The organism is Chryseobacterium sp. JM1 (genome assembly GCF_000737715.1).
GTDB lineage: Bacteria > Bacteroidota > Bacteroidia > Flavobacteriales > Weeksellaceae > Chryseobacterium.
The window spans coordinates 346,029-461,371 of the sequence record NZ_JPRN01000005.1 but is presented as its reverse complement, the minus strand read 5'-3'; the positions used below and the strand labels follow the sequence as shown (position 1 = coordinate 461,371).

The window sequence follows — 115,343 nt, the reverse complement described above, 5'->3', positions numbered from 1 at the left end:
CTGTAAAAATGAGCTGATCAGAAAAGGCATTGACCCGGCCAATTATAACAGCGCCAATGTGGCGAATGATCTGCATGCCCTTAAAAATGCATTGCACTATGACAGCTGGAACGTGCTTGGAGTTTCATACGGTACCTATATATCACAGGTGTATGCCAATGCCTATCCGCAGGATTTTAATAAAATGATTCTGGATTCCCCTGTTGATAATATCTCAGAATATTATAATAAAATCAATGAACATTATATGCAGGTTTTGAACATCTTCTTTGAAAAATGTAAACAAAACCCTGTCTCCAACAAAAAATTTCCCAACCTTGAAAAAACGTATTTTGAAGTAATAGCAGATCTGGATAAAAAACCTTTAACCGTAAAGGTTCCAGAAAAGCTACTGGAAAAGGGAAGTTTCACTTTTAACAGTGAAGATTTTAAAATTGTAATTCATCAGGCTTTATATAACAAACAGCTTACAGAAGTACTGCCAGTGATTATTACTTTGTTCCACGAAAGGAATGCTGAAGCATTGAGTTCCGTAGTGGGTGCTTTTTCCGGTGCATTTACCGCATTGGATTTTGGGACTTATTACAGTATGGTCCTTAATGATGCTGTACCTTATAATTCTGCACAGTATTACGATACCGGGGCTGCAAAATATCCTGGCTTAAAAGGAGGCTTGTCATTTTACAGAGCAGATTTTCTGATCAATAGCCAGTGGAACCGTAAAGTGTTGCCCCAGAATCTATTAGACTATACAGAAATCGCCAAAATACCAACCTTGATTTTAGCCGGGGAATTTGATCCCATCACTCCGGTTTCAAACGCTCAGTCATTAACGGAACAGTTGAAGGCTGACGTGATTATATTTAAAAATGAAGGGCACGCTCTGGCATTCACAGAAGAAGGAAGCGGCTTTATTAATAAGTTCATTAAAGATGACTATCAGAGGAATCCGTCCAAAATCATGAGCACTTATAATACCAATTTTGTCACCGATATTCACATTAATCCGGGCGTTGCAAAACTGGCGATGTTTGTAGGAAATGCATTCGATCCGTTGACTCTGGCCCCATTGGCTCTTGCTTACATCATCATGATGATCGGAATTGTTTATTTTTCAATGCACTTCTTTAAAAAAGGAAAAAAAGAAAGCAGTTTAAATAAAATATTCTACACGCTGCTGATCCTATCCTGTATTATGGCTGTTGCTCTGATGAGCGGATTTCTTTATGCACTGAAAGATGCAGCCGGCAGCAACTTTTTTATCTGTGCGTTCGGAATAAAAGAAAAATTCAGTTACTTATTTTCCCTGCTTAAAGTGCATGTGGTAATGGTAGTTATGCTGCTTCTATTGTCCATCAGAATCAACAAATACCAGCATAAAGTAGTGATTGTAGGAATCCTGTTTTCCTTAGTGTTAATCCTTTTTTACTTCTTTTACTGGGGATTTTTTAATTAAAATGAGTTGCTATGAAGATTGTACAAAGTTTTTGGTCTAAACCAAGTTATAAAAAGAAAAATGCAAGCCCCCACGATAGAAATAACGGAGGATGGAACGATAAAAAATATAACTATTTCAGCTGGACATTAAGTTGTCTGCAGTTCAGGAAATTTTATGACCAGGTAGAACTGGTGACCGATGAAATAGGATATGATATTTTAATCAATAAACTAAAATTGCCTTATACAAAAGTTGAGGTTAGTCTTGACAGACTCAATGATTACCACGAACGTCTGTGGGCATTAGGGAAAATCTATGCGTTCAGCATTCAGGACGAACCTTTTCTGCACGCAGATGGTGATGTATTTGTGTTTAAAAAACTTGATGATTGTTTTGATGATTCTCCAATTTTGGTACAGAATGTTGAATTCGGATTTCAGTCGTACACAGATTTTTATAATGATATGAAAGCTCAGTTTACCTATATACCTGAAGAAATGAAGCATTATTATGATACGTTTAATAGAATCGATGGTGTAAATAACGGTATTGTGGGCGGCAATGATATACCCTTTTTCAAAAGATATACCCAAAAAGCCTTTGAGTTCATCGATAAAAACGTTGATCATTTATCCAAAATTGATGTAGGCTTTTTTAATATTATCTATGAACAGGCACTTCTGCATTCCATAGTGACTAAAGAAAATACGGATATAAGATATTATCTGGAGGATGTTAATCGTCAGTTTGATGGGATTTGTGATGTTCTGGGAAGCTCAAAACAGCGTTCCTACCTGCATGCGCTTGGGGTCTTTAAAAGCGAAGATCTGCGCGCTCATCAGGTAGAAGACTTAGTGAGAAAAGAGTATCCGGAATACTATAATAATATAATTGATCTACTTAAAACTTATCAGATATGAAATTAGAGCCAGAATTAGATATTTTAGATGAAATTTTAAATTTAAGTTTTGCAGATTTAAAAGATCAGGCCGTAAAAAACCAGCATACATTAAAAGGGAAATATCTGATATCCAGTAATCTTGAAAATATAGAATTTGGAATCACCGGATACTTACTTTTCTTATTGGAACTGTACAAAGGAAATCATGCTCCTCAGTTACTGGAAAAAATAGAAAAGCTGAGTGTTGAGCTTATTGCATATTGTGACCAGTCCATGACTGCGAACTATTCTTTGTATACTGGAAGAGGAGGGGTTGCTTATTTTCTGCTGGAGCTTTATAAGGTTAACGATAAAGATGTTTTTTTAGAAAACGCTGTTAAAATCATAAAAGGATCCGAAAATGAATTCCTGGATTCCAAGTATACATCAGATTATCTGTTAGACGGAAGGGCAGGGATGTTATGTATTCTTCTTAATTTGTTTAAACTTAAAGAATCAAAAGAAACAGAGCAATCCATTAATACTTACCTGAATGAGATTCTGAACAATAGCATCCTGACGGCCGAAGGAATTTCATGGATCGCAAAAGAAGAAATAAATATAAAAAATTCATGCGATTTTGCGCGTGGATCTTTGGGAATATGGTTTGCGCTGAAGCATATATTTTCAGTATCCAAAAGTGAAAGCCTGTGTTTTTATATGGCACAGACTGAAAAATATATCGAACATTTTATTCAGAATTTAAATGAAGATATTGTTTTAGATCAGGATCAGTGTATTTCCGATGCAGAAAAAGAACATATTCTCAGCGTTAATTCTCATAAAGAAGATTACATCAGGATTTTCAAATTCTTATCAGACAACACGGAAACTGAAGCTTTGGAAAATAATTTAACCCTGCTTTTACTTCTCTCTCCATCTCTCCACCATTCAGGGAAACCTGTTGTAAGGGATCTTTTTGACGGAAAAAATGGGATAGATCCAATAAATGAAAATATAGGCTTTAAAGAGGGTTTCCTGACTGGGAAAATGGGAGCTGCTTATGTCAGTATAAAAAATGAAGCCGCGGCAATCAACCAATATACACAGCAAGAGTATCATTTATCTTTAAAGATTCCGTCTAAAGAAGATTTTATACTGAAGAAAAGGTATCCTAAATTGTATGAATTTACAAAAGTGAATTTTCCGGCGGTTCATACTAAGGTATTAGATGCGATAACAGGAAAGAGTATCAACATATTCACGGAGGTTTTACCGGTTATCGAACAGAATTCTTATTCCGAAGTACTGAAAGATCTTTTATGGTGCGAAGAAAGTAAAAACCTCTTTTATAGTTCCCTGATGAAACAGACTAATCTGGAAAGATTTTCAAACATCATAGCACATAGAAATTCACTTTTTGACCGTTTTGAAAATTTAGGAGATGCTGTTTTAGATTTACCTGTACGGCTGAATGCTGATGCTAAAATTATAAACACCAGGTGGGACTGGTCGTCCGATGATATGTACCAGCAGACCTTAAATATTATACAGCCCTCTGCAGGATTTGCAACAGTGCTTACTCCTTCTTATGATAGCAAAACGAATTATACCGTAGAGACTGCTCTTAACATTGAAGAAACATTATTAAGAGCCTTAAGTACTCCTAAAACAATCAGAACAGTCAATGAAGAATTCAAGTTTTATTGCTTATCTCAACCGGATGAGGTAGTTGATATGGTCGTAAAGTATACCCATTCAAAAGACAAGGAAGATCTTATAAAGAGGCTGGATTATTTGGTCGTGAAAACCATTAATAATTTTATTTATAATGGCTGTCTGGAGCTTACGTTGTAAGTTATCATATGACTTATATTAAAATAAGTTTATTACAAATAAATCCGGAAAATAAAATTTTCCGGATTTTTATACCCTGTTTCCGTAAACTTTTAGATTAGAGCATTTTTAAATAATATATTTGTTTTTATACTTTTATTGGTAATGAATTTATCCCGACAACATAAAATGATAACTGAAAAACTGGCTTTGCAAAGAGTACATGGATTATTTCCTGCTACTGTTGCGATAGTGGAAGATTCACTTACTCAGCTCAAGGAAATACGTCACTCATTTCTTCATGAAAAAGAACTGATTTTTTTTGACACCTTAAAACTGCCTGAAGTGCAGAAAAGTTATCTTTTGGGAAGATACGCCGCTAAAATGGCTTTGAGTACTTTCATGGATGATATTGTTCCAACAGATGTATGGGTAGGTCGCGGAATATTTCAACAGCCTGTATTGTATTTGGCTGAAGGCGGAAATATACAGCTCAGTATCTCTCACACCACAGAAGTGGCTATAGCGCTCATCTTTCCGGAAGCACATCCAATGGGAGTAGATGTAGAGGCTTTCAAGGCCGGTCAAACTGAAGCTATCGAAGGAATCATTACGCCTAATGAGCGGAAAAAGCTCCCTTTGATGGAGGTAGATATGGATCACGGTCTTACTGTTTTATGGACGATTAAAGAAGCTTTATCTAAAGTATTGAAAACAGGGCTGATGACTCCTTTCCATTTATTTGAAATTGATAATATCGAACGCAAAGAAGAAATTATGGTTGGCAGCTTTATTAATTTTCCACAGTATAAATCCGTATCATGGATCTCAAAAGGGCACGCGTGGTCTATTGTTCTGCCCGGGAAAAGTGATTTAGACAGAGCAGCAATTAAACGGTTATTTTTTTAACAAATATCTTTCAATAATTTTCTCAGACTTTTTAGTGATTTGAAATTAATTCTGGAAAATCACGGGTATCCTCCGATGTGGACGCGTGCCAATACTTTTGAACCCCTCGTTCATATTATTCTGGAACAACAGGTTTCTTTAGCATCAGCTTTGGCCACGTTACATAAATTAAAAGAAAAACTTACAGAAATTGTTCCTGAAAATATTCTTGAATTAAGTGATGAAGAAATGAGAGAATGTTATGTAAGCCGTCAGAAAAAATGCCTACATCAAAGGATTGGCTAATGCTATTGTGAAAGGAGAAATTAACCTGGAAAACCTGTCGAAAATGTCAAATGATGAAGCCCGGGAAACTTTGGTGAATCTAAAAGGAATCGGCAATTGGACGGTAGATGTATATCTGATGTTTACCCTTCAGCGAACAGATATTTTTCCAATTGGAGATCTGGCTGCTGTGAATGCTGTAAAACGTTTAAAACAGCTTCCAAAAAGTGCTGCTAAAGAAAAAATTCTGGAGATCAGCGAAAAATGGAAACCCTTCCGTTCCGTAGCTTCGATGATGCTTTGGCATTATTATCTTTCCAATCTGAAAACTAAACAGTAGAGAAAACAAAAAAACTGATTTTTATACAAAACTACAAACGATCCATATTGCAGCCATGTAATATGGATTGTTTGTTGGTCCATTTGATTTTACAATTTCTTTTTGAAGAGTTCAGTGATATGACAAAAAAATGGCAGAAATTTTTAATAATTATTTTATACGACGAGTTCTGTCGTTTCCCTGATGGATATTTGCATTATAGAAATACACAGAAAATGAAACTCAAAATTGAAACTCATGGTGGACGTATTACAGTCTGCAGACCACCTAAAAAAATAAGGCTAAAACCTGAAGTGATTCTACTGAAAAGAGCCTTCAAATCATGAAAATGTAATAAAAATTTTTCCTGGAAATTATACAGTTTCCTCTGCCTGGCTGGCAGAGGAGAAGGAAAAAGAATGTTTAACCAAAAAAATAAAATACAATGAGTTTTCAGGATTACTTAGATGAAATACAGGATTTTGATGACACTTCACAAAAATCACCTCTCACAGAATTGCAAAATGGAAATCTTTTAGATTTTTCGTCCTTAATGCACCAGAGTAATAAAAGTTTTCAGGATTTTCTTAGTACCACAAGTGGAGTGGCTCAACCGATTCAGCTGGGAGAAAATGTAAGAGGAATGAGCAATGTGAGTCCACTGTTACAGGTAAGACCTGCTAATAACAGTAAAACAGCATCAGCCGTTAAGAAATCTTATTTTATAGATGCACAAATAGAACAAAAGGGAAATTTAACCGTAATAAATGATCTGAAAAAAACAACCAAGGATCGCTATCTATATACTTATCTGGATGTTTTTTTTGATAAAAACCTTAACGGCGTACGGGATCCTGATGAAAAGCTAATGTTTACCGTTTATTTTTTCTTTTCAGATGATGGTAATAAGGTCCGTGAGGCTTATAATGCATCCAAACTGGAAGAAAGTGATATTTATTTTTTTATTGAAGGTGATGAAGATTTTTTCTCCTCTAAAAAACTTTATGCAAAAATTTCTCCATTGGTGAAAAAACAGTTTTACAATAAAGATGGAGAACTGGATGAAAGGTTTTTCAATGCTTCAATAATGGGTACTTTATCAAAGGAAACAGGATTTGAGGCAGATATTGTAAAAGAACTTCTTGAAAAAGGGAATGTTGAAAAAGATAATGTAAAACTGGAGAATGTTTTAACGACTCTTAAACAGGGACTTTTGTACTTTTTTTCCACATCAAAAGCAACAGGGTGGGTTTGTAACAAAATAGGAAACGGGTTGGATTATCTTAAAATCTCAGATGATTTCTGGGATACTCAAAGCGAAGATTATTTTTTTGACAAAGACAACCTTCTCAAAAAAATCACCATTTCAGATGATTTGGTTAATGAGATTGATAAGCTTTTTGTGGATAAAAAAGGATTGGATCTCCATGATATTACTCCTAATATTTTTGAAGAATATATAAAAAAATACTCGAATGCAATAAAGAAATTTATCCGTTATTATAACAATTTTGTTACAGAAGAGATAGAAGCTGTTTATAGACTCGTAGACAGTGAACTGGGGGATTTCCTTGCAGGGAAAATGCAGATATGGGTTGCCTTCCGTTGCGGATTATGGAATGGCCTTGTCGATTTTATATCTTCTCTTTTTAAATTTGTAGGAGAAATTTTAGAAGTCCCTTTTAATGCTGTTTTGGATTTTCAGGGTGCAATGGAAACTCTGGATAATATTTATGATTTTCTATTTGGTGGTCAGTTTTGGGAAAATCTTGGAAATGCGGCTACAGAGATGTACCGCAAGATGTTGGATTTTTGTAAGGCACATCATAAAGAAGATTATGACTGGGTAAGAGTTTCTTATATGGCAGGAAGTGGTATTGCTTTTATAATGAGCTTTTTTATACCTTATACGCAGGTTCTGAAAGTGGCCGGGCTGGGTAAAGTGGCCGAAATTATAGGAGCAGTAAACAAAGAAGTGGGAGCGGCAATTTCCGCAGTGGCAAAGTATGGAAAAGATCAGGCATATAAAGCAGTAAGTGCTTTATTGGAGCTTTTTTCAAAAGGAGGTAAAGCCTTTTGGGATTTTTTAAAGAAAGTTTGGGATGAACTGGAAAAATGGTTTTTAAGTGCAAGATATAAACTTTCCAAAGCTGCAGAGTTTTTAGGACTTGGCTTTAGCAGAGAAACTGCTGAAACGTTAGGAAATCTTGGATTAAAACCTAAACTTGGCTTCCAATCGACCGCAGCCCCAATGAATATTCCTTATGGAAACTTTATAACAAGACTGGAATATAAAGGGTTTACGGTATTTAAAGGGAGTAAAAAAGCAGTTGCAACCTTTGCCCGGGAGTTGGAAGAAATGGGAGAAGAGGCGGCGATAAAACATTTGGAGGATTTGTTAAATAAATTTAATAAATTTCTTCCTGAAAATTGCGATATTCTTTTTAAAGATGGATCTTACAACTTCAAAGATTTATTAACAGATGAATTAGTAGGATTAGTAGAAATTAATGGAGAAGGATTTTTAGAATTTGGGATATACCGAAAAGGATTAAGCACACAAATTACGGGAAAACAAGTTTTTAATGCTTTGATAGAACATTTGAAAATTAGAAAAATTACATTTAAAGGAATTAGAGGATTGTGGTCTGGAGCTAGTGATAATGTTACTGCTTTTAATAATGCGATACAGCAAGGAATGACAGCTGAAAAAGCTGCATTTGAAACATGGACAGGAAAAAGGGCATTAGAGCAGGGATATGAAAAGGTTATTATACAGGAATTGACTCCTCCGACTCCTCCCCACACAAAAATTTATGTTGAATTTTACAAATAATATATTATGGAAGATATAATAAAAATTTCTACGCAAAATAATCAGAAAAAAATTAATAATAGAGGATTAGATGAAATGTTAAAAGATTTTTCGTCAGATGAAAAAGAATATGCTTTTATTAGTGTTATTTTCAAAAGAGTAAATAATCAAAACGACATTATTAGGGAATTGAAGTTAATTAAATCTGAAACTACACCAACATCATTATTGTTGATAATAAAAACTCTAGGTAAAATTTCAGTATCAGAAGCTCAACTAATATTGGATAAAATATTAGAGTAGTGATATTGAGCAGTCTTCGGGCTGCTTTTTATGTCTACAAGTGAGAAAAGCATCATAAAATAAGTATAAATATTATCCAACTGTAATAAGATATGATTTTATATTTTAAATAATAAAGCTGTAAATGCGGTAGAAGCGAAAGTATTTATCTGTCAAATCATAATTTTCTTTGCATCGGAAAATAAACTTGATTTCGTCAATTCTAATTCCCTTTTAATCATAAAAATAAAAACCTCTGAAAATCAAAAGATTTCAGAGGTTTTTTGTACCCAGGACCGGGATCGAACCGGTACTCCTAAGAACTGGTGTTTGAGACCAGCGCGTCTACCAATTCCGCCACCTGGGCTTGATGTTTGTTTTAAATTGGTGTGCAAATATATAAACTTTTTTCAATGTTCAAAAGCTTTTTGAGAGAAAAATTTTAAAATTCTATCTCCAAACCATCGTACGCCAGATGCATTCCTTCCGGAAGATCCTTATCTTCAATATCATGCAGTCCCAGATGGTGGCTGATGTGGGTTAAAAATAATTTTTTAGGCTTAAGCTCTGTAAACAGGGCGATGACGTCAGGAAGGATAAAATGGGCAGGATGCGGGTCAAATTTTCTGATGCAGTTTAAAACCAGCACATCCAGATTCTGTAATTTTTCTTTTTCTATGTCTGAAATGAAATTGGCATCGGTGATGTACGCAAGATTTTTAAACTTGTACCCGAAAACCGTAATTTCATAGTGAATCACTTCAATAGGCGTGATCTCCGTATCCAGAACATGGAACGGCTTATTTTCAATTTCGTGAAGATCGAAGGCCGGAGCTCCCGGATATCTCACATCAGCAAAAGCATAGGGAAAACGCTTCTTAACCTCATGTCCAACCCTTTCATAGCAATAAAGAGGCATATTTTTTCCACTTTTAAAAATCAGCGGACGCATATCATCAAGCCCGATCACATGGTCATTGTGTTCGTGGGTGAGAAGTGCAATGTCTACATTATGTTCATGATTAAGGAGCATTTGCTCTCTGAAATCCGGTCCGCAATCGATCAGTATTTTTCTGCTTTCCTCTGTAGTAATCATTACTGAGGAGCGGAAACGCTTGTCTTTGGGATTTTCGGAAGTACATACTTCACATGTACAGCCTATAACGGGCACACCTTGGGAAGTACCGGTTCCTAAAAATTTCAACTTCATTTTCTTTTGAGGTTGGTTTAATTTTGGTAAATTTACGAAAAATTTTACGTCCTAATGTATCAGAAACTAACTCCTAAACAAAAAGCATTAACAATTAATCTAGATCCTACTATTTATGGTACTTTCGCAGAAATTGGAGCAGGGCAGGAGACTGTTCGTCACTTTTTTAGAGCAGGAGGGGCTTCCGGTACAATTGCTAAGGCGATGTCTGCTTACGACAAAGATTTTAGTGATGCCATTTACGGAAAAGAAGCGAAAAACAGGTATGTCACCCAAAACCGACTCCGTAAAATGCTCCGGTATGAAGTAGCGCTGATCGAAGAAAGGATTTCAAGGGAAAACAATCCGAACAGAAAGTTTTTTTCTTATGCGAACACGGTAACCACGATTAATTTCGACAAAACACTCAAAGGCCACGGCTGGGTAGGAATCCGTTTCCAGACCAAAGAAAACGAAGATTACAACGAGATCGTGATCCACGTAAAATTTAATGAAAATGATGCCACCTTACAGCAGGAAACTTTAGGAAACCTTGGGGTAAACCTTATCTTCGGAGCTTTCAACTACTACGACAATCCACGAAACTTAATCGAATCTTTATACGACGACATTGCCAAAGACGGTCTTGAAATTGACATGATCGATTTCAGCGGACCTGCTTTCGACTATGTTGATAACCGACTGATGTCACTTCAGCTTGTGAAGCATGGAATGACGGATGCGGTGATCTTCAATTCTCAGGGGAGCAATATGCTTCCTGCCGATGTATTGTATAAGAAGAATATTTTCGCGGTAAGAGGAAGTTTCAGACCCGTAACGAAGGTGAATATCGATATGCTTAAAAACGGCCTTGAGATGTTCCAGAAAGATGCGATCTGTACCCATGAAGAAACAGAAGTTCTGATTGAGATCACGATTTCAAATCTTAGGGCGGATGGAGATATTGATGAAAGAGACTTTATGGACAGGGTAGATATCCTCGGAAAACTGGGATATACTGTTATTATTTCAAACTTCTCGGAATACTACAGGCTCATCGATTATTTTGCATCGTACACCAGCGGAGATATCGGCGTAGCCATGGGAGTAAATAACCTTCTGATGGTATTCGATGAAAAGTATTATAAAGATCTTTCAGGAGGAATCCTGGAAGCATTCGGAAAGTTCTTCAGAAACGGAATGAGGGTATATCTTTATCCTTACAAAGATCCTGAAACGCATGAATTACTGGATTCTTCAAACCTTAAAGTGGAAGAAAACCTAAAAGAGCTTTACAAATATTTCAAACACAACAACCGTATTGTGGATATCACGAATCACAATCCTGAGTACCTTGGAATTTATTCAAGAGAGATCTTAAGAAAAATCGCATGTTGCGTTACAGGCTGGGAAAACCAGGTTCCGGAAGGCGTTGCAGAAATGATAAAAGAACGTGGAATGTTCGGCTACAAAGAAGAGCTTTCCTTCAAACAATTCTCCTAAAACATAAAATAATATGTCAGAAATAAAGAAAAGACTTTCCTCTATTCTTGAAAGTCCAAAACATAATACAGAAGAAAAGCTTCAGAAAGTATGTCACCTGCTGGATCAGGAAATTTCTTACTTCAACTGGACAGGATTCTACTTTAAGAACGGAGATAAAGATGAGCTGAAATTAGGCCCTTACGTGGGAGCACCTACAGATCATACCATCATCCCTTACGGAAAAGGAATTTGCGGGCAGGTTGCCGTTTCCAATGAGACATTCGTAGTGCCGGATGTTCACCAGGAAAGCAATTACCTGAGCTGTTCTATTGATACAAAAGCTGAGATTGTAGTTCCTATCTTCAAAGACGGTCAAAATATCGGTCAGATTGATATTGATTCTCATACTGTGGATCCGTTCACAGCTGAAGACCGTGAACTTCTGGAATGGCTTTGTAATGAAGTTTCCAAGATTTTGTAACTGAAATTTCAGTAAGAAATATAAAATATAAGCTCCGATGTAAAGTCGGAGCTTTTTTTGTGCAAACTGGTGGCTTCGAGTACTTCAGCCGCCAGTGGTGTGGGGTATTGAAATATTTGGTTTGAAGAGCCTCGTTGGTCAATATGAAAATCTTTGATTTTCGGAGAACTTAAGTGGTCTTCTTTACGGCTTGTATGGCAACTTACAAAAAAACTTAAGTGTCTAAAAACTTTTGCCTCTTTTGTGGTTAAAATACTATCGTTGCATAGCATGAATTTCCGCCAGTAATCCTTTAAAATAATCTCCACATTTTGCGATATGGGTTCCATACCAGGAAAATGCCTCTCCATCCACGATCATAATCTTTTTATCGGGGTAGAACGCCTTCATTTCCTCAATATGTTTTTCTTTGAAAGGAAAAGGCTCGGAAGACAACATGATAACATCCGCATCAGCAAGATCTTCCATTTGAATTTCCGGATACCGGGTTTGATCTTTGAAAATATTTTCAAAACCTATTTCGGCCAGGATTTTATGAATAAAAGTATCGGATCCGATCGTCATATAAGGATTTTTCCAGATGAGGTAAGCGGCTTTTACCGGATAATCCAGTTTGGCCTGTTCTAAAACATCGTAGATCTTGAGATTGAACTGTTGTGCTCTTTCCTCTTTATTAAAGGTGTTTCCGAGCATTTTCAGGAGGTAATAGTTGTCTTCAATGGTCTCTACATTGGTAACTATCACTTTAAAATCATTCATCAGAGCTTCTACCTGTTCTTTGATGTTTTCCTCTTTATTGGCGAGAATAACATCGGGCTGTAAAGCTTTTATTTTATCAATATTGATATTTTTTGTACCTCCGATAACGGCTACATTTTTTACTTTATTTTCGGGATGGATACAGAATTTTGTCCTGCCAATGACTTCATGTTCAGTAAGGCCAAGATCAAATAACGCCTCTGTGATAGAGGGGACTAAAGAAACAACTTTCATATTCAGACTTTGTCTGCCTAAATTACAAAAGTTTTCCTGTCAGGAAAAGTCCGGCTACGGAAAAATAAATAATAAGTCCGGTAACGTCCACCAGAGTAGCGACAAACGGAGCAGAAGAAGTAGCAGGGTCAAGGTTTAACCTTTTCAGAATAAAAGGAACCATAGAGCCCGAAAGTGTTCCCCAAAGAACGATCATCACAAGAGAAACCCCTACACTTAAGCCTACATAAGGCCAGTACATTCCGTAATTGAAGAAACCGGCTTCGTGCCATACCATAATCCTTAAAAAGCCGATAACACCAAGAATGCTACCAAGAGCCAGTCCGGTAAAAATCTCCTTTTTCATCACATACCACCAGTCTTTAAGACCGATCTCCTGAAGAGCCATAGCACGGATAATAAGCGTTGCAGCCTGAGATCCGGAATTCCCTCCACTGGAAATAATTAACGGGACAAACAAAGCAAGAACAACAGCTTTCTGAATTTCATCCTCAAAATAACCCATCGCAGAAGCGGTCAGCATTTCTGAGAAGAAAAGGATAATCAGCCATGTTCCTCTTTTTTTGATCATCTCCACCAGAGAAGTCTGCGTATAAGGATCATCTAACGCTTCAAGACCCCCGAATTTCTGAATATCTTCCGTATTCTGCTGCTCGATCTGGTCAAGGATATCGTCAATCGTTACTATCCCTACAAGAACGCCGGCTTCCGTGATGATGGGAAGGGCCGTTCGGTCATATTTTTCAAAATACGTTACCGCATCTTCCTTTGAAGTCATTGTAGTAATCGCCACAAAATGATTATCCGTCATGTCCGAGATCAATGTGTCTTCCTCGGCGAGTAAAAGGCTTCCCAAAGCAATATCATCGATCAGGCGGTTTCTCTCATCCACTACATACAGGTGGTTCATGGTTTCCACTCTTTTTCCGACCTTCTTGATCTGCTGAAGACATCTCTTTACGGTCCATTCTTTACGGATCTGGATGTAATAAGGCGTCATCAGACGGGCAATAGAATCCGAATTGTAACCCAGAAGTTTCAGGGCAATTCTTCTTTCCTGCGGATTAAGATGGTTGATGGAATACTTGATCAGCTCATCAGGAAAGTCCTCAAAAAGGGCAGTTCTGTCATCCGGAGTCATGCCGTTCAGGATCTCGGAAACCTCTTCGCTTCCGATACTTCTGATAGTATCCTCCTGGAAATCAGGGTCAAGGTGGGAGAAAACTTCTGCTTTGTATTCTTTCGGAACTTTCAAAAATGCCAGAAGCCTCTCGTCAGCATGAAGATTGCTAAGAGTTTCGGCGATATCGGCAGGATTAAAGATAAGTTCGTCTCTGGAATTCAAAACGTGATTTTTTAAGATATGCAAAAATAATTCAAAAATTTAAGACTATGAAGTAAAGCCGCAAAATTAAGGATTAATTAAAGTTTAAAATAGTTTAGAACATCTTTTAAAACAGAAAAACACCCGCCGGAGCGGATGTTCAAAAATTAAATTTTAATGCATAAATCCCTATATTATTCTAGAATAGGTCCGCACATAGGGTAGGGGGAGGGCAGGCACATACCACCTTCACAGCATTCTCCGAATCCACATTGGGTATGGGTCTGACATTTTTTGATCATTCCGCCACCGTTGATATTCTGTTGCTCTTTTCTGGTGAGTTTTTTGAGATTGTTCATGTCAATAGTTTTGATTAGTAATAAAAATCTGTATTTATTCTATACAATCGTATTCCATACAAACACCCTGGCAGCAAAAACCGATGAAGCACGGTCTTGTTACACTGCATTTTTGAAAAGCTCCGCCATTGATCTGACTTTGCTGCTTTCTGTTGAGTTTCTTTAGATTTTTCATATTTAATAATTTTAATTTAATAAAAAGATAAGACACTTAAAATTCAATATATGCAAACGGTCTACAAACTCCGGCACAACACCATCCAATGGTACAGGGCCTGGTTGCATTACATCTGTTGACAGCTCCGCCGTTGATTTGGCTTTGCTGTTCTCTGTTGAGTTTCTTTAAGTGATTCATATCCATTGATTTAAATAGTAAGATAAAAGATGTGATCCTTAAAGCTCCGGATCAATACATGCATAAGGTGAGCATACTCCGTTGCAGCACCATCCTATAGAACAAGGTCTGTTGGTATTGTTGCATCTGTTAATAGCACCTCCATTAATTTGTTTCTGTTGCTCTCTGTTGAGCTTCTTTAAATTTTTCATATTGGATAAGTTTTAATTTGTCAAACTAAAATAGTAAAAAATATTATATTATTCACTATATGATGAAAATATTTAACTAGTAATCAGTGTGTTTGGAGGTTTTTTTAATTTTTGCGTAAAAAGATGACTGCGAGAATGTGCTTATAAACGGAGGTAAATTGTGAATGGTGAATTGTCAATTGTGAATTTTACTATCCGTCACCAATTGACCATTGACCTGCGCAGCAGAATTGACCATTGACGGTCGAAGGACATCGAAATATTGTGAATAGTGAATCGTCAACTGTGAATCTTACTATCCTCCACCAATTGACCATTGACCGGCGCAGCAAAATTGACCATTGACGTTGAGAACATCGAAATATTGTGAATAGTGAATTGTCAAATGTGAATTTCAATACCCGCCAATAATTGACTATTGACCTGCGCAGCAGAATTGACCATTGACGGTGAGAACATCGAAATATTGTGAATATTGAATCGTCAAATATGAATCTTATTATCCACCAATAATTGACCATTGACGTTGAGAACATTGAAATACTGTGAATAGTGAATCGTCAATTGTCAATTGTGAATCTTACTATCCACCAATAATTGACCATTCACTTTTAAAGCTCTGTTCCAGCCGCAGGCTTAAGCTTTCTGAGTTTTTTCAAAATACCCTTGATTGCTCCGTCTGTCCCTATTTTGATAGAGTTTTCAGTGGAACCCAGGAGACGCATATTTTTGCGGTAGGTGTCGTAATCTGATTCAGTGACCAGATTTCCTTCGGCATCAAAAAGTTTCATGCTGACCACGACCTGATTGGAAAATACATATTTTCCGATGCCTACTTTGAAATATCTTACTTTGGGAACAATAGCAAAATCTGCATCATTATTGACACAGTAATCCGTGATGGTTTGTTTTTCTATGCTGTCGAAGGGTATCTGAACCTCGGCTCTGAGCATTTTATTTCTTCTGCCGCTGAAATTATCCGAAACCGCACTGAAGAAAGCATGGTTGGTGGGTTCTTTAATTTCCTCAATATCAGGCTCTACCTCGGGATTGAAGTATAGGATTTTTTTTACTTTGTTGTCCGAATTTTTCTGTGCTTTCACTGAAATAATGCCGACCAGTAAAAAAGTGCTGACTGCTGTAAAGAATATAATTTTTCTCATTTGTAATTCGTATGCAAAATTACTGCCTTTTCGTTGGATGACATACAATTTATTAAGAAATTTTTAACATTTTTTTCTATCAATTTTGATACATGGAATCAATAATGTTTTGCTGAATTAAAAAATAGTTGTAATTTTGCACCCGTTACATAATAATCATTAAACAATATTGGAATGTACTTAACAACAGAAAAAAAGCAGGAAATTTTCTCAAAACATGGAAAATCTGCAACAGACACAGGAAGTGCTGAAGGACAAATCGCTCTTTTCACTTTCAGAATCAATCACTTATCTCAACACCTAAAGGCTAACCGTCACGATTTCAACACAGAGAGATCTCTAGTGAAATTGGTAGGTAAGAGAAAAAGTTTACTAGATTACCTTAAAAACAAAGATATCGCAAGATATAGAGCAATTATTGCTGAACTAGGTTTAAGAAAATAATCTACAAAGATTTTCAAATAAAAGCAACTTCGAAAGAGGTTGCTTTTTTTTATGCCGTTACTTTTTATCTTTTCTAATCATTCGGAGCTCTCGCAGATGATACGGATAGAGTACATTAACAAAAGTAGAAATCTGCGTCATCTCTATAATCTGCGTGAACTTTTTTAAATATCATGATATCCATTGACTTCATCAGAATCAACGTAATCATCTGTGTAAATCCGTGGGGAATACCTCTGTCCAGTAAAATAGACTTTATATCTGCTATACTACTTTTCTCTTTTCCGAAAAAATCTGCCTCATCTCTATAATCTGATAATCTGCGTGAACTTTTTTAAATATCATGATATCCATTGACTTCATCAGAATCAACGTAATCATCTGTGTAAATCCGTGCAATCTGTGGTTAATACCTTTGTCCGGTAAAATAGACTTTAGATCTGCTTCACTACTTTTTCTCTTTTCCAATCTTTCCCAAATGGGTATTCTGAAAACTGTCCGGATATTTCAGCCCATACCCAAGAATTCGATCAAATGCCGAGTGTGAGAATATAATCGCTCCGATCATCTGTAGGTAAGGAAGACTTAAAGCGGTTCCCACAAGATAGATCACAATAGCCACCCCAAGATGATGAAACAGATTGTAGAAAAATGCTCCAACCTTATTATTAATGACATATCCAAGCATAGAAATATCAGGAGCAAAGAACAGGCCTGCAAACCACCACCAGGACAATTCCGTACGGCTGAATGCAAAGATTCCCAATGTCAAAAAGGCAAAATACTCAAGCTGTAATTGAATCTTCATAATAATATAGTATTGATGATCTGATAACTGTCTTATTGAATGTAAAAGTTACGGTTTAATTATATAAAGTGAGACGTTATAAAACATCTCACTTTATATAATTAAACCGTGTATTGATTTTTAAAATAGGTTAAGTATCTGATATTAATGTCCGGATTTGGCTTCAGTAGCTTCCACATGGCTTAAATATTTTGTACAGTAAGCTCCGAAGATCAGAATTACCAGGTAACAGAATACCGGAATAATAAATGAATGCTGCACCCCGAACTTATCGGCAAGATAGCCCTGGAAAATAGGAACAATAGCCCCTCCCAAAATAGCCATGACCACAAGAGAAGATCCCTGACTGGTATATTTACCCAAACCGGAAATCGCCAGTGTATAGATATTGGAGAACATAATGGAGTTAAAAATCCCGATTCCTAAAATGCTGTACATCGCCAGTTCACCCTGATTAACCATGGCAGAGATAAGAAGTACCACATTGATCGCGGCGAAAATAGACAAAGTCCTTGCCGGAGCTGCTTTACCGATAAAGAAAGCAATAAAATTAAGCACGATAAATACAATGAAAAAGCTGATCTGTGCAAAACTTAAATCTACAATACTGAAAATAACAAGGAAAACAGCAGCAGCTGCTCCCAACATATAAATTGCCTTTTTACTCTGGCTTAGTGACTGATTTAAAGAAATAGCGCCAAGAAAACGCCCGATCATTGCCCCTCCCCAATACAGAGAAAGATAATTTTTACTGATGATCTCATTGAAAGCCATGATCTGAGGCTGCTCTAGAAAACTGATAATAAAGCTTCCCACAGCAACTTCTCCACCTACGTAGCAGAACATCGCAAAAACACCGAATTTCAGGTGGCTGAACTCAAGAGCTCCCCAACCTTTTACAATTTCTTCTTCTTGTGTCTGGAAAGAAGGCAGTTTTACCCTTGAAATTAATAAGGCAACCAATAAAAGTATACCGGCGAAAATCAGATAAGGAATTCTTGTTGCTACAGCGCTGAACGAACCGTCCGGAGCTGAGAAAAATTCAAAGATCAGGTGACCTCCCAATACCGGTGCAATCGTGGTTCCGAAGGCATTGAAAGCCTGGGTCATATTCAGACGGCTGGAAGCAGATTCTTCGCTGCCGAGCAATGAAACGTAGGCATTGGCCGTGATCTGAAGGACTGTAAAACCCAGTCCGAGAATAAATAAAGCCCCCAGAAATAAAGGATAATAGGAAAAAGTAGCTGCCGGATAAAATAAGACACAGCCAAAGGCCGCGAGAAAAATACCGAACATAATTCCTTTTTTGTAGCCCGCTTTATTAATCGGATCTCCCTTTGAAATAGAGATCAGGAAATAAATCAGGGAACCGATAAAGTAGGCTCCGAAAAAACAGAACTGTACCAGCATCGATTCGAAAAAGGTGAGTTTGAAAAGTTGTTTCAGATAGGGGATCAGAATATCATTCATACAGGTGATGAATCCCCACATAAAAAAGAGCAGGGTGATCGTGATTAGCGGGATCGTATAATTTCTGCTCTGTGTTTTCACTTCTTTATTGATCATAAACATTTATTTATTTGAAAAGAATTATTAGCTCTTTCAGTTGTTTCGTCTGCTGCATATATATTTTGAGAAGCATGGCAAATATAAGGCAGAGGCCCGTTTTTCTGCAACTTTTCAGGTGTTTTTTATGTAAATAACTCATCTTTAATGAAATGAAAATATTATTTACACTTTTTGAGACAATAATACGAAAATGACTCGATTCTTTGAGCAATTTTCTCAGGAAAAAAATATTTTTATTGATGAAATATGATCAATAAGTTGAACATTTCGTAAGTAATTCTTACTTCATCGATAAAATAGGAGGATAAAATCTTATAATTCCGCATACTATTTCTGAGATTGAAAATTTAATATCTCATTATTATACGTTATCTTTGCAAACGAAAATTTAGACGAACTATCAATAATTAAAGCACTCAATACGGAGTGCAACACAAAACAATTTATGAGTATACCTCAAGCAATTACAGAAACGATTACTCTTGCAGACGGCAGAGAAATCACAATTGAAACAGGAAAATTAGCAAAACAGGCTGATGGTTCTGTAGTCGTAAAAATAGGCGGAACAATGCTTTTAGCAACAGTTGTAGCCAGTAAAGAAGCAAAAGAAGGTGTAGATTTTCTACCTTTAACAGTTGATTACAGAGAAAAATTCTACGCAGGAGGTAAGATTCCTGGAAATTTCTTTAGAAGAGAAGCCAGACCATCAGATCAGGAGATCTTAACGATGCGTTTGGTAGACAGAGTTCTTAGACCATTATTCCCTGAAGATTTTCATGCGGAAGTTCAGGTGATGATTTCATTAATTTCTTATGACGGAGAGTCAATTCCTGATGATTTAGCAGGTCTTGCAGCATCTGCAGCCATCGCTATTACAGATATTCCTTTCAACGGACCAATGTCTGAAGTAAGAGTGGTAAGAATCAATGGTGAACTTTCTATCAACCCTAATTATGCAGATCTTAAAATTGCTGACCTTGATATCATGGTGGGGGCAACTAAAGATTCTATCGTAATGGTAGAAGGAGAAATGAAAGAAATTTCTGAGCAGGAAATGCTTGAAGCAATCCAGTTCGCTCATGTAGAAATTAAAAAACAGGTTGAAGCTCAGGAAAGATTAGCCGAAAAAGTAGGTAAATCATTCCCAAAAAGAGAATATAGCCACGAAAATCACGATGAAGCTATCCGTGAGAAAGTGTGGAAAGAAACATATGATAAAGTATATGAAGTTGCTAAGCAACCTTCAGCAAAAGAAGAAAGAGGGGAAAAATTCAAAGCTGTTTTGGCTGAATTTTTAGCTCAATATGTTGAAAATGCTGAAGAATTGGAAAGAGTAACCCCTTTCGCTAAAGTATATTTCCATGATGTAGAGAAAGAAGCGATGCGTCAGATGATTTTGAATGACAAAATCCGTCTAGATGGTCGTGATCCTGAAACAATTCGTCCAATCTGGAGCGAAATCGATTATTTACCGGGAGCTCACGGTTCTGCCATTTTCACTAGAGGTGAAACTCAATCTTTAACAGCAGTAACGTTAGGTTCTGTGAAAGATGCGAACATGGTAGACAGTGTAATGGTAAATTATGACGAAAGATTCTTCTTACATTATAACTTCCCTCCGTTCTCAACTGGTGAAGCAAGACCTTTAAGAGGAACTTCAAGAAGAGAAGTAGGACATGGAAACTTGGCTCAGAGAGCTTTAGCAAATATGATTCCTGAGGAAAATCCTTACACAATCCGTATCGTTTCTGATATTTTAGAATCAAACGGTTCGTCTTCTATGGCAACTGTTTGTGCAGGAACTTTAGCATTGATGGATGCAGGTATTCAGATTTCAAAACCAGTTTCTGGAATTGCAATGGGATTAGTAACAGACGTTAAGACTGGAAAATTCACGGTACTTTCTGATATCTTAGGTGATGAAGATCACTTGGGAGATATGGACTTTAAAGTAACGGGAACTGCAGACGGAATTACGGCTTGTCAAATGGATATCAAAATCCAGGGATTATCTATGGATATCATGGAGAAAGCACTTTTACAAGCTAAAGACGGAAGATTACATATTCTTGATAAGATCACTGAAACAATTGCGGTACCAAGAGAAGACGTGAAACCTCACGCTCCGAAAATGGTAATGCTTGAGATTTCTAAAGATTTCATCGGTGCTGTTATCGGACCTGGTGGAAAAATCATTCAACAACTTCAAAAAGATACAGATACTGTTATTGCTATTGAAGAAGTAGGAGAAATCGGAAGAATTGAGATCTCTGGTGTAAGCAGAGAGAAAATCAATGCAGCGATTGCAAGAATCAACGAGATTACATTTGTACCGGTAGTAGGTGAAGTGTATCAAGGAAAAGTGGTAAAAGTAATGGATTTTGGAGCTTTTGTAGCGATTGCAAAAGGAACTGAAGGATTACTTCACATTTCTGAAATCGAATGGGCTCGTCTTGATAAAGTACCTTACAACGAAGGTGACGAAGTAGAGGTGAAGTTTATGGGTTACGATGATCGTAAGAAAATGAAACTTTCAAGAAAAGTTTTATTGCCAAGACCTGAAAGACCTGAGTCTAAGCCAAGACCAGAAGGAGACAGACCACAAGGTGATAGAAGACCTCAAGGTGACAGAAGACAGGACAGACCTGAAGGTGACAGAAGACCTGAACAGGCTCCAAGAGACAACAATCAGAACCCTTCAACTGAAGCTTAAGATTTAAATCTCAGATATAAATGAAATCCCTCAATTTGAGGGATTTTTTTTGTTAAAGTGATAAAGACCCAGTTATTGGTAATCGCAAAAGCGCAAAGGTTTTAAAAATGATTACATTTTTAAGCCGCAGGAAAATCGAAAATTTTCAGCAAGGGTGACGATGAGATTGCTTCGTTGCTGTGCTCCTCGCAATGACAACGGTATACAATTTTATCGGAGATAAAATGCTTGCGCCTTTAAAACAATATGTTTGTGAATTATCCTTTGCGTCGTTGCATTTTAAACTATTGAGCACGAAAAAAAAGTGTTTTTTATAGCTCTGTTTTTTATCATTCCATTACGCTCCGATTCTCTGCTTCAGATCATCTGCACCACCTGTTTTTCTAGGTTGTCCATTTTTAGATGAACCGAAATTGTACGTATAAGAGATCGTTGCTACTCGGGAATCTCTTTTTACCACGAAGTTTTCTACATAATTATTAAAAGTGGTCTGTGCTTTCGGATTGCTCGTAAAGAAGACATCATTGAATGAAAGCTTCAGAACACTGTTGTTTTTGAATTTCTTCTGAGCTCCGATATTCAGATACCAGTTCGGCTGTACATCCATATAGGCATAGACTTCTCTCGCACGGTAGTTTCCGGTCAGTTCAGCGGTAAAACCATTCCCCAGTTTAAATGAATTGATACTGTTGAGATTGAAGGTGAAATTCCCTTTGTTATTGATCTGCGTTCCTGAAACATTTCCGGTATAAGATCCGTAGTAGAAATTCGCGCTGTTGTTCATATCCCACCACTTCGTCACTTTCACGGGAGCGATCAGATACAGTCCTAAATAGGAAGCAGAACTTAAATTTTCATTGGTCTGAACGGTAATATTTTCTCCGTTTTCAAAGACAGGTTTGATGACATCTGTAATGTTGTTATCTGTTTTGCTATAACTTAAAGTGGCGAAATATTTACTGTTTAGGCTATACGTCAACTCATAATTCATCGTGGTCTGTGGATTCAGCTCCGGGTTTCCGGCTTTGTAAGTCGTAGGATCCAGATAGAACTTGAATGGATTTAACTGATTATAGCTCGGACGTGTAATCCTTCTGCTGAAATTGATTTCCAGATTATTTTTATCCGTTATATCATAAGAAAATACGGCACTTGGAAAGAGTTGGGTATAATTCTTTTTGTTCACCTGATTGGTCGTAAGCTGGGTTCCTGTTACGTTTGTATTTTCAGCTCTCAAACCAAATGTAGCACTGAATTTATCCCACTTTTTAGAAGCATTTCCATACACCGCATTGATGTTTTCCTCATAAATAAAATGGTTGGTTTTATTAAGATCCAGTTCCGGAACGCCTGAGCTTGCATTAAAGAATTTCAGGTCATTGTCCGCTTTCACAAAGCTGGTTTTGATTCCTGCTTCCAGTTTCCATTTGTTTTTCAGATTTTTTGTTACATCAGATTTTAAAGAATAAATATTTAGATTTCCGCCGATGTCACCTTGTAGAATATCAATATTAGTAAGGTTTCCGGATGCTTCGTAATTTCTTGTTTCAAAATTTTGGAGTGAGGTATTCGAATAATTAATAAAATCAAAATCAGTCGTGATTTCCGAACCTAATGAATCAATGGTGTATTTATGATTCAGGTTGAATGAAACGTTTTTCCAGTGATCGCGAGAGCGGTTCTGGGTGGTAAAACTACCGTCAGGTTGATGGTCATTTCCCAGAATCATACTTGAATTGTCACCTTTCGGATCAAACCTATTGCTTATAAAACCAACGGAAAAGCCCAAAACATTTTTATCATTCATATAATAATCCATTCCTGCTTTTGCAATATGATTTCTGAAGTTGAATTTCAGAAAATTATCCTGCAGATAAGCTTTCTCGAATGTCCCATTGGTGTAGAAATTTCTGTCTAAAACCAAATGATTATAAAATTCTCTGTACGCAAAGCTGTAATTCGCAAAAACATTCACCTTCTTATTCCGGTGGTTGATGCTGAAACTGTTGTTGTTTTTAATGAATTTTCCAGTGCCCAGAGCAGTGGAAACGCTTCCGTTCGTTCCTTTTCGCTGGTCTTTCTTGAGCTTGATATTAATAATCGAAGTTCCTGCTGCATCATATTTGGAAGACGGATTGGTAATGAACTCTATTTTATCAACGGTTGAAGAAGGAATTCCACGCAGATAAGCTGCCAGGTCAGATCCCGTCATGGGAGTGTTTTTTCCGTCGATTTGTACCAGAAGATTTCCTTTTCCCCGGAGACTGATGTTGTCATTGCTGTCTACATTCACGCCCGGAGCTTTTTCCAGGACTTCAAAAGCAGAATTTCCCGTGCTGGCAATGCTATTTTCAACATTGAGGATCATTTTTCCATCCTGTCTTTCGATGTAAGGTTTCGTCTTGGTAATGGTCACTCCCTCAATAGATTTAATATTGAGATCAATAGGAGAGAGCGACTTGTTTTCCGCGATTTGAATCATGTCAGACTGATAGACTTCACTGCCGTTTCTGTTAATCTTTAATTTGTAATTTCCTGTTTTAAGATCACTGAAACTGAATTTTCCATTCTGTTCTGCAATTTCTGTTTTGACTAATGCATTTCCGGAGTCAAACAGATTGATTTCCAACTGCTCGGTTTTCTCACCACTGATCGTTCCCGACAATGAAAAATTTTGCACACTCTGTGCCGAAAGCAGACTGCTGAACAAGGTCAGCGTCCATGCCAATAGAAGTAAAAATAGTTTGGCCATTGTTTTATTTTTTAGTGTTTTTTACAGTTTTCTGATATTTTAAGGAGGGCATTGTTCATGATTTCCATTTCTTCTTTTGAGACATTCTGCAGGGCGGTTTTCCGGTTGCCTTCTACCAGTTTCTGAACATCTTTGATGATCTTTATTCCGGATTCGGTGACTTCAAGATTGGTTTTTCTGCGGTCTTCCGCATGGGTTGTCCGGATAACATATGCTGATTTCACCATCAGATCAATAATCCTTGTTACTGAGGCATTGTCCTTAAAAACCAGATCCCCGATTTCGTTCTGTGTAATTCCCGGATTTTCCAGAACAGCTTTGATAATCAGCCACTGATCGATCGTGATCGTGAAACCATTAGCCTTAAGCTGACGCTGTGCATAATTTCTGTATGACCTGATTGCTTTATCTATATGGTAGAATATGATTGAATTTAATTTTTCCATGTTTTCCGTATTAAATTTAAAATGATTAATCAATTATTGATATGTCAATTAATTTGTAGTAATGGTTTTTATTTTGTTACAGATTGGTGAAAATATTATTTGTATAAATCCAAAAAACTGCATGAGCTGCAGTTTAATTAGTAATAGAAAAAGGAATCTGCTTTATCTGTGTAATCTGCGTGAGCTCATTATTTTCTCGCAAATCACACAAATAAAGCAGATCTTTGTGGATGAAATTGATGAAGATGGAATGTTTTACAATGTTTTGAAAAGCCTGTCTATCTGATTTCTTGTATTTGCATCCGGAGAGACTTTATAAAATTCATTAAGCAGATCCATAGACGAAGGCTTCTTAGGATACTTATTGTTTTGAAGGAAATTTTTTAACGCTTCATTCACTTTTTCTTCCCCGATCAGTTCGCTTAATTTGACCATTGCTACAGCGCCTTTGGAATAGGCAATATGAGCCATATCTCCTGTCACTCTGTAGATCGGGCGGTTTTCAGACAGACCTTTTTCGTTGTCGTAAATCTGCTGATGCATAGCGATCCTCTCCTTCATTCTTTCCTTGCCATGCATTTTTTTGTAAAGCATCATTTCCGTGTACATCGCAAGTGTCTCGGAAAGCATGACCGCTCCTTCTCTGTCATCCGGATTGATCTGGCTGTTTCCCCACCACAAATGAGATAGTTCATGTCCGGCCAGTTCATTGATGACATCCTGTTCTTTATCAGCGTGGATATTGGCATGGAAAATCATATCCTCAGGCATAAATATCGCCGATGGATAGGCTGTTGCTGCAAAACCTCTGGTGAAAGAGGAGATTTCAGCAAAATTGACCGTTTTAAAAGGATATTTCCCAAAATTCTTTTCACAGTAATCCAGTGTAATTTTTGCATTTTCAAGAAGATGAGCTGCGTTTTCGAAATGCTTTTTATGATAGAAGATATTTACTGTGATATCTTTATACAAAACACTTTTCACCTTATACTCTGCAGAAGAAACCGCAAACCTGAACGGAATACTTTCCGCTTTGTACTGAAAATAGTTTCGCCCCGACTTTTTCCATTTTTTAACCAGATCTCCGGTGCCAATAACGGTCTGATTACCTTCCGTGGAAACCGTCATCTCTAAATTGATAAAATCCTTTTTAAAAACTTCCGGAGCTTCCGGTTTTTTCAGCTCTGCGAGTTTTCCCAGGTTGTTTTTCTTCCGTAGCTGCTCATCCTGAATTTCTTCATCTTTCTGATACCCGATCACAGGATAATATCTGCTGATCCGCATAAAAGAACCGTTTTCTATCACCGCATTGAAAGACTGATGCCCGTTAACCGAATACCATTTATAAGAAAGCTTGAAGTTAAGGTGAGCCATTCCACCGGGTTTAATGGCTTGTTTTAAATGAACCTCGGAAATGTTTTTATTAATTTTCACAGTCTCGGAACCTGTCTGAAAAACAGCAGATTCTGTCATAAGATCAGGGTTGAAATTAATAAAGACCTTATCAATGGGCTGATCGGTAAAATTGGTCAGGACATATTTTCCTGTAATCCGGTAGGAACTTTCGGAAGGATTCAATGTAATCTCAGTGATAACATCAGTGATTTCCGGCTGAGGTTTATTTTCATACTTCTTAAAATCCTTTTCGTACTGAACGGCTGTTGCTAAGTCTTTCTCTTCATTTTTAGGAATATAACCTTTCATAAAAAGTGTTCCTGAAAAAATGCCTGAAATAAGCAAAACAAGACTGGGAATAAGGGTGATCAGATTCAATTTTTTCGATCTGATTGTTTGATCTATCATCCATAAAAATGAAATGATTCCGGCTCCGAATAAAAGCCTTTCCGCAAAGGCATACATATAAATACCATAACCATTAAAATCACTGTAACTCCCTTTAAAATCTGAAAATATTCTGAATAAAGGATAAGGAATAATCTTCCCGGATGCAGGACCGGCCAATAGAAATACCGCCAGAACGGAAATGCCCAGAGCAATCAATTTATTTCTGATCGTATGATTGATCAGAAGGATGAGTCCTGAGAAAAGAATCAACGGAAATGTGTTGAAAAGAAAAACGCCCAGATAAGCATTCCAATCAATGTGAAGATATTGATACATGGCCTGAAAGACAATCCCCTGAACGATTAAAATTCCGGTAAAAAAGAACAGCAAAACACAGATAGAAATGAAATGCCCCGAGAGTCTGATTTTGGAGAAAAAAGTACTGTCTTCGATCAGCGAAAATCCGGATGAACGGCTTCTCCAATACAGATCGTTGATAAAATAAGCCACAAGAAGAAGTCCGAACAATGGAAAGTTTTCTGAAATAGTGGTTGCCATAAGACCTGAACCAGCATACTTCTGCGGAAGACGGATTCCTTTCTCGATCTCAGCGTACATTTCCATTCCGACGAAGAAAAGCAACAGGATGGAAACGGCAGGAATAGTAATGCTTTTGAAGAGGTAGAGTAAATCAATTTTTGCATAAGAAAGGATCGACTTAAAAGCATTTTTATAACCGAAATTCACTCGTGATAGGGTATACGAAAATGATGATTTGCTTTTAATTTCTGAACTTGAATTTACTTTTTTTACTTTTTGTTTTGAAACAGAAGAAAAAGAAAACAACCGGTAAGTGAGCCAAAGAAATAACAAAGACGCCACTGAAAAAATGATCCTGTTAATGACTAAATATCCCGAAAATGGTACTAATGAAGTGTTTTTCTGATCTACAGAAAGTGTTCTGGCTTCAAAAAAATAGGATGACAATCCAAAAGGGTCCAGTAAGGCAGAAATTTGCTGCGTTTCTATGGATTGAGGCAAACCGCCAGCCATAAACGGGGAATTAGAAAATACCAGAACCACCATGTACAGAACATAGAGTAGAAGTCCGGCAACGACAGCAAGCAGTTTCTTCTTTGCTATTAATGAAATCAGAAAGATAAAGGTGCAGACAAAAAAAGTGTTGATGAGACCAAAAATCAACATAGGATACAGATAATATCCCAAATTGAACACATTCTGCATTTCACTTCCGGTCCGTGTGATCTGACCAATGAGGAAACCAAGCATTAAAAAAGAAAAGCTGAAGAAAGTCTGCAGGAAATAGGTGCTGAATTTTCCGCTGAGATACGTCCATTTAGAAAAAGGAAAGGAAAAGAGTACAAGATCAAATTTTGAATCCTGGTCCTTAAAAAGTAACTGTACCGCATAAATAACCGCTATAAATATGATGGAAAGACTCAGCATTCCGGTCATAAAACCAATGGTGTACGGTGAATTGAGATAGATTCCGTCTCCAGCCGTAAGATTGAACTGGCTGCCGCAGAAAATACCAATGCCTGCTAAGAGTAAGGCGATAAGATAGGCTGGCCAGTGCTTGGTGATGCGTCTGGCTTCAAATAAAAATAGGGCGTTCATGGCTAAGGTTTTTGAGTGAGTGTACGGAAGTAAACGTGCTCCAGAAGCGGACTGACTGCGTTGAAATCTTTCGGCTGGTCTTCTGAAAATACGGTAATATGGAGCTCTCTTTCAATCAGCTGGCGGCTGATAATTTCATGGCTGGAAAGGTAATGGTCCAATTCGTTTTTGTCGATGGGTTTGGACCAGATCCTGTCTTCCAGTTCAGAAATCAATTCTGCGGGTTTTCCTTGTCTTAAAATCTGTCCGTTATTCATCACCGCCATTTCTGAGCACAGATTTCTGACATCTTCCACCAGATGGGTCGAAAGAATGACGATAACCTCCTGGCTGATGTCATTCAAAAGCGAGTTAAAGCGGTTGCGTTCTTCAGGATCAAGGCCGGCCGTTGGTTCGTCTACGATAATGATCTTAGGATTTCCCAGGAGTGCCTGAGCAACACCAAAACGCTGTTTCATTCCCCCTGAAAAAGTATGAACTTCTTTCTTCCTGAAATCTGAAAGATTAACTTTTTCCAGCAGGCCGAAGATCTGTTCTTTGCGTTCTGTACGGTCTGTGATCCCTTTTAACACAGCAATATGTTCCAGAAGATCATACGCGGAAACTTTCGGATATACTCCAAAATCCTGTGGAAGAAATCCGAGGTTTTGTTTAATGTAATCGGGATCTTTTGAAACATCCTTTCCGTTGAAAATAATATTTCCGGAGGTCGGTTTTTGCAGTCCCACAATGGTTTTCATTAAAGAGGATTTTCCGGCACCATTCGGACCCAATAATCCAAACATACCGTTCCCGATGTCGAGCGATATGTCTTTAACCGCTTGAAAGCCATTTTTGTAAATGAGGCTTAAATTGTTGATAGATAAAGTATTCATATGATAAGGTTTGGATAATAGAAGGGTAAGGCAGGCCGTTGTGGTTGCTTGTGTATAGATATGAGATTTCAGATATCAGACGTCAGATTTTAGGCTGATAGAATGTCAATGGTGAATTTGAGAGCCAAGAGCCAAGAGCCAAGAGACAAGATTTCAGATACAGGACGATAATTCATCAGCTTAATGACTAACAACTAGCAACAAGCAACTGACAACCAAAATTCATCCTCAAACTCTCAAACACGAAACCTATTCCCTAAACTCCAAAATATCTCCGGGCTGACATTCCAGAATTTTGCAGATGGCTTCCAGGGTATCGAAACGAACCCCCTTTGCTTTGCCGGTTTTAAGAATGGATAGATTAACAGGGGTGATTCCTAATTTTTCTGCCAGTTCTTTACTCTGCATTTTTCGCTTGGCTAGCATGACATCTAAGTTGACTATGATTGGCATTATATAAATAGGTCTTGTTCGTTTTGCAAATGTAGTCCTTGCTTGAAGATATTCGCAAGAAACAGACAGAAAATTCCAAGCATGAAATGGATAAACACCAATCCCCAGATCATACTTTCTACTTCCACAAAGAAACTTGCTAGGATGACTATGGGGAGTGGAACGAAAATATTATACAGGTAAAATCGCTTAAGCTGAAGTATATTTTCTTTTATAAACAGTTTTGACTGGAAAAATACTTTGAAAACTTTCGCCGAAAGCCAGAAAAAAATCCCGTAGGAAATTAAAACCAGTAAGAATGAAAAGATGATGTACGAATAATTACGTTCAATATTTAGAAACGGCTGTTCTGTAAAAGGATAGTTGATATGCAAAAACATATTATCCTTATACGGAGTGATGGCATAACCGGTGAGCAGGCATACAATTGAATAGACAAAAGTGATCAGATACCCCGCCGAGAGCACAATACAAATGTAGTACAGGATCTTCGCAATAATTTTGGTCTGGTTCATGGCAATAATCATTTAACTATTGCAAATGTATAATTAATTATCGTAAAACAATAATTATTTTAAATAAAAAAATATTTAGTGAATCCCAAATGGAATTTGAAAATCAAAAAATATGCTTTGTTTAACGCGTTTTTTGCCTAAATTTAAATGATAAAATTATTTCTCATGGCATACAGTATTGAACTGGCGGACAGAGTTCGTGAACGGCTTTCGGAAATTCCTGATCTTGAGATTAAGGAAAAGAAAATGTTCAGTGGATTAGCATTTTTGGTCAATGATAAAATGTGCATTAATATAAGCCATGATCAACTCATGTGCCGTTATGACCCTGATCTGGAAGAGGAAGTTTCAGAAAGAACAGGTTTTCTTCCCATGATCATGAAAGGAAAGCAACTTAAAGGATATTGCTATGTGGAACCTGTAGGATTTCAAAAACAGGCTGATTTTGAGTACTGGATAAAAATATGTCTGGATTACAATGCAGTAGCCAAAACGTCAAAGGAAAAATAACCTTAATATTCCTAATTTTTTAAAACCATTAAGGTGAAATTGAGATAAACCTGTTTGAATTTTTTTGTTGGAAAAACGCGAAGGATCGCAAAGAAATTTGAAAAGATTATGCTTTAAGGCGCTAGGATTTTATCTGCGATAAAATTGTAGACCGCTCAATAAAAGCCAATGGACTTGCTGAAAATCTCTGATTTTCTTGCGCCTTAAAATATCCTCATTTTAGTTCAGCCTTTGCGCCCATTTGCGTTTTTCCAACTAATAAATATCTGGCTGTATAGTTTCAAGACTCTATTAGGAAGGTTTGAAATTTTAAATATCAATTGAATACATGTAGACGAAATACTTTTTCTATTTCACTGTTGAGGAAAATAAACCTTTAAACAACTTCTTATTAAGAATATTAAGATTGATCACTGGCAGTATAATTTTTCACGTATTTCTATTAAGATTTTTTCCATCTTTTTTATATCCGGACTGTCGGGAAGCAGAGAAGTTGAATGCTCGTGTTCTATAGATTCTATGAGATCTTCAGCTTTTTGCATTACTTTTTCATAAGACCAGTTTCCGGCTTTAATATCAAGTAATTCCTCCCTGTTGTCTACGCGGATCTGTAAAGAGCTTGTTTTAAAAATATGCTCACACGACTGCAAAAGACGGACGGTGTGCATCATATTCTTGCTGTCATAATTCTGGCCATGCTGCTGATTGACGTTGTAGCGGTCTTCATTGCGTTCAGACACCCATTTCCAGTATTCCTTATAGTCTTTGCAATAGGTGGAGTAGGCGTCGAGGTTACATGAAAGATAAGCTATGGGTTTTTCATCTTTAGGAACGGAAGACAGAGAAACCTGATTGGCTTCTTCATGCTGAATAATTCCTTTATAGCCCAAAGTTCTGGACTCATCATAAAACACGGCGTGCATTCCTTTTGTATTCCCGATGCTGATCAGTCCACATTTTTCCTGAATTTTTCCGTTGTCGGAGAGCCATTTTTTCAAAGGAACCGATCCCTGATTTTCAAGAATATGGCAGAAATCCAGAACAGATTTTCTTTCTTTATCGATGGGATTAAGAATCTTTTTATTGAGACCTTTTGCTTTTTTGATCTGCGATATAGCGTACCCTGCAAAGGTATCTTTACATAATTTAGATAAAAAGTCTTCCGTACGCAGCAAATCCATCAGCGGATCTTTGTGCAGGATATATTCTTCCGGACTTGCGAGCATTTCCAGAATATTGGGGTTGTTTTTCTGCAGAAGTTCTACAAATCTTCCAATCTCGTAATAGGTGATATCATTGGTTTCATTAGAAATCTGCGGGATATAATTCAGTCCGAAAAAATCTTCTTTCGGCAGATAATAAACCCCACGGATATCCGTATCCGAATTTTCTGTAGCCAGCCCGAAAGCGCGGCTGCCGGAGATGGCTTCGAAGAGGATGAGGTTTTGGGTTTTTATGCCTGAAATTGTCATTTTAATTAATTTAAATATTTTTTTATTTCAAACTTAAATAATTCTGGTTTTGATAATAAATATTTTTCAAATTTATTACTATTTTTTGTACTTAAATTACCGTTCCGATCCAACAAAAGATTTGATATTTGGTCATCTTTTATTAATTCAGAAACACAACTAATACTTAATCCAAAACGAACTAAATTAATTGTTGTTTCGTCAGTTGTACCATATATTATTTTTAGATAATAATTGTTTGTAATAATTTTGAAATCGTTCAAAAACGAAATTAACTGAGTTAATTTATAACCAACAAAATCTTCTTCGATCTTCAATTTTACAATTGCTAAATTTATCAAATCGACATTTTCAACAGATAAATTGACATAAACTTTTTGTTGATATCTTTTTTTATCATCATTATAAACTGATACTCTTCCTGATTCTTCACTTGTTAATTCGCCATAACTAACACCAATATAAAGATAAGGATCATCTGTTTTTGATTTCTTTTCAAAATAATCTTTTGTTGAGATAATTCTTTGATTTAAATGAAGATGTTGTGTGACATATATATAATTATTATAATAATTTCTAGCTTTTTCTTCGTTAAGACGGGCTATTTCAAAATCAGCAATATTCTCAGCTTGATTTTTAATAAATATGTTAAAAATAATATCTACAATTTTATCTTCTGTATTAAACTTATAAGTTTCAATATTCTCACTGATTATATCAATGCCTAAATTAATATCTTTATAATAATTAGTTATAGAATTTTCTATGCAATATCTTTTTATTTTTTCAAATTTATTTTTTGGTTCTTCTAAAATAAAATCAGAAAAATCATTTAATTTTTTATCATCTAATTTTTGTTTTTCCTTTTTTTCTACTTTATTTTCACCCGAAAATTGTAAATTTTCAATATCATAATTTTGAGATAAAGGATTCTCAATAGTATCTCTAACTTTTTCCTTATTTAAAATTTCTAAAGTACTTTTCATAGAATTTTTTCCTTGGAACTTATCATGATCTAAAAAATGTATTTTAGATATTAGTTTATCTATATTACCATTTTTAAAAATAAAATTAAGTCTGTTAGCTCTGCCGATAAGATTTATCAAATCATTATAATTAATATTTTTTCTACCTACTCGATTATTTGTTATAAAAATTGTTTCAATTGGCATATTTATTCCCTCAAGAACAACCTTATTAGCAATTAAATATTTGATACTATCAATTTCTTTATATTTACTTTCTATATATTCTTTAATTATATTGGGAATTTTACCATGTAAATATATTATTCCTTTTTGTAAGAATTTAATAAGTTTAAAATCTTTATGAACTTCCTTTTTTAAAACCTCAGAGATTTTCATAATCTCGTAATCCTCATTTCTTAGAAAATCAAGATTACGATACAGGTATTCAGCAAATTGTTCTATGAGGGGTGGCTTATTTTGGTAAAAGAAATTTTTTCTTAGTAAATTCTTTTTAATATATTCAATATAGATAAGTTTAGTATCAATTAAATACCTTTCTCCTGAAAATCTATCGAAGAAAAAGCTTTGCCTTTCTGTAAAATGAAAAAGTTCAAAACTTTTAAAATCATGATTGATTTTTCTTACCGATATTTCATCTTTTGATGTTTTGATTATTTTTAAATTATTTGAAGATTCAATTAACGGGGATAAATAAATTATTTTATGATTATTGTTTCTTTTATAGTTTAATTGTACGACTCGGGCTAATATGTAACTTCTTACATCTCTTCTTAGAATATTATGTGCTTCATCAATAAATAGTATATCAAAACAATGTTTTGCATTTTTATTTAAAATACGAGTAGCTCTTTCTTGAGTTAATATTCCAATAAAATTTTCTTCACCATTATACATTTCATCGTGTAAAACCAGTTTATAATCTTTGGAAAGCTCTTTAAGGTCTAAATATGTTTGAACAAGTAGTGATTTTGTAGGAACAATTACAGCTACTTTCTTTGGTTTATTAATTTTTATGTATTCTTTTATTATAGAACTTTTTCCATAAGATGTAGGAGCTATGTAAGCAATTTCATTCTTATCATGATTTATGATCTTTTTTCTCGAATTATTTTGCTCAAAACTTTCTATGTAACCCCGCTGTAATTCATAGTCTTTCTTAAAAAAAGTATATGTGAATATATCTAATAAAACATTTTTATTTTTTAAACTTGATGCTTCTTTTTCTAATTTTAAAAGAGTTCCAATTATCGGATAAAACCCTAATTGAATTGATATATCATACAAAGGTTGATAAGTATTATAAGATAGACAATATTTTAAAATAATATAATAACCAATTTTAAAAAATGATGAATATCTTTTATCAGAATCGTATAATTGAAAAAATAATAAAGCACATTTTAAAATAAATTCTTTTTCATCAATATTTAATTCTTTGTTCAAGCAGAGCTTCTGAAAAATGTTTTGAAAGTCCTTATTATTTCTAAGGTTACGTAATTGCTGTATATCTTTTTCCATAAATTAGCTATTGATATAGTTTACAAAATCATCAATGCTCTTTTTGTTAATACATATGATATTAATCTTTTTTGCTTCAATTTTTTTTGCTTCAATCTTAAATTTATTTTCTAAATCTTTTATATCAATTATTTCCCAATTATCATTTAGATAAATTGTAGAGCATGGGATTATGTTGAATTCTTTTATTTTATGTTTTCTATTATTAATGAAATCAGAGCTTAATTTTTTTACATTTTCAGATAATGATTTATTTGGATTTGTAATTTGAATATGATTTTTAGCATTTTCCCACGGATCATTTACTTTGTCTTCTTCGCTAGATTCCAATTTTGTTTTAATATCCTTATAAGCCTCATTAATTTTACTTTTATGACTTTTTTTATTGTTGACCGTTGATTTGCTTTCAACAATCCAAACTTCATTATTTAGAAGATATAAACCATCAAAACCTTTTTTGGGACCGTTCTCTTCTAGATTTTTGAATAAAGAATATTGTTCAAATTTTATATATCTTAAATACAAATGACAAATAAATTCTGCAATAAATCCATTTTTCGCTCTTTCTTCTTTTCCTTTTTTATCAATCCAAATTTTGATTCTTTTCTTTACATCTTTTAAATCTTCGTCATTTAATGGTCCATTTCTAATAAAACCGATTTCATCCTCAATAAGTTTTACCAGATCATGAGAATAATTTTCAATATTTAAAAAATGTAGAGTAACTTTTTTTGAAAGTGAAATTTGGGTTTCGTGGAAAATGGTCATTTGTTTTTGCTCTAAATTAAATATTATTCACGATATATTCAATATACTATATTTAAGTTACAAATATATTCCCAATCCATAAAAAACGATTACGGATAACCGTAATCGTTTATCTCTTCACACAACTCTCCACAATCACCTCCAGCACCTTCTCCGCATTACAGGCATACAAACCGGAACACCAGGCAGGATTCGCTTCAATCAAAGCCCAGCCTTTTTCTTTGATACTTCCAAAATCCAAAACGATGGCGGGAGGAAGGGTAGAAGCATATTTTCTGATAAACAAATCAAAAAATACAGACATATCGTTTTCTTCCCGCTCTGAAAGTGGATTCATATCAAATGCATCATTCCGCCAATAGGAAGAATAGGTTTTTATTTCACCATGTAAAACAAAGCATCTTACTTCCAGTAGCCACTCCACAACTTCTGATGTGAAAACCGTAGAATTGAGATCTACCGTATCAAAACCTTTGATATCCGTAACTTTTTGATAAACTCCGGCCTTGAAACTTTTAAAATCAGAACATTTAATGAACATATTTTCCTGATCAATATAGTCTTTCATCTGTCCGTAAGAAATTTTACGTTTTGTAAACTCTTCAGAAATAAGGGAAAGCCAGTTGTCATCAGGTTTCATAAGCGTCAGTCCACACTGATCGGCAACAATCTCGGCATAAATATCTTCACCATATACTGCAATAACATCTTCCCGAAACTCTTCGGGTACATTCCATTTGGCATTAAAACGGTTCAGTTCGTAAGGCGAATGGATGGACGCCTTTTTCAGATTGTTGCTGTCTTCCGTATACATAGGAGAAAGCGCTATTATATTTTTCATGTGTTCTGTTTTTTATTTCTACTATCAGATTCTGTTAAAAAGGAAAGTTCTTATTTTTCTCTTTTTCATCCAGTAAATTTTGGATAATATCTTCCAGTAATTTAAAATCTTCCAGTTGTTTATATTGTATGCCAGCTGTTGTTTTATAAAGTCCATTAAAACTGGGATAATTCTGTCCTACATATCCTTTCAGTTCTGTGTTAAGGAGCAGATTCTCATAATCGAAATTAAGCGTGATCATAAGTTCTTCACCCGAAGCTTTAAATTCAGCATAGCATTGATTGATAAGATCAAAGTCCATAGTATTGCTGTGAAAGGAATCATTCCTGAGATTGAATTCAAATTTTGCTTCGTCTAATTGATCCTGTAAGTTTTTTAAATCCGGATCTGCGCCATGTACTTGCTGATAGCGGTCTACAACCCATTGAATAAATTTTTCATTATAAAATACTTCAAGGAAATCATTGTCAAAATGCCAAAAAAGGCTGTAGTAATAATGATCTACAGGAAGATTGAAACGAATCAGACAATCAATGGAAGACTGTGGAACAACCAAGCCAAATTCCTCCTTTAAAAACTCGCATTGCTTTATGAAAGGATGAATTACCGTTGCAGCATTTTTCACCTCCTTTTTAGCCATCAAAGGTTTACTTTTCCTTTTAAAAAAATCAAATATTCCCATAATTCACAACTCACAATTAATAACTTATAACTCATCTACAGTTTCAATATCTCCCTAAAAACCCTCTCCATCTCCCTTTTATCCGGTTTCCCACCTTTAAGGCTTTTAGATTTCTCTTCGTTTTTCATAACAGTTTTTTCCAAAAATCCAAAAAGTTCCCAGTCATTCGGATGGTAATAGGATTCTCCTTTGGTCGCTTTTAAAGCGATAAGGTCTTCTATCTTTTTTCGGGTAAAATCATCAACCAAAACCAATAGTTCACTGAATAAGACCGGTGGAACCGTTCCTTTTTCTATGATCCATTTTCCGGTCAGTGCCGTTCTCAGGCAGTAAAAATAACTTTTCAGTTTTACTTCATCACTTCTGCAGGCTTCCAGATATTTTTTACTCATGCTCAGATAATGGTAGGAAACCGCTACCGGCGAAAAACAGGCATCCGCCAAAGGAGTAAACAGTTCCAAAAATTGGTCATTCTTCTTATAAACGATAGGTGAATAAAACCAACTCAATAAAGCCGCATTCGACTTCAGCAATAAATGGAAAGTCTTTCGTAAATCCCATCCGGAACCGTCAAGATCATCCTCAGTCATGAATTCTATCGTCTCGTCTTTATCCCACGGAGAAAGATACCAATCTTTTTCATGACGGTAGATAAAACGGATATCATAATCACTGTCCGGAGAAGCAAAACCCCAGGCCCTGCTTCCGGATTCTACGGCTAAAAGGACTTCTATCCCTCGTTCAGCCTCTATTTCTCTTATTTTTTCTAGTATTTTTGGTGTCATTTTGTTCTATTTTAATGCAAAGTAAAAGAGGAAGTGCGCAGTGTTTTTGCGTTGAACTATTAAGTTTGAGAGTCGGAGAGTTTGAGGGTATTAGATTTTAAAAGGGGGTGGTCAGTTGCTGGTTTTTAGTTGCTGGTTTATAGATATATCATTTTTTGCATCTGGAATTTTGTTTCCTAACTCTTGACTAAAATCAAAAGACCATAATTTCAACCTTCAGCACCATCCCTACAACCTGCCACCTAATATCTGCCACCCTATCCCTAATTTCACTAATATTGCAACTTCACAACTCAAACTACATACACATCCATGTTAGCACAACAACTACAGCATACAATAGATTTTAAAACAAAGCCCTTGGGCGCATTAGGACACTTGGAGTATCTGGCTCACAAAATAGGTATGGTTCAGAAAACCGTTTCGCCAAAGCTTTATAATCCGCATATGGTGGTTTTTGCGGCTGATCATGGGATTGCTGCTTCGGGAGTGAGTGCCTATCCACAGGAAGTTACCTATCAGATGGTCATGAATTTTCTGGGTGGAGGTGCTGCCATCAATGTTTTCTGCAAACAACATGATATAGCCATTAAAATAGTGGATGCCGGAGTGAATTTCGATTTCCCTGAAGGCTTGGAACTGATCGATAAAAAAGTGAGAAAATCCAGCCGGAATATGCTGGAAGAACCTGCCATGACGGCAGAGGAATACCAAAAAGCTTTAGAAAACGGAAAATCGGTAGTATCTGAAATTGTTAAAACAGGTTCCAATATCATCGGTTTTGGTGAAATGGGAATCGGGAATACGTCTGCATCTTCACTGATGATGAGTAAATTGTTTGATCTGCCGGTTGTAAGCTGTGTGGGTCGTGGAACGGGTCTGGATGATACTCAGCTGTTGCATAAAATTCAGATCTTATCAGAAGCGATTGAAAAATATCCCGATGTAAGAACTGCAGATGAAATAGCACAGACTTTTGGCGGGCTCGAGATTGTGCAGATGATGGGAGCCATGGAGGAAGCCTATCAACAGAATATGCTGATTATGGTAGATGGATTTATTGCCAGTGTAGCCGCCGCCACGGTTTGGAAAAAGAATCCTCAAATCATGGATAACTTTATCTTCTGCCATGTCAGTGACGAAAACGCCCACCAGAAACTTTTAGAATTATTGGGACAGAAAGCTTTGCTGAATCTTAATCTGCGTCTGGGAGAAGGAACCGGCTGTGCATTGGCCTATCCATTGATTCAAAGCGCGGTTAATTTCCTGAACGAAATGTCAAGTTTTGAAGATGCCCATGTTTCAAATAAAGAATAAATGAAAGGTATAAAAAACGAACTGATCTATTTCGCCACGGCGCTTATGTTTTTCACGAGAATTCCCGTTCCGTTTACGATTCCGTATTCCGGTGAAATCATGAATAAGTCGCAGAAATATTTCGCATGGGTTGGACTATTGGTAGGTCTTGTGAATGCAGTGGTACTCTATCTTTCGTATCAACTTTTTAACCTGGATATTGCCATTGTTCTGATGATGATCAGCAGTGTCCTTCTGACCGGAGCGTTTCATGAGGATGGTTTTACAGATGTCTGCGACAGTTTCGGCGGCGGATATGGTAAAGAAAAGATCCTGACCATTATGAAAGACAGCCGGGTAGGAGCTTACGGAGCGGTAGGAATTATATTGCTGTTTGCTTTGAAATTCTTCAGCATTCAGGCTTTGGGAACTATAGATTTATTTAAAACCCTTGGTCTGATTGTTCTTGCTCACACGGCAAGCAGATTTATTGCAGGAACCATGATCTATACACACCGTTATGTGACGGATATTGATGTCAGCAAATCAAAACCTTTAGCCAATAAACCCCTGGATGGATCAGCATTGGTGGTAAGTTTTATCAGTGTTTTGGCTTCCTTTCTTCTGATTCCGGACTGGCGGTTGATTCTGGCTTTTGCATTGGCTTATTTGGGGAAAATCTGTATGGGCTGGTATTTTAAAAAGCATATCGGTGGATATACCGGAGACTGTCTGGGGTCTGTACAGCAGGTGACTGAAGTTTTGTTTTATTTAGGAGCAATGATCGTATGGAAATTCATGTAATCCGGCATACAGCTGTAGAAAATCCTGAGAATCTGTGTTATGGTTTTTCAGATATTCCTTTGCGAAATGATTTCTGTAAAGATTTCAATGAGTTGATTATTGACAATCATTTTGATCATGTTTTTTCAAGTCCGTCCGGCAGATGCACTCTTTTGGCAGAACATTTTAAATTTAATTACAAGACGGATGAAAGACTTCGGGAAATGAATTTTGGCGACTGGGAAATGAAGAAATGGACGGATATTCCCAAAGAAGAGATTAATCCATGGTATGAAGATTTTGTACAGATAAAAGCAACTGGTGGAGAAAATCTGCTGGAAATGCAGAACCGTGTTTTAAACTTTTGGAATGAACTTACTTCTGAAACTAATGCTAATAAAGTGTTGATCATCACCCATGGAGGAGTCATACGCCTGATTCTGCAATTCATTTTACAGTTTCCTCTGGAGAATATATTTAAGATACAGATTGATTACGGAAAGAAAATGGTTATTGAATTCAATGAAGGACACTTTTCTGTAAAGAAGGTAAATGTATAATTGGTTAGCTTACACAAATAAAAAAAGATTGTCATTACGAACTTTAGGTGAAGCAATCTCTCATTTACGCCAAAAAAAGTATTTTAGAGATTGCTTCGTCGCTTCGCTCCTCGCAATGACATTGTACAATTTTATCGAAGATAAAATCCTTGCGCCTTAAAGCAGTCGAATTCAAAAAAAAACTTGCGTCTTTGCGGTAACCAACAAAAAAAGAGGCTATACAAATAATTGACAGCCTCTTTTCAATAAAATTAAATTCTAACTACTTCTCCATTTAAGCAGTAATCTGTTTAGGTCCTTTTCCTTTATCTTCTTCTTTTTTATCCAATCTCTCAGATATCTTTTTTACGATATATTCTATCGCAATAGGTGCTATAATTGCAATCAATGCTTTAAATATTCTTGATTTCATAGTAAGATTTTTTAATGTCCTGATTAATACAATTTCTGAGCCACTTTGAAATTATTTGTGGTAGCAAGTGTTTTAAAGCATACATCGAACCACCCCTTCAAAAATCCTTTGAATTTTCGCTATCTTCCACAGGAGAGGAGTTTTTCGCAGGTTCAATGATTATTACTCATCAGTATAAAAATCATTGATTTTTATAGAACTTATATGATCTTCTTTTTACAAAGTATTTAAACTTCTAGTAAATTAAGTGTAAGGCTTTTGTGACTTTTGTGGTTGAATTTTTTAACCACAGATTGCACAAATTTTCACAGAGGTTTATGGACAGTATTCCGAATAAAAATCAAATATTTTTATAGAACTAAGTGGTCTTCTATTTTCAAAGTTTTCAACTTCAAAATAACTCAAAAGTTCAAAAAACTTTGGTTTCTTTTGTAGTAAAAACTAGCTTTCATCAGGAATATCCAGCTTCTCATAGTTTTTAAACCCGGCACTAAACTTTTCCTGTAACCGTAATCTTAGTTTTCTCGGTTTGTGAACGATCAGAGATTCTCCAAAACCAAGTAGTAATCTTTCTAGCTCAAAATTGATCTGTACACAGATTTTAAATAACGTTCCTTCCTCCGTTTCACTTAAAATTTCCTGGCTTTTATGAAGCGGTTTGGTCTTTATATACGGAGCGTTGTGGGCATCGACAAAGAAAATGACGTTCCTTGGAGCCATTGTTTCCGAAACCGTAACACCGACAATATCTTTGAAATACTCATCACCATCCAGATCTTTATCGATATACGGAGCTTTTTCATCAGGCTCAATACTTTCCATACGGTCGAGAGCCAAATTGTACATTTTGCCCTTGTGTTGACAGATCAGGAACCAACGGTTGTTAAACTCCTTTAACAATTGAGGATGAACCACATAATTACTGGATTCCCTTGCGGTAAAACTACGGTAAAGAATATTCAGGACTTTTTTATTCGAAATACTTTCATAAAGGATGTCGATATGTTCCAACCCTTTCAGCTGTTCATTTTTATCCAGATGAATGATTGATTTCTGTCCTGTAGAATGGATGGAATCTTCCAGTTTCTGAATCACCCCGTTCATCTCTTTAAACATAGAGAAATCCTTGAACTGTTTCAGGATCTGAACGGCATTATTCATCGCTTTCAGATCACTTTCATTGACGGAAATATTATGAATGCTGTACTCAGAATCACTGTAACGGTAGTATTTTCGTTCAAATACTTCAATCGGGGCTTCATACCCGAATTTTTCACTCCGCATATTCTGCAGGTCAAGCTGAACGGTCCGTCTGCTTACATAAGATTCTTTACCTTCAAATTCAAAAAGGGCATCAGAACAGGCATCAATAAGATCTTCCAGTGTGTATTTCCGGTATTTGTTCTTAAGACATTTATCTAATGTTTTATAACGAATAAGTGCGTTTTTATTGGATGACATGGTTGTGTGGTTTTTTGGAGGGGATAAATGTGAATTGTGAAATGTCAATTTTGCTTCGCAAGTCAATTTTTAATTTTGGATTCTGGATTTTGGATTTTCAATCTTACTGTCCGCCATCAATTGACTATTCACTTGCGCAGCAAAATTCACTATTGACTTTAAAAACGATTTCTCTTTCCATTCATCATCTCCTAACATTTCAATCGTTTTTAAATTGACTATTCACTTGCGCAGCAAAATTCACTATTGACTTTAAAAACGATTTCTCTTTCCATTCATCATCTCCTAACATTTCAATCGTTTTTAAATTGACTATTCACTTGCGAAGCAAAATTCACTATTGACGTTAAAAAACTATTTCTTTTTCAATGCTTCTCCCTCAAAAGAAATCCCATCCCAGCCAAACTCCATAAAGTTTCTGATATTCTGGTGATCTGTTCCCTCAGGATTTTTTAAAACATCTTCTCTATAGAATTCTCCGAAAAGAGGAAGTACCTGTTCTTTTGATAATCCCTGAAGCTTAGCAAAACTGAAAACCTTACACGAACCGTTATTCTGACCGGCTTCGTTCACTGTATTTCCGTTTTTAAATTCAGTAGGGATAAAATCATACTGTTCATCAATATGGGCAATTACTTCTTTGAACAGAAGGGTTTCAGGATTGTTTTTTAATTGTTCTAACAACATATTTCTTTATTTTTAATCGTTGGATAGGGAGACATCATGCAAATTGGTCTTTTTTGCTTTTCTTCCTTTTCAACAAAAATAATTAAAATAATTTTATCTACGCAGAATTATTGCGCACTTGTGTCATTACTTTGCATTATCAAAATGAAAAAACAGATGGAATTTAACGGAAATCACCTGATTGAATTAGGATATAGACCAGCCAAATGGTTTAAAGATGCCATTACACATATCAACGAAAATAATCTGGATGAAGTTCAGATCAGAGAATATCTGGATCAGTTCAGGCAGCCTGATATTGTTCCACTACATGATACCGCAAAAGATTTTATCATCAACATCAGAGCAGAACATGAAAGTGAAGCCGATAACGTAGAGAAAGTGATCAATACGATGAAAGTCTTAATGAAAACACCTACGCTGACTGCTGGTGCTCTGATGCCTGATGCCTGTCCCACAGGACCTGAAGGATTGATTCCGGTAGGTGGAGTAGTTGTAGCTAAAAATGCAATCCACCCGGGATTTCATAGCGCAGATATCTGTTGTTCTGTGATGCTGACGGATTTCGGAGATGCCGATCCTAAAGAAGTACTGGATGCCGCTCACTCAGTGACGCATTTCGGATACGGAGGAAGACCGAGAGGAGAACAGATGCCGATGTCTCAGGAACTGATGGATGCTTTCAGAGAGAACTACTTCTTAAATGATGAAAAACTGATCAGTATTGCCCGTTCTCATATGGGAACCCAGGGAGATGGAAATCACTTCCTGTTCGTTGGAAAGTCCAGAAATACAGGAAATACAATGCTGGTTACCCATCACGGATCCAGAGCTCCTGGAGCTGCTTTGTATGATAAAGGAATGAAGGTGGCCAACCGTTTCAGACAGGATATTTCCCCTGAAACATTGAGAGAAAATGCATGGATCCCTTTCGATACGGAAGAAGGACAGGCCTATTGGGAAGCTCTTCAGCTGATCAGAACATGGACGAAGGAAAATCATACCAATATTCATGATGCGGTTTTAAATAAACTGGGTACTGAAAAGAAAGATAGATATTGGAACGAACATAACTTCGTTTTCAAAGATGGTGATTTGTTTTATCATGCAAAAGGAGCCACTCCGCTGGATGATAAATTTATGCCGGATATCACAGGACCGAGGTTGATTCCATTGAATATGTCAGAACCCGTTTTGATTGTTCAGGGAAAAACGAACGAAAGAAACCTGGGATTTGCTCCTCACGGAGCCGGAAGAAATTTCAGCAGAACACAGCATAAAAGATCATTGGCCCATAAAACGGTTGAAGAGATTTTTGATGAGGAAACCAAAGGACTGGATATCCGTTTCTTCTCTAATGAGATTGATATTTCCGAACTGCCAAGCGCTTATAAAAGTGCTAAAAACGTAAGAGCACAAATTGAAGAATACGGACTTTGCGAAGTTCTGGATGAGGTGATGCCTTACGGATGTATCATGGCGGGTGATGTAGGGAAAAATGCACCGTGGAAGAACAGGAAGAAGTTGAGAAAAGCATAGTTTTTCTAATCAGATAGTAAATATAATACCTAAGCCTTATAGGTTTTTGAAACCTATAAGGTTTATATTCTCGACGATGATCAACGTATAAAGAAGTTTAAAAAATAAAAAATCAATGGGGCAGTAGCTCAGAAGGTAGAGCAGTGATCACTTTCCGCTATTGGCAGACAAAGTTCCTATCTTACGGGTCACAGGTTCGATTCCTGTCTGCTCCACAATACTGATGAAAAATACTTATATTTGAATACCATTGAAGTGTTTTTATCGGTAAAAAAATTAAAGGCAAACAGAGTTCCTATATTGGTAATTACTCTCCGCCTTTTTCAAAATAATAGGTAAAAGGAGTTCCTATATCGTTTTTTAAAAAAGCCCTACTCCTCACTTATTTAATTTTAATCACAATGAAAACACTTCAATTATTTAATGCCGTACTGGCCAAGAAAACCGAAAGTACTCCTTTTATTTCTGACGCAGGTTTTGTGATCGAGGCAGATGCCGTTTGGGCAAAAGACGGGATCATTCAATTTTACGAGAAAGAAAAATTAAACGGAAATGATCTGAATAAGACCTTCCATAAATCCTGGCAGAAAATAAAAGACAGCACAAGACTCGAGTTGTTCATTGAGCAGCTTAAACATTATATTTCTACGTATGGAAGTAATTTTCAGGATGAAATCTATATTCCTGATGAAGTGCTGAATGTTCCCAATACAAAACTGATTTTTAAAGTCGTTAAAGCCTATTCTGCAGAAGAAATGACTGAAAAATGTCTTTCCCTTCTGAAGTCTGGAATTGCACTGAATGAAAAAACAATGAATGATGTGCTTTCTGTTTTAACGAAAGAACTGAATTATACTTTTACAGGAACAGAGAATATCAGAAACAAGGAAGCTATCGTCAAGATTGCGGATCTGTATCAGGTGTATCCTGCCAATCCCGTAGAGTTTTTCAGATATGTGATTTATAAAACGACGGATACTACGCTTTTGATCAAAAACGATGAGTTGATTAAAGCCATTAAGGAAAGTAAATTTAATCCGTCAGCTTTATTTGAAAAATACGGACTGGAAAAGCTTGCTCAGATTTTCAACAGGTTCAAACCGTTGTTTTTAGCGTATAAAAAAAGATCTTCGAAAACCATTAATAAGATTTCAAAACTGTCCAAAATTCATCATCAGCCATTGGTTTCCAATCCATTGAATGAGGCGACTCATACCTTGTTGGAGAACAATGACCTGCACTGGCTGGATAATGCGACACCGTTTGCGTTGTTTAAAGCTTTGTCTGCCTGTTATTTGAGAATGTATGGTTTAGATACCTTTGTGTATAGAATTAGGAATGGAAAATCCTGGGTAAAAACCGGAAAAACCGGATCGGTAGGTGAAAAAAACTATAATTTTATCCTGAATTATGTGAAATTGAGATTTGATCTTTCCGGAAAGAAGTTCTATTTCCCGGAAAATGTAGAATTCGGATTGCCAACTTCTGAAAAAATGTTTGTAGGAAATATTCCTGCCGGAACAAGATTCCTTGGTGAAAAACTAGCCGTCGGAATTTACTGGGAAGATGGATGGGGAGCGAATGATCTTGACCTTTCCGGATTGAATATCGGAGGAAAGACAGGTTGGAATGCAGCCTATAACCAGGTTAATGGAAGCTTGATGTATTCCGGAGATATGACCTCTGCGCCTAATGGTGCTGTAGAATATCTGTATGCTTCTCAAGGATTGAATGCTCCGACCCTGATCATGAACAACGTGTATTCCGGAAGTGCGGATTGCGGTTATAAAATCGTGATTGGAAAAGGAGATCATATTTCCAGAGAATATATGATGAACCCGGATCATGTTTTTGCCGAAGTGAAATGTAATTCCGTCCAAAGACAAACTGTTCTTGGAATAATGCTTCCGAAAGGAGAAAAGCAGTGTTTCGTACTTCTGAATTTTGGAGCGGGACATACTCATGTTTCGGGGAATTCCGAGATTTCGGTAATGGCCACGGAAGCATTGTACCAGCAGTGGTATGAGCCTCTATCTTTTAATGGACTTGTCACAGAATTAGGAGCAGAAATTACTTCCGAAAAAGAAAAAGCTGACCTCGATTTCTCCCTTGAAAGTCTGGAAAAAGATAGCTTTACAAAGGTTTTTAAGTAAGATGAAATATAACATAAACATCTCCTAAATCTGCAAAATCTGCGAGAGATTAAAAAACAACTGATATAAACTCCAAACCTCATAGGTTTCAAAAACCTATGAGGTTTTTTATCACATTTAATTCACAGCCATTATTTAGACTAACTCATCAAAATAGCAGTTTTTTTGCCCCAATTATATAAAATCATAGATCCCGTTTTTCCAGCCCAATACCTTGGAAGAATCCGCTTTAAGCCAGTTTTTCAAAATCGTAGCGTAGACTTTTCTGAAATCTTCGGTATAAATTAAATCTCCTTCATTGAGTTTCTGCAGATCAGGAAGAGCGTTCAGAAGTCCTTTCTTTTTAAGGCCTCCGCTGATAAAGAACATTTGATTGGCAGTCCCGTGGTCAGTTCCATTGCTGGCATTTTGAGCTACCCGGCGTCCGAATTCTGAAAAAGTCATTAGCAAAACATCATTGAAAATACCATTACTTTTCAGATCAGCGACAAAAGATTTTACAGCTTCATTGATATCACTGAAAAGCTTGGCCTGCCTTTTGTTCTGATTAACGTGGGTATCAAAACTTCCCACCGAGAGATAATAAACCTGTGTATTGATGTCAGATTTAATCAGTGAAGCAACGGTTTTAAAATCCTTTCCAAGCTGAGAGTTCGGGTAGACTTGATCTGTTTTTTTTGACTTACTCTTTTCAAAAATATAATCCGCATTATTAATAGTAGAGCCGAGGGTTTGGTATAAATAGGAAACCGTTTCGTCATCGTGATGATGATCATACAAAGATTTAAAATACTTCTCCTGACTGGTCTGGTAAAGCCTTTTAGGATCTTTAAAGGCAAAGGCTTTATTGTTTTCCCCTTTCAGTGCCAGACTCAGCATATCATCGACCTCCAAAGCCTGTGTAGGATGCTCGCAACGGTAACATTCTTCATCCAGAAAACGTCCCAGCCATCCGGTTTCCAGGAATTCATCACTGCGGCTTGCGGAATGCCAGATATCCATGCTTCTGAAGTGAGACTTATCGGGATCGGGATAACCCACATTATTCATCACTGATAGTTCGCCATTATCGAAAAGCTCTTTGAAATAAGAAAGTGCGGGATTGATTCCCGTTTCATCATTCAGCGCTAAAGAATCCTTGATGGCTATATTGTTTCTTTCTTTAAAATAAATATCATTTTTTGTTGGAATGATGGTGTTCAAACCATCATTTCCGCCCGTAAACTGCAGCACGACAAGAATCTTCTGATTGGGTTCTAAGGCCTCGTTCAGGGTCATTGCTTTCAGAAAATTGGGCATCATAAGCGATGCGGTAGCCAATGAACTTATTTTTAGGAATTCTCTTCTTTTGATTAGCATGATTTTTTCTTTTTTAGGTTGCAGATTATAGGTTGCAGGTTATAGGTTGCAGGTAGCAGGACTGGATGTTGATTTTACTAATTCCAGGTGTATTTATCAATGTTTTTTTAAATCAAAAATAATAAATCAAAGGTTGCAGAGCCAAGCGGTGACTGCTATTACCTGCAACCTGCTACCTAAGATCTATCACCTAACACAACTGATATTCCGGTGTAGACATTAAATTAATAATCCCCATCTTAATACTTTTATCTGAAAAGTTCTTTACGGTATCCATATCAAGGGTTTTGGTATTTTGGATTAGGTAATCTTCGCAGTTTTTGTCATTAAAAATCTTTTCCAGTCTGCTCCAGTCGATGGTGATATTAGGGTTTTTGAAGGATTTATTCATTGCGGTTTCCCGGGATTTCATTCCCATGTCAATATCATCATCCTGCCGTGGACTGTATTCTAAAGGTCGTAATCCTGACCAGATCTGCGGAATCTGCAGCCTCACCATCAGAGTAGAACTGTCGATCCATGATTTTCCGTTGGGCCAGCCTGCAACATTGGGAGGATAGAGGAGCATTTGTCCCAGCAGTTTCTGATAAACGATGAGGTTTTCCGGGTTCTGGATATTCATCGGAAGCATTCGCATGATTCCGGCCATCAGTTCTATCGGGGATTTTATTCTGTTGCCTATGTTCTTTTTATCGTAAAACCATGAGCTTGAGAATATATCGTTCATCAGTTTTTTGATATCATATCCGGAATTATAGAATGTTGAACTTAATAGCTCTATAATTTTGGAATCCACATTTTCATTGACGAAGAACTTATATATTTTTGTCGTGATAAATGTTGCGGTAGCTTTCTGCTCAAGAATGATATTTAAAACATCGGTTCCGGTGAAGTTGCCGGTTTTTCCCAGGAATGTTTTTGAGCCTTCATCATGCAGGTTTTTTCTCTCCTTAAAATTACCTTCCTTATCATAGCCCCAGCCCGTAAACGCTCTTGCGCCTTCCCGGATATCTTTTTCGGTATAATTTCCTCTTCCCATGGTAAATAATTCCATCACTTCGCGGGCGAAATTTTCATTGGGATGATCCTTTTTATTCTGTTGATTGTTCAGGAAATTCAGCATAGCAGGAGATTGGCTCACTTCGAAGAGCAGCTCTTTAAAATTTCCCAGTGCATTCTTTCTGATCGTATTCAGAAGCTGTTTATTGAATTTTGAATTATTCACTCTTGATGCAAAATGCCCGTGCCAGAAGAACGCCATCTTTTCTCTCATCTGATCTTTGCTGTTCACCATCTGGTTCAGAAAATTCAGGTTCAGTTCATTGTTTTGGTCTCTGATGAACTTCTGCATTTCCTTTTTCTTATCTGCCGGAGTTTTACTGTCCATCATCATATTGTCTGAAACAGGAACGTCAGGCGTATCATAGTTGATTTCTGTGAAGGTTCCTTCTTTAAATAATTCATTAACCAACGTTTTTGTGTTGGTATTCTTCAGTTCCCCGATCTGATTGATCCCGGCTCCGAAACCGGCACGCCAAAGAAGGTGTTTGTTATGTAACAGTGAATCGGCCATAGTAAGAGAATTTAATTTTTGGATGCTGTAGAAAGAAAAAGGTTAAAATCATAACGGTTAAGAATTCTTAATATTATTTTTTTTATGATTTGACTTAAACAATCATTTAATTTTAACTTAAATTAACATATTGATAATCATTGTTTTATAATTGTATCCAGTGTTAAAATCCAAAAATAAGCTTCTCTTGGCACGATTTTTACAGCTTACTGCATTAGTAAAATTTAAAATTAGAGTTATGAAAATGTTAAAACAAGCAGTATTACTGGCTGGAATATTAACAGCAGGTATCGCAAGTGCACAGAGCTCAAAGATGAACAATATGATCAAAGTAGGAGCGAATGTTGGTTTAGCAGTTCCTTCAGATAATCTTTCCGCAGCTGCGGGTGTAGATGTATCTTATCAGAATTTGATCACTCCCGGATTTGGATTAGGTATTGCAACAGGATATACTCATTATTTTGGAAAAAGTAACAACGGTTATGATAACAATGATGTAGGCGTAATTCCTGTAGGAGCTTTAATCAGAATCTATCCTAAACAGACCGGTTTCTATTTTGGAACTGACTTAGGATACGGATTTTTGGTAGGAAATGAAAAAGTAGCTTCCAACAGTTCTGCTGACAGACCGGACGGAGGTTTCTACATCAAGCCGGAAATCGGATACCACAACAGAGACTGGAATTTCTTCGTACAATATCAGAAAGTTTTTGTAGGAGATAAAGGCGATATCGCTGGACAGAACTACAATGTGGGGAACATCGGAGTAGGATTCGGATACAATATTCCATTAGGAAAGTAGTTAGATTTATATATAAACAATTATTAGCCAAAACCTTTTTATGAAAATGAAAAGGTTTTTTGCTTCCCTGCAGGATTTACGAAAACAATTATTATATTTGATAAAATTTGAGGTTATGATTTTGAATCCAAAATTTCCGCTTTATTTACCAGGAGTAGAGAACAGTAATAATGATCATGTTACTATCATTGGAGCAAGTCTCCGTGAAGATATAACCATCTTAGGCTATTTTGTTTCCAGTAACGGAGGTCTTGAGATAAAAATACAGAAAGAATATAGTACGAAAGACTATTCTTCATTTTCTGATATATTAAGAAAATTCATTCAGGATAATGAGCTTGAAAATGTAAAGCGTCTGGCTTTGGCTGTACCGGGACCGGTAATCGATGGGAAAAGTAGCCCGGCGAGATTGGGCTGGGATCTGAATATCGAAGAGTATACCAAAGATTTCGGATTTGAAAAAGGAGATATGCTGAATGACCTTGAAGCTTCTGCTTACGGTATGGGTCTTCTTGAAGACAGCGACCTTGATCCGATCTACACCAGCGGACATCTTGAAAAAGGAAACGTAGCGATCCTGGCTCCCGGAAACGGACTGGGTGAAGCAGGATATTTCTTTGACGGAAAATACCTTAGACCTTTTGCAACGGAAGGCGGACATTCAGAATTCTCGCCGAGAACAAATGTTGAAGTTGAATTTTATCAGTTCTTAAACAATATCTATGGTATTGTAAGCTGGGAAAATGTATTGTCTAAAACCGGACTTTTCAATATCTACAGATTCTTAAGAGACGTAAAAAGACATCCGGAACCGGAATGGCTGGCAGAACGTCTGGCAGGACCGAATTTTGTTCAGGAACTGTATAAAGCAGCCGTAGAGGAAGATGTCATGATCTGCAGAATTGCGTTGGATACCTTTATTGAATTCCTGGCGAGAGAAGCCAACAACCTTACCCTGAAACTTAAAGCGACAGGTGGACTGCTGATTTCAGGAGATATTCCACAGACGATCAGAGAATATATCGATAAAGGAAAATTCTATGATAAGTTTAAGATCAGTGACAAGATGGAGGAAATGCTCAAAAACACGCCAATCTATCTGATCAAACAGAATCACACGGCATTAAAAGGGGCCGCCCTGTACACCGCTTACTATCAAAATTAAAATACAAAACTCCGAAATTTTCGGAGTTTTTTTATGGGATGATATTATTCATGAAAAAAAATATTTTAATTGATATACATCAATGAAATCTATTAAATAAGTAGACTATATTTGCACCGTTAAAACAAGTAAATAACTTTATTCAAATGAAAAAAATATTCTTATTAGCAGTTGTTGCCAGCGGTTTGGCATTCGGACAGTCCAAGAAAGTAGTGGCATCTGATGTTCACTGGTGGGGGTACAAAGTAGCAAAATCTGAGGCAAGCTCTCACGATGGTACTGTAAAAGTAAAATCTGGAGACATGATCATGAAAGGAAATGATCTAGTAGGAGGAAGCTTTGTATTGGATATGACGTCTATCAACGCAACTGACCTTTCCGGAGAATATCAGCAAAAACTGAACGGACATCTTAAGAACGGTGACTTCTTTGAAGTTGAAAAATTCCCTACGGCTTCTTTCAAAATCACTACTGTGAAGAAAAACAGCGATAAGATCTATAACTCTTTAGTAACAGGAAACCTTACTGTTAAAGGAAAAACAAGCGCTATTACTTTCCCTGCTAAAATTTCATACAGCAAAGGAGTAGTAAGCCTGGTTTCTGAGAAATTCTCTTTCGACAGACAGAAATTTGACGTTGCTTACAAGTCTACCATGCAGGATGTTTTTGTGAAAGATGACATCGAAATGCTTGTAAAGGTGAGTGCTAAATAATTTAATCAAAAAAAGATTGTTAAAAGTGTAGAAGTTCTACACTTTTTTTTATTTTTGTTGAATTGTAAATAAAAAAGAATGAAAAGATTACTATTGTTTGCTATGGTGTGCGCGAGCATATCATTTGTTTCTGCACAGAGGAAATTTGATAAGGTTTCAAAAGTGACTTCATCAGAGATCAGGTGGTGGGGATATAAAGTCGTAAAAACTGAGGCTTCATCGCATTCAGGGACGGTAAAGCTGAAAAGCGGAAAATTCAATTTCGATAAAACGGTCCTTGTAGACGGAGAGTTTGTAATAGATATGAGAAGCATGATGGCGGGAGACGTTTCCGAGGAAGATCAGATCAAGCTTACCAACGAATTGAAAAGTACCAATTTCTTTGAAGTTAAGAAATTCCCTATCGCGAAATTCCACTTGACTAAAATTATTCCTTTAGCAAACAGCGAGTACAATTCTACGATTTACGGTGACATTACGATCAAAGGGGTAAGAAAAACGATCACTTTCCCTGCGAATGCATACGTTACTCAGTTTACAGTAGTGATTGAATCTGCTAAGTTCTCATTAAACAGAAGAGACTTTAAAGTATTCTACCAGTCTTCACTGAAAGATTATTTCATCAAGGACGAAATGGATTTCCAGTTCAGAGTTTCTACAGAAAAACTGGATAACGACAACAGAGTTCCGGTGAAGAAAAAGAAATAAGTAAAATATACAATCAAATAATACAATGGGCGGTTTTTATAACTGCCCATTTTTTATTTTGTTTTCATTCTAATAATTAAAATTAGGTGTAAAGGCTGTAGCGCAATAAAAATGAATTACTCTCGCAGATTATTCAGATAAAGCAGATTAAAAAAAGTAAAATCTGCATCATCTGAATAATCTGCGTGAACTTTTTAAACCATTATTGATACACTTCCTTCATCAGAATCAATGAAGTTGATTCCATTCTTTGCTTTACTTAAATTTACATAGTATGATATTAATCTTTGCGTTTAAAAGAGTATCTAGTATGTCTTTATCTTCTAAAATCTCTTAACAGTTCAGAAACCTGTGAAATTATTCTGTATCTTTTATCATGTTTTTCTTAAATTAGTACTATGAAAATTTATGTAGTAAGCGGTCTCGGAGCAGACTTTAAGGTGCTGGAAAGACTGGAATTCCCCGAGAACTGTGAATTGATTTTTATAGACTGGCTTATCCCCGAGAAAAATGAGCCCTTCCATTCCTATGTCGAAAGAATGGCGGAAAAAGTAGACGTTTCCGAGCCTTTCAGCCTGTTGGGATATTCTTTTGGTGGGATTATGGTGCAGGAGATCAATAAATTGAAACCTGCCCAAAAGGTAGTCATCATGGGGAGCATCAAATCAGATAAGGAGAAATCTAAATTTATAAAGACCGGTGAGATCACGAAAATTCCCAGAATATTTCCTGTAGGTATGTTCAATGACAAAGCGGCGAATGTATATTCTGTGGTCAGAAAACTCTTCGATCCAAAAAATCCAAAAATCCTTCAGTACTTTAGGGTAAGAGATCCATACTATCTGAAATGGTCAGTAGAAAAGGTTTCCGAATGGAAATTTGAAGAAATCCCGGAAGTGATCCAGATATTGGGTGACAAGGATATCGTTTTTCCCATCAAATATTCAAAACCGGACTACGTGATTAAAGGAGGTACCCATCTTTTTCCGGCTACAAAATCCAAAGAAGTATCTAAAATATTGAAGGAGGTGTTTATTTAATTGTGTAAATTTTGAGTGAGTGTTGTTTTTTTTAGGGGTTAAATTTAAAAATCATATGTTTTTATAAAATTTATGTTTAATTTTGATAGGGTTAAACATAAAATGTATGAAAATTGGTTTAAAATGGATCGTTTCATTCTCGGTCATTACCCTTGTCGCATTCGGAGGACTTTTTTGGAGCCCGATCGTTGATTTTCCCAACACCGGAGAATTTCTTGGCGAAGATAAAATCGTTGGAGCCGACGTAGCATGGATCCTGGCAGCAGCAGGTCTTGTACTGCTGATGACCCCCGGCCTGTCGTTCTTTTACGGAGGAATGGTTGGCCGAAAAAATGTAATCTCTACGATGCTGCAGAGCTTTATTGCGCTCGGAGTTATTTCTATTTTGTGGGTGGTTGTCGGGTTTTCTCTGTCTTTCGGGGATTCTTTAGGCTTTGAGATCAATGGCGTGCACTACGGAATCATCGGAAATCCGTTGAGCTATCCGTTTTTCAGTCGTGTAGGCGTCCTGCCTCATAAAACGATGGCTTCTACTATTCCTTTTGTGCTTTTTGCCCTTTTTCAGATGAAGTTTGCGGTGATCACACCTGCGCTTATTACCGGTTCTTTTGCCGAACGCGTTCGCTTCATCTCTTACCTTCTGTTCATGGTGCTTTTCAGCATTTTTATATATACACCGCTTTGCCATATGGTGTGGCATCCGGACGGACTTTTAAATAAATATTTTGGTGTAAAAGACTTTGCAGGCGGAACTGTGGTTCATATGAGTGCCGGGTTTGCTGCTTTGGCGGGAGCTCTGGTTCTTGGAAACAGAAAAAATCCTCACCATGAGCCTTCCAATATTCCTTATGTTCTCTTGGGAACCGGAATGTTATGGTTCGGTTGGTTTGGGTTCAATGCCGGATCTGCTTTAAGTGCGAATGCTTCTGCAGCCATGGCTTTCGGAACCACTACGATTGCTTCTGCCTCTGCCATGATGACCTGGATTTTTTTCGACAGGATCAATGGCAGAAGTGTTTCAGCGTTGGGTGCGTGTATTGGAGCTGTTGTAGGTTTGGTCGCTATTACACCCGGTTGTGGTTTTGTGAGTATTCCTGAAAGTCTTTTTATAGGATTTGCCGCTGCTATTGTTTCCAATCTGATGATGAACTGGAAAGCTCTGAAGAAAATAGATGATACCCTTGATGTTTTTGCCTGTCATGGAGTAGGAGGGATCATGGGAATGATTCTGACCGCTATTTTTGCCCATGGTGAAAATGCCAGCCTTCTTCACGGTGGAATCGGTGTTTTTGGTCATCATATGGCGGCTTTGGTTCTTGTTTCGGCCTTTACTTTTTTGGGTTCGCTGCTTTTATATAAAATTACAGATTCCATCATTACATTGAGGGTTTCCGAAGAATCTGAAGAGATGGGACTCGATCTTTCCCAGCATCAGGAGAGTTTCAAGTGATGGTTTCTACAAGAAAATCAGGCCACAGCTGTAGGGTAGGAATGCCCTGATTGAAATACTGAAATTAAAGGAATGTTTTCCCGACCTTATTCAATAGATTGGATGGCACTGAAAATGTTATTTTTTGAATTTTCAAAGACTTCACCTCCAAATTCTTCATTGTCTAATGAGAAAACACGAATGTCTTTAACCCCCATAATTCCGAAAATATGTTTTAAATAGGGCGTTTGAAAGTTGATATGTCCGTTCTTTTCATTTTCTCCGTATCCGGTATCACCACGGGCAGATAATATAAATGCTTTTTTGTTTTCGAGCAAACCGACATAGTCACCATCGGGAACTCCTGACCTGAATTTCCAGGTTTCATTGATCCGCATTACCTGGTCTATATAAGCTTTTAGACCACTTGGAATAGTCCAGTTGTACATGGGAGTTCCAATGACATAGATATCATGTTCTTTGAGCTCCTGTACCAGTTCATTACTTATCTGTAATGCCTTGTGGTTTTCTTCTGTTCTGTCAGACGGCTTTTTGAAAGCTTCTGCAATCCAGGCTTCGTTAATGTTAGGAATAGAGTCAATACCCGTTTCCCGATATGTAAATACATCCAGAGGATATTTGGTTTTCCAGTTTTCTACAAAGAGTTGGGTAAGTTTTCGGCTGTAAGATCTTTCATTTCTTACACTGGCGTTGATAATCAATACTTTCATTGTTATAAATTGTATAACAGCAAAATTCCTGATTATTCATTCCTTAAAAATTGATCTAGTTCAAGAGGATTTATTTTTTTTCCGTATTCGGCTTATAAATTCGGCGGAGACGCCTAAATAGGATGCAATTAAATATTGAGGAACTCTGGAGACAATATCCGGATAGGTATCAAGGAAATCATAATACTTCTGCTCAGCTTTGTACATATTGTTGAATACGGTTCTCTTCTCAAGAGTTCCCAGATAGCTTTCTAAAATAATCCTGAAGTATCTTTCCAGAGAAGGAATTTCCTGCAGCATTTTTTGAAAAGACTGATGGCTGATCTGCAAAAGGCTTGTTTTTTCTACAGCCTGGATATTGTAAATAGAAGGTTTTTGTTTAGAAAAGCTGGAGATATCCGTTGCCCACCAATGGTCTATAGCTAAAGAAAGGATCTCTTCATTTCCGTTTTCAGCATTGATGCAAAAGGCTTTTAAAACACCTGAAACAATATAGCTGTCATAACGGCAAATTTCTCCGTTTCTTAAAAGATATTCACCTTTTTCCAATGTTTTTTCTGTCCAGAAGCTTTTGAAAATAGCAATTTCTTCCGGACTTAAGCTGACATGCTGACCAATATTCTTAATTAATGTATCCATTCGAAATGATTAAAAAGAGAGAGCAATTTTATAATATATTGAGGAGATAAGACTGTACAGAGCTAATTTACAAAATACGTAGTAAAGGCGACTCATGATTTGTGAACTGTTATGAATTCTAAGATCCGGGGATGCTTTTATTGGGATTTATCGCGTATCTTTGTTGTAAGAGGAAAATGAAGAATTATCTATGGAATCAATATCGGTTTTTGAGATTATTAAAGTAGGAATAGGCCCGTCCAGTTCGCACACGATGGGACCATGGAATGCAGCTTCTGCATTTATCAGAATTATAAAAAGGGAAAGATCCATTGCTGAAGTGAAGGAAGTTTTCCTTGAGTTTTTCGGTTCTTTAGCGAAAACGGGAATCGGGCACGGAACGGATATTGCCGGAATGCTTGGATTAAATGGTGAAGATTTTACAACCATCAATACATCAAAAATTGATGAAAAAATAGAGAAGATCAAAAAAGACCATATCATCAATCTGGGTGGAGAAAAAGAAATTCCTTTTATCTACGGCTATCATCTGGTTTTAAATATGCAGAAGTCGCTTGATTTTCATCCGAATGGAATGATTTTCAAAGCTGTTTTTGAAGACGGAACCGAGCTGGTTCAGGATTTCTATTCTGTAGGCGGTGGTTTTATTGCAAGTCAGGAAAAAAACTCCATAGAAAAACATTGCGTCCGAACACTGTATCCTTGTCATCACGGTTCGGATATTGTAAAATACTGTGATAAACTGGGATTGAAAAAGTTTTCAGATCTGATTATGATCAATGAAGAAAGCTGGAGAACCCCGGAAGAAACCAGACTGCAGGCGCTGAATATCTGGAAGAATATAAAAGAATGCATCTATAAAGGCGTTAATAAAGAAGGCATCCTTCCCGGAGGTCTGAATGTGACCAGAAGAGCGGCAGGAATCAACAGAAAACTTTTAGGAGACAAAGTCTATAAAAATATCGACGAGTGGTTCCAACAGGTCGTTGATGCGGAAGAAAACTTCACCAATATCAATAAATGGATTGCGTGTTTTGCACTGGCAGTGAATGAAGAAAATGCAAGCTTCGGAAGAATCATCACGGCACCTACCAATGGAGCCAGCGGTGTTATTCCGGCGGTTTTAATGTATTCGCAGGCATTTACAGAGTGTACCAGCGAAGATGACATTGTAAGATTTTTACTTGTTGCCGGAGAGATCGGGACATTATTCAAGAAAAATGCTACCATTTCTGCGGCAATGGGCGGATGTCAGGCAGAGATCGGAGTTTCATCAGCAATGGCGGCGGCAGGATTGACGGAAATCTTAGGCGGAAGCATTGGACAGGTCATGATGGCAGCAGAAATTGCTATGGAACATCACCTTGGACTGACTTGTGATCCTATCAAAGGTCTTGTACAAATCCCATGCATTGAAAGAAATACAATGGGTGCGATGAAGGCCATTACAGCAGCAAATATTGCTTTGGAAAGTGACCCTACGAAAGCAAAAGTAACCCTGGATGAAGTGATTCAAACCATGTGGGAAACGGCTTTGTCGATGAGTGACCGTTTCAAGGAAACCTCAGAAGGCGGACTTGCCATTGCAGTGAATGTTCCTGAATGTTAAAAGAAAAACTTACTGTTTTACATATAAAATCCTTAGATGATGAGTCTAAGGATTTTTTTTAGGGCAAAATTTAAAACTTAATGATTAAAAATACAGACTACTTTTTATTCAACAAATAAGTCTTCCCATTCTGAATCAGTTGCATCTGCTTGCTTTCCGGGATAAAGAGAATGACAATGTCGGCCTGTTCAAACCTGTATTTATTTTTTTCAATATTTTCCAGTGGGAATTCAGGTTGTCCTGTTCCCTGTGCATACAAGATTCCGTCTTTGGAGAATACAGTCAACGGAATCGGGATTTCTTCTGTGTGATATTCTCCGGCATATTTTTCCAGTTCAGCGTCTGATTTTGTATCAAATGACGGATATTGATAGTCTCTTCCGTACAATTGATTTAAAATTCCAACGTATAAATCATTATGGGCTAAATTTTCTCCATTAACAGTTACTGCAAAAGAAAGTTTGTCCGTTGGCTCATAAGTTAATATTGAATGGGAACCGGCTGTGTCGCCACCATGTCCAAACGCAATGATGTTGTAGAACGGTACTTTCATGATTCCTGTTCCGAAAAATTGTTCTTCTTTATTGGAAATCATCATTTCAAGCGTTTCTTTTTTGATGAATTTACCATTGAATAATGCATCCATGAAAGTATTCATATCCTCCGTAGTAGAGGTGATATCTCCTAAGCCAATGCAGTTGTGGAAATCGAAATCCGCCACTTCTTTCCAGCTTCCATCTGTAAATTGATAGGATTTAAAAACATTTTTAGGATTGTCCAACACAGAGAACGTATGCTTCATTCCTGCTTTTTCAAGAATATTTTCTTTCAGGATGACATTATAAGGTTTTCCAGACAGCTTTTCCAGGATTCTGCTTAAAAGAAAATACGCTGAATTGGAATATCTGGTTTTCTTTCCCGGTTCAAAGCTTACGCCCAGTTTTTTAATTTCTGCAATGATTGCCTTATCTCCAACTGCTTTTCCGAAAAGCCAGTTATCCTTTGGTTCACCTACATAATCACCAAGTCCGCTGGTGTGGTTCAGCATCTGCTGTATGGTAATTTTTTGAGCGTTGGGAATTTCAGGATAGTATTTTGACAGCTTGTCATTCAGTTTAAGTTTCCCGTTTTCTACCAGCTGCATCAGCATCACGGCTGTAATCATCTTACTGATGGAGCCGATCTGATATTGGGTGTCTTTATCGAAAGTCACGTTTTTTAACTGTGACTGTCCAAAATCTTTGTGGTATTCCTGAACACCATTTCTGAAAATAGAAACACTCCCGATACCCTGATTTTTTGATGAAATATAATTCAGGAAATCATCAATTTTTTCTTTATTAATGGCTTTTCCGTTGAGATACTGAGCTTCAGTATTTTTAGAAACCGGAAGATTTCTGAACAGATTTAAAGGAAGTATTTTTCCATTCTGATTCAGATTTCCTTCAAAATGATCCTCTTTGAAAACACCTTTGTAGCTGGCGTTGATTTTTTTAATGTCAAAACTAAGCTCATTGTTACTGAAAGCCGTTTTGTCTACTGGAATGTCATCTTTGCTTTGCTTGGGACTGTTGAGCAGGGAAGTATAACCTTCCGGTCCTTTTTTAATTTTCAATACAACAGGAAGTTTCATCGTCTGGATATCCACTTCACCGTTCCATGTTCCTTCGATTTGGGCGTGACAAATATGTGCCAGAAAGACCAGCACAAGTAAGAATTTGATTTTCATGATATTTAGATGTATTTAGATAGTAGAATCTGACATACCAAAGTCATGATCAGGGATACCGCTGCAAAAAGAACGATATGCTGCCATTTTTTGATATTGGTGGCCGTCTTAAAGCCATTATAATAAAGGGTTATGCTATAGATTAAAATAATAATGGCAAACGATGCCATACTTAGTGTCACGGCAATGTCTAAAACGGGTAACGGATCAGAAGGATTGGCCTGATGAGCGATCACTTTTTTCTGCGATTCTGTTACAAATGATAATTTGTCCGTTGCCTGCAGGAGCACCAATACAAGCTGTGAAATTAATACGGTATTAACGATATCAATAAACCTTGTTTTGCTGTTTACAATCTTACCTAAAATGAAAAGAACCGCTATGGCAAAGGCAAAGCTGATTAACGTGGGAACAGCTACAGTCTGAAACGTCACCTTATCTAAACTGTTAATCCTATAAATACTGCTAAAATAAGTACCTGTCCAATAACCCATCAAAATAGCCAAAGCTGTTGCCAGTATTCCAACACCGAGCAGCACTTTATCATCGAATCTTTCAAAAGGATTAAAAATTGTTTTCCAGTTCATCATGGTAGATTTAAAGATTAGTTTTCAGTTGTGCGACTTTAGTGATCAGATCGTCCATTTTGTTTCTCATCGTCGGGTAGGAAAGGCCCGCTTGTTTCGCCATTTCTTTAATGCTTCCGCTGGAAAGGAAAAAATTAAGAACAAACTCCTGCTCTTCACGGTTCAGTTTGAGCAGAACGGGGAGTTCGTAATCGCCGCTGACCTCCGTTTTGCAGTTCGGGCATTTCATCTGACTTACATTTAAAGTATTGTCACAACTTGGACAGACAGTTGGCAGTTTCATCAATTAATTTTTTACGAAAGTACTATTTTTTTTAATAAAGTTAAAATGTTTTTTAATAAAGTTAAAAAATTTGACTTTGGAAAGAGGCGGCAGATGGTAGGTGGCAGGTAGCAGGGAATAGCAGTCGCAGTTTGAAAGTACAGCTTTTGATTGTATTATTGAATATTTTGAAAGTAAGGATAAAAGCCGCCAACAGTAATAAAACCGTTATGGAGTTCTGTCACTCGCTACCTATCACCTGCTACCTACCATCTGCAACCTGCTACCTGCCACCTAAAAATAAATTTGCATTTCCGATAAAAACAGATATTTTTGCCTGAAAAATTAATGATCATGAAAAAATTCTTTACACTGCTATGTATCGGTGCCTCTTTGGCTGCATATTCTCAAATCAGTATTCCTGAAACTTCTCCGAAAGGAACGATCACCACTCAAAACGGAATGACTATTCAGTATAAGGATCTTAAATTTAGCAAAGGAAAAGTAACCTATAAGAATGTACAGAATGGAGCAGAGGAATTCCTCTATGAAAACTCTGTGAAAGCGGTTCAGGAAGCCAGTCCAAATGAAATTGAAAAGGTTTCTACTGAAACTCCTCTAGTTAGGGCGTCTGAACCGAAACAAGAAAATCCTAAACTTACCGAAAAGTACGATATCAAAAATTATCTTCTGCAGAAACAGGATGCAGAATATATGAAAGGAAGAACGGTTAATAACCTGGGAACCGCATTTATTGTCGGAGGAGCTGCATGTTTTGTGGTAGGCGGGGTTCTGAATCTTTCCAAGGCTAGCGATACGAATGTAAGAAACGGTGAGCCAAAAAATGGATCTCCTGTCCCTTTGATCATCGGTCTTATCGGAATGGGAGTTGGGGTTACACTGAAACTGGCGGGACATTCCCAAATGAAAGATGCCATTAATAACTACAGAAATACAGCCGCATCAAAATTTACTCCAAGCTATTACGTTGTGAATAACAGTAATGGAGTAGGGCTGATGATGAAGTTTTAGAGAGTAGGGATTAGGGATTAGGTTGCAGGTGACAGGCCGTAGGATTTTATGACAATTTTATTTATAATGGCTGTCTTCAGTATCACTTCTTTAATAAATTTAAAGGCTGTATTTTTAAACTTTGACCACCTAATCCCTAATCCCTAATCCCTAGACCCTCATTCCTCATCCTACCTCAATATTCCTCTGATCCTGTTCGCATTGGTGATCAGTTCTTCCAGATATTCATAGTTTTCTTTTTCCAGGGCGGCCTTGAATTTTCTTAATTGGCTGATGTGTTCGTTCAGAACGTCCAGAACGTTTTCCTTGTTTTGTTTAAAGATAGGAACCCACATTTCAGGATGCGATTTCGCAAGACGGACGGTACTTGAAAAACCTGAACTGGCCAGCTGGAAAATAGTTTCCTCTTCACGTTCTTTTTCCAAAACGGTATTGGCCAGGGCGTAAGATGTAATGTGTGAAATATGTGAAATATAGGCAGTATGAATGTCGTGGTCTTCAGCGTTCATGTAGATCAGGTGCATGTCAAGGCTTTCTGCTACTTTTTCTGCCAGTTGAAGGGCGTCGGGTGCAGATTCTTCCTTATTACAAATCACTCCGGCTTTTCCTGAGAAACTGTTGGAAACCGCAGATGCGGGACCACTGTTTTCAGTACCCCACATCGGGTGGAATGCCACAAATCTTGATCGTTTAGGATGGTCTTTAACAGCATTTACGATTCCAGCTTTTGTAGATCCGGCATCCATCACTGTTTGTTCATCAGAAATCAAATCGAGGACGTCAGGCAGCAGCTTTCTGGCCGCATCTACAGGAACGGCAATAATGATAAAGTCTGCATTTTTAACGCCATATTCAAGGTCTGTACCTGCGTCTATAATGTTAAGTTCCAATGCTTCGCGGATATGCTCCTGGTTGTTATCGATTCCGTAGATGAAATCTGCAATGCCTTTTTCTCTTAATTTTAAAGCCATTGAACCCCCGATTAAACCTGCACCAATAATACTAATTTTCATCTTTTAAATTTTTTAAAATAAAAAACCCCGTCCTAGGACGAGGTTTTAAGTTATGTTCATAAGAATCCTAGCCCAGATTTGAGTCAAAAATTCTATAATAATATGTTCCGTTATTGAAATTCACCAAGCGAAGGTATAAAATATTTTTTAAACTCAGGATATTTTTGGTTTAAATTATCATGTGACCTTTTAATCTGCGCTGTGAATAATCGTTCTTTTAACGTCCTTATTCTGCTGTTCCAGGCTTATAGTTGTTACTCCACCTTCAAAAAAGAATTCAATGTCAGTTTTTTTAGGACCAACGGTGTATGTTATGGAAATAAGGCCATCTTGGTTTATTTCTTTTGTCGAATTTGATTTTGGAAGATTGGCCAATAGCAGTTCTGATTTTTCTACTTCTTTATCTTTGATTGTTTGTCTGTAGACTTCATCAACAGAGGAGTTTTTAAAGATACATTCCATTTCAGTTTCGTACTCCACCTGTTTTTCAGTACATTCTTTTTGGGTGAGAATTCCCTTGGTTTCAGTAATAGATGTATTTTCAACGGCGGGTTTTATAACCGTAGCGCTGTCCTTTTTAACTGTTACGGTAGTTTCATTGACTGTTTTTTTTGATTCATTTTGGCAGCCTGTAAACACTAAAAGACCAAGGCAGAAGAAACTTATTTTTTTCATTGCGTATAATTTGAATTTATTGGGCTTAAAAATAATGAATATTCTTCTTTAAAGTCGATTAAATCTAGGGTTTTAAAGGTTTTTGAAAAAAATACTAGAGACAGTTGGTTATTGTTGCTGTGGAGCTATTTTTATTGAAAGGATTCTCTATTTGTATATATTTTTTTGCTTTCTTGTAATAGAATCCGAACCATGTTAAATTTATTTTTGACTCATTAATAATTTCCAAAGTTCCAACAGGCTTTTTATTATCAAGGTTTTCCCAATTTTGCATTTCATCAGGAAGTGGAATGATAGGTGGAAAATCTGTGAAATAAAGCTCGTATTTGTTGACTCCAATTTTCTTTAATTCCGCATTCATTGAAAATCTGCCTGTAATGGTGAATTGGGCACTGTTAAGATTTGGCAAAAAAACAATACTATTTTTCGAATTGCAATTAAATGTCCATACCCCAGAATTTGATATTGAATATTCTTTTTCAATTTTATTAAAATATTGTGATGCTAGGTTATAAAAAAAGCTTTGTGTTTTATCTGGGATATTAGTTTTCTTTAGTGTCTCTAATAATATCCATTTGCCATTGTCATATATATAGAGAGATTCTAATGCCTTGTCACTAACGTCAAATTCTCCGGATGTTTTATCAAAATTCTGTATGTATTTTTTATCTAGATAATCTACAACGATATAATAATTCTGAGCTCTAGATTTTAAACTTGTTTCTATTAAATTTGGAGAAATATTTTCAACATTCTTGTCTTTGAAAAATCCATTATGATTATAAATACTCCAAAAATATTGCTCTTCCTTTGTTTTACCTATATAGTTAACTGAAAATGCTCCAATATTCTCATCCATATAAGAATACATAGGATATATTTCTCCATTTAGATTGTCGGGAATATAGTAGCCTCCTTTTTTATATTTATCATCAAAAAAATTAATTGCTGAAGTATTATGTGAACTTGTTTTTAATGTCTTTTTTTCTTGTGTTTTTGTTTTATTAATAGGTTCAGGTTTTTTACTTTCCTGACCATTGCAATTAACTAATACAACTAATAATAAAAATGCTAATATTGATTTCATTTTATTTTTATTTTATTGGATTTCCTTCTTTAGTTTCATCAAATTTTGTTTTCATAAATTGTTCAGGATCCACCCTTGTATTTCCCCCTTTAAAAACGCCATCTCTTGAAGCTTCTATATGCACGTGGTAATATTGAGGTGATACTCCTTTAGCATTACCTGTATTACCTGATTTACCAAATGTCTTACCATGCGTAATTTTATGGCCTTTTTTCACGGAGATTGAATTTAAGTGACAATATCTAATCCAAATATCTTTATCATTTTTATCTTTAGATTTGACAGTTACTATTTTTCCTAAATCGCCACCTGTATCATATGCTTCTGTAACTGTTCCACAGAGTAGTGTCTTTAAGTCGGTATCTAATTTAGCTAAAATGTCAACACCAGTATGATAATATCCTTTTGGATAAGTCTTATTAACTCTCATAGCCCTATGAAATCTGTTTTTATTGACATTATTACTTTGATTACTAATTTTAGGATTTTCAACAATGTCAGAATAATTTAAACATTGCGAACAATCATCAGGACATTTAATAGAAGAGTCTTTAGAATCCTCTTGTATATCTTCACAACATCCATACCCGAATTCTTTCAGGAAACCTTTTTTTAAATGTAATTCTTTATTGGGTTCAATCAGTTCTTCTTTTAAATTCTTCTCGTAAACTGCCTTTACAATTTCAAATGTATAAGCTGAACTTTGTTGACCATAGGGAGAATCTGGTAGACTAGCCCAGCATAGACTGGAAATTAAGGATGCACGTTTAATATCATTATCAATTATCATTTGTATGATGTCACCTTGTTCTCCTTTAAATCTTTCTCTCCATTCTCTTAATTTTTCTTCTTTTACTGTGTCATGGATTTTCTTTTCTTTGTTTTTCCAAACAGTTGGATTATAAAAGCTATCTGAACGATCTTGAACATAATGATGTTTCATTATCACAAGGCAAAACTTGTCTTGTGATTCTTGATCAAAACTGGAAATATTATACTTTTTAGCAAAATCTAATTTACTTGAATAATGCCATTTTTTATCATCTCCCTTATAATATCCAGTGAGGTTTTTCCATGTATCAGTCATTATTTGATAAGCTCCTGCGGCTGAAGATGAGTGCTTACCTGCCGTAATGACTTCTTCTGGATGTTTGCTCATATTCGAAAACTGTTTATCACCATATTGAGTTGTGTATCCTCTTTCATTATTGGTGCCTTCTTTAAATCTTAACATTCTAATAAATGCTCTAACCCTTGCCTCACATTCACATATTTTATCATCTTTACTCTTCTCCGTTTTCGCCTCCCCCTTCACCACCGCCGGACTTTTCACATTTTCCACTTCCATCAGGCCATCTGAATCTACACCGAATCTTTTGGATTCTGCCGAAAGATCAATGGAAATTATTTCAATAAAATAATTCTGTTCATGGGCATCCGAATCACCGATGGGAATATCTGTTCCTTTGTCAAAGACACCTTTAGTAATGATAAATCCTGAGGTGGTGTCACAGACATCAGCTGGAATTTTAATATTTCCGCTTCGGTAGATTTCATCGTGAGAACCTGTATCGTATTCCCAGATTACATACTGGATATGCTTTCCAACCATGTTTTTGGAATGGATTCTTACCCGTACCTTATCTCCTACAGCAACTTTTGACAGTTCCTTTCCAGAATCATTGATGAATACTGCTTCTAAAATATTGCCCTTCGGATCGGGTTGTTTTGTTCCACTTCCTTGTCCGGCAGGAAATTTTGGGGTGTCTCCTTTTGGTTTTGGACGGGACTTTGTTTTGGGTTGCCCATTTTTATGATCAGGATTGATGATGTCTACATTCACCTGACTGGCTCCCTGTATTTTTCCGTAATAACTTGCGGTAACATAATATTCGTGATTGGCTCCCTCATTTTGGCTGTCTCTCATCAGAAACATATTGGCGATCTGTCTGAGAATTTTTTCATCGGACATCAGTGAGATTCTTACCTCTGCAATCCCTTTTTCATTAACTCTTGCTTTATATACTTTATGGTGGCGGTTGTTTTTATTGACAGCTGGATCATGGCCTTTTCCCGCTGCATCGTCTTCCCAGAGTTGAAACTCTATTTCTTTACCAAACATAGCAATACAGTGGGCCTGTGCCGTTAATGTATCACGATAGCTCGCCTTGTTCACATCTTTTCTATTTCTGTTGAAGAGAATAACTTTATCTATCTTAGATACTTTCCCTGCTGCAGGGATCAGTACAAGAGTTCCTGCCAGCTTTTTCGAGGCAGGTGCTCCGGGAAGAAGTCCTTGCTGGGTTTTGTATACCTTTATTTCAAACTCAATTCCGATTGCAATTTCACCAAATTGATAAGAAACTTTCTTTCCTGTTTTTGGAATTCCCGTAATATCTTTCCAGGTGCTGTTTTTCTGCTTTTTGAAAAGATGCCATTCATAGCTGCTGTTAAAGCCTCCAAGGATATTGAAAGCATTAATTTCATAGTCGTTACTCGTTCCAACAATCGGATTCTGAGAGCCTGTTATTATTCCTGTCATGGCTTAAACGTAGTATTGTTGGTCATTAATATTCTCTTTAAACTCATCATAATCCACCACCGGATTATAAACCTGCTGCTCCTGTGTATGGGCATTGGAAGCCTGAGATTTGCCGATTTCGCTTTGCTGGCCGTGTTTAAGAATGGTGATTTTTCCGCCGGTACTGCATATGAGTTCTGAGATTTCGGTAAGACAGCTTTTTCCCATGACCTTCACATTTTCGTAGGTTTTTTGCCATTTTCCCGCGGGTGCATAGGCGCAGGGAAGATAGCCGCCGGATGAAGGTTTCAGCTTACACTGCCCGAAAGGTTGTGCTGCAGGGTCGAACAGGAGATCATCTTCCGTAACAGCCAGATAATCTGGATGTCCTTCAGCGTCGTTCCAGTAGTGCTTTTTGTGGCTGGTGACTTTGAATTTTGGAAATGTAAATCCTTGATTGCACTGAACGGTTGCTTTCTGAACAATAAAATATTTACCGTCATGGGCATCAGGATCCCAACCATTGTTTTGATTGTCTTCTTTTTGATCATGTCCATCTTTTTCAGATGACTGTTCTTCTTTTGCTGTCGGCCAATTATCTTCATCGGGCATTGAATCTATATTTTCTTCCTCTTCAATATTTTCAACCTCTCCCTGAGATTGATTTTCCTTAATCATAAACTGCGGATCTGCAGGGATGAGCATAGATTTTCCGGGAACGGGTTCTTCATGCATAATATCTTCTTTGGGACAGTGGAGATTGTGATAGGTTTTTAAAATAGCCTCATCTTTCAGTCCGAATTTCTTTGAGAGCAAGCCAAAAGTGTCGCCTTTCTGGATAATGTAATTTTTCATATAATCATTGTGTTATGGTGATACTGTGTTTTTGAACCAGAGCATCTTCATGCCATAGACTCAGCGATGATTCTGCCTGGTACAGGGTTTTATGGTGTTTATGAGTAGTGTATTGAAGACTGATTTCTCCTGAAGCAGGTTGTTCTGTCGCTGCTTCAAACGGGATCCCACGTTTCAACTCCTGAAGGCTGCAGGAATCTGTGATTTTTCCTTTTAAAACAGTGATAATATAATCGGGATCTTCGTCTTCATATTCAGCTTCCATAAGGCATTGGACAGGAAAAGAATTTTGAAAAAAACAGAACTTTTCAGTCCAGGCCGATCTTTTGTGGAACCATTCCATTTTTGGAAATAAAGTTTGGAAGAGCAGGGTAGACCTGAATTGTCGTAAAAAATATTCACGGTCAGAAATATTATCCAGAAACGTATCTAAATACATCTTACAAATAGGTCCTATAAAGAATTCCTCCAAGTCTGTACGCTTTTCTTTAAATTTTTGAATCGTACTTTCATGATCGGCAAATCCGATAATATTTCCCGTGTCAGAAAGGATAAAATCGATCGGCATAATACTTTCTATGCAGGCTACTGAAAGGCTTCCTGCTTTGTCATCAGGTATTTCGCCATTGGTTTCGAAGTTCTTTTGTTTCAAGGTAAGGACATAATGGTTTTCAATTTTATATTCACAGATACCTACCTGAACAGTATAATTTATCATGAAATGATTTTCCATAGAAGTTTCAAAGGTTTGACTGATGTGATACGTAGACAGAAAAAACGAATCAGGAAGTTTAATAGGAGGGAGTGTTTTTTGCTTTTCCTGATCTTTTTGCCTTTCTGTTTTAAAGTTCAGCGGGACGATAAGCTTCTGAATTCCATTAAGGTTTTCAAACCATATGGTATCTATCCTTTTGCATCGGGAATTGTGAAAAAGCCTGAGCTCTTCGCTGGTCATGCCCAGTCGGAAGGATACAGAATGAAGCGTATCTCCGTTTCGGACTTTATATTCAAAAAAATCCATTTCTATCAATTGTGAATTATGGGTTAAATGTAATAAAAAATGGTATTCAAAATGCATTTTTAATGCTAATTTTTTAAAATTGTAGAGGTATTGTAATTGTATTCGCATTGATTTTATGTTATTTAAAGTTTATAATCAATAAAATAAATAATTAATCCCTTTGTTGATAATGAAATTTTACTAATGTTTTACTTTTATACTTCATAAGATGTTGTTTGTAGAAGAGGTTCATGTAAGCTTTACAATATGTCTTTCGTATTTAAAGAATTGACTAGATTTGTAAAATAACCGGTTCAAAACACAATGATCATGAAGACTTATTTTTTCTACACTTTGTTTATATTAATAGCTTCTGTAAGTCTAAGCCATGCAGAAACCTATACAAAAGATAAGGAGAAACTCTTTTCCATACAATCGGATACTTTAAAAATCAAAGAGTCTTTCAACCAGGATGATACTTCCGTTAATGAATTTTTGACGGATAGATTGAAACCCATTCGAAGCAATTTCAAAAGAATCAATTCTATTAAAAAATGGAGTTCCATAAAAAAGAAAGATATAGAAGGAGAATCCGCGGAAGGCGGTGAAGCGGTATTTTATGAGCAGAAAGGTCGCCTTGAAAAGATAACCGCACGACTTTACGGAGAAATGGGACAGGTGCTCACTGAATATTATCTGTTGAACGGAAAGCTGTCTTTTGTTTTTGAAAAAATCTATACCTACAACCGGCCTATGTTTTATGACACCAAAGCCATGAAAGAAAATAATGATACGGAAGCTTTTGATTTTGAAAAATCAGAAATAGAAGAGAACCGCAATTATTTTGAAAAAGGGAAACTGCTTCATGCAATCAACAGTTTAGATTGTGGAGCACCTTTCAGCAGTGATTATATAACTGAGGAACAGAAGAGATTTTCGGAATCATTTCAAAAGCTGCTGAAACTGAAGAATGAGAAATAGGATAATGTAACAATGTATCAATGTACCAGTTTACCAATGAATTAATCAATCCAAATAACCTAAAATTTTTTTAAGCAATTGATTATAGTATTCCTCAGATTATTAGATTGTTACATTGCTAGACTGATAAATTGTTAGATTGTTACACTGATACATTGTTACATTAATTAAAAACTCTGCAGATTCCCCGGCAGCACACCTTCTGCAGGAAGGTTTAGCCGCCGGATCTACAGTTCCGGTTCAGTATAGGTCAACGGGATTTGGAGTATACTTATCAAATATATTTTTGCTGACCAATACCTGAAACGGAAGTTAATATGGACTGTGTGGACTGTTGTTTTTTCGTTAAATAAAAATATCATCCTGTGCAACCTGTTCAATATTGTTACATTGTTACATTGTTACACTGATACATTGTTAGATTGTTTTAAAACTTATGGATTGGAGATAATCAATGTTGAAGGAATATCAGACAGCCACAGACTTTTACTGTCGATCAGGTTTTTCCAGCTTTTGCTGCTGACCAGCATCAGGTCCTGTGCGTTCAGGAATTCTTTCTCGATCTTTTTCTCGTTATATAAAGTGATGTGATTGGGTGCTACCTGTTCGATGCTTCTGATCAGTTCCTTCACCTCAATATTGTTTCGGATCTGTCCTGCGGCATCCAGGATAATGATTTGTGAATTGTTATTGTTGATCAGCCTTTTGGCATATTCCAGCAGATAAAAATCGCTCAGGTTGAAGATCGGGACAAATACCCTATCGGCGGATTTGAAATCTTTTTCTACCATAACGCCTACCGGAATATGGGTTTTATCGAGAATCTGAAGCGTAAAATCGTCAAAAGGAGAGTTGTTGAAAATATTTCCTTTGCCTTTTACCGTGTTCAGAAGCTTTTCCGGGTTGATGATTTTGGTGGTAAATCCTAATAATCTTCCCAGCAAACTTCCTTCATACATAGATTTACCCAGCATAATCAGGAGAAGATCGTAATTTCCTTTATTAGAGATCCCTGTCAGGTCGTTTTCAATATCTGTAGACGCTTTGAAAAGAGTAGTCACTTCCAGTTTCAGGTCATGGGATGTTTCAATCACATTTTTAAACTGAGCATCTTCATACTCATTGATATCATAAGCGTGCATCTCATCTACCGGAGCAATATTCACTGCGGTAATGCTTTTGTTGCCGTTCATTTTATTGGTAAAATCATGAGCCAGTTTCAGCAATGTACTTCCGGATTCAGGTTTGTCAAAAGAGAGAAGGACACGGTATTTGGAATCATTGTTGTCATGAGTTTCTTCGTCGCTGCTTTTTTTAGATTTAAAAATAAAATTAATAAAGTCTAAAGCAGGTCCCGTCATAAAGGTGGTAAATAAAGCCATAATAACCAACATCGCGAAGATTTCCGGACTTAATACCCCAAGATCATATCCGATATTCAGGACGATAAGTTCCATCAATCCTCTTGTATTCATCAAGGCACCGATTGTTAAACTTTCTTTCCAGTTGATGCCGACGAACCGCGCCGTGAGGGCACTTCCTATAAACTTTCCTGTAACGGCGGTTAAGATGATAAATCCTGCTGTCAGCCACAAATGGCCGTCATTTAATAGTCCGATTTGTGTACGTAAACCCGTAAATACAAAGAAAAGAGGAAGTAAAAGAACTAAAGCCACATCTTCCACTTTATCGATGAAAAGCGTACGGAATTTCGCATTCTCCGGCATAATCGCTCCAGCCATAAATGCTCCGAATAAAGCATGGATACCAATCACTTCAGTAGCATATGCAGAAAGGATCAGGGTCAGGAAGAAAATAGCGACCATCGGTTTGCTGATGGTGTTTTTACCTGCCTGAAGGTCCCCGATTCTTTTCAGGAATGGTCTCACGATTTTGATCATTAGAAATACATAAGCGATAGCCATAATGATGACATAGATGGAACTGGTAAAAGAACCTGCTTTTACAATCGCAATAACGGCTGCAAGGATACACCATGCTGTAATATCATCGGCTGCGGCACAGGTAATAACGATAGTTCCCAGTTTCGTTTTCTGAAGATTTCTCTCCTGAACAATTCTGGCCAGTACCGGAAATGCCGTGATACTCATTGAAATGGCAATAAACAGGGCAAAAGATGTAAACTGAATGCCTTCCGGTGCAAATTCCTGATACACGAAATAAGAAAGTCCTATTCCTAGTGCAAATGGGATGATAATACTCGCATGACTGATCACTACGGCATCATGAGCTTTTTTTCTTAATACACTCAGATCCAGCTCCATTCCTACAATATACATGAACAGAATAAGACCTATCTGGCTTAAAAACTGTAAGTTACCTAATGATTCTTTCGGGAAAAGGAAAGCAGAGAATTCAGGAAAGTACATCCCGAGTAATGAGGGTCCTAAAACAATACCCGCGATCATTTCACCGATGACGGTAGGTTGCTTGATCTTCATACAGATCCATCCGAAAAGTCTGGCAACCAGAATAATGGTGACAATCTGGGCAAGAAGCAATGCCAGCGGATGGTGAAGATTGGCTTTAAAAGATTCCTGGAAGTTGTCCCAGGTAGAGCCGGTGCTTGTTTTAGTGACTATATTTTCCTTGATCTCCAGCGTCTGTCCCTCTATAATGAAGAAGTACATCAGGCATGAAAAAAAGGCGATGGTAGCTATGTAAAAAATTAAATTTCTGTATTTTCCCCAGTTCATGATTCCTATATTTTAATGCAAAGTTGATGAGAATATATTGATGTTAAATGCTCTTGTTCTTAAAATGTAATAAATGTTCTAAAAAATGTAATAAAAACGGGATGAGGGTTGGAAGATGGAAGATGGAAGATGGAGGTGGGAAGTTACTGTTGGGCATTTATTATAATACCTGTCTCAAAATTTGCTTGAAGCAATCCTAAAATTAATAAAACTGTATTTCAATTATGTTTCAAACCTCCATAACTTCCCGCCTCTAGCTTCCCTCTTCCTTACTTCAAAATTCTACCTGAAAGAATACCCCAACCCGATTCCTACTTTCCAGGCTCCGTTTTCAGTGGATGTTTTTGTATTGTAATACACTGGTATCTGAAGCGCTATCTTTTTATAAACCGCGGTAATACCGGCTCCCAGGTTGGGCGTGACAGGACTGTTTTTGGTTCCCGGAGAACGGTCCTCTTTAATTCTAAGCGATGGAAGCATTCCGGCGATCAGTTTAAGGCCTTTATGGGTAAAGCTTACATTCGGGCCTGTAAAATTGATAAAAGCTCCATGATCTACATATCCGGCCGCTACAATTCCGTCGAAAAAGGAGGCCTTAACCTTTGAACCTGTTTCCTGGGAAAAGCAAAGCCCGGATATGAGAATTCCTGCTGCATACAGACAATTTTTCATTATAAAATCATTTAATCAGCAGCAAAAATACGTTGGAAAGGTCGTGTAAAAGGGGAGGATGTAATGAAACCGTTACATTTTGCAGTGAAACCGCAAAGGTCTGAAAGATCTACTTTCCGAAGAGCTCCATTAATGAATGTTTATAAGCTTCTCCGATCTGAAGTTTCAGGAAATTATCGCCTTCCGACTGAATGGTACTGATAATTTCGTTGGTGGAAAATACTTTGATGGAAGACAGTGCAATGATCTCTTTTTTATTCACCTGGGCGAAGTCTTTGGAAGGGAGCATTTCGAGAAGTGTCTTAAAACTGAGGTTTTTGAGAACGATGGTAGTTCCGTCGTTCAGGATAATATCTTTGTCGCGACTGTCGATTTCAGAGGTTTTAATGTAAGCGATCTGTTCCGTGAAAATGACTGTTCTGCCGATATTGGTATTCCATTCGATCAGATCTTTTTTATGAGGAACATTTACCAGCTCTTTTGCTTTTTCGAAGGCCTGAATCAGTCTTTCTTTTTTGATGGGTTTTCTGACGTAGTCTACCACATTCAGGTCAAAAGCTTCCGCTGCATATTCTTTGTAAGCGGTTGTAAAGATAATTTTTTTGGAGCCGGAAATAATTTCTGCTACCTGAAGTCCGGTCATTCCAGGCATTTCAATATCCAGAATGCAGAGGTTACAGTCAATGTTATCGATCTCACTCAGGAAAATTTTGGGGTCGTTAAATGCTTTTACCACTTCTACATTTTCGATCTGCTCGCATAGAAGTTTTAAATAACTGATGGCCAGTAATTCATCGTCAAGAATAACGCATTTTATCATAGAATTCCCCTAAATTGATTTTTAATTCTGCCGTGAAGATACCGTTTTTTGAGCTTTTCTCGAGCTGATAATGATTGTTGTAAATCATTTTCAACCTTTGATCCAGTGACTGGCTTCCAAAACCGCTGTTTTCCTTCGCAAGAATGTTTTTTAAAGAAGCTTTGTTACTGACTTTCATAATGAAAATTCCGTTTTCAAGCTCCAGATGAATCGATATAAAGGAATCCTGAGCGAGGAAATCAGTGTGTTTAAAGGCGTTTTCAATAAGATCAACTGAGATCAGCGGGGCAAAAACCTTTTCTTCATATACGGTATCCGACTTATTGATTCTTGATTTGATTCTGAAATCAAAAAGTGGATTGATCTTTATTTTATTGATCTCGATAAGGCTTAAAGCGAAATTTAGTTCCTCCTTAGGACTTACAAATTTATTGTTGCTTTCGTATAAAATATAATCCAAAACATTCGCGAGCTTATCCAAAGACATATACGTCTGGTAGGCATGCGACTGCACCGAATTCAGAATGTTTTTGAAGAGATGGGGATTCAGCTTGGTGCCGATATGCTCCAACTGGACCTCATTCAGTTTCTGTTCAATGATTTTATTCGTTTCGGTAAGGCGGGTGTTTTTCTGTCTGAACCTGCTGTTCTGGCTGAAAAGATAAATACTGACCGTAAGCAGGAAGAAAATAGCAAATACTCCAATGAATATCAGATAATCGTGGATCATGTAGTAATTGCCTTCCATAGAAAATATGATTTGATGCTAGTATTTAAAATCAGTTTAATTTAACCATTAAGAACATTTAAGGTGTTAAGATTAATTAAGAAAAATATCAAAGATCTTTATAAAGCACGCTGCTTATTATTTGACATCGTCAAATCCTTAATTATTCTTTTTTAAGCAAGTTTCTTAATTCCTTAATGTTTAAAATAAAATTTATTTACTTCAGTTTCTTCAAAGAATTCAGCGTAACCGTTTCCTCACATTTTTCAAAAGAGATTTCATACGTAGGATTTTTCTCCGGATATGTAATCACATAGTCAGGACAAGGCTTTTTCTGAGCATGACTTCTGTCGAAATCTACTTTTCCGTTGGTAATGATACTATCTTTTATAAATTTCTCATCAATTTTATAGGCAACCATTCCATTTTTAGCCTCTTCAGAATATTTGAATTCCTTAGAAAGGGTTTCTGCAATGACACGGCTGTTGGGAAGATACCCGCTGCAGCTCGCGCCTTTTTTGTTTAGAATAAAAAATACAAGAATCAGCCCCGGAATAAGGCCTATTAAAAAGAATTTAATTTTTTTCATTAGAAAATTAAAAGATTGATATCGTGGTAAGTAAGTCCGAAACGGTCGCAGATCACTTTTTTGGTGTGTCTACCTTTGTACATATATAAGCTCTGCTTCATTTCATTTTTGCGGATCAGCATATTTTCAAAACCGCCTTCTTCATCGTAATTCAGGATATAAGAAAGGAAGAAATTGGAAATTGCTTTGGTCGTGGTTCTCGGCATTCTGGATGTAAGATTCGGAAGTCCGCAGTGGATCACGCCGTGTTTGATGATGTAAGGATCTTCCATCGTTGTCAGTTCGGATGTTTCGATCACTTTGCCGTTATCTATGGTAATATCGATGATGACACTGCCTTTTTTCATTTTCGCGACCATTTCTTCGGTAACGATAGGCGTCATATTTAATCTTGGAAGGGCACCGATCACTACATCTGCACGTCTTAAAGCTTTGCTTAATTCTTTAGGATCAATGATGGAGGTCGGAACTCTGCTGTCTACAAGGGTGTGAAGTCTTCTCAGCTTGGAAAGGGAGTTGTCAAAAACCCTTACGCTGGCTCCCAATCCGATGGCTGCTTTTGTGGCAAATTCGCCTACAATTCCTGCACCTAAAATAACAACTTCTGCAGGCCTTACTCCTGTGATACCGCCCAGCATTAAGCCGTTTGATAAGGCAAGAAGTTCGGATGCATATAAAACAGAAACGGTTCCTGCTATTTCGCCGACCAGTCTTACCAAAGCAAGCTGTTTGTATTCGTCAACGATAAATTCAAATGCAATGGCGTTGATTTTTCGCTCTGCCAGCTTTAAGAAATAAGCTTTATCTCTCAGGTTGATCTGAAGAGCTGAAACCAGATACGTATTAGGTTTCATATAATCAATCTCATCTTCTGTGGGAGGGTTGATCTTTAGAATAAGATCTTGTCCGAAAGCTTCTTTAGGATCAGTGGTGATCTTTGCTCCCGATTCAGAATACTGAAGATCTGTAAAAAAAGAGCCTTCTCCGGCACCGGCTTCAATAATAAGCTCGTGACCGTGTTCTACCAATACCTGTACCGCGTCCGGAGTAATGCAGGTTCTCCTCTCATTAAGACAGGTTTCTTTAGGAATTCCAATACTGAACTGTTTTCCTTTCTTTATAACCTCCAACTTTTCTTCTTTCGGCATCAATTCTTCTTCAGTAAAAGGAGTAAAAATATTTGTAGTACTCATTCTTTAAATAAATTATGTCTTACAGGTTGTTGTTTTTCAATTGAATTTATAAGCAAAGATACATAATATTTACTCGAATGAAATTTCTCTTTCATCCCCTGTATTCACGATGCTCATTGTGTGATACTTAAGCCCGTAGAGCTCTTCTTCGTATACTTCAGGCCATTCTATGATGCACAGAAAGGCATTATCCAGGTATTCTTCAATGCCGATATCATATACCTCTTCGATGTTTTTTAAACGGTAAAGATCAAAGTGATAAATCTTTCCTTTTGGAGTATTGTATTCGTTGACAATAGAGTAGGTAGGAGAGTTCACTTCATCCTCACTTCCCAGGTTTTTGAGGAGAAATTGAGTGAACGTTGTTTTACCCGCGCCAAGATTTCCTTTTAAAAGAAGGATGTTATGCTGTAAGTCAGGAATGATCTTATCGACAACTTCCTGCCATTGTTGTAAGGATTGTATTTTCATACTGCAAATTTAATTCTAAATTATATATGTATTGCAATACTTGGGGGTTTCAATATAATGAAGTTGTTTACTCTGAGTTCGGGATAAGAAGAAAGAATAAAGAACAAAGAGAAAAGACGAAATGTCAGACATTAGATCGGAATAATAGTATTTATATGATAATACTGAAAAAATGTGGATTAGAATTACTATTTTTCTTGTGATAAGGTACAACGCCTTGATACATTGGTAGATGTACCTCGATGGCTTCCTATGTATTCAATAGGGACGGGCTTCAGCCCGTCTACAAGATATATACATTGCAAAAGGTTTTAGCCAAAACTAAGGCACCAGAATTTTCCGTAGATCTTTCTAAAAAATTAAAAGGAATTGATGAGGTTTTGAAGCTATCCAGCCATTAATTATATTTTTTTCTGAGTTGGAAAAACGCCATGGCGCAAGGTTTTTAAAAATGTTTGCATTTTTAAGTCGCAAGAAAATCGAAGATTTTCAGCAAGGTTTAGTGTATGATTTTTTGTATTATACAGTTTTATCGGAGATAAAATCCTTGCGCCTTAAAGCATTCGAATTAAAAAAGATCTTGCGCCATGGCGTTTTTCCAACTCAGAAAAAAAGTCTTGAGTCCCTTTATTGATTTTCCAACAAAAAAGTTTAAACAAGTTGATGCTTTTTTAGATCTGAAATAAAAAACCGGCTGAAAAATACTTCCAGCCGGCTCATCATTTAATAATACAAAGACTACTGTTTAATGATCTTGTTGATAACGGTCTGGCCATTGTCCAGTGTTACCTTAAGGATGTAAATTCCTGAAGCTAAATGTTCAAGCGATACTTCCTGTACCTGACCTCCTGTTTTCACAAGCTGTCCGGAAACAGTATACAGTGCAAAAGATTTCACTTTCTCCTTTGAATCAATCTTTACGAAAGATACAGCCGGATTAGGATAAATTCTGAGTTGATCTTTTACCGTTTCAAGGGTAGATAAAGTACCCGCCTTGATTTCAAAATTGTCAAAAGAAAGATCAAAATCTCCCGCCGTCCTGTTGGCATTAATTCTAACTTTTACAAACTGGTTTTGATAAGCGGCGAGAGAATATGTTTTTTTGATATAATTTCCTGTACCTGGTTCATTATTTACCGTTCCTATGGTCGTCCATGTTGCGCCAAAATCCGTAGAAATCTGTACATCAAAGTTCCCCCAGGAAGCTAATGGTGCAAACGGGCTGCTGTAGTTCGTCTGTTTATACGAGAAGCTTAGCTCATAGTTAGCCGCATTCAATGGTCCCACATTGATACTGCTTAATGTTCCCGCTGTGGAGTTGGCAAATAAGTTTTTATACAGATTGGTAGCTGTAGTTCCGTTTCCTGTTGCACCTCTTTCTGATCCCAGTGCAAACGATTGCGGGCTTGTTCCGGTAGTCCATCCCTGCGGGAAAGTGGTAGTCATAAATTCTTCCTTCCATGGAGCAGGTGTCGTAGGAATGGTAGAGAACGCTACAGTTTTCCATGGACTTTTTTCCCCTGGCGAACAGATTCTTCTGATCCAGAAATAATAAGTACCGTTTGAAAGACCTGAAACTGCTACAGAATTGGTTCCTGAAGTTAAGGTTACAAACGTATTCGTGTCTGCGGGAGGTGCATTCATTGTAGAAACAAAATATTCATATCCTAATGCAGGCTGTTGATTATTAACGTTCGTCCATGAAATATTGGCTCCATTAAAAGTTTCCGCATTTAAGGTCACAGAAGCGAGTTCAGTACAGCTCGGTGCCGGTTCCCAGATTACATCATCCACATACATATAAGACCATGTGCTTCCGTCCACTCTTCTGATTCCCAGATGATCGGCAGCTCCTGAATAATTGTTGATATACACTACATATTCCTGATACGTCGTAGTCAACGGTATGGTTTCAATGATTTCAACGTTGGCAGAAGAAGTAGTTCCAGTTAAAGCAACGATCTGAACTTTGATATCAGCCGAAGTTCTCCTTGCTTTAAAACGAAGCCTGTGCGTTCCGCTGCTGATGTTGGTCAGTTCAGGACTCATCAGAATCATTTTCGTAGCAGCCTCCGTTGCAGTGGCGCCATTTCCGTAAAAACTGATGTTATTCGGTGACGAATTGGCATCCGTTGTGGTTAAGCTGATGGTTGGTGTAGAACCATTATTGGAAGTCAGAATTTTACCCCAGCAATTCGGAAGATTGTTGGTTCCTGAAACGGAATCAAAACTTTCGTAGAATGAAGAAACAGGTGTACAGGTTGTATAAATACTTACCGTACTGGAATAAGAGCTCTGACACTGCGTGCTTACACTTTTTCCACGGATGAAATACTGAGTATTCGGTTGAAGTCCTGCAATGTGTTGCGACAAAGTAGAAGTTCCCAGTGTGAAAGGTGATCCTGCTACCATTGAAGTGAAATTACTGTCTGAAGCGACTTCAATCACGGTGTTAATCGGCAGTGCGCTTCCGTTTTCAGTAACAGGCCATGTCACGTCAAACGAATTGGTATTCGCGTTGGAAGCTGTAATCCCATTAACAGGAATCGGGCAGTTGGTGATAGAACTGCTTACAGGATTCTGAGTGTTGTATAATGGTCCATTCGTACAGTTTGAATTCACTGCATAAACCGTGTACGTATACTGATTATTTCCGCGGATGCCATGGTTATAATTGTTTTCAAAAGTAGTATTGGCTCCGTAATACGCTACATAAGCATTCAGAGATGTATTTTCTCCCGTTGTGTATACCGTTCCGTTGGTTGGAGTATTAGGCACCGTTCCGTTTATATTTCTCAGGATAAGGTATTTGTCAGCGATCGGAGAACTGGCTGTAAAACTTCCGTTAATGATGATTCCCGTATTGGTTAAAGCTAAATTGGAAGGCTGTGCTGTCGGAGTCATACATGGAGTAGGAGCCGTCCAGTTAAAAGTCAGGCCCTGTGCAGCCAGAAAACTGTAGTTACTTGCGATTCCTGCGGAAGAATTGTTTCCTGCTACCGTATTATTCCAGTTGCTGGTGGCGTTTCCGGAAGCCGTTCTATTGTTATAATCACTGCTTGAAGTTCCACGAAGTCCTACCTTGGCATTGGTTGCACTTGGAGTTCCCTGGGAATTCATGCTGTAAACATATTTAATGCTTCCGTTTTCATGCAATCTCGCCTGGAAATTCCAGTCGTGATGTGAGGCAGCAGTAGCAGGAGAAGCTCCGTAAGGTCTGAAATGACTCCATTGAACCACAAATTCACGGTTCGGGGCACTTCCGGTCACCTCATAATCAATAGATCCCTTTAATCCATTAATATTAAAAAGAGATTCAAGATCTGCAGACAAAGGGGAAATCACCCCGGAATAAGAAATTCCCGAACCTATCGGATCCGTAGAGCTGGATGTTGTATTTCCAAAGCTAATGAACCCATTGGCGTGTACTTTTATGGAATTAAATGCGGTTCCGTTAAAAGGAAAAGAGAAGGGAATAACGTCATTCAATGTGTAGACATTTTCATCCAGAAGACCTGTTCCGGTAGATGCCGTAGCAGTGGCGATATTGGTTGCGCCGGATAAGGATGTATACGTTCCCTGATTCTGTGAGAAAGAATAATAAGAGACAATCTGTGCATTCATAGAGGCCCATCCTGAGAGGACGAGAGCTCCGGCCATGCGTAATTTTGACCGCGTGAGCAGTCTAAAGAATTGAGTTGTAATCATGCTTAATGTTTAAAAATTTTCAATGCAAACTTATTATTTTTAATTAGAATTGATTTAAATAAGAATTGTGATATAAATCATTCTTTTCAGGGAAGTTTTTTTCTTCAAACTAAATATTTAATTTTACACTATGATTTCCAAACAGACCATAGACAAAATTTTCTCAACGATACGGGTAGAAGAGATAGTAGGAGAGTACGTTCAGCTGAAAAGAGCGGGGTCTAACTTCAAAGGGCTCAGTCCTTTTCATGAAGAAAAGTCGCCAAGTTTCGTTGTTTCGCCAAGTAAACAAATTTGGAAAGATTTCTCCACCGGAAAAGGAGGAACAGCCATTTCTTTCCTGATGGAGATCGAGAATTTCACCTATCCTGAAGCCCTTCGTCATGCCGCCAAAAAATACGGGATTGAAATCGAAGAAGATCAGCGTGAATTTTCAGAAGAAGCAAAACATGCACAGACGGAGAAAGATCAGTTATACAAAATTCATGAAGTAGCCAATTCCTATTATCAGGAAATTCTTTGGGATTCCGAAGAAGGGAAAAGTATTGGTCTGGCTTACTTCAGAGAACGTGAGCTGAAAGATGATATCATCAGAAAATTCCAGCTTGGATATTCGCCGGAAAAGAAAAATTCATTTACGCTTTATGCCGAAGAAAAAGGCTACACAAAGGAAATTCTTGAAAAATCCGGACTTTCCATATTCCCTGAAAATACACCATCCGGTATTGACCGTTTCCGTGAAAGGGTTATTTTCCCGATCCACAGTTTTTCGGGCAGGGTTTTAGGTTTCGGAGCCAGAATTCTTAAGAATAATGTAAAAACCGCCAAATATCTCAACTCGCCGGAAACGGAAATTTACCATAAGTCTAATGTTCTTTATGGTTTAAATCAGAGTAAACAGGCTATTTCAAGGAAAAATATCTGTCTTTTGGTGGAAGGTTATATGGATGTGATCGCACTTCATATGTCCGGAATCGAAAACGTTGTAGCAAGTTCTGGAACCTCTCTGACAACGGAACAGATCAAGCTTATCAAAAGACTGACAGAAAATGTGACGATCCTTTTTGACGGGGATAATGCCGGAATTAAAGCCAGTTTCAGAAGTATCGATATGCTGCTTACGGAAGGAATGAACATCCGTGTTCTTCTATTTCCTGATGGCGACGACCCTGATTCATTCTCAAGAAAACATCCGCAGGAATATGTAGAAAAGTTCATCGAAAATGAAGCGATGGATTTCATTGATTTTAAAGCTGAAATTCTTTTAAAAGAAGTCGGAAACGACCCCATTAAAAAAGCGGAAGCCATCAGAGATATCGTAAAATCTGTAGGCTTTGTTCAGAATGCTTTAAAACGGGAAGTTTATCTGAAGGAGGTTTCCAATAAATTCGGACTTTCGGAGCAGAGTCTTTTCAACGAGCTTGATGTTCAGAAACAGATCACGCAGAACCAGACACAACACGTTCAGCAGCAGAAAGAAAAAGTTCAGCCCAAGCTTGAAATTGTTCCGCTGGATGAGGAGAAAGAAGATCCTTACCTGTATGATGTTCTGTTTATGGAAAGTAAGCTGGTAGATCATATGCTGATGTTTGGAGATATTGTGCTGAAAAGAACGAACGAAAAAAACGAGGAGTATCAGATTACCGTAATTGAAGAAATCCTGCTGCATTTTGAAGAAGAGCAGTATAGTTTTTTGGTTAAAGGGAATGAAATTATCATCAATCAGGTGAGAGACGGTATTCAGAAAGATGAGCTGAGAAGCGGAAACTTTTTTGTGTCTCTGATGGACGAAGAAATTACGTCAAAAGTGGTGGATGCCCTGATGCCTTTGGATGAGCTGGAAAACTGGGGCTCCAGAAATATTTATCCTCCAAATTATGGCGACAAAATAGCAGAGCAGGTCCAAGGTGATGTTCTGTTGCATAAATATAGGTACATCGATTATCTGATCAAAGAAACAGCACGACAGCTGGACCAGTACAGCGGAACGGATGAGGTAAAATACTACGAGCTGATCAAAAAGATCACGCTGCTTAAACAGGCCTCGATCAAACTCAGCGATATTATTGAATATTCTCCTATCAAAGGCATCTACATCGACAGGAAAAGATAAATTGACAGACATTCTGCTGATCATCACGCTGATATTCTGTGACAAAAAGTCCTATAAAATTTTAGGAATAAAAGTTGTAATTTAAACTTCGAAAATAGTTAATAATACATAATAGAAATATGGACATTAAAAAAGACTTCAGAGATTTCTCTGTAAAACATTTAGGAAACAACGGTTTGGTTACCGATCAGTATATGGGAATGTACGGCCCAACAAACCTTACGCCATATATCATGGAAGAAAGAAGATTGAACGTGGCACAGATGGACGTATTTTCACGTCTGATGATGGACAGAATTATCTTCTTAGGAACCGGAATCGACGATCAGGTGGCTAATATCGTAACTGCACAGCTTTTATTCTTGGAAAGTGCAGATCCATCGAAAGATATCCAGATCTACATCAACTCTCCGGGAGGAAGTGTGTATGCAGGTTTAGGGATCTATGACACGATGCAGATCATCAAGCCGGACGTAGCCACAATCTGTACAGGTATGGCAGCTTCAATGGGTGCTGTTTTATTGGTAGCAGGAGAAAAAGGAAAACGTTCTGCGCTTAAGCATTCAAGAGTAATGATTCACCAACCGTCAGGAGGTGCTCAGGGAGTCGCTTCAGATATGGAGATCAACTTAAGAGAGATGCTTAAATTAAAGCAGGAGCTTTACGAAATCATCGGTCACCACTCAGGACAAACTTACGAATGGGTAGAAAAGTCTTCAGACAGAGATTACTGGATGACTTCTGAAGAAGCAAAAGGCTATGGAATGGTAGACGAAGTTTTACAGAGATCTACAGAGAAAAAATAATTTCCTTTTTTGGAAATAGTGAAAAACGCACCGAAACCGGTGCGTTTTTTTATTTTAACCACAAAAGAGGCAAAAGTTTTTAACCACTTTAGTTATTTTGAAGTTGAATACTATAAAAATAGAAGTTCACCTAAGTTCTATGAAAATAGAAGATTTTCAAAGATGACAAAAATTCGTTTGGGGACGGAAAATTCCCCTCCCGTCGAGGGGTGGCGAAAATTCAAAGAATTTTTGACGGGGTGGTTTCCGATTAAATTCAAAAAAATGTATCCCGAAAGTTGTATTCATTTATTTCTTAATCATCTTATGAACCGTAGTATCCTTAGAGGTTTTAATTTCCACTACATAAATCCCTGCTTTCAATGCCTGAATATTAATCTTTGTGGTATTTCCAGTCCATACTTTCTGCCCTGATACAGCATAAATATTCACTTCTTTAAGATCTTCAGCATTCTCTATTCTGATAAAATCACTTGCAGGATTAGGGTAAATTCTGAATTCCTTCTTACTGTTTTCAGAAACACCTAAAATCAGGTTCGAAGCTTCTCTTGGAGTGAATGGCAGTCTCTGTCCGAAGCTAAGACCCAGCCAGTCGCTATTACCCAACTGGATTTGTGAAAGATGGGTTTGTCCTCTCCAGCTTGAAAGATCTTTTCCTTTGAAAAGCTTCCAGGTATTGGTTCCGGATGCATTTCCTGTGAAATTATTGAGAGACAGGGTACTGATCTGGTTGCTGCCTGACGTAAAATTAAAATAAGGAGCCTGAGCATGAATCAACTGTAAAGCCTGTTCAGCGTTTAAACTTCCGTTGTATTTAATTCCAAAAACGAAAGAATGAGCTTCTCCGGCAGAACTGCTGGTTCCAAAATCGATAACAACAAGGCTGGTATTGCTTCCCGTTCCGATCCAGTTGGTGATCTGTGAAGAATTGTACCACGAAGAATTGTAGGCAGCTACAGGAGCTGAGGGATGAGAAAATGGTGGTGTAGTAGGAGTAGAACCATAACCAAAGGATGCTCCATACCATTTTCCATTCACGAGAGGGTCATTGTTAGCACCGTTATTAGGCTGCATATTTTCAGCAGTGGGACCGGACCAGGTAGACCAATAGTCTTCCAGACTTGGCGTGTGGTGATTGTAATTGATGCTGTAAAGAAACCCTGATGGCACTTCCGTTTCCAGTTTTGAATCTGCTGCGTCAATAGCATTGATGAGATCTTCCATGGTAAGGTTATTCGCATCATAACGGAAACCCCAAGCATAGGATGTAGGATTGTCGCTGTCATTAAAATCAGCGATGAAATAAGCTTTTTTAGAGCCTGTTCCTACCCAGAATTTGATATCATTTTCTGTAAACTGGGCGGAGATTTGCTGCAAAAACAGCAGCAGTAAAAAAAGATAAATCTTCTTCATAATATAATCAAATTAAAGTTTTATTCCCGAAACTTTCCTTCTGGAAAAGAATATAAAATCCCTTTCCAAAGTGAATGCAGATAAGGCAGGTCTCCTGGCTCGCTTCCTTAAATACGCCTTCCCGGATGGTGATCCAGTGGCATCATGTATCTAAAGTTTAAAAACAGCTTACAGTTGCGGGTACAGCCCAAGCATTGAATTTCTTCTCACTTGATTCCCTGTTAATGAACAGATGTTCAACCTTAACTGCTGCAAATATATCATATAAATTTTTGAATGTGTTTTGTGAATTATCTTTCTATTTATTCCTTTTGTTTAAGGGTTGGATATTTTTTAGATCGTGATTTTTTGATTTAATAAAGAATAGGAGAGAAGATTATTGATATTTAGGTTAATCTTGTGTTTAAAATTTAAAGGTGCTGATTTATTACAAAATTTACTGAATATTGATTTTATAACTGCTATACACTGACTTCGGAAAATGGAGCGTTAAGAAAATAAATACTGTGAACGTTAAGAAAATTCTACTGTCCGAAGCGCGGGGCTGTAATTGAAGCGAAGCAGAAATAGTCATTCCGCGCAAGTTTTAGAATTTTTAGAGAACAGGATTTATTTTTAGCGAAAGTTTCCAGGTCTTGAACTTTTGATTCTTTTGTTTCAAGACAAAAGAATATGATAAAATATCTGGCGTATTTTATTGAAATTTTCCAACAATAAAGTTTAAAGAAGTTGATTGTTAAAATACAATTATTATTAAATTCAAGATCAGTTTATAATCAATGTATACTTTCGCGGCATAAAAGTAACGTTTCCAGTTTTGAATCTGCTTATGAGAAAACTTCTGTTATCGGCAATCGTATTCACAGCGCTCGCATCGTGTAAAGATGACGACAAGATGAATAACCAGGATATCAATTATGCCAGGCTTCCTCAGGAATTCCCTTTCTCCAAATTAGCAACAGTCAATGGCGTAGATGTCATTAACGGAGGATTTGGTTCCGGCGCAGCGGCACATCCGACAAGAAAAGGTGAGTTCTATGTGATTACGGACCGTGGTCCCAATACAGACTATCTGAACGGGAAAAAATTTCCGGCTCCGAATTTTACCCCAACTATCATGCATTTTAAAATGAATGCAGAAGGAAATATCGAGATCATTAAATATATCAAGCTTAAAAACCCTTCCGGCCAACCGATTACAGGTCTTCCAAACCCTGCAGGAATGGGAAGTACAGGAGAAACAGCTTATGATTCGTCAGGAAATGTTTTAGGAACGGATAATTACGGTCTGGACAGTGAGAGTATTGTTGCAGCAGCAGATGGAACATTCTGGGTGTCTGACGAGTACGGACCACATATTGTTCATTACAATGCAGATGGAGTAGAACTGGAAAGAATCAGCCCGATTGGCGTTAATACCGGACCAAAAAAACTTCCGGCAGTTTTAGCTAAAAGAAGAGCGAATAGAGGAATGGAAGGACTATGCATCACTCCGGACGGAAAAACACTGGTAGGAACGATACAGTCTATGATGTATGTTCCGACAAAAACGTTGGCAACCAATACCACTTTAACCAGAATTGTCACTTTCGATATTGCGACGGGACAGACGAAACAGTATCTGTATAAGCAGAATGGCGGTGCTTCAGACTCGGTATGTGATATTACAGCCATCAGCAACACAGAATTTCTGGTCATTGAAAGAGACGGAAATTTCGGATCGCAGGGCGGAACCAAAAAAGTATACAGAATCAACATAGCCGGAGCTTCAGATGTGAACGGAACTGATATTACAGCAGTTGACGGATTGAAGATCAATAACAAAGCTTTAGAGCAGTCTACATGGGATGAAATCACCAATGCCGGAATCAAGCCGGTGTCCAAAATTTTAGCTGTAGATCTGGTCGCAAAACTAGGATATGAACATGACAAATTTGAAGGAATCGTTTATTTAGGAAACAATAAACTGGCCGTCTTCAATGATGATGATTTTGGAATTTTAGATGACGGAAACGGAAATCCGAAAGCTAAAATCCTGCCTAAGACCGGAAAAGTAGAAAAAGGAACAATGTATGTAGTCGATATTCAATAATTAGATTTTTTTTAAGAAAACGGCGGCATCAAAGATGCCGCCGTTTTTGACTCTATATGTTTTGAATTCAATAGGAATTTAGCCAAAACCTATGAATTGAAACCTTCAATAATTTTAGAGAAATCCTCAAGTTTCAAAGCTGCACCTCCGATCAGTCCACCGTCGATATCAGGCTGAGAGAAAATTTCTTTTGCATTATCCGGCTTCACAGAACCTCCGTAAAGGATAGAAACCTCGTCAGCTACTTCCTGTCCGTATTTAGCAGCGATGATGCTTCTGATGTGTGCATGGATTTCCTGAGCCTGCTCCGGAGAAGCTGTTTCCCCTGTTCCGATAGCCCAAACCGGTTCGTAAGCGATCACTACTTTTTTGATTTCTTCCGCAGAAAGAGTGAAAAGAGCCACTTCAGTCTGGTTTTTCACCACTTCGAAATGCTGTCCTGCTTTTCTCTGCTCAAGCGTTTCACCGTTACAGTATACAGGGATCAGGCCTTTGTCAAGCGCCAATTTGATCTTTCTGTTGCAGTGAGAATCTGTTTCACCGTGGTATTGTCTTCTTTCAGAGTGCCCGATTAATGAACCTGTCGCATCGATAGATTCCAGCATATCTGCAGAAAGTTCACCGGTATAAGCTCCGCTCTCATGCTCGCTCATATCCTGAGAAAATACACCGATCTCATCTTTTTCGAAGATATCTTTAGCCATCATTAAATATAAAGAAGGTGGCGCTATCCATACTTCGCAGTTGGTGGTGTTATTGTTTTTATAGCTCAGTAATTGAATCATCAACTGTTGTGCGTCAATGACATTTTTATTCATTTTCCAGTTTCCTGCAACTATTTTTCTTCTCATAGCCTAATTATGTAATTATTATTTATTTTTTATTTCGCGCAGATTTTAATGATTTAGCAGATTTAAAGATTATTAACGACTCTTTTTATACTATCCATAATATTTGTTGTATTAAAATTAATTAGCATTCCTAATTTTTTATCAGATAGTTTTAAATAAGTGTAAAGTTGTTTGTAGTGAATAGCTTCTAATTCTTTTACTGATTTTAGTTCCAAAACTACCTTCTCTTCTACTAAAATATCGATTTTAAAGTTTAAATCAAATTTTTTATTGTCGTAATAAACAGGAAGTATAACTTCTGATTTTACATTTAATCCATTTTGCTCTAGTTCATATATAAGTATATTTTGATATATAGATTCAAGCAAGCCAGGACCTAATTGATTATAAACATTAAAAATACATTTTCGAACAATGTATGAAATTTCATTTTCTGTCATTGTCAATCTGCAAAATTCGCAAAATCTGCGTGATATTTAATTATTTATCAATCCCTTCCAGTTTAAACATGAAAGCATACACCAGGGAAATATCCTTCAGGTAATCAAATCTTCCCGAAGCACCACCATGGCCATAATTCATGTCCGTTTTTAATAGCAATACGTTTTTATCAGTTTTCATATCCCTAAGCTTGGAGACCCATTTTGCTGGCTCAAAATACTGAACCTGGGAATCATGAAGTCCTGTAGTTACTAAGATGTTAGGATATTTTTTCTTTTCGATATTTTCGTAAGGTGAATAAGATTTCATGTAAAAATAAGCTTCCTTATTGTTTGGATTTCCCCATTCGTCATATTCGTTGGTCGTTAATGGAATACTTTCATCAAGCATGGTATTAACTACATCCACGAAAGGAACCTGTGAAATCACCCCATTCCATAAATTCGGGCTCATATTCGCTACAGCACCCATCAACAGACCTCCGGCGCTTCCGCCCTGAGCATACAGATGTTTTGGTGATGTGTATTTTTCCTTAACCAAATATTCTCCTGCATCGATGAAATCGGTAAACGTATTCTTCTTTTTCATCATTTTTCCGTCTTCATACCATTGTCTTCCCATTTCCTGGCCGCCACGGATGTGAGCGATGGCAAAGGCAAAACCTCTGTTCAGAAGACTCAGTCTTGTACTGCTGAAAGACGCATCCATAGAGTTTCCGTAAGATCCATATGCATAAAGAAGCAACGGACTGTTTCCGTCCTTCTTGTATCCTTTTTTATAAACAATAGAGATCGGAATTTTTGTACCGTCTTTTGCCGTTGCAAAAAGTCTTTCAGTAGTATATTCATCTTTTGCATAACCGCCAAGTACTTCCTGCTGTTTCAGTAATGTTCTTTTTCCGGTCTTTAAATCCTGCTCAAATTGAGAAACAGGTGTAATCATAGAAGTGTACCCAAAACGGAAATTATCCGTATTGTATTCCGGGTTTTCCAGTGAAGAAATGGTGTAAGCCGGTTCGTCAAATGTCAGCGCCTCTTTCTTGGCTGTTTTTCTGTCATAAATAACCAACTGGGTAAGTCCGTTCTGTCTTTCACTGAAAACCAGATAATTTTTAAAGGCACTCACAGCCTGCATCAAGACATCGCTTCTGTGCGGAATAAAATCTTTCCAGTTCTCAACACCAGTTTTATCCAAAGGCGTTTCCGCTATTTTAAAGTTAAGCGCATCCTTATTCGTTCTGATCAGGAATTTGTCTTCCAAAGGCGTGATCGTATACAAAACATTCTTCATTCTCGGCTGGAAAACTTTGAATGTTCCGTTCGGTTGGTCAGCATCCAGATACCTTGTTTCAGAAGAAGTGGTAGCTCCGGAATAAATCAGGATGAATTTGTGATTTTTGGATTTATATACTGAGATATAATTCGTTTTATCCTTTTCCTCGTAAACCGTCACATCTTTACCAGGATCAGTTCCCAGTGTATGTTTCTTAATTTTTTCTGATAAAAGGGTAACCGGATTGTTTTCTGTGTAAAAAATCGTTTTATTGTCATTCGCCCATTCTGCGGAACCTTCTGTATTTTTAATACCCAGATCAGTTGTTTTTCCGGTGGTAAGGTCCTTTAAAAACAAAGTATACTGTCTTCTGGAAACATCGTCAACACCATACACCAGTTTGTTATTGTCCGGGCTGATGCTGAAACCGGTAGCACTGTAATACGGGTGACCTTCCGCAAGCTTATCTATGTCCAGAAGAATCTCTTCCGGAGCAGTAAGACTTCCTTTTTTTCTGCAGTATTTGAAGTATTGTTTTCCGGCTTCTGTACGGGTATAATAATAGTATCCGTTTTCAAAAACAGGCACAGATTCATCTTTCTCTTTAATACGGGCTTTCATTTCCTGGAAAAGCTTTTCCCTGAAAGGTTCAGTATCCTTCATCATGCCTTCCCAATAGGTGTTTTCAGCTTTCAGATAATCAACAACTTTCGTGGAATCTTTTCCTTTTTTGAAATAATCGATCATCCAGTAATACGGATCATTTACTTTATCTCCGTGAATTTCCCGGATGTGTTCCTGCTTTTCAGCGATCGGGGCTTTTAAAGCAGGGAATTTTTGAGATTGTATCGTAGAAGCACTCATAATTAATATTCCCAGATAAAATTTTTTCATAATATGCTTTGTTTTTTGGTGTCTGGTTTAGGCCAAATTCCACAGATTCTTCAAAAGCCTGTAGAAAGTATGCTCCTCATCAGTCACTTTGTTATCAGCTTTGATCAGGGTTTTAGCAAATTGTGCAAATTTTACGCGCTCATCATCCGTAGAGTCGTCAAAGAAACATCTTGCGTGAAATTCAAAGTGGTCTTTCCATTCTTCAGGCTGCAAAAGAGCCAGTGTTTCCAGTTCATTGTCAAGATTCATTCTGAACGGAAATTCGTCTGCCATATACTGCTGAATCAGCATTCCTTCTTCAGGAGCAAATTCTCCGTCTACAGAAGAAAGAATCATTAAAAGATGATAACCGGCAATGGATTTATTTGATTTTTGCATTTGTTAATGTATGTTTAAGTTTAGTGTTTAAATTGGATTGTTGGCTGTTGATTTGGTTGCGAGATACGAGGTTTCGAGGTTCGTGTTTTGTGATTCGTTTTAATTTAAAATTCACAATTCACCATTCACTCATTCACCCTAATCAACATAGTCTTTCGCGGGCTGCTTGTCCACGATTTTCCCTTTCTCAAGGATGAGTACAAACGGATTGCTTCTCGCAATAGTTTTGATGGCAGTCGCGTCCATCATGGCATTTTTAATGGTTTTAAAGGTGTTGTGATCTGTAGAAACACCGTAGATGACAGCTCCTTTTTGAGTATTCACTTTAGTCTCAAGTTTCTGAATAAGATCAGCGGAAACCTCTTTTGGATGATATGAAAATACCAGAACAGCTTTCGGTGCATTGATGATTTCGTCTGTCAGATCTACCCCTGTAGGATCTTCAATTTTGAATTTAACGATCTCAGATTGATAACCTTCTTTCGTCATAACAGATTCATTTTTTCCTTCCTCAATTTTCCATGGAGAACCTTCCGCCCAGTATTTTGTTTCTTTAATATAATCGTCCTGATTTACCTTTAAAACTTCTCCCGTCTTTTGGTTTTTAAGGGAATAAAAAGTCTTGTATTCAGAAGGATTTTTATTGATTTTTTCCTTTTCAGTTTTAATATTCGTTCCGATTTTATAATCACGGAAATCGATCAGTGGTTCGTGCATAATTCCCTGAGCCATAATGTAAATCATGATCACAGAAAAAAGTCCTAAAAGAGCATATCTGAACTTTCCGGAAGGCTCTTTCGTATTGTCGCTGCTGTATACATCTTTTTTACGGAACTCCTTTCTGTAAAGGATAAACACGATAATAAGACCGACAAGAAGCACAATGTCTTTCATAAAACTCTGCCATGGCGTAAACTTGATAGCGTCTCCAAAACATCCGCAATCCGTCACCACATTGTAATAGGCAGAATAAAAAGTAAGAAACCCAAAGAAGATACAAAGGGCAATTAACGCTGAAAGTGTGAACTTAAGCTTCAGTTTTAGCAACAGCATAAATCCTAAGAAAAGCTCCAGTACGACCACAATGACCGAGAACAGAAGTGCAAATTTTTCCAGAAAGGGCATATTGAAAACCGATGGCGCGAAATATTCTTCCATTTTGAAAGAAAATCCTACCAGATCCACAGCCTTTACAAAGCCGGATAGAATAAAGATAACAGCAATAATAAAGCGTAATAAACCTTTGATCATAGTAATTTATTTTTGGGTTTCGGAAATATTTTCTTTTTCAGAGAACTTGATCAGACAGAAAACAGCATAATTCAGCATATCGAAATAGTTCGCATCCAGACCTTCAGAAACAATAGTTTTTCCCTGGTTGTCTTCAATCTGCTTCGTTCTCAGTACTTTCTGATAAATAAGATCAGTAATGGAAGAAATTCTCATATCCCTCCACGCTTCACCGTAGTCATGATTTTTTCTTTCCATTAAAGCCTGTGCATCATTAGAATACTTATCGTAAAGGCTTAAAACTTCCTCCTTATTTTCGTTAAAATCATTAGAAAGTCCTTTTTCAAGCTGAATAAGTCCGATAATAGAGTAGTTGACAATCGCAATGAATTCGTCTTCCTCGCTTTCATCTACCATTTTTTTATCCGTCATCTGAAGCGTACGGATCCTGTTTACCTTGATGTAAATCTGATCCGTAATAGAACTGGGTCTTAAAACCCTCCATGCTGCGCCGTAATCCTGCAATTTTTTACTGAAAAGATCACGACACTCACTGATCACTTTCCCGAACTGTACTGATGTTTTTGACATAAATTCTCTTAATCTCCCAAATATACGAATTCGGTTTTAGGTAGCGGGAATCGGGCATTGATTTTTGTCAGAGTTTGGGGTTTGAGTTGGAGAGTTGGAGAGTTCGAGCGTCGGAGGGTTTTAGAGTCACGGGGTGCGGGATTCGGGGTGAGAGGGTTTGAGAGTAGGAGAGTTGGTCGCTGGTTGTCAGTTGCTGGTTCTTGTCAGGAAATTTTAAAATGAAGAGATTCTAAATTTAATTTCTATCTAAAAGAATATTCGTTTCTACGCAAGCTCTTATCAACGAATAACAAACCAGCAACTAACAACTAACAACTAGCAACTGACAACTAGCAACTAGCAACTGACAACTAGCAACATTCCACAATAAGTCTTAATTTTGCAGAATAGTATCACTTATCAACCCTAAACAAAGAATGCTTTCAAACTCCGAAACTCTCCAACCCTCCAACTCTAAAACTCTCCAACCTTTCCACTCCATCAACTGCAACGGAAGGCTGGTAGAACTCGACATCCCAAAAATCATGGGCATCCTCAATCTTACCCCGGATTCTTTTTCCGATGGTGGGAAATTCAATAGTGAAAAATCAGCGTTGGAGCACGCAGAGAAACTTTTGAAAGACGGAGCGGAGATCATAGACATCGGGCCGCAATCCACACGTCCGAATGCTGAATTTCTGAGCAGCAAAGAGGAAATAGACAGAATAGGGAACATGATTTCTCTGATCAAAAAAGAATTTCCTGAAGCCCTGATATCGCTGGATACGTTTTATGCTGAAACGGTAAAATTCGGCTTTAATGAAGGAATTGACATGATCAATGACATTTCCGGCGGACAGTATGACGATAAAATGTTTGATGCCGCTGCCGAAACGAAGCTTCCCTACATTCTGATGCATGTGAATCCATCTTACGAAACGATGCATGACAAAGTTAAATTTGAGGACATTACTCTGGAAGTTAACCTTTATTTTTCTAAAAAGACCAATGAGCTTCTCGAAAAAGGAGTAAAAGACATCATCCTCGATCCCGGTTTCGGTTTCGGAAAAACAGTGGAAGATCAGATGAAAATGATCGGTGAAACTGAGTATTTAGGCTTCGGAAAATTTCCTTTACTGATCGGTATTTCCAGGAAATCATTTATCTATAAACCGCTTGGGAAATCTCCAATGGAAATCAATGAAGAAACGCAGAAACTTCACTGGAAAGTTCTGGAGCAGGGCGCTAAAATTTTAAGAGTACATGATGTGGTAGAAGCCGCAATAACCATCAGACAGTTTTGCGAAAAAAATAAAAAGTGTTAAAAAAACTTGCTCAGTATTTAAAAATTAATACATTTGCAGTATGAATTTTACGAATCAGAAAAATATTATTGTCATTTCTAACATTATTGTTGTGGTAAACAGCAGTAAGGAAGCGGCATTGTAAAATATTTTAATTTAAATTATATAAGCCGTTTCATTTTGAAGCGGCTTTTTTTTATTTCAGAAATTATGGATCAGTTATTAACAGTAATTATTATCGTCATTATTATTCCCTTGCTTTGGTGAGAAGGATAGAGTATGACTGTACATATTTGAGCCCTCTCACATCGTGAGAGGGCTTTTTTTATACCCATTTGTTAATTTTTAAAACCCTAAATAATGTATTACAGCGACAAAACGATCGTGTATTTTGATGGAAATTTCCTCAAGGCAGAAGAAGCAGGAATGAATCTCTACGGACAGTCACTTCACTACGGTTACTCCGTTTTTGAAGGCATAAAATCCTACAATACCGAATACGGAACCAAAATTTTTAAAGCAGAAGAACATTACGAAAGACTGAAAAGATCAGCAGAAATGATGTATATCCCGTTTGATTATTCAGTCAGTGAACTGACAGATCTTACCTATGAACTTTTGGAACGTAACGGATTCAAAGATGCTTACATCCGCCCGTTGGTAACCTGTTCGCCCAATATGTCCCTTTCAAAAGGACAAAAATCCTACCTCTCCCTGCTTGCCTGGGAATGGAGCAACGGCTATCTCGCAGACAAAATGAAAATCATGACCTCAGGTTTTCAGCGTCCAAATCCAAATGCTTTTAAAGTGGAAGCCAAAGTAGGCGGACATTACGTCAATTCTATTCTGGCTTGTCAGGATGCCAAAGACAAAGGCTATGACGAAGCCCTCTTACTTGATGAAAACGGAAATGTAGCTGAAAGCTCAGGTGCCAATATATTCTACGAAAAAGACGGAACATTATTTACGCCTGCAAAAGGAAGTATACTACCTGGAATCACAAGACAGACGGTGTTTGAAATATGCAGTGAACTGAATATTCCCGTTAAAGAAACCTTCTTTAAGCCTGAAGAAATGAGAGGAGCTGATGCCGCTTTCTTCTGTGGTACGGCCGCTGAAATTGTAGCGTTGGATTCTTTGGATGATGTTCCTTTCACCAAAATCTGGGAGGATACGGCAAGTGGAAAAGTACAGCAGGCCTATCAGAAACTGGTAAGAGTTCTGTCATTGTAAATTTAAAGAATTTAAATAACTAGTAATCAATTAAATACATCTGTTTTTCAAACAATTGAATATTGTAGTTTTCGTAAAAATGAAAATAAAAAAGAGATTACAAGCTGTAGTTTTGGACCAAAATTAAAGAAAAGCTTCAGTGATGAATTCCAAAAAAAATGAAATTATGGATACACACAGAGAGGATAAGAACAGCAAATGCAGGATAATATGTTAAATAAATATTCAAAAACATTCACACAAAACAGCGAACAGCCCGCAGCAAAAGCAATGCTTTACGGAATAGGCTTTACAGAAGAAGATATGCACAAGGCCCAGATCGGTATTGCCAGTATGGGATATGACGGAAATACCTGCAATATGCACCTCAATGACCTGGCTAAAGTGGTTAAAAAAGGAACCTGGAATCACGGTCTTGCGGGACTAATATTCAACACCATAGGGGTAAGCGACGGGATGAGCAACGGGACAGACGGAATGCGGTATTCACTGGTAAGCCGCGATGTGATTGCAGACAGTATCGAAGCCATTTGCGGAGCACAGTATTATGACGGAATCATTGCATTACCGGGCTGTGATAAGAATATGCCGGGAACCATTATCGCGATGGGAAGACTGGACAGACCGTCCATCATGGTCTATGGAGGAACAATCGCGCCGGGATGTTATAAAAATGAACCGCTTAATATTGTTTCGGCTTTTGAAGCTTTAGGGAAGAAAATTGCCGGAGAAATTTCAGAAGAAGATTTCAACGGAGTGATTAAAAATTCCTGTCCGGGAGCAGGAGCATGCGGGGGAATGTATACGGCCAATACCATGTCTTCGGCCATAGAAGCTTTAGGGATGAGCCTTCCGTATTCATCTTCCAATCCTGCATTAAGTGATGAAAAGCAGAATGAATGTCTGGAGGCAGGAAAGTATATTAAAATATTACTGGAAAGAGATATCAAACCTTCAGATATCATGACGCGAAAAGCGTTTGAAAATGCGCTTCGTCTGATCATTATTCTTGGAGGCAGTACCAATGCCGTTCTGCATTTTATAGCAATGGCGAAAAGTGTAGGTGTCTCCGTGACTCAGGATGATTTTCAGAAGATGAGCGACATCACGCCGGTACTGGCAGACCTTAAACCGAGCGGAAAATACCTGATGCAGGATCTTCATAACCATGGAGGAACACCTGCTGTCATGAAATACTTGCTGGAAGAAGGTTTATTGCATGGCGACTGTTTAACGGTTACCGGAAAAACCATTGCTGAAAATCTTGAAAATGTATCGGGTCTTGATTTTACAAAGCAAAAGATCATCAGACCTTTATCAAATCCTATCAAAGAAACTGGACATTTAAGAATATTGTACGGAAACCTCGCTGAGAGAGGGAGTGTTGCGAAAATCACAGGGAAAGAAGGCGAAAAATTTTCTGGAAAAGCAAGGGTATTCGATGGAGAAAAAGACCTGATCAAAGGGATTGAAAATGGAAGAGTTCAGCATGGAGACGTTATTGTCATCCGTCATGAAGGCCCAAAAGGGGCACCGGGAATGCCGGAAATGCTGAAACCTACCAGCGCGCTGATCGGAGCAGGACTGGGCGGAAGTGTAGCTTTAATTACCGATGGTAGATTCAGTGGTGGAACCCATGGTTTTGTAGTAGGACACATCACTCCGGAAGCTTATGAAGGTGGGCTGATCGCTTTTGTAAAGGACAATGACCTCATTGAAATCGACGCAGTAAATAACACCATACAGCTCAAAGTGTCTGAAGAAGAAATCGAACAGCGAAAAAAAGGATGGCAAAAACCTGAACTTAAAGTAAAAAAAGGGTTGCTGTATAAATATGCACTCACCGTATCATCAGCCGCAGAAGGCTGTGTAACAGATGAAATCACTCAATAAATAGACAATGAAGAACCTAAATGTATCCACAGAAACAGAAATCAGCGGCAGCCGGATCATCCTTGAAGCATTTCTTCAGGAAGGGGTAAAAACCATATTCGGATATCCGGGTGGGGCTATTATCCCTATCTACGACGCACTTTACGACTATAAAGATCAGTTGGAACATATTCTGGTCCGCCACGAGCAGGGAGCGGTCCATGCAGCGCAGGGTCTTGCCAGAGTATCCGGAGAAGTGGGAGTGGTGTTAGCGACAAGTGGTCCGGGAGCCACCAATCTGGTAACAGGATTAGCTGATGCCCTGTTGGATAATACACCAATTGTTTGTATTACGGGACAGGTTTTTGACCATCTTCTGGGAACCGATGCATTTCAGGAAATTGATGTTATGAATGTCACCAGTCCCGTTACCAAGTGGAATTATCAGGTCACCGATGCGGATGAACTTTCCGAAGTATTGGCTAAAGCATTCTATATCGCAAGATCTGGAAGACCTGGCCCGGTATTAATTGATGTTACGAAAAACGCCCAGCTGCAAAAGGTGTTCAACAGAGGTTACACCCCCTGTGATTCTTTGAGAAGTTACAGACCGGATCCTGTTCCCCATATGGACGCTATTGAAAAAGCTTCTTTTCTGATTAATCATGCAAAAAGACCATTCATCATTGCAGGACAGGGAATTATGCTGGGAAAAGCTGAGAAAGAATTTTTACAGTTTGCTGAGAAATCAGGAATTCCGGTGGCATGGACGGTCTTGGGAATGAGTGCTATCCCGACGGATCATCCACAGGCTGTAGGAATGGTAGGAATGCATGGAAACTACGGTCCCAATATCCTTACCAATGAATGTGATGTTCTGATTGCAGTGGGAATGCGCTTTGATGACCGTGTGACCGGAAGACTGGATCAGTATGCAAAACAGGCGAGTATCATTCATCTGGACATTGATAAAGCAGAAATCAATAAAAATGTAAAAGTTGAGGTTCCAATTCTTGGAAACTGCAAAGAAACATTACCCCTTCTGACACAGCTGATAGAACCTGGAGCACATAGAGATTGGCAGCAAAAGTTTAAAGACTGCTATGAAATTGAGCATAATCAGCTGATCAGCCACGAACTCTATCCTTCTGAAGGAGAAATTACCATGGGAGAAGTCATTCGCCAATTAAACGAAATGACCCAGGGAGAAGCCGTAATTGTAACCGATGTAGGGCAGCACCAAATGGCTACCTGCAGATATTCAAGCTTTAAACATTCCAGAAGCAATATTACGAGCGGAGGATTGGGAACCATGGGATTCTGTCTTCCAGCCGCAATAGGAGCCGCTTATGGAGTTACCAACCGCCCTGTTATCGCGGTGATGGGAGATGGTGGAGCCCAGATGAATATCCAGGAGTTGGGAACATTGATGCAGTATCAGCCGGATATCAAGATTTTAATTCTTAATAACTGCTATCTGGGAATGGTAAGACAGTGGCAGGAATTATTTCATGAAGAAAGATATTCCTCGGTAGATATTCAGAGTCCGGATTTTGTACAGGTAGCTAAAGGATATAAAATCCCGGGAAGAAAAGTAGTGGAGAGGGAAGAACTGGAAGCGGGACTTAGTGAAATGCTTCATCATCAGGGCGCTTTCCTGTTAGAAGTCATGACTGGGAAAGAGCATAATGTTTTTCCTATGATTCCCCAAGGGAAAAGTGTTTCAGAGATCGTACTGACTAATAATAAGACATAATAATATAAAATATAAAAAGATGAATTCAGAAAACAGAGAATACACGATAACGGCCTACACAGAAGATTATCTGGGGCTGATCGGCAGGATCAATGCTATTTTTTCAAGGAGGAGAGTTTCCATTGTGAATTTTAATGCAGGTCCTTCCGATATTGAAAAAGTAAAAAAGTTTGTGATCGTCATCAGAGAAACGGAAGAATCTGTACAGAAGATCACCCGGCAGATGGAAAAACAGGTAGATGTTTTGGAGGTTCATTACCATAAAAATCCATACCTGACTGTAGCAGCACACGCAAGCTAAACAAAGAAATAATAATAAAAATATCATTAACAACATATAAAAATTTAAAAAAATGGCAAAATTGAATTTTGGCGGAGTAGAGGAAAACGTAGTAACAAGAGAGGAGTTCCCATTAGATAAAGCTCAGGAAGTATTAAAAGATGAGATCGTAGCAGTGATCGGCTATGGCGTACAGGGACCGGGACAGGCACTTAACCAGAAAGACAACGGAATCAATGTGATTGTGGGCCAGAGAAAAAATTCAAAATCATGGGATAAGGCTGTGGCAGATGGATTTGTACCCGGAGAAACCTTATTCGAAATAGATGAAGCTTTGCAAAAAGGAACGATTATTTGCTATCTCTTAAGTGATGCCGCTCAGATCGAATACTGGCCAAAAGTGAAACAGCATCTTACCCCTGGAAAAGCCCTGTATTTTTCTCACGGCTTCGGAATTACCTTTAATGAACGTACGGGAATTATTCCTCCGCCTGAGGTTGATGTATTTCTTGTTGCTCCGAAAGGATCAGGAACATCATTGAGAAGAATGTTTCTTCAGGATCGCGGACTGAACAGTAGTTTTGCCGTATATCAGGATGCTACTGGGAAAGCTAGAGAAAGAGTGACTGCACTGGGAATAGCCATCGGAAGTGGTTATTTATTTGAAACAGACTTTAAAAAAGAAGTATTCAGTGACCTTGCGGGAGAAAGAGGAACCCTGATGGGTGCCGTACAAGGAATATTTGCCGCTCAATATGATGTATTGAGGAAAAACGGACACAGTCCTTCTGAAGCATTTAACGAAACCGTTGAAGAATTAACCCAATCATTAATGCCTTTGGTGGCAGAAAACGGAATGGACTGGATGTATGCGAACTGCAGCACCACAGCACAAAGAGGAGCACTGGACTGGTGGAAACGTTTCAGAGACGCCACTTCTCCTTTATTTGAAGAATTATACGAGAGTGTTGCGAAAGGAGATGAAGCCCAGCGTTCCATCGACAGCAACAGCAAACACGATTACAGAGAAAAACTGGAAGTAGAACTGACTGAGCTTAGAGAAAGCGAAATGTGGAGAGCCGGAAAGACAGTCCGCAGCCTCAGACCAGAGAACAATTAATCAGGAAAAATAACAATGGAAGAAACGTATCCTTCTGTCTTGGACAATGTCTATAAAGCAGCAAAAAGACTCAGAAATGTAGTGGTAAGAACTCCTCTGGCGATCAATAATCATCTCTCCGGTATTTATAATGCAAAGATTAGCTTTAAAAGAGAAGATCTGCAGCAGGTGAGATCCTATAAGATCAGGGGAGCTTACAATAAAATGGCGGTGATGTCTCCTGAAAACCTTGCCAAAGGGGTGGTTTGTGCCAGTGCGGGAAACCATGCTCAGGGAGTGGCTTTTGCATGCAGCACCATGAAAGTGAAAGGAACCATTTTTATGCCTTTGCCCACGCCGGGACAAAAGCTGGAACAGGTGAAAATGTTTGGAGGGGATGATATTGATATTGTGCTTTACGGGGATACTTTCGATGAAGCTAAAGATGCCGCACTGAAGTTCTGCAAAGAAAATCATGGAATATTTATTCACCCGTTTGATGATCAGGATATTATTAATGGCCAGGCTACGGCAGCACTGGAGATTCTTGAGCAGTCGGATGAGCCTATTGATTATCTTTTTCTTCCGGTTGGAGGTGGTGGTCTGGCTGCAGGTGTTTGTTCTGTATTCCGGGAACTGTCACCACATACGAAGATTATAGGGGTGGAACCTTCTGCAGCGGCAAGTATGAAAAAAGCACTGGAAAAAGGAAAACCGGTGCTTCTTGAAAAAATAAGCCGTTTTGTAGATGGAGCCGCTGTACAGAAAGTAGGAGATCTTAATTTCGAACTTTGTAAAGATGTACTGCACGATATGGCTTTAGTGGATGAAGGAATGGTGTGCGAAACCATTCTTTCCCTCTACAATAAAGATGCTGTGGTCGTAGAGCCTGCCGGAGCTCTTTCTGTAGCTGCACTCGGAAAATATAAAGATCAGATTAAAGGGAAAAATGTAATCTGTATCATCAGCGGAAGCAATAATGATATTACGAGAATGGAAGAGATTAAAGAAAAAGCTCTTCTTCATGCGGGTTTAAAGCATTATTTCCTCGTTAGATTTGCACAACGTCCGGGAGCCTTAAAAACTTTTGTGATGAATGTTTTGGGACCGAATGATGACATCACTTTTTTTGAATACACGCAAAAAAATTCTAAAGAGAAAGGGATTGCTGTTTTAGGAATCGGACTGAGGGATAGCGAAGATTTTACTCCGCTGCTCAATAATATGAAGAAGTATGACTTTTTTGTTAATTACCTGAATAATGATCCGTCTTTGATGAATTTGCTTATTTAAAACGGGCTGTGAAATGGTGTTGGGTTTCGCAAGGACGCTATTTTTTTCATACGATGTGTTGTTAAGGCGCAAGGATTTTATCTGCGATAAAATTTAAAGCTGCTGATATATTACAAAGCTTGGGGAGAATCGATTTTGCAACATTTACAATCTGACATAGGAAAATGGAGCGTTAAGAAAATAAATGCTGTGAACGTTAAAAAAATTCTACTGTCCGAAGCGCGGGACTGTAGCTGAAACGAAGCAGAAATAATACATCCGCGCAAGTTTTAGAATTTTTAGAGAACAGGATTTATTTTTAGCGGAAGTTTCCAGGTCTTGAATTTTTGATTCTTTTGTTTCAAGACAAAAGAATATGATAAAATATTTGGAGTATGATGTTGGAGTTTCGCGAAGACGCTATTTTTTTCATACGATGTGTTGTTAAGGCGTAAGGATTTTATCTGCGATAAAATTTAATGCTGTTGGATTTGATATATTTCTCACAGATTTCGCAGATAGGGCGGATTTTGTTTAACCACAGATTTTCGCAGATTGACACAGATTTTTTTAAGTTTGGTTTTTACAACTGAGATAAAATTGACATAGGAAAATGGAGCGTTAAGAAAATAAATGCTGTGAACGTTAAGAAAATTCTACTGTCCGAAGCGCGGGACTGTAGCTGAAACGAAGCAGAAATAATACATCCGCGCAAGTTTTAGAATTTTTAGAGAACAGGGTTTATTTTTAGCGGAAGTTTCCAGGTCTTGAACTTTTGATTCTTTTGTTTCAAGACAAAAGAATATGATAAAATATTTGGAGTATGATGTTGGAGTTTCGCGAAGACGCTATTTTTTTCATGCAATACGTTGTTAAGGTGCGAGGATTTTATCTGCGATAAAATTTAAATGCTGTAGACGTATTGCTACATTTCCATAATTTGACTTATGATAGCAGGGAACAAACCTTATAGGTTTTTAAAACCTATAAGGTTTATTTAAGACAGCGGTTAAGCTTTCTTTTTGAGATTGCTTCGTCGCTACGCTCCTCGCAATCTCAAAAAGAGTATCGGCGGCCCGCAGGGCCGCCGATACTTTCATTTATCTCTCAAGCGTAAAATTAGAAATCACTTTCGGACGTTCAGCCTCATTGGCTACTTTCCAGGATGTCCTGTACATCCATTCCGTCATTTTATACAGCTTTTTGTAATTGATATTTTCAGATTCATCCTGAGGTGTGTGGTACTGATCGTGCAATACGCTGGTGAAAAAGATCGCCGGAATCCCGATTTTTGCATACGGCAAATGATCACTTCTAAAGTAGAAATACTCTGCGTGATTTGGAGAATCCCAGTCTTTCAGGTATTTGAATTTTGTACTTTCGTTATTGGCATCCTCGGCCATTTTAACCAATTCCTCAGAGTTTTTATGCGGGGCATTTCCTCCCAGAAGAGCGGCTTCATTATTGTCGTTTCTTCCGATCATATCACCGTTTAGTACAGCTACGATCTTCTCTTTCGGAACAACTGGGTGAGCAGCATGCCATCTGGAACCAAGTAATCCTCTTTCTTCCGCTCCGTGGAAAACAAACAGAATACTTCTTTTTCCGGGTTGCTTTTTATAGGCTCGGGCCATGGCAAGCATTGCAACGCATGTACTGGCATTATCGTCGGCACCGTTATAGATGGTGTCATTTTTTACGGGATGTCTGATTCCGTCATGATCCTGGTGACCGCTTAACAAAACGTATTCTTCTTTAAGCGTAGGATCTGTACCTTCAATTTTTCCGATGATGTTTATGGAAGGATATTTATAGGTTTCTGTGATGAGGTTCAGTGCCATTTTAGGATTGTTTTTTAGCCAGCTTGCATTTTCCCTTTTGATCCATAAAACAGGAATATTATCTGTTATTTTTTCTCTCAGACCCTCTACACCGTAGGTTCCTCTTGTCATTTGAGGAAGAACTTCAACCCAGCTTTTCTCAGAAATATCATCGGTGATGAAAATTATGGCTTTTGCACCCAGTTCGAGAGCTTTGCTGTAATATTTTGTCCTTACAAAACCGGGATATCTTCTTACAAAAAGTGTCATTTCCTTGTCGATATTTTTATCGGAGGCATTGACGGCAAGAACTTTTCCTTTGATATTTAATTTGGAAAGCTCTTCGGGTTCTGTATTTCCGGCGTATAAAATCTCAGCATCAATTGAGGCATTAACGGGTTCTGCAACAAGGAAATCTTTCCATAGTTTCAGATTACTGTTTCCGATTTTCAGATTGCTTTGAGGAATCACTTGATGCCTGTACATATCAAAAAACTGGAAGAATGTACCGTTGTCACCAGCGGGTTTCATTCCGGCTTCTTTGGCTTTATCGGCCAACCACATCGAAACTTTTAATTCATCTAAAGTACCTGCTTCACGGCCCCAGAACTGATCGGCTGCCAGTTCATACATGTCTTTTCTGAGATCGGTTTCTTTGATGGCAGAAACCAGCGGTTTTTTATAGTTTTGAGCATTCCCAAGACTGAACAGGAGAATACTGAGTATAGAGAATATGTAATTTTTATTCATCAGATTTTTAATTGAAGTTAGCCAATTTATCTGAGAACTGTTTTGAAAACTCCTTTCTGTCCTCCTCCAGTTTTTCTTTGTCGGCCGGAAGGATATAATTAAAAAGGACTTTATCTTCATGGTCAAGAAATATAATTTCCTTTTCATTACCATCGATCATCTGTGCGAAAATTTCCCACATCGGGGTATCTTTCAGTCTTAATAATTCAAAAAACTGTTCCGCTTTTATTTCTATTCTCTGCATGTTTCGTTTTTTATGTTTAAAAATGTTGTTTAAAATTCTAATAGTTTCAGCTTAAACTGAATGGCAAAATTCTGCTTAAAATTGGGTGTGGTATAGTATCCGACTCTGTAGAACAGCCCTAAATTGAAGTAGCTTGACAGAAAATTATTCCATTCAAGACCCACTTCCTGATACAGGTGATCCAGTTTTCTGAATCTGAACTCATGGTATTCCGGATGCTTCATATCTCCGATGGTTCCTCGTAATACAAAATCAAAGCTTGAAATATTCTGCCCGAAACTTTTGAAGTATAAAGGAAGTTTGTGGGTGAAGTAGTAGGCAATAAATTTATCATTGTAATACTTTCCACCTTCCAGTGTTGCAAAACCAAGGTAAGAGGTAAGATTAAAATTAAAATCCTTACTCGGGGAAGCCAGTCCGTTCATCGTAAAATGCTTCCAGATAGGAGCTTCACCCAATACGACTCCTCCATAAAGTCTGAATCCGGTAGTTCCGAGCATTGTTTTAAAGTTGTGGACAAACAGGGCATCAAAACGGGTATAATTAAAATCTCCACCCAAAACTTTGTAGCTTTGCTCGTAGTTAAAATACAGCTCAGGATATTTCTGATCGATGATCGATTTTCCCTGAGGCGTCATGATATTCGTCGAGTTCGGTGAATATTTTAAAGTAAATAAGGTATTGAAATTATCAAATTCACCGCCTTTTCCTCTGAATTCATAATCAAATTTAGCTTCCTCGATATTTCTTTTGGCGGCAAAGACCAGGGTCAGTCCATTCGTCACATCATTCAGATAAGAAACCGATGCTCCTCTGAAATGATAGTATTTATCGTTGTTAATGTTATTTCCGTAATTCATCATCCGCATCTTGAAATTCCACAGCCTTCTGTAGAACTCTCCCGATGCTGTCACATCATTATAATACTCGATTCTGAAAAATGAATTTTTATCCAGTGTCGTCTTCATATCAAGACCGATTCCGTATTTCCATTTATCATCCTTAAAACCGTAGGCAAAATAGTAATCCGGAGAGAAATAGGGATTGAAGGTTTCATTCATTTTGGCTTTTAAACCAAGCCTGAAGCCTTCATATAAGTTGTAATTCACAATTTCATCTACGGCAAAATCTACAATACCTGCCCTGATCTGTCCATTGATAAGACCCGTCAGAATTTTCGCTTTGTTGTCAATATTATACTTTCTGCCTAAGCTGTCAATCGTTTTGTAAGTGTTTTTTTCCCTTTCTGTGAGAGGATCTGTCCTGTATTGATCCAGAAGATGTCCGTCAGCATTTTTCACTGAAAAAGTATAACCTTTAAAATCATTACGATTCTCCTCAACCGGCGATTTGAAATCAAAATAGGTAGAAGTCAGGAAAGCATACGTTCCAAAGCTCGTTTTATCTTTTTTCTCAGGATGTTCTTCCGTTTTTCCTTTGTTTTCCTCTTCCATGGCCACTCTGCTCATTCTGAGTTTTACCTTTTCCTGGGACAGAAACCATTTATTATTATAGAAAACCCAGGTACTTGTGATGATACCGTCGTTTTTGTTCTTACTAAAATTTTCAATCTTTTGAATCCCGTAGGTCTCGGTGTCTACATAGATGGCACCGTTATATTTTCTTCTTTTATCCGGTTTTTTGTAATTCACCTCACGGAAACGGATCACAAAGGTTTTTCTGCCGCTTACTTCAATGGTATCCGAAAGAAAAAAGCGGTACAGCCCTCTGTTTTCCTGCTTGATCTGGTTTGGAATTTTGTCCCTGTTGCTCTGCTGGATGGCGATCATTTCGTAGATAGGCTGTTTAAGACCGGAAATTCTATTGTCCAGGATATTGACTTTTTCGCCGTATTGTTTAGAATATTTAAACTCCTGAGCTCTTTCCCACAGGAAGAGTTTGCTTTTTGAAAAGATCTGCTTGGCAGAAATATTATTTAACGAATCTTTTTCTCTTTTTTTCTTGAAAAACTGGGTGTCATTAAAGAATTTATTGAACTGCGTAATGCTATCCTGATCAATATCCATAGACATTTTTTCGTAGGATTTGAACGTATAGGAATCTAAACTCTTCGGTGAATTTTCGTTAAAAAGCCTGTTCACCTTTTTTAGGATTTCAATCGCTCTGGGATCGCTTCGGTCTTCAATAACGACTTCTTCAATATCAGTAGTTTTTGATGCTTTTTTCAGCAGAGTAACTTCCATATCTGCTTCTACAGCTGCGGTTTCGGTCTCGTATTTTTCTGCCTGAATGTCAATAGTACTGCATGAGGCTTTAAACTCCAATGCGCCCTGGATATCTGTAAATCCCAGAACTTTTCCGTCACAGGAAATTTTGGCGTTGGAAATAGGTTTTTGGTCAGTTTCGTCAATGACCCTGATCTTTGATTGGGCGTAACCAAAGAAAGACATTAATAAATACAGTAAGACTAAAAACCTTTTCATGCAAAAACTAGATCAAAAGTAGTAATATTTCTTGTGTTGAGAAAGTTTTTATGATTTGTTAATACATTGATTTCATCTAAGTTTCAGATAGAAAAATCAAGTAAAAGGAGATTTTAAAAATAAAGACATTTTATTGGTCATCCAGTGCACCCATAAAGTCGATGATCTTATCTATTTCCTGATCCGTCAGTTGCAGAGGACTGTCAGAAAGCGTCTGATTATCTACTTTAAGGCCGAAACCTTTTCCGCCGCCTTTGTTATAAAAATTCATCACCTCTTTCAGGGTTTTATACCCTCCGTTATGCATATAGGGAGCTGTTTTGCTAATGTTTCTCAGGGTAGGTGTTTTAAATGAATGCTGCAATACGGCCACCGTTTCATGGAATTTTCCTCTTCCCAGATCCTGATCAAACATTTTATTCTCTCCGTTCACAGCTGTTCCCAGTACTTCCTGTTCCGTTTTTTTGAAATTCGGGGGAACGGTTCCGTTAAACAAAGGAATGAAGTGGCACAAAGCACACTGCGCTTTTCCTACAAAAAGATTGAATCCCTGTTTCTGATTTTCCGACATCGCAGAACGGTTTCCACTCATATATCGGTCAAAATCAGAATTAAATTTTGCTAAAGAACGGATGTAAGTTGCCAGTACATTCTGAAGTTGCCAGGTCTCTGCTTTCGGGGTATTATAAATTTTTTTGAATGCCGGAAGATACATTGGATCCTGATTAATTTTACCCAAAATAACATTCAGGTCGCCATGCATTTCTTCTTTGTTGGAGATGACATCTGAACTTTGACCTTCCAGATCATCTTTTCGCATATCCCAGAACTGTCCGTGCTGAAACCCTGCATAATTCAGGGAAGGTGTATTTCGCTGCAGTTCTGCATGGTCAAGCGACATAGATTTGGCAAGCCCGTCTGTAAAAGCTTTTTCCGGATTATGACAGGTTGCACAGCTTCTGTTGTTGCTGTTGGACAGAATTTTGTCGCTAAATAGTTTTTTACCCAAAGCTGCCTTTTCATCAGAGAATGCAAATTCTTTCCCGGGAATAAATGCATTGGGATTGAAAGCATTTTTCGAGAAAAAAGTAGCTGCATTTTTACTTAAAGCAGTGGTCACCTCAATGTCCGGAATGTTTTCCTGTTTTTTAAATTCCAGGAGTAATGAAGAAATTGTATTCAAATGATCCGGAATGAAATTAACATAGTCAAACGTATTTCTGTCCGTATTTTTTTTCAGGGTAACGATTGCTGAATTAATAGCTTCGTTAATACTTTTCAGTGTCTTATCTTTTGACTGATCCGTAGAAATCTGCTGTAAAGTCAGTTGAACAGCTTCTAAAGAATAAGGCATTTCCTTCAAAAATGTTCCTGATATAGGCGTATCGAAACTTGAAATTCCTAAACTTGAAATCCTGAAAATTTCCTGCCTCGCAGCATCGAAAACCTGATCTTTGCTGATGGAGATTGCCTGAAAGTTGGTTTTAATGGTATTGCTTTTATTGATCAATTTCTTCAGAAACCTAATGGATTCTTCCTTGTTTTCAGGAGTGTAAGGGTAGAAGAGCTCTTCCAGAACCTGAAGACCTTCCGGTTCCAGTTCGGTATGCTCGTCCATTTCAATTTCAGAAAGGGCAGGACCGTTGATAAACCGCGCTGAATTCGGCAGGAAATATTCAACCGCCCATTCCATTTTTTTATAGGTAATTCTCAGTTCCTCAAATTTTCTCTGGATTGTCTTTTCATCGGTATTCTTTGAGACAAGAACGATGAGTTCGTTGATCTGTTTTTCAAAGGAAGCATTGTTTTTGGCTATTTCACTTTTTACAGCACTCAGATCCTCATTGATGGGCTGATGTTTGTCTGTTTTACACTGAAAAAGAACAAAAAGAACAGCTACAATGGATAATACAGCGAGGACCGGATATTTGACGAATATTTTCATAGGCATGAAAAAGTATCAACGGAAATTTCCGCTGATACTTTGGGCTTTTTATGGGATATCTAAAATTATTTCTCTACGTTTCTGATGATGACGATCTGGCCGCCTTCCTTATTGGTATTCACACCCGCACCGTCAGCATTTTTAAACTTATCCTTCTGCCAGGTATGAGAGTGGATGTTTACTGTAAAAGTATTCGGAATTCCGATGATGTCTGAGATGTCAACCATCGCTCCATACTCCCATGAACCAAATTTCTGAAGCGTTCCGGATTGGTTATACGCGGTCTGCCATGCTGTATCCAGTCTGTTATGTTTCATATTCAACCAAGGTTTGTACTGCTTTGTAGCGATATTCAGCTGCCAGATATAAGAATCATGAGCGGCGGCTGTGTAATAAGAATCACCGTCTTCCTGGATGTAAACGAAGTTCTCCGTTACACAAAGGTTATCAGGATTGATCAGGTTATGTCCCGGATTCGAATCTCCTTCTGCAACCACTTCCAGTTTTCCTGCCAGCATATTGTTTTCGTTAAGAACAAGCTTGTACACTCTTCCCCACATGGTTAATCCCGGTTTCGGAGTAGCACCGTCTGAAGATTCTCCTGTTGCCGTAAAATAAATTTCTCTTCCTTTTCCAGCTCCTTTTCTGTAATCTACATCCTCAACTCTTGAAAAACGAATCGCGTTATTGTCAATATTCTTTTGATTGATCTGTGCTCCGGTTGAATTTTTAGCATTGGAAATTTCTACGAATTCCACATCATAAGAACTTCCTTTCACCATATCGGTTTCCGTATAATTGTTGTTGGTTCTCTTTAATGCATATAATTTTCCGTTGTCAAGATCTCCCTGAGTTGTTGAAACATACATGATCAGCTGTCCTGCAGACTGATGCGAGGAAGAATAAGACTGATCTTCACCAATCATGATGTACGTTTTTCCACCTGAAATATCTTTAGGAAGCGGAACTGCATTTTCCATAGAAGCTTTACCCAAAGCAGGTTTTACCCTTGTCTGGTCAGATGCCTGGGAAGCAGAAGCCAACGGATTAAGTGCGTGAACCATACTTTCTTCACCGGATTCACCGGCAGTAAGGAATGCGCTGAAACCATGCGTTTCAGGAGTGGCAAGGGTAGCAGAACATAATCTGGTCATACCTCCGATCCCGTTCAGGATGTATTCTCCTTTTACAGGTTTGAATGTTTTATCTAAATAAACTCTTGATACAGACTGGGTAATCTCGTGGTTCGTGATCATTAAATAACCATCTGAGCTGGGATCTTTCATAATTCCCATACCGTCCGGCTGACCTGCAAACACAAAATTAGGGGTTCCGGAAAGAACATCGGAACTGGAAATCAATGTCGTAATATTCAGATTTTCAAAACCCGTCATTCCATAAACGAATGCTGGTTCCTGTGAAAAGTTTTCAATTTTAATATTCTGATTGACAGGAGTGGTTTCCTGCCCGTCATTATTGTCATCGTTACAGCTCTGAAAGGCCATAGCAGCGAAGAATAGAGCTCCGATAGTTTTGTTAATTTTCATAATTACTTTTTTGAATTTCGATTGTAGCAAAACTAATGGTCTATTGTGAATTATATTTTAAGGGGACGCAACAAATAGTTTAAGTTTGGGTAATGGTTTGTTAAGATAAGATCAATAATTAGAATGGTTATAAATAAAAAAAACTCCTGATATTTTCAGGAGTTTTTAATGTTTTATGATAAAAGGATGATTAATCCTAAATATTCAAAGCTTTTTGGTAAGCATTTTCCAAACCGTCAAGATTTTTACCTCCTGCCGTTGCAAAGCCCGGATTTCCGCCGCCGCCGCCCTGGATCTCTTTTGCCAGGTCTTTTACGATGGTTCCTGCCTGATATTCTGCTGCCAGATCGTCAGAAACTCCAACAGTGATCATTGGTTTCCCGTCTGCATCAGAAAGAATGATCGTTACCGAATTTGGGGTTTCTTTTTTCAGCTGGAATACAATGTCTTTTACAGAACCTGCGTCCAGAGAAGTTTTCTTCACCAATAACTGCTTGTTACCTTTCTGTTCGTAAGCATTTTTCCATTCACCGATTTCTCCTTTCGCTTTTTCCTTTTTAAGGGCTTCCACTTCAGATTTTAAAGAGGCATTTTCGTCGATCAGTTTTTCAATAGATCTTACCACATCTTTAGATTTCAGCAATTGAGAAAGGTCAAGGATCTGTTTTTCTAAGTTTTTGAAATATTCCTCAGATTGATCTCCGGAAATCGCTTCAATTCTTCTGATCCCTGCTGCTGCGGAACCTTCGGAAGTAATTTTGAAATGACCAATTTCAATGGTGTTTTTCACGTGAGTTCCACCACAAAGTTCCTTAGAGCTTCCAAACTGGATCATTCTCACACTGTCTCCATATTTTTCACCAAACAAAGCCATAGCTCCTTTTTCCAAAGCCTCCTGAATAGGAATACTTCTGAATTCCTGTAAAGCAATGCTCTCTTTGATCTTGTGGTTTACTTTTTCTTCTACCAGCGCCAGTTCTCCCTCCGTCATTTTATTGAAGTGAGAGAAGTCAAAACGAAGATAATCAGGACCTACGTAAGAACCTTTCTGCTCTACGTGCGTTCCTAAAACCTCTCTTAATGCTTCATGCAAAAGGTGAGTCACAGAGTGGTTCGCTTGAGAGTTTTTTCTGTCGGTTGCATCTACTTTAGCATAGAAAACAGCGCCTGCATCTTTTGGAAGACCGTTGATCAGAGAAATGATCAGTCCGTTTTCCTTTTTCGTTTCTAAGACTTCGAAGCTTTCAACCGCATTTTCAAGAACCCCTTTGTCTCCTATCTGGCCACCGCCTTCAGGATAGAAAGGAGAGCTGCTCAATACCACCTGGTAAAATTCTCCGTCTTTATTTTCTACTTTTCTGTATCTAGTAATATAGGTTTCAGATTCAATCTGGTCGTAACCTACAAAGTTTTCAGGTTTTGTTTCTAAAGTTACCCAGTCGTATACTTTTTGTGCAGAATCAGCCTTGGAACGAAGCTTTTGCTTTTCCATTTCCACTTTAAATCCTGCTTCATCAATGGTAAGACCTTTTTCCTCTGCAATGATTCTCGTTAAATCATCCGGGAAACCATACGTATCATATAATTCAAAAACTTCTTCGCTAGGTAATACTTTTGACCCGTCTGCAATCGTCTGCTCAATTAATTTCTCAACTCTGATCAGTCCGTTTTCAATGGTTTTCAGGAATGAATCTTCTTCACTTTTGATCACTTCAGTAACTAATTTTCCTTGCTTTTCCAATTCCGGAAAGAAAGGTCCCATCTGATCTTTAAGTACAGCAACCAATTCAAAAAGGAAAGGTTCTTTCATATCCAAGAATCGGTAAGAATAAGAAATTCCTCTTCTTAAAATTCTTCTGATCACATAACCTGCACCTCCGTTGGAAGGAAGCTGACCATCAGCAATGGCAAATGCCACCGCTCTGATGTGGTCTACCACAACACGGATCGCAATATCCTTTTCGTCTTCTAAAATTCCTGTATATATTTTACCTGAAAGTTCTTCCACCTTAGCGATAAGCGGTGTGAAAACATCAGTATCATAATTGGAAGATTTGCCCTGAAGTGCCATACAAAGACGCTCGAAGCCCATTCCTGTATCCACATGCTGTGCAGGAAGTTTTTCAAGAGATTTGTCCGCCTTTCTGTTGAATTCCATGAAAACCAGGTTCCATACTTCCACAACCTGTGGGTGATCATTGTTGACAAGATCAAGTCCTGAAACTTTAGCTTTTTCTTCCGGTGTTCTAAGGTCGATGTGGATCTCTGAACAAGGTCCGCAAGGTCCGCTTTCACCCATTTCCCAGAAATTATCCTTTTTGTTTCCGTTGATAATTCTGTCTTCCGAAATGTGAGATTTCCAGAAATCGTAAGCATCCTGGTCTCTATCAAGATTCTCAGAAGCATCTCCTTCAAAAATAGTTACGTATAAGTTTTCTTTCGGAACTCCGAATACTTCAGTCAGTAATTCCCAGGCAAAAGCAATAGCATCTTTTTTGAAATAATCACCAAAAGACCAGTTTCCTAACATTTCAAACATGGTATGGTGGTATGTGTCTCTTCCCACATCATCCAAATCATTATGCTTTCCGGAAACTCTAAGACATTTCTGTGTATCGGCAATTCTTGGGGCCGTAGGCGTTTTGTAGCCTAAGAAAAAATCTTTGAACTGTGTCATTCCTGAGTTGGAAAACATAAGGGTAGGGTCGTCTTTCAACACGATAGGTGCTGAAGGAACGATAAGGTGGTCTTTACTTTTAAAATAATCTAAAAATTTTTGACGTATCTCTTGTGATGTCATAGTATTGCTTTGCTTTTAAAACTATCAAATTTTTGATAAGATGCAAATTTAATGTTTTTAAGCGATTTGTAAATAATTTTATGCTATGTTTTGAATGGGGTAGAGCGAGTAAAGTTTATTTGTTGTTGATCAACGTACGGTTGCAAATAATTTCAAGGATCATTTTTGTCATTGCGAGGAGCGAAGCGACGAAGCAATCTCAAGAAAATAAGCTCAATTATTTTGTATAAACCTATAAGGTTTGGTGGCTTTGGAGCAATAAGTAATCTTAGGAAAACCAAAATGTTATTGAATAAACGGAAAGGATTTAACTAGCATGTTGTTTTTAAGGTGCAATGGGAAATGAAGAGATTGCTTCGTCGTTGCACTCCTCGCAATGACGGTGTGCTCAATTTTATAGGAGATAAAATCCTTGCGCCTTAAAGCAGTATTAAATCGGAAATTTTTTGCGCCCTTGCGTTTATTCAACATTTTTGAAGCTATTAAAAAACATTCCGAATTCATTCTTTTTTATAAACCTCTCTCAAAGTCTGGTTAATAAAAATTTTGCATGTTCTGTTTTAACTTTTTATATTCGTTTTAATATTAAATAAAGACCTGATCGATTTTATAATTTCAAAGCCTTAATATAATAGTCTGCGCAATGGATAAAATTAGTTTTTATGATATTAAAGAATAGAAAATGACGAAAAATGAAGTGCTGAAAAGCTGGGTAGAGCAGTATTCCGGGCCTCTTTTGAAAAGAGCAGCCTATCTGCTTTCAGATAAAGTGGAAGCGGAAGACATCGTGCAGGATGTTTTTTTAGCCGCAATTTCGTCCTATGATTCTTTTGAAGGAAAAAGCCAGCCGCTGACCTGGCTGACAGCTATTTTAAACAGAAAAGCTGCTGATTTTTACCGGAAAAAGTATAAATCAGATCCCGAGATCAAACTGGATCATTTTTTTGATGAAACCGGTTCCTGGAAAAATGATGGTGTTTTGAATGACTGGAATGTCTCAGAGAAGGAACCCGAACTTTTAGACAATAAAGATTTTAATAAAACCCTTGAGGAATGTATTGAGGATTTGCCCTCCAGATGGAAGATTCCACTGAAAATGTATTATCTTCAGGAGAAAAAAGCACCGGAAGTAAGTCAGGAATTGAAGATATCTGCGACTAACCTTTGGAAGATCCTTCAAAGATGCAGAATGCAGCTGAGAGAATGTCTTGATAGCAACTGGTTTACCCACTTATAACCGTATCATAAAAATGTTGAGAAAATTTATTCATATTCTGTTCCTCCCATGCAGCAAAGCCACAATGCTGATGGAGAAAAGGAATGCACAGGCCATCTCCCGGAAGGAAGACTGGCAGCTTTCCATGCACCTGAAGATCTGCAAATGGTGCCGTGCATATGAACAGAAGCTGAAAATTCTGGATGATATTTTAAGAAGAAAACTTTCTCAGAAAGAAAATACTGAAATTAATGATTCTGATATTCAAGGTTTTAAAAGTAAAATTTTAAAAAACTTAGATCTTTAGAAAAAATACTGTCAGGATTTTGAAATGTCTCCGACTATACTTTTGAAAACAAATAAAGTATCATTCAAAATCTTAAAGACATGAACGGAACATCAAAACTGAACGTCGAATCCGGAACGTACCAATCGGGATATTATATTTCACTTTTCGGAGCAGCATTGATTTTGCTCTGGATTGGCATATTCAAATTTACACCTACCGAGGCAGCTGCCATTAAACCACTGGTGGAAAACCATTTTCTTACTTTCTT

99 protein-coding genes, 2 tRNA genes and 1 riboswitch (2 of these 102 cut by a window edge) are annotated in these 115,343 nt (G+C 37.5%); of the genes, 41 read left to right on the top strand and 60 right to left on the bottom strand.

Annotated elements, in window-relative coordinates; all coding sequences use genetic code 11:
• The 8 genes from IW22_RS11740 to IW22_RS11705 all read left to right on the top strand — a co-directional run.
• Positions 1 to 1,456 carry the 3' portion of an alpha/beta hydrolase gene (locus tag IW22_RS11740; RefSeq protein ID WP_034726737.1) on the top strand. 467 nt of this gene lie to the left of the window's left edge, so 1,456 of the gene's 1,923 nt are visible here — the last part of the coding sequence; its start codon lies off the left edge, out of view; it ends in the stop codon at positions 1,454 to 1,456.
• A gap of 11 nt (positions 1,457 to 1,467) precedes the next feature.
• The gene (locus tag IW22_RS11735; RefSeq protein ID WP_034726735.1) at positions 1,468 to 2,358 is read left to right on the top strand and encodes a DUF6734 family protein; all 891 of its coding nucleotides are present in this window, start codon (positions 1,468 to 1,470) and stop codon (positions 2,356 to 2,358) included.
• On the top strand, positions 2,355 to 4,175 hold the full coding sequence (locus tag IW22_RS11730; RefSeq protein WP_034726733.1) for a lanthionine synthetase LanC family protein: 1,821 nt from the start codon (positions 2,355 to 2,357) through the stop codon (positions 4,173 to 4,175). The genes IW22_RS11735 and IW22_RS11730 overlap by 4 nt, the downstream gene beginning before the upstream one ends.
• A gap of 168 nt (positions 4,176 to 4,343) precedes the next feature.
• A complete protein-coding gene (locus tag IW22_RS24005; RefSeq protein ID WP_165571880.1) occupies positions 4,344 to 5,063 on the top strand; it encodes a 4'-phosphopantetheinyl transferase family protein in 720 nt (239 codons plus the stop codon).
• 39 nt (positions 5,064 to 5,102) lie between these two features.
• Positions 5,103 to 5,348, top strand: a complete 246-nt coding sequence (locus tag IW22_RS24635) for a hypothetical protein (RefSeq protein WP_228384034.1) — start codon at positions 5,103 to 5,105, stop codon at positions 5,346 to 5,348.
• Positions 5,349 to 5,391: 43 nt separating this feature from the next.
• Positions 5,392 to 5,667 carry a DNA-3-methyladenine glycosylase family protein gene (locus IW22_RS11720; RefSeq protein WP_228384033.1) on the top strand — a complete coding sequence of 92 codons (276 nt, stop codon included), beginning with the start codon at positions 5,392 to 5,394 and terminating at the stop codon, positions 5,665 to 5,667.
• Between the two features lie 424 nt (positions 5,668 to 6,091).
• Positions 6,092 to 8,482 carry a hypothetical protein gene (locus IW22_RS11710; RefSeq protein ID WP_034726729.1) on the top strand — a complete coding sequence of 797 codons (2,391 nt, stop codon included), beginning with the start codon at positions 6,092 to 6,094 and terminating at the stop codon, positions 8,480 to 8,482.
• A 6-nt stretch (positions 8,483 to 8,488) separates the two neighbouring features.
• A complete protein-coding gene (locus tag IW22_RS11705) occupies positions 8,489 to 8,764 on the top strand; it encodes a hypothetical protein (RefSeq protein WP_034726728.1) in 276 nt (91 codons plus the stop codon).
• 266 nt (positions 8,765 to 9,030) lie between these two features.
• On the opposite strand, the gene IW22_RS11700 is transcribed toward IW22_RS11705, so the two are convergent.
• A tRNA-Leu gene (locus IW22_RS11700) sits at positions 9,031 to 9,110 on the bottom strand.
• Positions 9,111 to 9,185: 75 nt separating this feature from the next.
• Positions 9,186 to 9,953 carry an MBL fold metallo-hydrolase gene (locus tag IW22_RS11695; RefSeq protein ID WP_034726726.1) on the bottom strand — a complete coding sequence of 256 codons (768 nt, stop codon included), beginning with the start codon at positions 9,951 to 9,953 and terminating at the stop codon, positions 9,186 to 9,188.
• A 54-nt stretch (positions 9,954 to 10,007) separates the two neighbouring features.
• On the opposite strand from IW22_RS11695, the gene IW22_RS11690 reads away from it, so the two are divergent.
• Complete coding sequence (locus IW22_RS11690; RefSeq protein WP_034726724.1) at positions 10,008 to 11,435, top strand: hypothetical protein; 1,428 nt, start codon at positions 10,008 to 10,010, stop codon at positions 11,433 to 11,435.
• A 13-nt stretch (positions 11,436 to 11,448) separates the two neighbouring features.
• On the top strand, positions 11,449 to 11,898 hold the full coding sequence (locus tag IW22_RS11685) for a GAF domain-containing protein (RefSeq protein WP_034726722.1): 450 nt from the start codon (positions 11,449 to 11,451) through the stop codon (positions 11,896 to 11,898).
• A gap of 255 nt (positions 11,899 to 12,153) precedes the next feature.
• Here the strand turns inward: IW22_RS11685 and IW22_RS11680 are convergent, their stop codons facing one another.
• The 7 genes from IW22_RS11680 to IW22_RS11670 all read right to left on the bottom strand — a co-directional run bounded on the left by IW22_RS11680 (position 12,154) and on the right by IW22_RS11670 (position 16,283).
• A complete protein-coding gene (locus tag IW22_RS11680; protein ID WP_034726720.1) occupies positions 12,154 to 12,891 on the bottom strand; it encodes an ABC transporter substrate-binding protein in 738 nt (245 codons plus the stop codon).
• 22 nt (positions 12,892 to 12,913) lie between these two features.
• Positions 12,914 to 14,236: a magnesium transporter gene (gene mgtE / locus IW22_RS11675; protein WP_034726718.1), complete on the bottom strand. Its 1,323-nt coding sequence runs from the start codon at positions 14,234 to 14,236 to the stop codon at positions 12,914 to 12,916.
• 173 nt (positions 14,237 to 14,409) lie between these two features.
• A complete protein-coding gene (locus tag IW22_RS24380) occupies positions 14,410 to 14,574 on the bottom strand; it encodes a bacteriocin-like protein (protein ID WP_156122696.1) in 165 nt (54 codons plus the stop codon).
• A 34-nt stretch (positions 14,575 to 14,608) separates the two neighbouring features.
• The gene (locus tag IW22_RS24375) at positions 14,609 to 14,749 is read right to left on the bottom strand and encodes a bacteriocin-like protein (RefSeq protein WP_156122695.1); all 141 of its coding nucleotides are present in this window, start codon (positions 14,747 to 14,749) and stop codon (positions 14,609 to 14,611) included.
• Positions 14,750 to 14,785: 36 nt separating this feature from the next.
• Positions 14,786 to 14,929 carry a hypothetical protein gene (locus IW22_RS24370; protein WP_165571879.1) on the bottom strand — a complete coding sequence of 48 codons (144 nt, stop codon included), beginning with the start codon at positions 14,927 to 14,929 and terminating at the stop codon, positions 14,786 to 14,788.
• Positions 14,930 to 14,967: 38 nt separating this feature from the next.
• On the bottom strand, positions 14,968 to 15,120 hold the full coding sequence (locus IW22_RS24365) for a bacteriocin-like protein (protein ID WP_156122694.1): 153 nt from the start codon (positions 15,118 to 15,120) through the stop codon (positions 14,968 to 14,970).
• 611 nt (positions 15,121 to 15,731) lie between these two features.
• Positions 15,732 to 16,283: a hypothetical protein gene (locus IW22_RS11670; RefSeq protein WP_034726716.1), complete on the bottom strand. Its 552-nt coding sequence runs from the start codon at positions 16,281 to 16,283 to the stop codon at positions 15,732 to 15,734.
• A gap of 174 nt (positions 16,284 to 16,457) precedes the next feature.
• Here IW22_RS11670 and rpsO point away from each other — a divergent pair, with 174 nt between their 5' ends.
• Positions 16,458 to 16,727, top strand: a complete 270-nt coding sequence (rpsO, locus tag IW22_RS11665; RefSeq protein ID WP_034726714.1) for a 30S ribosomal protein S15 — start codon at positions 16,458 to 16,460, stop codon at positions 16,725 to 16,727.
• Between the two features lie 448 nt (positions 16,728 to 17,175).
• On the opposite strand, the gene IW22_RS11655 is transcribed toward rpsO, so the two are convergent.
• Both IW22_RS11655 and IW22_RS11650 read right to left on the bottom strand, forming a co-directional pair.
• Positions 17,176 to 17,535, bottom strand: a complete 360-nt coding sequence (locus tag IW22_RS11655) for a DUF4260 domain-containing protein (RefSeq protein WP_034726708.1) — start codon at positions 17,533 to 17,535, stop codon at positions 17,176 to 17,178.
• Between the two features lie 144 nt (positions 17,536 to 17,679).
• On the bottom strand, positions 17,680 to 19,101 hold the full coding sequence (locus IW22_RS11650; RefSeq protein ID WP_034726707.1) for a sugar MFS transporter: 1,422 nt from the start codon (positions 19,099 to 19,101) through the stop codon (positions 17,680 to 17,682).
• Between the two features lie 448 nt (positions 19,102 to 19,549).
• Between IW22_RS11650 and IW22_RS11645 the strand changes: the two genes are divergently transcribed.
• Positions 19,550 to 21,817 carry a polyribonucleotide nucleotidyltransferase gene (locus IW22_RS11645; protein ID WP_034726705.1) on the top strand — a complete coding sequence of 756 codons (2,268 nt, stop codon included), beginning with the start codon at positions 19,550 to 19,552 and terminating at the stop codon, positions 21,815 to 21,817.
• Between the two features lie 337 nt (positions 21,818 to 22,154).
• On the opposite strand, the gene IW22_RS11640 is transcribed toward IW22_RS11645, so the two are convergent.
• The 6 genes from IW22_RS11640 to IW22_RS11615 all read right to left on the bottom strand — a co-directional run bounded on the left by IW22_RS11640 (position 22,155) and on the right by IW22_RS11615 (position 30,281).
• The gene (locus IW22_RS11640) at positions 22,155 to 24,569 is read right to left on the bottom strand and encodes a TonB-dependent receptor (RefSeq protein WP_034726703.1); all 2,415 of its coding nucleotides are present in this window, start codon (positions 24,567 to 24,569) and stop codon (positions 22,155 to 22,157) included.
• An 11-nt stretch (positions 24,570 to 24,580) separates the two neighbouring features.
• Positions 24,581 to 25,015 carry a MarR family winged helix-turn-helix transcriptional regulator gene (locus IW22_RS11635; protein ID WP_034726701.1) on the bottom strand — a complete coding sequence of 145 codons (435 nt, stop codon included), beginning with the start codon at positions 25,013 to 25,015 and terminating at the stop codon, positions 24,581 to 24,583.
• Between the two features lie 255 nt (positions 25,016 to 25,270).
• Positions 25,271 to 28,438 (bottom strand): ABC transporter permease/M1 family aminopeptidase, encoded by a 3,168-nt coding sequence (locus IW22_RS11630; RefSeq protein WP_034726699.1) that lies wholly within the window; start codon positions 28,436 to 28,438, stop codon positions 25,271 to 25,273.
• A 2-nt stretch (positions 28,439 to 28,440) separates the two neighbouring features.
• Entirely contained in the window at positions 28,441 to 29,313 is an 873-nt protein-coding gene (locus tag IW22_RS11625) for an ABC transporter ATP-binding protein (protein ID WP_034726697.1), read from the bottom strand.
• Positions 29,314 to 29,562: 249 nt separating this feature from the next.
• Positions 29,563 to 29,766, bottom strand: coding sequence for a helix-turn-helix domain-containing protein (locus IW22_RS11620; RefSeq protein ID WP_034726695.1), 204 nt, complete (start codon positions 29,764 to 29,766; stop codon positions 29,563 to 29,565).
• On the bottom strand, positions 29,766 to 30,281 hold the full coding sequence (locus IW22_RS11615; RefSeq protein WP_034726820.1) for a DUF2975 domain-containing protein: 516 nt from the start codon (positions 30,279 to 30,281) through the stop codon (positions 29,766 to 29,768). Before IW22_RS11615 ends, IW22_RS11620 begins: the two co-directional genes overlap by 1 nt.
• Positions 30,282 to 30,446: 165 nt before the next feature.
• Between IW22_RS11615 and IW22_RS11610 the strand changes: the two genes are divergently transcribed.
• Positions 30,447 to 30,791, top strand: coding sequence for a TfoX/Sxy family protein (locus IW22_RS11610; RefSeq protein ID WP_034726692.1), 345 nt, complete (start codon positions 30,447 to 30,449; stop codon positions 30,789 to 30,791).
• Positions 30,792 to 31,201: 410 nt separating this feature from the next.
• Here the strand turns inward: IW22_RS11610 and IW22_RS11605 are convergent, their stop codons facing one another.
• The 6 genes from IW22_RS11605 to IW22_RS11580 all read right to left on the bottom strand — a co-directional run bounded on the left by IW22_RS11605 (position 31,202) and on the right by IW22_RS11580 (position 37,846).
• The gene (locus IW22_RS11605) at positions 31,202 to 32,263 is read right to left on the bottom strand and encodes a DNA polymerase beta superfamily protein (protein ID WP_034726689.1); all 1,062 of its coding nucleotides are present in this window, start codon (positions 32,261 to 32,263) and stop codon (positions 31,202 to 31,204) included.
• 5 nt (positions 32,264 to 32,268) lie between these two features.
• Positions 32,269 to 34,770: a DEAD/DEAH box helicase gene (locus IW22_RS11600; protein ID WP_034726687.1), complete on the bottom strand. Its 2,502-nt coding sequence runs from the start codon at positions 34,768 to 34,770 to the stop codon at positions 32,269 to 32,271.
• A gap of 3 nt (positions 34,771 to 34,773) precedes the next feature.
• Positions 34,774 to 35,538 carry a hypothetical protein gene (locus IW22_RS11595; RefSeq protein ID WP_034726685.1) on the bottom strand — a complete coding sequence of 255 codons (765 nt, stop codon included), beginning with the start codon at positions 35,536 to 35,538 and terminating at the stop codon, positions 34,774 to 34,776.
• Positions 35,539 to 35,647: 109 nt separating this feature from the next.
• A complete protein-coding gene (locus tag IW22_RS11590) occupies positions 35,648 to 36,379 on the bottom strand; it encodes an ATP-grasp domain-containing protein (protein ID WP_034726682.1) in 732 nt (243 codons plus the stop codon).
• Between the two features lie 34 nt (positions 36,380 to 36,413).
• The gene (locus tag IW22_RS11585) at positions 36,414 to 37,019 is read right to left on the bottom strand and encodes a hypothetical protein (protein WP_131401726.1); all 606 of its coding nucleotides are present in this window, start codon (positions 37,017 to 37,019) and stop codon (positions 36,414 to 36,416) included.
• A gap of 77 nt (positions 37,020 to 37,096) precedes the next feature.
• Complete coding sequence (locus IW22_RS11580) at positions 37,097 to 37,846, bottom strand: DNA polymerase beta superfamily protein (RefSeq protein WP_034726678.1); 750 nt, start codon at positions 37,844 to 37,846, stop codon at positions 37,097 to 37,099.
• 312 nt (positions 37,847 to 38,158) lie between these two features.
• Between IW22_RS11580 and cobT the strand changes: the two genes are divergently transcribed.
• Genes cobT through cobC form a run of 3 tightly spaced genes read left to right on the top strand, consistent with a single transcriptional unit; the run spans position 38,159 to position 40,485 of the window.
• The gene (gene cobT, locus IW22_RS11575) at positions 38,159 to 39,163 is read left to right on the top strand and encodes a nicotinate-nucleotide--dimethylbenzimidazole phosphoribosyltransferase (RefSeq protein WP_034726676.1); all 1,005 of its coding nucleotides are present in this window, start codon (positions 38,159 to 38,161) and stop codon (positions 39,161 to 39,163) included.
• Complete coding sequence (locus tag IW22_RS11570) at positions 39,164 to 39,946, top strand: adenosylcobinamide-GDP ribazoletransferase (RefSeq protein WP_051891203.1); 783 nt, start codon at positions 39,164 to 39,166, stop codon at positions 39,944 to 39,946.
• The gene (gene cobC, locus IW22_RS11565) at positions 39,931 to 40,485 is read left to right on the top strand and encodes an alpha-ribazole phosphatase (RefSeq protein ID WP_034726674.1); all 555 of its coding nucleotides are present in this window, start codon (positions 39,931 to 39,933) and stop codon (positions 40,483 to 40,485) included. The genes IW22_RS11570 and cobC overlap by 16 nt, the downstream gene beginning before the upstream one ends.
• A gap of 274 nt (positions 40,486 to 40,759) precedes the next feature.
• On the opposite strand, the gene IW22_RS24360 is transcribed toward cobC, so the two are convergent.
• From IW22_RS24360 to IW22_RS11555, 3 genes are all read right to left on the bottom strand, one after another.
• Complete coding sequence (locus IW22_RS24360; protein ID WP_165571878.1) at positions 40,760 to 40,897, bottom strand: hypothetical protein; 138 nt, start codon at positions 40,895 to 40,897, stop codon at positions 40,760 to 40,762.
• Positions 40,898 to 41,338: 441 nt separating this feature from the next.
• Positions 41,339 to 42,358 carry a helix-turn-helix transcriptional regulator gene (locus IW22_RS11560; RefSeq protein ID WP_034726671.1) on the bottom strand — a complete coding sequence of 340 codons (1,020 nt, stop codon included), beginning with the start codon at positions 42,356 to 42,358 and terminating at the stop codon, positions 41,339 to 41,341.
• Between the two features lie 354 nt (positions 42,359 to 42,712).
• Positions 42,713 to 43,045, bottom strand: coding sequence for a HopJ type III effector protein (locus IW22_RS11555; RefSeq protein ID WP_034726669.1), 333 nt, complete (start codon positions 43,043 to 43,045; stop codon positions 42,713 to 42,715).
• A gap of 156 nt (positions 43,046 to 43,201) precedes the next feature.
• Between IW22_RS11555 and IW22_RS11550 the strand changes: the two genes are divergently transcribed.
• The 3 genes from IW22_RS11550 (at position 43,202) to IW22_RS11540 (ending at position 46,737) form a co-directional block, all read left to right on the top strand.
• Entirely contained in the window at positions 43,202 to 44,584 is a 1,383-nt protein-coding gene (locus IW22_RS11550; RefSeq protein ID WP_034726818.1) for an RtcB family protein, read from the top strand.
• A gap of 117 nt (positions 44,585 to 44,701) precedes the next feature.
• Positions 44,702 to 44,799, top strand: a tRNA-OTHER gene (locus IW22_RS11545).
• 186 nt (positions 44,800 to 44,985) lie between these two features.
• A complete protein-coding gene (locus IW22_RS11540) occupies positions 44,986 to 46,737 on the top strand; it encodes a hypothetical protein (protein WP_034726665.1) in 1,752 nt (583 codons plus the stop codon).
• A 174-nt stretch (positions 46,738 to 46,911) separates the two neighbouring features.
• On the opposite strand, the gene IW22_RS11535 is transcribed toward IW22_RS11540, so the two are convergent.
• Together IW22_RS11535 and IW22_RS11530 are read right to left on the bottom strand one after the other, a co-directional pair.
• The gene (locus IW22_RS11535; protein ID WP_051891202.1) at positions 46,912 to 48,096 is read right to left on the bottom strand and encodes a DUF1501 domain-containing protein; all 1,185 of its coding nucleotides are present in this window, start codon (positions 48,094 to 48,096) and stop codon (positions 46,912 to 46,914) included.
• A gap of 190 nt (positions 48,097 to 48,286) precedes the next feature.
• On the bottom strand, positions 48,287 to 49,669 hold the full coding sequence (locus tag IW22_RS11530) for a DUF1800 family protein (protein WP_034726657.1): 1,383 nt from the start codon (positions 49,667 to 49,669) through the stop codon (positions 48,287 to 48,289).
• A 238-nt stretch (positions 49,670 to 49,907) separates the two neighbouring features.
• On the opposite strand from IW22_RS11530, the gene IW22_RS11525 reads away from it, so the two are divergent.
• The 6 genes from IW22_RS11525 (at position 49,908) to IW22_RS11500 (ending at position 55,547) form a co-directional block, all read left to right on the top strand.
• Positions 49,908 to 50,471: a membrane protein gene (locus IW22_RS11525; RefSeq protein ID WP_034726654.1), complete on the top strand. Its 564-nt coding sequence runs from the start codon at positions 49,908 to 49,910 to the stop codon at positions 50,469 to 50,471.
• Between the two features lie 115 nt (positions 50,472 to 50,586).
• Positions 50,587 to 51,636, top strand: a complete 1,050-nt coding sequence (locus IW22_RS11520; RefSeq protein WP_034726817.1) for a glucokinase — start codon at positions 50,587 to 50,589, stop codon at positions 51,634 to 51,636.
• A 146-nt stretch (positions 51,637 to 51,782) separates the two neighbouring features.
• Positions 51,783 to 52,349, top strand: coding sequence for a YceI family protein (locus IW22_RS11515; protein ID WP_034726651.1), 567 nt, complete (start codon positions 51,783 to 51,785; stop codon positions 52,347 to 52,349).
• A gap of 78 nt (positions 52,350 to 52,427) precedes the next feature.
• The gene (locus tag IW22_RS11510; protein WP_034726648.1) at positions 52,428 to 53,057 is read left to right on the top strand and encodes a YceI family protein; all 630 of its coding nucleotides are present in this window, start codon (positions 52,428 to 52,430) and stop codon (positions 53,055 to 53,057) included.
• Between the two features lie 398 nt (positions 53,058 to 53,455).
• Complete coding sequence (locus tag IW22_RS11505) at positions 53,456 to 54,097, top strand: hypothetical protein (protein ID WP_034726646.1); 642 nt, start codon at positions 53,456 to 53,458, stop codon at positions 54,095 to 54,097.
• 106 nt (positions 54,098 to 54,203) lie between these two features.
• A complete protein-coding gene (locus tag IW22_RS11500; protein WP_034726644.1) occupies positions 54,204 to 55,547 on the top strand; it encodes an ammonium transporter in 1,344 nt (447 codons plus the stop codon).
• Positions 55,548 to 55,633: 86 nt separating this feature from the next.
• On the opposite strand, the gene IW22_RS11495 is transcribed toward IW22_RS11500, so the two are convergent.
• Positions 55,634 to 56,257, bottom strand: coding sequence for an FMN-dependent NADH-azoreductase (locus IW22_RS11495; RefSeq protein WP_034726642.1), 624 nt, complete (start codon positions 56,255 to 56,257; stop codon positions 55,634 to 55,636).
• Between the two features lie 60 nt (positions 56,258 to 56,317).
• Complete coding sequence (locus IW22_RS11490; protein ID WP_034726640.1) at positions 56,318 to 56,896, bottom strand: Crp/Fnr family transcriptional regulator; 579 nt, start codon at positions 56,894 to 56,896, stop codon at positions 56,318 to 56,320.
• A gap of 190 nt (positions 56,897 to 57,086) precedes the next feature.
• Here IW22_RS11490 and IW22_RS11485 point away from each other — a divergent pair, with 190 nt between their 5' ends.
• On the top strand, positions 57,087 to 58,505 hold the full coding sequence (locus IW22_RS11485; RefSeq protein WP_034726637.1) for an L-serine ammonia-lyase: 1,419 nt from the start codon (positions 57,087 to 57,089) through the stop codon (positions 58,503 to 58,505).
• Between the two features lie 97 nt (positions 58,506 to 58,602).
• Here IW22_RS11485 and IW22_RS11480 read toward each other — a convergent pair whose 3' ends face one another.
• From IW22_RS11480 to IW22_RS11470, 3 genes are read right to left on the bottom strand one after another with little or no spacing between them, the layout of a single operon-like run.
• Positions 58,603 to 60,234: a serine hydrolase domain-containing protein gene (locus tag IW22_RS11480; RefSeq protein ID WP_051891201.1), complete on the bottom strand. Its 1,632-nt coding sequence runs from the start codon at positions 60,232 to 60,234 to the stop codon at positions 58,603 to 58,605.
• Positions 60,235 to 60,239: 5 nt separating this feature from the next.
• Positions 60,240 to 60,821 (bottom strand): YIP1 family protein, encoded by a 582-nt coding sequence (locus IW22_RS11475; RefSeq protein ID WP_131401725.1) that lies wholly within the window; start codon positions 60,819 to 60,821, stop codon positions 60,240 to 60,242.
• A gap of 10 nt (positions 60,822 to 60,831) precedes the next feature.
• Positions 60,832 to 61,104 carry a DUF2089 family protein gene (locus IW22_RS11470; RefSeq protein WP_034726632.1) on the bottom strand — a complete coding sequence of 91 codons (273 nt, stop codon included), beginning with the start codon at positions 61,102 to 61,104 and terminating at the stop codon, positions 60,832 to 60,834.
• Positions 61,105 to 61,437: 333 nt separating this feature from the next.
• Between IW22_RS11470 and IW22_RS11465 the strand changes: the two genes are divergently transcribed.
• Positions 61,438 to 62,115 (top strand): hypothetical protein, encoded by a 678-nt coding sequence (locus tag IW22_RS11465; protein ID WP_131401724.1) that lies wholly within the window; start codon positions 61,438 to 61,440, stop codon positions 62,113 to 62,115.
• A 170-nt stretch (positions 62,116 to 62,285) separates the two neighbouring features.
• On the opposite strand, the gene IW22_RS11460 is transcribed toward IW22_RS11465, so the two are convergent.
• The 6 genes from IW22_RS11460 to IW22_RS11435 all read right to left on the bottom strand — a co-directional run bounded on the left by IW22_RS11460 (position 62,286) and on the right by IW22_RS11435 (position 69,287).
• Complete coding sequence (locus IW22_RS11460; RefSeq protein ID WP_034726627.1) at positions 62,286 to 63,128, bottom strand: prephenate dehydrogenase; 843 nt, start codon at positions 63,126 to 63,128, stop codon at positions 62,286 to 62,288.
• 189 nt (positions 63,129 to 63,317) lie between these two features.
• Complete coding sequence (locus tag IW22_RS11455) at positions 63,318 to 63,803, bottom strand: hypothetical protein (protein WP_034726624.1); 486 nt, start codon at positions 63,801 to 63,803, stop codon at positions 63,318 to 63,320.
• A gap of 94 nt (positions 63,804 to 63,897) precedes the next feature.
• The gene (locus IW22_RS11450; protein WP_034726623.1) at positions 63,898 to 64,890 is read right to left on the bottom strand and encodes a hypothetical protein; all 993 of its coding nucleotides are present in this window, start codon (positions 64,888 to 64,890) and stop codon (positions 63,898 to 63,900) included.
• A 7-nt stretch (positions 64,891 to 64,897) separates the two neighbouring features.
• Positions 64,898 to 67,432 (bottom strand): peptidoglycan DD-metalloendopeptidase family protein, encoded by a 2,535-nt coding sequence (locus tag IW22_RS11445; RefSeq protein ID WP_034726621.1) that lies wholly within the window; start codon positions 67,430 to 67,432, stop codon positions 64,898 to 64,900.
• A 3-nt stretch (positions 67,433 to 67,435) separates the two neighbouring features.
• Positions 67,436 to 68,266: a DUF4280 domain-containing protein gene (locus IW22_RS11440; protein WP_034726619.1), complete on the bottom strand. Its 831-nt coding sequence runs from the start codon at positions 68,264 to 68,266 to the stop codon at positions 67,436 to 67,438.
• Positions 68,267 to 68,270: 4 nt separating this feature from the next.
• Positions 68,271 to 69,287, bottom strand: a complete 1,017-nt coding sequence (locus IW22_RS11435) for a hypothetical protein (RefSeq protein WP_034726615.1) — start codon at positions 69,285 to 69,287, stop codon at positions 68,271 to 68,273.
• 309 nt (positions 69,288 to 69,596) lie between these two features.
• On the opposite strand from IW22_RS11435, the gene IW22_RS11430 reads away from it, so the two are divergent.
• Positions 69,597 to 70,247 carry a hypothetical protein gene (locus tag IW22_RS11430; protein ID WP_034726815.1) on the top strand — a complete coding sequence of 217 codons (651 nt, stop codon included), beginning with the start codon at positions 69,597 to 69,599 and terminating at the stop codon, positions 70,245 to 70,247.
• A 434-nt stretch (positions 70,248 to 70,681) separates the two neighbouring features.
• On the opposite strand, the gene IW22_RS11425 is transcribed toward IW22_RS11430, so the two are convergent.
• The 8 genes from IW22_RS11425 to IW22_RS11385 form a co-directional block, all read right to left on the bottom strand.
• Entirely contained in the window at positions 70,682 to 72,964 is a 2,283-nt protein-coding gene (locus IW22_RS11425) for a cation:proton antiporter (protein WP_034726611.1), read from the bottom strand.
• 282 nt (positions 72,965 to 73,246) lie between these two features.
• On the bottom strand, positions 73,247 to 73,636 hold the full coding sequence (locus tag IW22_RS11420; RefSeq protein ID WP_034726609.1) for a hypothetical protein: 390 nt from the start codon (positions 73,634 to 73,636) through the stop codon (positions 73,247 to 73,249).
• A 109-nt stretch (positions 73,637 to 73,745) separates the two neighbouring features.
• A complete protein-coding gene (locus tag IW22_RS11415; protein WP_034726607.1) occupies positions 73,746 to 74,456 on the bottom strand; it encodes a LytR/AlgR family response regulator transcription factor in 711 nt (236 codons plus the stop codon).
• Positions 74,434 to 75,204, bottom strand: coding sequence for a histidine kinase (locus IW22_RS11410; protein WP_081873939.1), 771 nt, complete (start codon positions 75,202 to 75,204; stop codon positions 74,434 to 74,436). Before IW22_RS11410 ends, IW22_RS11415 begins: the two co-directional genes overlap by 23 nt.
• Before the next feature lie 196 nt (positions 75,205 to 75,400).
• Complete coding sequence (locus IW22_RS11405; protein WP_034726604.1) at positions 75,401 to 75,772, bottom strand: hypothetical protein; 372 nt, start codon at positions 75,770 to 75,772, stop codon at positions 75,401 to 75,403.
• Complete coding sequence (locus IW22_RS11400) at positions 75,772 to 76,965, bottom strand: alanine dehydrogenase (protein ID WP_034726603.1); 1,194 nt, start codon at positions 76,963 to 76,965, stop codon at positions 75,772 to 75,774. Before IW22_RS11400 ends, IW22_RS11405 begins: the two co-directional genes overlap by 1 nt.
• Before the next feature lie 69 nt (positions 76,966 to 77,034).
• Positions 77,035 to 77,436 carry a tRNA (adenosine(37)-N6)-threonylcarbamoyltransferase complex ATPase subunit type 1 TsaE gene (gene tsaE, locus IW22_RS11395; protein WP_034726600.1) on the bottom strand — a complete coding sequence of 134 codons (402 nt, stop codon included), beginning with the start codon at positions 77,434 to 77,436 and terminating at the stop codon, positions 77,035 to 77,037.
• Between the two features lie 738 nt (positions 77,437 to 78,174).
• Positions 78,175 to 81,096, bottom strand: coding sequence for a T9SS type A sorting domain-containing protein (locus tag IW22_RS11385; protein WP_034726596.1), 2,922 nt, complete (start codon positions 81,094 to 81,096; stop codon positions 78,175 to 78,177).
• A 178-nt stretch (positions 81,097 to 81,274) separates the two neighbouring features.
• On the opposite strand from IW22_RS11385, the gene dnaG reads away from it, so the two are divergent.
• On the top strand, positions 81,275 to 83,257 hold the full coding sequence (gene dnaG, locus IW22_RS11380; RefSeq protein WP_034726594.1) for a DNA primase: 1,983 nt from the start codon (positions 81,275 to 81,277) through the stop codon (positions 83,255 to 83,257).
• Positions 83,258 to 83,376: 119 nt separating this feature from the next.
• A complete protein-coding gene (gene clpP, locus IW22_RS11375) occupies positions 83,377 to 84,063 on the top strand; it encodes an ATP-dependent Clp endopeptidase proteolytic subunit ClpP (RefSeq protein WP_034726592.1) in 687 nt (228 codons plus the stop codon).
• Positions 84,064 to 84,351: 288 nt separating this feature from the next.
• Here the strand turns inward: clpP and IW22_RS11370 are convergent, their stop codons facing one another.
• The gene (locus tag IW22_RS11370) at positions 84,352 to 85,476 is read right to left on the bottom strand and encodes a T9SS type A sorting domain-containing protein (RefSeq protein WP_034726590.1); all 1,125 of its coding nucleotides are present in this window, start codon (positions 85,474 to 85,476) and stop codon (positions 84,352 to 84,354) included.
• Between the two features lie 66 nt (positions 85,477 to 85,542).
• Positions 85,543 to 85,736: riboswitch (cobalamin riboswitch) on the bottom strand.
• Positions 85,737 to 86,305: 569 nt separating this feature from the next.
• On the opposite strand from IW22_RS11370, the gene IW22_RS11365 reads away from it, so the two are divergent.
• Positions 86,306 to 87,568, top strand: coding sequence for an esterase-like activity of phytase family protein (locus IW22_RS11365; RefSeq protein WP_034726587.1), 1,263 nt, complete (start codon positions 86,306 to 86,308; stop codon positions 87,566 to 87,568).
• An 89-nt stretch (positions 87,569 to 87,657) separates the two neighbouring features.
• Here the strand turns inward: IW22_RS11365 and tpiA are convergent, their stop codons facing one another.
• The 6 genes from tpiA to IW22_RS11335 all read right to left on the bottom strand — a co-directional run bounded on the left by tpiA (position 87,658) and on the right by IW22_RS11335 (position 93,225).
• Positions 87,658 to 88,419, bottom strand: coding sequence for a triose-phosphate isomerase (tpiA, locus tag IW22_RS11360; protein ID WP_034726585.1), 762 nt, complete (start codon positions 88,417 to 88,419; stop codon positions 87,658 to 87,660).
• Between the two features lie 62 nt (positions 88,420 to 88,481).
• The gene (locus IW22_RS11355; RefSeq protein WP_034726582.1) at positions 88,482 to 88,859 is read right to left on the bottom strand and encodes a GxxExxY protein; all 378 of its coding nucleotides are present in this window, start codon (positions 88,857 to 88,859) and stop codon (positions 88,482 to 88,484) included.
• Between the two features lie 40 nt (positions 88,860 to 88,899).
• The gene (locus tag IW22_RS11350) at positions 88,900 to 91,026 is read right to left on the bottom strand and encodes a S9 family peptidase (RefSeq protein WP_034726580.1); all 2,127 of its coding nucleotides are present in this window, start codon (positions 91,024 to 91,026) and stop codon (positions 88,900 to 88,902) included.
• A 27-nt stretch (positions 91,027 to 91,053) separates the two neighbouring features.
• Positions 91,054 to 91,404, bottom strand: coding sequence for a TerB family tellurite resistance protein (locus IW22_RS11345; RefSeq protein ID WP_034726579.1), 351 nt, complete (start codon positions 91,402 to 91,404; stop codon positions 91,054 to 91,056).
• 138 nt (positions 91,405 to 91,542) lie between these two features.
• Complete coding sequence (locus IW22_RS11340; RefSeq protein ID WP_034726577.1) at positions 91,543 to 92,655, bottom strand: BT_3928 family protein; 1,113 nt, start codon at positions 92,653 to 92,655, stop codon at positions 91,543 to 91,545.
• Positions 92,656 to 92,661: 6 nt separating this feature from the next.
• Positions 92,662 to 93,225 carry a DUF1599 domain-containing protein gene (locus IW22_RS11335; protein WP_034726574.1) on the bottom strand — a complete coding sequence of 188 codons (564 nt, stop codon included), beginning with the start codon at positions 93,223 to 93,225 and terminating at the stop codon, positions 92,662 to 92,664.
• 524 nt (positions 93,226 to 93,749) lie between these two features.
• Between IW22_RS11335 and folP the strand changes: the two genes are divergently transcribed.
• From folP to ilvA, 7 genes are all read left to right on the top strand, one after another.
• Positions 93,750 to 94,529, top strand: coding sequence for a dihydropteroate synthase (folP, locus tag IW22_RS11330; protein WP_081873941.1), 780 nt, complete (start codon positions 93,750 to 93,752; stop codon positions 94,527 to 94,529).
• 339 nt (positions 94,530 to 94,868) lie between these two features.
• On the top strand, positions 94,869 to 95,741 hold the full coding sequence (gene ilvE, locus IW22_RS11325) for a branched-chain-amino-acid transaminase (protein ID WP_034726571.1): 873 nt from the start codon (positions 94,869 to 94,871) through the stop codon (positions 95,739 to 95,741).
• A 210-nt stretch (positions 95,742 to 95,951) separates the two neighbouring features.
• Entirely contained in the window at positions 95,952 to 97,634 is a 1,683-nt protein-coding gene (gene ilvD, locus IW22_RS11320) for a dihydroxy-acid dehydratase (protein WP_185113579.1), read from the top strand.
• 7 nt (positions 97,635 to 97,641) lie between these two features.
• A complete protein-coding gene (gene ilvB, locus IW22_RS11315; protein ID WP_034726567.1) occupies positions 97,642 to 99,369 on the top strand; it encodes a biosynthetic-type acetolactate synthase large subunit in 1,728 nt (575 codons plus the stop codon).
• Positions 99,370 to 99,388: 19 nt separating this feature from the next.
• A complete protein-coding gene (locus tag IW22_RS11310) occupies positions 99,389 to 99,670 on the top strand; it encodes an ACT domain-containing protein (RefSeq protein WP_051891199.1) in 282 nt (93 codons plus the stop codon).
• Positions 99,671 to 99,722: 52 nt separating this feature from the next.
• On the top strand, positions 99,723 to 100,769 hold the full coding sequence (gene ilvC, locus IW22_RS11305) for a ketol-acid reductoisomerase (protein WP_034726564.1): 1,047 nt from the start codon (positions 99,723 to 99,725) through the stop codon (positions 100,767 to 100,769).
• Positions 100,770 to 100,784: 15 nt separating this feature from the next.
• Entirely contained in the window at positions 100,785 to 102,041 is a 1,257-nt protein-coding gene (gene ilvA / locus IW22_RS11300) for a threonine ammonia-lyase IlvA (RefSeq protein ID WP_034726561.1), read from the top strand.
• 1,079 nt (positions 102,042 to 103,120) lie between these two features.
• Here ilvA and IW22_RS11295 read toward each other — a convergent pair.
• The 6 genes from IW22_RS11295 to alaS all read right to left on the bottom strand — a co-directional run bounded on the left by IW22_RS11295 (position 103,121) and on the right by alaS (position 113,570).
• Positions 103,121 to 104,590 (bottom strand): M20/M25/M40 family metallo-hydrolase, encoded by a 1,470-nt coding sequence (locus tag IW22_RS11295; RefSeq protein WP_034726558.1) that lies wholly within the window; start codon positions 104,588 to 104,590, stop codon positions 103,121 to 103,123.
• A 7-nt stretch (positions 104,591 to 104,597) separates the two neighbouring features.
• Positions 104,598 to 104,834 (bottom strand): hypothetical protein, encoded by a 237-nt coding sequence (locus IW22_RS11290; RefSeq protein WP_034726556.1) that lies wholly within the window; start codon positions 104,832 to 104,834, stop codon positions 104,598 to 104,600.
• Positions 104,835 to 104,863: 29 nt separating this feature from the next.
• Entirely contained in the window at positions 104,864 to 107,278 is a 2,415-nt protein-coding gene (locus IW22_RS11285) for a hypothetical protein (protein ID WP_034726554.1), read from the bottom strand.
• A gap of 130 nt (positions 107,279 to 107,408) precedes the next feature.
• The gene (locus IW22_RS11280) at positions 107,409 to 109,223 is read right to left on the bottom strand and encodes a cytochrome-c peroxidase (RefSeq protein ID WP_034726811.1); all 1,815 of its coding nucleotides are present in this window, start codon (positions 109,221 to 109,223) and stop codon (positions 107,409 to 107,411) included.
• 65 nt (positions 109,224 to 109,288) lie between these two features.
• Positions 109,289 to 110,770 carry a hypothetical protein gene (locus tag IW22_RS11275; RefSeq protein ID WP_034726552.1) on the bottom strand — a complete coding sequence of 494 codons (1,482 nt, stop codon included), beginning with the start codon at positions 110,768 to 110,770 and terminating at the stop codon, positions 109,289 to 109,291.
• Between the two features lie 196 nt (positions 110,771 to 110,966).
• Positions 110,967 to 113,570: an alanine--tRNA ligase gene (alaS, locus tag IW22_RS11270; RefSeq protein ID WP_034726549.1), complete on the bottom strand. Its 2,604-nt coding sequence runs from the start codon at positions 113,568 to 113,570 to the stop codon at positions 110,967 to 110,969.
• A 682-nt stretch (positions 113,571 to 114,252) separates the two neighbouring features.
• Between alaS and IW22_RS11265 the strand changes: the two genes are divergently transcribed.
• From IW22_RS11265 to IW22_RS11255, 3 genes are all read left to right on the top strand, one after another.
• On the top strand, positions 114,253 to 114,807 hold the full coding sequence (locus IW22_RS11265; RefSeq protein ID WP_034726546.1) for a sigma-70 family RNA polymerase sigma factor: 555 nt from the start codon (positions 114,253 to 114,255) through the stop codon (positions 114,805 to 114,807).
• A gap of 13 nt (positions 114,808 to 114,820) precedes the next feature.
• A complete protein-coding gene (locus IW22_RS11260) occupies positions 114,821 to 115,093 on the top strand; it encodes a hypothetical protein (RefSeq protein WP_034726543.1) in 273 nt (90 codons plus the stop codon).
• 80 nt (positions 115,094 to 115,173) lie between these two features.
• Positions 115,174 to 115,343 carry the 5' portion of a DUF417 family protein gene (locus tag IW22_RS11255; RefSeq protein ID WP_034726541.1) on the top strand. The gene runs 280 nt beyond the window's last position, so only the first 170 of its 450 coding nucleotides appear in the window; the start codon lies at positions 115,174 to 115,176; the stop codon falls past the right edge of the window.

Excerpts from the sequence above, each read along its gene's own strand:
- alaS (WP_034726549.1), bottom strand. The coding sequence starts at position 113,570 with ATGACATCACAAGAGATACGTCAAAAATTTTTAGATTATTTTAAAAGT.
- IW22_RS11425 (WP_034726611.1), bottom strand. The coding sequence starts at position 72,964 with ATGAACTGGGGAAAATACAGAAATTTAATTTTTTACATAGCTACCATC.
- ilvA (WP_034726561.1), top strand. The coding sequence starts at position 100,785 with ATGGAAGAAACGTATCCTTCTGTCTTGGACAATGTCTATAAAGCAGCA.
- ilvD (WP_185113579.1), top strand. The coding sequence starts at position 95,952 with ATGTTAAATAAATATTCAAAAACATTCACACAAAACAGCGAACAGCCC.
- IW22_RS11435 (WP_034726615.1), bottom strand. The coding sequence starts at position 69,287 with ATGGATTTTTTTGAATATAAAGTCCGAAACGGAGATACGCTTCATTCT.
- IW22_RS11635 (WP_034726701.1), bottom strand. The coding sequence starts at position 25,015 with ATGGAAAAATTAAATTCAATCATATTCTACCATATAGATAAAGCAATC.
- IW22_RS11280 (WP_034726811.1), bottom strand. The coding sequence starts at position 109,223 with ATGAAAATATTCGTCAAATATCCGGTCCTCGCTGTATTATCCATTGTA.
- IW22_RS11595 (WP_034726685.1), bottom strand. The coding sequence starts at position 35,538 with ATGACCATTTTCCACGAAACCCAAATTTCACTTTCAAAAAAAGTTACT.
- IW22_RS24375 (WP_156122695.1), bottom strand. The coding sequence starts at position 14,749 with ATGAAAAATCTAAAGAAACTCAACAGAAAGCAGCAAAGTCAGATCAAT.
- ilvC (WP_034726564.1), top strand. The coding sequence starts at position 99,723 with ATGGCAAAATTGAATTTTGGCGGAGTAGAGGAAAACGTAGTAACAAGA.
- IW22_RS11560 (WP_034726671.1), bottom strand. The coding sequence starts at position 42,358 with ATGTCATCCAATAAAAACGCACTTATTCGTTATAAAACATTAGATAAA.
- IW22_RS11530 (WP_034726657.1), bottom strand. The coding sequence starts at position 49,669 with ATGGCCGATTCACTGTTACATAACAAACACCTTCTTTGGCGTGCCGGT.
- IW22_RS11455 (WP_034726624.1), bottom strand. The coding sequence starts at position 63,803 with ATGAAAAAAATAAGTTTCTTCTGCCTTGGTCTTTTAGTGTTTACAGGC.
- IW22_RS11735 (WP_034726735.1), top strand. The coding sequence starts at position 1,468 with ATGAAGATTGTACAAAGTTTTTGGTCTAAACCAAGTTATAAAAAGAAA.
- IW22_RS11340 (WP_034726577.1), bottom strand. The coding sequence starts at position 92,655 with ATGATCAAAGGTTTATTACGCTTTATTATTGCTGTTATCTTTATTCTA.
- IW22_RS11450 (WP_034726623.1), bottom strand. The coding sequence starts at position 64,890 with ATGAAATCAATATTAGCATTTTTATTATTAGTTGTATTAGTTAATTGC.
- IW22_RS11350 (WP_034726580.1), bottom strand. The coding sequence starts at position 91,026 with ATGAAAAAATTTTATCTGGGAATATTAATTATGAGTGCTTCTACGATA.
- IW22_RS11260 (WP_034726543.1), top strand. The coding sequence starts at position 114,821 with ATGTTGAGAAAATTTATTCATATTCTGTTCCTCCCATGCAGCAAAGCC.
- IW22_RS11515 (WP_034726651.1), top strand. The coding sequence starts at position 51,783 with ATGAAAAAAATATTCTTATTAGCAGTTGTTGCCAGCGGTTTGGCATTC.
- IW22_RS11405 (WP_034726604.1), bottom strand. The coding sequence starts at position 75,772 with ATGAAAAAAATTAAATTCTTTTTAATAGGCCTTATTCCGGGGCTGATT.
- IW22_RS11345 (WP_034726579.1), bottom strand. The coding sequence starts at position 91,404 with ATGCAAAAATCAAATAAATCCATTGCCGGTTATCATCTTTTAATGATT.
- IW22_RS11475 (WP_131401725.1), bottom strand. The coding sequence starts at position 60,821 with ATGAACTGGAAAACAATTTTTAATCCTTTTGAAAGATTCGATGATAAA.
- IW22_RS11275 (WP_034726552.1), bottom strand. The coding sequence starts at position 110,770 with ATGAAAATTAACAAAACTATCGGAGCTCTATTCTTCGCTGCTATGGCC.
- ilvB (WP_034726567.1), top strand. The coding sequence starts at position 97,642 with ATGAAGAACCTAAATGTATCCACAGAAACAGAAATCAGCGGCAGCCGG.
- folP (WP_081873941.1), top strand. The coding sequence starts at position 93,750 with ATGGGCATCCTCAATCTTACCCCGGATTCTTTTTCCGATGGTGGGAAA.
- IW22_RS11265 (WP_034726546.1), top strand. The coding sequence starts at position 114,253 with ATGACGAAAAATGAAGTGCTGAAAAGCTGGGTAGAGCAGTATTCCGGG.
- IW22_RS11680 (WP_034726720.1), bottom strand. The coding sequence starts at position 12,891 with ATGAAAGTTGTTTCTTTAGTCCCCTCTATCACAGAGGCGTTATTTGAT.
- IW22_RS11510 (WP_034726648.1), top strand. The coding sequence starts at position 52,428 with ATGAAAAGATTACTATTGTTTGCTATGGTGTGCGCGAGCATATCATTT.
- IW22_RS11430 (WP_034726815.1), top strand. The coding sequence starts at position 69,597 with ATGAAGACTTATTTTTTCTACACTTTGTTTATATTAATAGCTTCTGTA.
- IW22_RS11400 (WP_034726603.1), bottom strand. The coding sequence starts at position 76,965 with ATGAGTACTACAAATATTTTTACTCCTTTTACTGAAGAAGAATTGATG.
- IW22_RS24360 (WP_165571878.1), bottom strand. The coding sequence starts at position 40,897 with ATGAAATCAAGAATATTTAAAGCATTGATTGCAATTATAGCACCTATT.
- IW22_RS11495 (WP_034726642.1), bottom strand. The coding sequence starts at position 56,257 with ATGAAAGTATTGATTATCAACGCCAGTGTAAGAAATGAAAGATCTTAC.
- IW22_RS11550 (WP_034726818.1), top strand. The coding sequence starts at position 43,202 with ATGGAATTTAACGGAAATCACCTGATTGAATTAGGATATAGACCAGCC.
- IW22_RS11420 (WP_034726609.1), bottom strand. The coding sequence starts at position 73,636 with ATGAAAAATTGTCTGTATGCAGCAGGAATTCTCATATCCGGGCTTTGC.
- IW22_RS11705 (WP_034726728.1), top strand. The coding sequence starts at position 8,489 with ATGGAAGATATAATAAAAATTTCTACGCAAAATAATCAGAAAAAAATT.
- IW22_RS11310 (WP_051891199.1), top strand. The coding sequence starts at position 99,389 with ATGAATTCAGAAAACAGAGAATACACGATAACGGCCTACACAGAAGAT.
- IW22_RS11365 (WP_034726587.1), top strand. The coding sequence starts at position 86,306 with ATGAGAAAACTTCTGTTATCGGCAATCGTATTCACAGCGCTCGCATCG.
- IW22_RS11720 (WP_228384033.1), top strand. The coding sequence starts at position 5,392 with ATGTCAAATGATGAAGCCCGGGAAACTTTGGTGAATCTAAAAGGAATC.
- IW22_RS11445 (WP_034726621.1), bottom strand. The coding sequence starts at position 67,432 with ATGACAGGAATAATAACAGGCTCTCAGAATCCGATTGTTGGAACGAGT.
- IW22_RS11520 (WP_034726817.1), top strand. The coding sequence starts at position 50,587 with ATGATTTTGAATCCAAAATTTCCGCTTTATTTACCAGGAGTAGAGAAC.
- IW22_RS11690 (WP_034726724.1), top strand. The coding sequence starts at position 10,008 with ATGTATCAGAAACTAACTCCTAAACAAAAAGCATTAACAATTAATCTA.
- IW22_RS11730 (WP_034726733.1), top strand. The coding sequence starts at position 2,355 with ATGAAATTAGAGCCAGAATTAGATATTTTAGATGAAATTTTAAATTTA.
- IW22_RS24380 (WP_156122696.1), bottom strand. The coding sequence starts at position 14,574 with ATGAACAATCTCAAAAAACTCACCAGAAAAGAGCAACAGAATATCAAC.
- IW22_RS11555 (WP_034726669.1), bottom strand. The coding sequence starts at position 43,045 with ATGTTGTTAGAACAATTAAAAAACAATCCTGAAACCCTTCTGTTCAAA.
- IW22_RS11485 (WP_034726637.1), top strand. The coding sequence starts at position 57,087 with ATGGAATCAATATCGGTTTTTGAGATTATTAAAGTAGGAATAGGCCCG.
- IW22_RS11465 (WP_131401724.1), top strand. The coding sequence starts at position 61,438 with ATGAAAAAATTCTTTACACTGCTATGTATCGGTGCCTCTTTGGCTGCA.
- IW22_RS11625 (WP_034726697.1), bottom strand. The coding sequence starts at position 29,313 with ATGAATACTTTATCTATCAACAATTTAAGCCTCATTTACAAAAATGGC.
- cobC (WP_034726674.1), top strand. The coding sequence starts at position 39,931 with ATGGAAATTCATGTAATCCGGCATACAGCTGTAGAAAATCCTGAGAAT.
- IW22_RS24370 (WP_165571879.1), bottom strand. The coding sequence starts at position 14,929 with ATGAATCACTTAAAGAAACTCAACAGAGAACAGCAAAGCCAAATCAAC.
- ilvE (WP_034726571.1), top strand. The coding sequence starts at position 94,869 with ATGTATTACAGCGACAAAACGATCGTGTATTTTGATGGAAATTTCCTC.
- IW22_RS11505 (WP_034726646.1), top strand. The coding sequence starts at position 53,456 with ATGAAAATTTATGTAGTAAGCGGTCTCGGAGCAGACTTTAAGGTGCTG.
- IW22_RS24365 (WP_156122694.1), bottom strand. The coding sequence starts at position 15,120 with ATGAAAAATTTAAAGAAGCTCAACAGAGAGCAACAGAAACAAATTAAT.
- IW22_RS11540 (WP_034726665.1), top strand. The coding sequence starts at position 44,986 with ATGAAAACACTTCAATTATTTAATGCCGTACTGGCCAAGAAAACCGAA.
- IW22_RS11490 (WP_034726640.1), bottom strand. The coding sequence starts at position 56,896 with ATGGATACATTAATTAAGAATATTGGTCAGCATGTCAGCTTAAGTCCG.
- IW22_RS11415 (WP_034726607.1), bottom strand. The coding sequence starts at position 74,456 with ATGATAAAATGCGTTATTCTTGACGATGAATTACTGGCCATCAGTTAT.
- IW22_RS11440 (WP_034726619.1), bottom strand. The coding sequence starts at position 68,266 with ATGAAAAATTACATTATCCAGAAAGGCGACACTTTTGGCTTGCTCTCA.
- IW22_RS11610 (WP_034726692.1), top strand. The coding sequence starts at position 30,447 with ATGGCATACAGTATTGAACTGGCGGACAGAGTTCGTGAACGGCTTTCG.
- IW22_RS11645 (WP_034726705.1), top strand. The coding sequence starts at position 19,550 with ATGAGTATACCTCAAGCAATTACAGAAACGATTACTCTTGCAGACGGC.
- IW22_RS24005 (WP_165571880.1), top strand. The coding sequence starts at position 4,344 with ATGATAACTGAAAAACTGGCTTTGCAAAGAGTACATGGATTATTTCCT.
- IW22_RS11640 (WP_034726703.1), bottom strand. The coding sequence starts at position 24,569 with ATGGCCAAACTATTTTTACTTCTATTGGCATGGACGCTGACCTTGTTC.
- clpP (WP_034726592.1), top strand. The coding sequence starts at position 83,377 with ATGGACATTAAAAAAGACTTCAGAGATTTCTCTGTAAAACATTTAGGA.
- IW22_RS11585 (WP_131401726.1), bottom strand. The coding sequence starts at position 37,019 with ATGGCTAAAAAGGAGGTGAAAAATGCTGCAACGGTAATTCATCCTTTC.
- IW22_RS11670 (WP_034726716.1), bottom strand. The coding sequence starts at position 16,283 with ATGAGAAAAATTATATTCTTTACAGCAGTCAGCACTTTTTTACTGGTC.
- IW22_RS11500 (WP_034726644.1), top strand. The coding sequence starts at position 54,204 with ATGAAAATTGGTTTAAAATGGATCGTTTCATTCTCGGTCATTACCCTT.
- IW22_RS11650 (WP_034726707.1), bottom strand. The coding sequence starts at position 19,101 with ATGATCAATAAAGAAGTGAAAACACAGAGCAGAAATTATACGATCCCG.
- IW22_RS11620 (WP_034726695.1), bottom strand. The coding sequence starts at position 29,766 with ATGCCAATCATAGTCAACTTAGATGTCATGCTAGCCAAGCGAAAAATG.
- rpsO (WP_034726714.1), top strand. The coding sequence starts at position 16,458 with ATGTACTTAACAACAGAAAAAAAGCAGGAAATTTTCTCAAAACATGGA.
- IW22_RS11295 (WP_034726558.1), bottom strand. The coding sequence starts at position 104,590 with ATGAATAAAAATTACATATTCTCTATACTCAGTATTCTCCTGTTCAGT.
- IW22_RS11710 (WP_034726729.1), top strand. The coding sequence starts at position 6,092 with ATGAGTTTTCAGGATTACTTAGATGAAATACAGGATTTTGATGACACT.
- IW22_RS11410 (WP_081873939.1), bottom strand. The coding sequence starts at position 75,204 with ATGGAAGGCAATTACTACATGATCCACGATTATCTGATATTCATTGGA.
- cobT (WP_034726676.1), top strand. The coding sequence starts at position 38,159 with ATGTTAGCACAACAACTACAGCATACAATAGATTTTAAAACAAAGCCC.
- IW22_RS11600 (WP_034726687.1), bottom strand. The coding sequence starts at position 34,770 with ATGGAAAAAGATATACAGCAATTACGTAACCTTAGAAATAATAAGGAC.
- IW22_RS11570 (WP_051891203.1), top strand. The coding sequence starts at position 39,164 with ATGAAAGGTATAAAAAACGAACTGATCTATTTCGCCACGGCGCTTATG.
- IW22_RS11580 (WP_034726678.1), bottom strand. The coding sequence starts at position 37,846 with ATGACACCAAAAATACTAGAAAAAATAAGAGAAATAGAGGCTGAACGA.
- IW22_RS11385 (WP_034726596.1), bottom strand. The coding sequence starts at position 81,096 with ATGGCCGGAGCTCTCGTCCTCTCAGGATGGGCCTCTATGAATGCACAG.
- IW22_RS11615 (WP_034726820.1), bottom strand. The coding sequence starts at position 30,281 with ATGAACCAGACCAAAATTATTGCGAAGATCCTGTACTACATTTGTATT.
- tsaE (WP_034726600.1), bottom strand. The coding sequence starts at position 77,436 with ATGAAAATACAATCCTTACAACAATGGCAGGAAGTTGTCGATAAGATC.
- IW22_RS11655 (WP_034726708.1), bottom strand. The coding sequence starts at position 17,535 with ATGAAGATTCAATTACAGCTTGAGTATTTTGCCTTTTTGACATTGGGA.
- IW22_RS11535 (WP_051891202.1), bottom strand. The coding sequence starts at position 48,096 with ATGCTAATCAAAAGAAGAGAATTCCTAAAAATAAGTTCATTGGCTACC.
- dnaG (WP_034726594.1), top strand. The coding sequence starts at position 81,275 with ATGATTTCCAAACAGACCATAGACAAAATTTTCTCAACGATACGGGTA.
- IW22_RS11685 (WP_034726722.1), top strand. The coding sequence starts at position 11,449 with ATGTCAGAAATAAAGAAAAGACTTTCCTCTATTCTTGAAAGTCCAAAA.
- IW22_RS11370 (WP_034726590.1), bottom strand. The coding sequence starts at position 85,476 with ATGAAGAAGATTTATCTTTTTTTACTGCTGCTGTTTTTGCAGCAAATC.
- IW22_RS11605 (WP_034726689.1), bottom strand. The coding sequence starts at position 32,263 with ATGACAATTTCAGGCATAAAAACCCAAAACCTCATCCTCTTCGAAGCC.
- IW22_RS11285 (WP_034726554.1), bottom strand. The coding sequence starts at position 107,278 with ATGAAAAGGTTTTTAGTCTTACTGTATTTATTAATGTCTTTCTTTGGT.
- IW22_RS11630 (WP_034726699.1), bottom strand. The coding sequence starts at position 28,438 with ATGAACGCCCTATTTTTATTTGAAGCCAGACGCATCACCAAGCACTGG.
- IW22_RS11695 (WP_034726726.1), bottom strand. The coding sequence starts at position 9,953 with ATGAAGTTGAAATTTTTAGGAACCGGTACTTCCCAAGGTGTGCCCGTT.
- IW22_RS11590 (WP_034726682.1), bottom strand. The coding sequence starts at position 36,379 with ATGAAAAATATAATAGCGCTTTCTCCTATGTATACGGAAGACAGCAAC.
- IW22_RS11480 (WP_051891201.1), bottom strand. The coding sequence starts at position 60,234 with ATGAAAATCAAATTCTTACTTGTGCTGGTCTTTCTGGCACATATTTGT.
- IW22_RS11470 (WP_034726632.1), bottom strand. The coding sequence starts at position 61,104 with ATGAAACTGCCAACTGTCTGTCCAAGTTGTGACAATACTTTAAATGTA.
- IW22_RS11290 (WP_034726556.1), bottom strand. The coding sequence starts at position 104,834 with ATGCAGAGAATAGAAATAAAAGCGGAACAGTTTTTTGAATTATTAAGA.
- IW22_RS11335 (WP_034726574.1), bottom strand. The coding sequence starts at position 93,225 with ATGTCAAAAACATCAGTACAGTTCGGGAAAGTGATCAGTGAGTGTCGT.
- tpiA (WP_034726585.1), bottom strand. The coding sequence starts at position 88,419 with ATGAGAAGAAAAATAGTTGCAGGAAACTGGAAAATGAATAAAAATGTC.
- IW22_RS11525 (WP_034726654.1), top strand. The coding sequence starts at position 49,908 with ATGAAAATGTTAAAACAAGCAGTATTACTGGCTGGAATATTAACAGCA.
- IW22_RS11355 (WP_034726582.1), bottom strand. The coding sequence starts at position 88,859 with ATGACAGAAAATGAAATTTCATACATTGTTCGAAAATGTATTTTTAAT.
- IW22_RS11460 (WP_034726627.1), bottom strand. The coding sequence starts at position 63,128 with ATGAAAATTAGTATTATTGGTGCAGGTTTAATCGGGGGTTCAATGGCT.